Genomic DNA, 113,764 nt, shown 5'->3' on the forward strand with positions numbered 1-113,764 from the left:
TGCGATGGAAGAAGGACTGCGGTTCGCCATTCGTGAAGGCGGACGGACCGTGGGCGCCGGCGTCGTTACCAAGATTATTGAGTAATCGAAGTGTTTGATCTATAGCTTGCTCGGCAAGATAGAGGAGGGAAAGATTATGGCCACTCAGAAAATCCGGATCCGCCTCAAGGCATTCGACCATAAATTATTGGATCAATCTGCGGAAAAAATTGTGGAGACGGCGAAACGGACCGGAGCATATGTTTCCGGGCCGATTCCACTTCCGACTGAAAAGAATATTTACACGGTTTTGCGCTCTGTTCATATCGATAAAGATTCGCGTGAACAATTTGAAATGAGAACTCATAAACGGCTGATCGATATCTTAGACCCTAGTTCCAAAACGGTTGATGCTCTGATGCGGCTTGATCTTCCGGCTGGGGTTGACATTGAGATTAAATTATAATGAGCAACGCAAATGGTTTGCCAGTTAGGAGGTGCAAGATATGACCAAAGGAATTTTAGGAAAGAAAATCGGTATGACTCAAATCTTTACTCCCGAAGGTCGCGCCATTCCGGTAACTGTTATTGAGGCTGGTCCTTGTTTTGTTGTTCAAAAAAAGACCTCAGCCAATGACGGTTATGATGCAATTCAGCTGGGATTTGGCGATAAAAAAGAGCGTTTAACGAATAAGCCGATGCTGGGTCATTTTGCAAAAGCGAATGTAAAGCCCGCAAAAATATTGCGCGAATTTAAGGTGGACGCTTCAGAAAATTATGATTTAGGTCAAGAGATCAAAGCTGACATTTTTAGCGAGGGTGAATATGTCGATGTGACCGGCACATCCAAAGGAAAGGGTTTTGCCGGTGTCATCAAACGGTGGAATTTCAATCGCGCGCCGATGGCTCACGGTTCGATGTATCACCGCCGTCCCGGTTCGCTATGTGCTACGGACCCTGCTCGAGTATTTAAAGGCCGGAAGTTGCCGGGCCGTTTGGGTGGAGTCAAAACTACGACTCAGGGATTACAGATTGCGAAGGTTGATTCAAACCGCAATTTATTATTGATTAAAGGTGCTATCCCCGGTGCAAATGGTTCATTCGTAGTTGTTCGTAAGACTGTCAAGCGTGCTAAACAATAAACTGCGGGATAGTTACTTTGGAAGGAGGAAATGAAATGCCGACCGTACCTATCTATAATATACAAGGCGCGCAAGTAGGCGAAATTGCCTTGAATGATATTGTTTTCGGTTCAAAGGTTAATAAAGCCTTACTGCATGAAGCGGTTGTGATGCAATTGGCTTCTAGACGATTAGGTACTTCTGCAGCGAAGAATCGGTCTGCCGTTCGAGGCGGCGGCCGAAAACCATGGCGGCAAAAAGGGACTGGTCAGGCTAGAGCCGGCAGCAGGCGTTCTCCGTTGTGGACTGGTGGAGGAATTATTTTTGGGCCTACTCCGAGAGATTATGGTTATAGTCTTCCCAAAAAAGCCCGTCGCCAAGCCTTAAGATCGGCGCTGTCCGCGAAAGTGGAAGCCGGCGAACTTATTGTGGTTGATGAGTTGAACATTACCGAGCCGAAAACCAAAACGATGGTGGGAGTCCTGGGAAGCTTGAAGGCCAATAAGGCATTGGTGGTAACCTCAGAGTACCAGGAAGCGCTCGAAAAATCCGCTCGGAATATACCGGGGGTGGAAGCTTTGGTTTCCACGGGACTGAATGTCTATGATATTCTGGCCCATGACCATCTGGTCATTACGAAAGAAGCCATCGGTAAGGTAGAGGAGGCGTTGGCCTAATGGATGCACATACTTTAATTAAACGCCCGGTCATTACCGAAAAGACGACCAAATTGATGGAAGACAATAAATATTGCTTTATCGTTGATCCGCGGGCGAATAAAACCCAGATCAAACAAGCAATTGAAGAAATTTTTAAAGTTAAGGTCAAGGCAGTCAATACTTTCAATTCGCTTGGGAAAGTGAAACGGATGGGTAAGTATGAAGGCCGCCGGCCCAGTTGGAAGCGAGCGATTGTGACGCTTGAAGGCGGCAGTCGAATTGAGTTCTTCGAAGGTGTATGATTTTTCCTTTTCTATTTTTAATTCTGATAAAGTTTTAGGGAGGTCTGCAAGATGCCGGTTAGAAAATACCAGCCAACCTCACCTGGTCGAAGATTTATGACGGTCTCCGACTTTGCGGAGATTACCAAAACCCAGCCGGAAAAGTCCTTGTTGGAACCGCTGCATAAATCCGGCGGGCGGAATTCTTCGGGTCGCTTAACGGTTCGGCACCGAGGTGGCGGGCATAAGCGGATGTATCGTAAAATCGATTTTAAACGGGCTAAATTTGGGATTCCCGCGAAAGTTGCGGCGATTGAATATGATCCGAATCGTTCAGCGCGGATTGCGCTGCTTCACTATGTTGACGGTGAGAAAGCCTATATCCTGGCACCTCTCGGACTCAATGTCGGCGATACGGTACTTTCGGGTCCCACGGCGGACATCAAACCTGGTAACGCTTTACCGTTGGCGAATATTCCGGTTGGTACTATCATTCATAATATCGAGCTAAAAAAGGGCGGTGGAGCCCAACTCGTGCGCAGCGCGGGCGTTGGAGCTCAACTCATGGCTAAGGAAGGCGAATTTGCGAATGTGCGTCTTCCATCGAGCGAAATGCGCTTGGTTCGGATTGATTGCATGGCAACCATCGGCCAGGTGGGCAATATTGAACATGAGAATATCTCCATAGGAAAAGCAGGGCGTTCACGTTGGTTGGGAATCAGACCTGCTAACCGTGGCGTAGTCATGAATCCGATTGACCATCCTCATGGTGGAGGAGAAGGACGCTCCCCGATTGGAAGAGCTCCGGTTACTCCTTGGGGTAAACCTGCTTTGGGGCATCGAACCCGTAAGCATAAAGCCTCTGACCGTCTGATTGTTAAGCGTCGGTCTTAAGGGAAGGGGGAGAAATAAGTGGCACGTTCGTTAAAAAAGGGACCTTTTGTACAAGAAAGCTTGTTGAAAAAGATCGAAGACATGAATGCCAAAGGGGAAAAGAAGGTCGTTAAGACTTGGGCGAGGAGCTCTACGATTTTTCCGGAAATGGTGGGTCATACCTTAGCCATTCACGATGGCCGCAAACATGTTCCGATTTATATTACCGAAGATATGGTCGGCCACAAATTAGGCGAATTCGCACCAACCCGTACTTTCAGAGGGCATGGCTCTCACACTGAAAAGACTACGGGTGCAAAATAAGGCAAGTATAACCTCGAATAAGGAGGGATTAGTATGGATGCAAAAGCTGTTGCTCGCTTTGTGCGAATAGCTCCGCGTAAAGCCCGTCAAGTCGTGGATCTGATTCGCGGCAAACAAGTATCCGATGCTCAGACTATTTTAAAGTTTACACCACGGTTTTCTGCTGAGATAATCGGCAAGGTATTGAATTCCGCGATTGCCAATGCCGAGAATAATTTCAAATTAAACCGGGATCGTTTGGTTATTTCCGAAGCTTATGTCGATCAAGGTCCGACGCTTAAACGGTTTATGCCGAGGGCTCAGGGCCGGGCTTCCATGATTCATAAGCGAACCAGCCATATCACAATTGTAGTTGCGGAGAAGGAGGGCTAAATTAATGGGTCAGAAAGTCCATCCAATAGGTTTACGAATCGGAGTCATTAAAGACTGGGAAGGCCGTTGGTTTGCCCGAAAAAAAGATTACGCCGATTTGATTCTCGAGGATATCAAAATTCGCAAGTATGTCAAAAAGCGTCTTTATGCTTCTGGCATCGGCAAAATCGAAATTGAGCGGGCTGCGAATCGGGTCAAAGTTACCATCCATACTGCGAGACCGGGTATGGTCATTGGTCGGCAGGGAACCGAAGTCGAAGTGATCCGTAAAGAGATTGAGAAGTTTACCGAAAAGCAAGTCCAACTGAACATCGCGGAGATCAAGGTGCCTGAGTTAAATGCGCAACTGGTTGCCGAGAATATCGCGTTTCAGTTGGAAAGAAGAACTTCTTTCCGTCGTGCGATGAAGCAGTCCATCGGCCGGGCCATGAAACTGGGCGCTCAAGGCGTCAAAGTTTCATGTAGCGGACGTTTAATGGGTGCGGAAATTGCTCGTACTGAGGGCTATAGCGAGGGAAAAGTTCCTCTTCATACCTTAAGAGCGGATATTGATTATGGTTTTGCCGAAGCCAATACGACTTACGGGAAGATTGGCGTAAAAGTTTGGATTTATAAAGGTGAAATTCTCCCGGCCAAACGGCGCTCAACTCCCAAAGCCGAAGGGGGAGTAGGTTGATATGTTAGTACCGAAACGTGTGAAACATCGTAAGCTTCATCGAGGCCGGATGAAAGGCAAAGCCATGAAAGGTTCCCAGCTGATTTTGGGGGATTATGGCTTGCAAGCCCTGGAGCCTGGATGGATTACCAATGTTCAAATCGAAGCCGCCCGTATTGCTTTGACCCGTCATATCAAAAGGGGTGGTAAAGTTTGGATTAAGATTTTCCCTGATAAATCGGTAACCGCGAAACCAGCGGAAACTCGTATGGGTAGCGGAAAAGGTTCTCCAGAACACTGGGTTGCTGTTGTTAAACCGGGTCGTATCCTGTTTGAGATCACTGGAGTAGAAGAAGAATTGGCTCGCGAAGCAACTCGCTTGGCTGCTCATAAACTTCCGATCAAATGCAAGTTCATAAAACGAGAGGAAGCGGGTGGAGAAGTCCATGAAAGCTAAAGAAATTCGAGATATGACCAATGATGAATTGCAGTTAAAATTGACGAGTTTGAAGGAAGAACTTTTCAATCTGCGATTTCAACTAGCTACCGGCCAATTAGATAACTCAATGCGCGTAAAAGACGTTCGTCTTAGCATTGCCAGAGTTAAAACAATTTTACGTGAACGTGAACTCAAACTTCAAAGGGCCTAACTGGTTGGTGAAAGAGGAGGAATTACAAAATGGTTGATCGTGCACTGCGAAAAACCCGAATTGGTCAGGTAGTCAGCGACAAAATGGATAAAACCGTGGTAGTTGCTGTGGAACGTTTGGTTAGACACCCTTTGTATGGCCGGATTATCAAGCTCACCACCAAGCTTAAGGCTCATGACGAAAATAATGAATGCCGGGTGGGAGATAAAGTCAAGGTCATGGAGACCCGCCCGCTCAGTAAAGATAAGAGATGGCGTGTAGTCAATATCTTAGAAAAAGCAAAATAATTTCTGAAATGCCTTACGAAAGGAGGAGTCGACCGTGATTCAAGCACAAACCTATTTGAATGTTGCCGATAATTCCGGAGCTAAACAAGTTATGTGCATTCGAGTCCTTGGCGGTTCAAAAAAGAGATACGCTCGAATCGGGGACCTGATCATAGCGGTCGTTAAGGATGCACTTCCCCCTTCTGCTGCCCGGAAAGGAGCAGGTGGCGCTAGCGTCAAAAAGGGAGATGTGGTTAAGGCAGTCGTAGTCCGTACAACCAAAGAGATCAAAAGACCCGATGGTTCATACATTCGGTTTGATGATAATGCCGCAGTAATCCTCAACGACCAATTAAATCCTAGAGGTACTCGTATCTTTGGACCAGTCGCCCGGGAACTTCGTGATAAGAATTATATGAAAATCGTCTCACTTGCCCCGGAAGTCTTATAGGCCAAAGAGAGGAGGATTTAGCAATGGCTGTTCTTCATTATAAAAAAGGTGACGAAGTGGTCGTTTTATCCGGCAAGGATAAAGGACGCCACGGGAAGATTCAGAAAGTGTTGCCGAAAGACAACGCAGTCGTTATTGAAGGAATTAATTTAGCCAAAAAACATGCCAAACCCACCAAAGCCAATCCGCAGGGTGGAGTGATCGATAAATCATTGCCGATGGATATCTCCAAGGTGATGGTCATATGTTCGGGTTGCAATAAACCGACCAGAATCCGTCGCGACCGCGCGGTTGACGGAGCATTGGTTCGAATCTGCCGGCACTGTGGAAGAACTTTGGATTGATAACGGAGGGAGGTGCGATTAATGTCGCGGCTGAAAGAAAAGTATTCGAATGAAGTAGTTTCCGGCCTGAAAAGCCGATTTGGATATTCCAATGTAATGGAAATCCCTCAAATTATGAAAGTCGTCATCAACATGGGGGTTGGCGATGCGACCTCCGATGCGAAAGCAATCGACGCGGCACTGACCGATTTAACAACGATTGCAGGTCAGAAGCCGGTGGTCACCAAGGCGAAAAAGTCGATTGCTGCCTTTAAAGTACGGGCTGGAATGCCGATCGGCTGCAAGGTAACGCTACGCGGTGAACGGATGTACCATTTCCTTGACAAACTTTTTAATGTCGCATTACCCAGAATTCGTGATTTTAGAGGAATATCCCCTAAATCTTTTGATGGTCGGGGTAATTATACTTTAGGCGTCAAAGATCAGTTGATTTTTCCAGAAATCAATATCGACAAAGTCGATAAAGCTCGGGGTATGGATATCGTTATCGTAACTTCGGCAAAGAACGACGAAGAAGCCTTAGAATTATTAAAGTTAATGGGGATGCCATTTAGAGCATAATCCAGAAAGGGTGTGAAGCATGGCTAAAACATCGATGATTATTCGATCAAAACGAGTTCCCAAATTTGCGGTTCGTCAACATAATCGTTGTAAAATTTGTGGTCGACCTCACGGCTATATGCGTAAATTTGGCATGTGCCGTATTTGCTTCCGTAAACTGGCGCACCGTGGCGAGCTCCCTGGCATTACCAAGGCCAGCTGGTAAGTATAGCTCCGTGTAAATGAAGGAGGTCTGATTTCTATGGTTATGACAGATCCAATTGCGGATATGCTCACAAGAATTCGCAATGCGACGATTGTGAAGGATAAAGTAGTGGAGATCCCTTTCTCCAAAATCAAGCATGAACTTGCCAAGATCTTAAAGGCTGAAGGATATATCTTAGACCAAGATTTCGTCGAAGACGGAAAGCAAGGCCGGATCCGGATTTACCTGAAATACAATGGTAAAGAGAACGTAATCACGGGTCTCAAGCGGATCAGTAAACCCGGTTTAAGAGTGTATGCGCCGAAGGAAGATATCCCCAAGGTATTGGGTGGCTTGGGCATCGCTATTTTATCCACATCCAAAGGGATTATTACCGACCGAAAAGCCCGCGTGGAAGGGATCGGCGGCGAAGTTATCTGTTATGTTTGGTAATTTGATGTTTAGATCGGGGGTGTAAGAGTTGTCAAGAATTGGACGAAAACCTATCGCAATACCCCAGGGAGTGCAAGTTGCGCTCGAAGGCAATGTCGTAACCGTCAAAGGTTCCAAGGGCGAGCTTTCCCAAGTTGTACATCCTGACATGAAAGTCGTTATCGAAGAAAATACAATCATCGTCGAGCGTCCCTCGGATGAGAAAAAACATCGTTCGTTGCATGGATTGACTCGTACTTTAGTCGCCAATATGGTTGAAGGTGTAACCAAGGGCTTCACCAAGTCGTTGGAAATTACCGGAGTTGGCTATCGTGCCGCTAAACAAGGAAAAAATTTGTTATTGACCATTGGGTATTCGCATCCGGTTGAAATTGAACCGCTGACTGGTATTGAATTCGAAGTTCCCGCACCCACCAAAATTACCGTCAAAGGTATCGATAAGCAAGCCGTAGGTCAAATGGCTGCCGAAATCCGTGCGGTTCGAGAACCTGAGCCATATAAAGGTAAAGGGATTCGTTATGAGAAAGAAGTTATCCGTCGGAAAGCCGGTAAGGCTGGTAAAGCCGGCAAGAAGTAATGCCGGTAAAGAAGGAGTGAGCTATTATGTATCAAAGACCCGATCGTCGTGAGGCTCGCTTACGCAGGCATGTTCGGTTGAGAGCGAAGGTTTCCGGCACCTCCGAACGTCCGCGATTAAGTGTATTCCGTAGCTTGCATCATATATATGCTCAAATTATTGATGATACGAAAGGTCTAACGTTAGTTGCGGCTTCGACGGTAGATCCGGAGTTGCGCAAGCAATGTAACGGCAATGGCGGCAACATCGAAGCTGCAAAAGCAGTTGGTGCGGCGATTGCGCAAAAGGCCCTCGAAAAAGGAATTCAAAAAGTTGTATTTGACCGGGGCGGTCAGATTTATCATGGTAGAGTCAAGGCTTTGGCTAGTTCAGCAAGAGAAGGCGGCCTGGAATTTTAGGCAGGGGGGATTGAATTGAAACGCATCGACCCAAGTGAATTCGAGTTGACTGAAAAAGTTGTTCACATTAACCGCGTTGCCAAGGTGGTTAAAGGCGGACGTCGATTCAGTTTTAGTGCTTTGGTGATTGTTGGAGACGGGAAAGGTCATGTTGGAATGGGCCTGGGGAAAGCTGCCGAGGTTCCCGAAGCCATTCGCAAAGGTGTAGAAGATGCCAAAAAGAATTTGATCGAGGTTCCGATGAATGGAACGACCATTCCTCACCAGATTGAAGGAAATTTTGGTGCCGGGAAAGTCTTGTTGAAACCGGCAGCTCCTGGAACCGGTGTTATTGCCGGGGGCCCTGTCCGTGCAGTGCTGGAGAGTGCCGGCATTCGCGATATTTTGACCAAATCGTTGGGTTCTTCCAATGCCTTGAATATGGTAAACGCCACCATGACCGGCTTGAAAGAATTGAAGCGGCCGGAGCAAGTCGCGGAAATCCGTGGTAAAGCTTTAAATGAGATCCTCGGTTAGGAGGGGAATTTACCAATGTCAAATGACCAAAACAGCAAAATGATTCAGGTGACTTGGAAACAAAGCGCCATTGGCCGTGCGAAAGTTCAAAAGGCTACGATTAAGGCTTTGGGCTTTACAAAGTTAAACCAAACTGTCACGAAGGAAGATAACCCGGCTATCCGGGGAATGATTAAAAAAGTTCACCATTTAGTAGAAGTTAAAGAGGCCTAGGGGGTGTCTTCTCATGAAATTATTTGAACTTCAGCCGGCGGAAGGTGCGAAAAAAGCTCCCAAAAGAGTCGGCCGAGGCATAGGCTCCGGTATGGGTAAGACCTCTACCAAAGGACATAAGGGTGCCAAAGCCCGTTCTGGTGGAGGAAAAGGACCAGCCTTCGAGGGTGGCCAGACTCCTTTACAACGGAGATTACCGAAACGAGGCTTCACCAATCATTTTCGGCATGAGTGGATTGAAGTTTCATTGGAGAAATTGAACCGATTTGAAAATGGAACCGAAGTAACTCCTGAACTGCTTTTGGAAACAGGCGTTATCAAACAACTCGGGGATGGCATTAAGGTTCTTGGCAACGGCGAGCTTACAAAAAGTCTTACCGTGAAAAGCAATAGTTTTAGTAAATCAGCAATTGAAAAAATCGAAAAAGCCGGTGGCAAAACAGAGGTGATTTAGTTGCTGGAAGCTATTCGAACCGCCTTTAAACTCCCGGACTTACGGAAAAAGATTATATGGACCCTGGTATTGCTCGGCATTTTCCGGATCGGCACCTTGATTCCGGTGCCGGGCCCTTGGAATGCTAAGGCTTTGGAACAGCTTTTCGGGGGGAATAATAATCTTTTCGGCTTGTTGGACCTCTTGGCAGGCGGCGCATTACGGAAAATGTCCGTATTCGCAATGAGTGTTAACCCTTACATTACGTCTTCAATCATTGTTCAGCTCTTGACGATGGTAATACCACAACTAGAGGCTCTTTCCAAAGAAGGAGTCGAAGGACGTAAGGTTATCAATCAGTATGTTCGGTATGGCACGGTTTTGCTTGCAATTATTCAAGGTTCGGCGATGGCTTTCGGTCTTCGTTCAGCAATGAACAGCCCGACAATATGGGATTTTGTATTAATCATCTCTACTCTGACCGCTGGTTCGGTCTTTCTAATGTGGCTGGGGGAAGTTATCTCCGAGCGGGGTATCGGTAACGGAATTTCGTTGTTGATCTTCGGCGGTATTGTGGCGCGGATTATTCCGAGTTCGATCAGTACGCTTACCACGGTAGGCAGCAAGGGAGTAGGCACTTCGGCCTTCAGTATCGTTGCTTTCCTGGTGTTGGCGGTTTTAATCGTGGCGGGAGTCGTCTTTGTTACCCAAGGTGAGCGAAAAATTCCGGTTCAGTATGCAAAACGGGTTGTCGGCCGCAAAATGTATGGCGGAGGTTCCACCTATCTTCCAATGCGGGTGAATCAGGCCGGTGTTATTCCGATCATCTTTGCTTCTTCCATCCTGGCCTTTCCGCCGACCATCGCGCAATTTTTGGCGCCGACGAATTGGCTATACAAATTTTTGAATCTGTTTTCGCCCGGACGCGGAATCTATCTCTTCTTATATGCCTTATTTATCTTTGTTTTCACTTATTTTTATACGGCTGTTACCTTCAATCCTTTGGAAGTATCCAATAATATGAAGAAATATGGCGGATTTATTCCGGGAATACGCCCCGGCAAGCCGACAGCTGAATATTTAGACCGTGTTTTGACAAGAATTACTTTGGCTGGAGCTCTTTTCCTCACGGTAGTGGCGATATTGCCGTATTTGATGAATTTCATCCCTGGTTTTCGTGGCCTTTCGGTTCAATTCGGCGGAACCGCTTTGCTGATTGCCGTCGGCGTGGCCATCGACACGATGAAACAGATTGAAGCGCAACTGATTATGCGGCAGTATGAAGGATTCTTAAAATAAGGAGACTGGTGCCATGAATCTGATCTTACTTGGACCTCCTGGAGCTGGGAAAGGGACTCAGGCGGAATTGCTCGTCAAACGCTTTGCTGTCCCTCATATTTCCACCGGCGATATTTTCCGGGCGGCAGTCAAGGAGGGCACTCCATTAGGGGTTGAAGCCAAGCGGTATATGGACAGTGGCCAACTGGTTCCGGATGAAGTCGTAGTGGGTATTGTGAAGGAACGGTTGCTGAAGAGCGATTGTGAAAAGGGTTTCCTTTTGGATGGCTTTCCGAGGACCGTTCCCCAAGCCAATGCTTTGGACGGGTTTTTGACAGAAAACGGCCGGCAAATTACGGCAGTCATCAATATCGATGTGGATTTTGAAGTTCTATTGAAACGATTGACGGGCCGGCGTGTCTGCCGCAATTGCGCTGCGGTTTATCATATTGAGACGAAACGCTCCAAGGTAGAGACGGTCTGCGACAAGTGCGGCGGTGAAGTGTATCAACGCGCCGACGACACTCCGGAAACTGTCAGTAAGCGATTGCAAGTATATCAGGAGCAGACCGAACCGCTTATTCGGTATTATGAGGCAAAGAATTTATTGCTCACCTTCGATGGGCAAAAATCCATACCGGATGTTTTTGAGGAGATCTGCCGGGCATTGGAGGGCAAAAAATAATGATCATTCTCAAATCTCCCCGTGAGATCGCCGTCATGAGAACTGCTGGTAGTATCGTAGCAGCAGTTCTCACCGAATTAAGAAATATGGCGGCACCGGGAGTGAGATTGATTGAGTTGGACCGGAAAGCTGAGTCTTTAACCCGCGCTTATCACGCCAAACCGGCGTTTAAAGGGTACAATGGTTTTCCCGCTTCGATCTGCGCCTCGGTCAACGAGGAGGTTGTTCACGGGATTCCCGGCAACCGGGCCTTAAAAGAAGGGGATATCATTGGAATCGATTTTGGAGTCATTTATCAGGATTTTTGCGCCGATTCAGCGATTACGGTTCCGATAGGTTCAATTTCCCAAGAGCACGAAAAATTGCTTCGGGTAACCCAAGAGGCATTGTTCTTAGGAATTCAGCAAGCTAAAGCAGGAAATCGTCTGTTTGATATATCGAGAGCCATTCAAAATCACGTCGAAGCCAATGATTTTTCGGTGGTTCGCGATTTTGTCGGCCACGGGATTGGGCGGAAAATGCATGAAGAACCCCAAATTCCAAATTTCGTAGGCAATGATTATAACCCGAAACTAAAAGCAGGCATGACCCTGGCGATCGAACCCATGGTGAATGTGGGAACCTATGAAGTGGATGTCGACACCTTCAATAACTGGACGGTTCGAACGCAGGATGGGAAATACTCCGCTCATTTTGAACATACCGTGGCCGTGACAGAGGAGGAACCGGAAATATTAACAATTCTGAGACCGGAGTTGTTACCGGAGGTCCGATAGATGATAACCACGGTGGATGGATTGCGGCCGGGACAATTCGTCAAGTCGAAAGCCGGCAGGGATCGGAATCAATACTATCTTATTATGAGCCTGGTCGGGGATAAATACCTATTACTGGTCGATGGTCACCATCATCCGAAAAGCAAGCCCAAGAAGAAAAATGTGAAGCACCTTCAGATCACTATGATGGTTGATAAGAATATTGAAGAATTGATTCTAAGAGGTGAAGCGGTGACGGATTCAGAGATTAGCAAAGCACTACGACGAATGAAAAATGAACTTGAGGAGGGAGAGCGGTTTCATGGGTAAGCAAGATGTCATCGAAGTCGAAGGAACCGTCGTTGAGCCTTTGCCAAATGCGATGTTCCGGGTGGAGTTGGAAAACGGCCACCGAGTTTTGGCTCATATCTCCGGGAAGATGCGGATGAACTTCATTAAAATATTGCCCGGCGATCGAGTTACGGTTGAGCTTTCGGCATATGACTTAACCAGAGGCCGAATTATTTACAGATATAAATAATTTTTTATACCTCCCTCTGCTCAGTTTTGATATAATTATTCTAGTTTTTTAAGGAGGATTCGAATATGAAAGTCAGACCATCCGTGAAACCGGTTTGTGAACACTGCAAAATTATTAAACGAAAAGGCCGTGTAACCATAATTTGTGACAATCCCAAGCATAAGCAGAAACAGGGTTAATTGAGGAGGGAACGAAATGGCACGTATTGCAGGAGTCGATTTACCAAGAGATAAGCGGGTAGAAGTTGCCTTGACGTATATCTATGGTTTAGGCCGTACCACCGCGAATGAACTTTTAGAGAAGACCGGCGTGAATCCCGATACCCGGGTTCGCGATCTGACCGAAGAGGAGATTAACAAGCTTCGTGAAGTCCTCGACCGCGATTATAAGGTCGAAGGCGATCTCCGCCGGGAAGAATCATTAAATATCAAGCGCCTGATCGATATCGGCAGTTATCGTGGATTGCGCCACCGCCGGGGACTCCCGGTCCGTGGTCAAAGAACCAAGACCAACGCCCGTACCCGCAAAGGTCCTAAAAAGACTGTCGGCGCCAAACGGAAAAAATAAGAGGAGGTAATAGCGATGGCGAAGGTCGCTGCCAAAAAAGGTATCCGTACCCGTAAAAAAGAGCGTAAACATATCGATAATGGGGTGGCCCATATCCACTCCACTTTTAATAATACAATTGTCACGATCTCCGATACCACGGGCAATGTTTTAGCCTGGTCGAGTGCAGGAAACATGGGTTTTAAAGGCTCCCGGAAAAGCACTCCGTTTGCCGCCGGCATGGCCGCCGAACAGGCAGCCAAGGTGGCAATGGATCACGGCATGAAAAATGTCGAGGTATATGTCAAAGGACCGGGCGCCGGTCGTGAAGCTGCTATCCGTTCGCTGCAGGCTGCTGGCTTGTTTGTCAATTTAATCAAGGATGTCACTCCGATTCCTCATAACGGATGCCGTCCTCCCAAACGTCGTCGAGTATAAGTTGGAGGTGTGTAGAACTTTATGGCACGGTATACAGAAGCTGCTTGTAGATTATGCCGCCGCGAAGGCGAAAAGCTCTATTTGAAAGGTGACCGTTGTTACTCGCCGAAATGTAGCGTAGGCCGTCGTTCCTATGCTCCGGGTCAACACGGCCAAGATCGTAAAAAAGTTTCCGAATACGGCGTACAGTTGCGCGAAAAGCAAAAACTGCGCCGGATCTATGGAATTTTGGAACGGCAGTTCGCCGGGTATTTCACCCTGGCGGAACGCAAAAAAGGCATTACCGGTGAGAATTTGCTGCAAGTGCTGGAAAGCCGTCTTGACAATGTGGTGTATCGTCTCGGTTTGGGCGCTTCCCGGAAAGAAGCCCGTCAATTGGTTCGTCACGGCCATTTTCAAGTCAATGGAAAAAAAGTGAATATTCCCTCATTTTTAGTACGACCGGGGGACATATTAACGATTAAGGAAGGTAGTTTAAGTTCTACCAAAATCAAGGAGAACCTGGAAGATGCCGGTGGACGCGCGATACCGGAATGGCTCGAATTAGACAAGACCAACTTTAGTGGCAAGGTGAAGGCGCTTCCGACCCGGGAGCAGATCGACGTCCCGGTTCGTGAACAACTCATCGTTGAGTACTATTCCAGATAATGTCCGATGTCTTTTCAATCGCTAATGCGAGAAGGAGGGTTAAGTATTGATCGAAATCGAAAAGCCCAAAATCACCATAGAGGAAACGAGTGACCAAGAACGTCATGGAGTTTTCGTGATTGAACCTTTGGAAAGGGGCTATGGGACGACACTGGGCAACTCGCTTCGTCGGATCCTCCTCTCATCCCTACCGGGTTTTGCTGTAACATCTGTTAAGATTGACGGGGTACTTCACGAGTTTTCAACGATTCCGGGGGTTGTTGAGGATACCACTGATATTGTTTTGAACCTGAAACATTTATTGGTAAAGATCCATGGGGATTGCCCCAAAAAAGTGATGCTGAATGTCAAGGGTCCCAAAATGGTTACCGCTGCGGATATTCAAGTGAGCAGCGATATTGAGCTTTTAAATCCGGACCTGTACATTGCCACGGTTTCCGAGGGCGGCACCTTGAGTGCGGAAATAACGCTCGACCGCGGCCGGGGCTATGTCACGGCCGACCGTAATAAAGGCGATAATATCATCGGAGTCATTGCGGTGGACGCCCGTTTTTCGCCGGTGCAAAAAGTCAACTATACCATCGAGCATACGCGGGTTGGCCAGATCACCGATTATGACAAGCTGATTTTGGATGTCGCCACCGATGGCAGCATCAGCCCGATCGAGGCAGTCTCCCTGGCGGCGAAAATTATGTCCGAGCATTTGATGTTGTTCGTCAACCTGAGTCAGACCGCCGGAAAGACCGAGATCATGGTGGAGAAGGAAGAAGAATCCAAGAATAAGATTCTGGAGATGACCATCGAAGAGCTTGATCTCTCCGTTCGTTCCTATAACTGCTTGAAGCGGGCCGGAATCAACAGCGTCGAGGAATTGACGCGCAAGAGCGAGGAAGACATGATGAAAGTTCGCAATCTCGGCCGCAAATCGTTAGAGGAAGTTCAACAGAAATTAGAGAGTCTGGGTCTGTCATTGCGTAAATCCGAGGAATAATTGACCCCCTTCGGAAAGTTTGGAGTAAGGAGGATAAGGAAATGCTTAAGAGGAAGTTAGGACGTTCATCGGCCCATCGTAAAGCACTCTTCCGTAGCTTGGTTACGGAATTGTTTGAGAATGAGAAGATCACCACCACGGAGATCAAAGCCAAGGAAGCTCGCTCTTTGGCGGAGAAAATGATTACCTACGCCAAAAAGGGTGATCTGAATTCGCGGCGTCTCGCCGCCGAAGTCATTACCGACCCGGCGGTGCTGCAGAAGTTGTTCAATACCATTGCCGGACGGTATACCGAACGCAATGGCGGCTACACCCGCATTTTAAAGGTTGGACAACGCCGGGGCGATGCCGCTCCCATGGCCATTCTGGAATTAGTCTGAGACAGCTTTATATTTTGGGGAGGGCCGTTTGAGAGCCCGAACTCCATCCAGTGCAAGTTTGATTGGACGCTCAGCAGCAATGAGCGTCTTTTACTATATAAGGCTGCCGTTCCTTTTTTTGATGTCACCGAACCGGGGGAGAGCGATCGATGATGGATTCCAGAAAACGCAATCTGCGAATGACCGTAGCCTATGACGGCAGCGCCTACGCCGGATTCCAGCGGCAGGCCGGCCATTTGCCGACGATTCAGGGGGTTTTGGAGGAGCGGATTCAGCGGATTACCGGCGAGCATGCCACGATTACCGGTGCCGGCCGGACCGATGCCGGAGTGCACGCCCGGGGCCAGGTCGTCAATTTCTTCTGCGCCAGCGCGCTGCCTGAAGCAGTCTTGCAGAAGGCGTTAAACAGTCTGTTGCCGCGGGATATGGCGATATTGTCGGTCGAGGAGGCCGCGCCGGATTTTCACGCCCGATTCCACGCCAAACATAAAACCTATTCCTACCGGATCTATACCGGGCCGGTTCGCCCGGTCTTCGAGCGGAATTTTGTCTATTTCCACAAGTACCGGCTGGATTATGCGGCGATGGCCGAAGCCGCCGGGTTGCTGGTCGGAACCAAGGATTTCCGCAGTTTTCAGGCGGCCGGGTCGGCAGTGGTCCAAACGGTCCGGACCGTCAACTCATGCCTTCTGACCCAGGACGGGCCGGAGATCAGGCTCGCCATCAACGCCGACGGCTTCTTGTACCATATGGTCCGCAATATCGTGGGTACGCTGCTGCTGGTCGGCAATGGGCGGATGTCGCGGGAGGAATTTGAACAATTGATCCTGGCCAAGGATCGCCAAAAGGCGGGACCGACCGCTCCGGCCTGCGGGCTCTGTCTGGAAGCGGTCTTTTACTGAGCGGAGGTTGTCCCGGCGGGCCAGCCGAAGCTTCTAAACGCTCGGACGGGCCTCCGTGAGTCGCGGCCGGCCTTCCCGGGGCTGCGGCGGGTGTTCCGGCTCCCCCGGAAGGGCTGCCGGAAGCTTCGGACGGGTTGCCGCGTCCTGCGGAGGAAGCTCCGAAAGCCCCGGCTGGTCGTCCGGAGGTTCCGGACGGTGTTCTCCAAGGCCCCGGGCCTCGGCGGGCCTCTCCGGCAGAAGGCGGAAATCCGCCGCTATTTGAGATGAGCGGCGGCCACTTCCGAAAGGGGATCGGAGGTGGCGTGATTGGGGTCGTAAATTTCGTAGCTGATCTCGGGAAAGATGTTGTCTTTGGCTTCAAGTTCCGCCAGGTATTCAGGATTGATGCGATTGTATTTGATCTGTTCGTAGAGGTTGACAAACCGGTGAATATGGTTTTTGGTGCGTTTGACGGCATAGTTGACCATGGTTCCGGTCTTCATGATGAACGCCCAGTCGCTGCTCTGGAGGAGCAGTAGTTCGCGCGCGGCCTGATTCAAGGCGCGTTTCAGATCGCCTTGCGCCCCCGGAAAGCCTTGGGCCAGTTCGACCATGCGGTCGGCCGCGTGATGGAGATGGCGGTAGATCCAATCGTTGCTGCCCTCCAGCCAGACCTCATTGTAACCCTTAAAGCCCCAGCTCGACATCGAGGGGGTCGAGACCTGGTTGCGGGGATACATCTCCAGATAGTCGGCTGGCGAAATCAGTTTGATGGTTTTTTGGTCATAGGTGATTTTGCGGATCAAAAAATTCAGCCATTGCGGTCCTTCAAACCACCAATGGCCGAAGAGTTCCGCGTCGTACGGCGAGACAATGATCGGCCGGCGGTCCAGAATGGATGAGACATATTCGACCTGCTTTTCCCGGTTAAACATGAAATTGCCGGCATGGGTCGCCGCTTTTTCACGCGCCGCCCAGAGATTGTAGGGCTGTTTGTCGGAAGTATTGCCGGTAATCCGGTAATACTTCATTCCCGTGAAATTCCGTATCCCGCAATCCGGCAGATAGGGCCGGACGTACTCGTATTCCAAATCGTAACCGACGTCCCGGTAAAAATCCCGGTAATCATAGTCGCCCGGATAGCCTTCATTGGCGCTCCAGACTTGTTTGGACGATTCGAGATCCCGGCCGAAGGCCGCTACCCCGGAGGGGCAGTAAATGGGCGCAAAAACGCCGTATTTGGGACGGGGCGAAGCGTGCAATACCCCGTGGGCGTCGGTGAAAAAGAAGCGCAACCCTTCCCGGCGCAATATTTCGTCGACCCCGGGATAATAGCCGCATTCCGGCAGCCAGATGCCGCGCGGCGCCCGCCCCAGCACCCGGGTATGGTGCTGGACGGCCAGCTGAATCTGGGCCCGCACGGCCGTTTCATTGGCCATCAGCGGCAGAAAGCCATGGGTTGCGGCGCAGGTAATCAACTCCAAATGGCCCGAATCTTGCAATTCCTTAAAAGGCACTGTTAAATCGCAACGGTACTTTTCCGCGAAAAAGTAATGGCAGAAACGAAAATGCTCTAAATACATCAAAGCTACCTCGTGAAATTGGGGTAGCCACCGGGTCCGCTCAACTTCTTTTTCCGCCAGTTCGATCAGTTTCTCCAGTTTGACCAGGTATCTCCGCTGCAGCAGGTCGTCTTTGAACATCGATAGCAAGGGTGGCGACAGACTGAGCGTAATCCGAAAATGAATGCCGTCATGGACCAAGCCTTGAAAGACTTTCAGCAGGGGAATATAAGTCTCGGTGATCGCTTCGTATAGCCAGTTCTCTTCGAGATATTCGGGAAGCTCCGGATGCCGCACATACGGCAAATGGGTGTGGAGCACCAAAGCGAGGTAGCCCTTTTCCATGGATAACACTCCTTACTGGGTCTGTTTGGAAACGATGGGGGTAATGGTAATGGTATCGATCCCATCGGCTGAGCGAGCCGAGACCGGAATGCATTGCGTTCCCTCCGGCAAGGCAAAACGCAGGGTGAAGGTCCCGTCGGGACGGATCTCGATCGGTTCTCCCTGAACAGTAACCCGGGCGTCCGGCTCGGTAGCCCCGTAGACGATCAGTTCGGTATTCAACACCATCCAGAACTTCCGTTCTTTGGGCTGGTATTGTACGGGACTGGATAGACTGCTGACAATTCCTGAACCCATTTCGCGCTCAAGCCGGCTGATTAGCGACTCAACCAGTTCGGCCGAGCTGTTGGCCGCTCCGGCGCCGGCCAACTGATAAAGCTTGCGGAAATCGTCCTCAATGATCATCCATTCTTCATCGATAACGTCGGAGACATTATCGCGGGGTGTGGTGACCGGATTCGAGCGGGCAATGGTGTAAAACGCGCCGTTGGCCATGATGAATCCCAAGTCCACACAGAAGCAACGGTTCGGCCCGCCAACATGGATGTACCAGTTATTGGCCTGATGACCGACACTGACGTCAAAATAAAAGTTACTGTTGGTCCCATTAAATTCGATTCCGGTCACATCATAAACTCTAAGAATCAGTGCGACCTGCTCCCAGGGCTGTTGCCCGGAAACCATCTCCCGGGTTTCCCCGCTGGTGCTCCAATAGCAGTATAACCAGTAAGGATCGCGCACCAATAAGCCGATTTTGGTAACATTGTAATCCTGGGGAATTTGTTGTTCTCTTGCTTCGGCGACATTGACCCCCAACAAATGTTCCGGCAATGGCGGCGGGTTGAGATTGTCCGCATGATTGAGAGTGCGTGTCAGATGCTTGGCAATCGCGCTTTCCTGTTCAGGATTGGCAGAGAACGGAGGATCCAGGAGCAGAATATGCTCGATCAAATCCTCCCGGGTCAGTTTCGATATCCCTTTTATGCCTAAAGACTTGGCGATCTCCAGCAGCTTTGGTTTGGTTTTTCCCGCCAATTCCTCTCGGGTCATTGACTATCCCCCTTTCCTCGCAAGTTTCTGTATTAATATTACCGAGTTGAAAGGCACTTATACGAAAGGCTCAGGAAAACATTGCCTCGCCAACCCAAAAGATTGGGAAAAGGATCTGCTTTCCACGGGCAGGAAACAGCGTCCGAAAAAGCGAATTCTTTGTCAGTCAGGATTTTAAAGAGTCGGCCGGTTCGCAAAAAACCGGGCGGAGCAACTCAAAAAAACGGACGGACTACACCCCAACTGAAACAATCAGCCGGATGATTATTGTAAGGAGGGATGTTCACATGAAATCGGTATCCCACAATTGGATAGTCTTACTCATTGTACTCCTGATTATGCAAATATCGGCCAATTTCGCGGATTACCGCTTGGTTTACCAGGATGACCATTTTTTGATGGAAGGCTTGTTTCAAGTGATTGAGACCGATCTGGACCAGGACGGAGCCAGTGAATTTGTGATGGCGGGCAAGAATTATACCGCTCACGAGCTGTTCCTCGCCTGGTTTACCTTGGGCCCGGACCATAAACCGGTTCTCCGGTGGCAGAGCCCTAATTTATTTGAAGACCGCAGCGTGATTTGGGTTGCCGCCGGGAAGTTTACCGGGAGCGAGAATCAACTGCTGGCCGTGACCGAGACCCAGTATTATCTGTTCCAATGGCAGAATGGCCAAATGGAGCTGATGCGGAAGGGGACTCACCAACTGAAGCCGCTGAACATCACCGGCGGCGATCTGGATGGGGACGGACACACCGAGCTGGTAGTGGCCAAAATCGGCCGGATCACCGCCAAACAGTATGATGGGGTTTTGCAAGTCTGGAAATTGAAAGAAAACGGCTGGGAATTGGTCAGCCAATCCGATCAAACGGTAGGCAACATCCGCAGCCTCACGGCCGGCGATCTGAACGGGGACGGCAAGGCCGAGATCGTCATGGAGGAAGGCGTGAGGACCTCGCCTGGCACCCTCCATCTATTCGCCCTGGCGGAAAATAAAATTACGGAGCGTTCCCGCCTGAATAAGCCGGTCAAGGGAGTCATCTACGGCTTGACAGTGACCAGCCTGTCGGGGGCTCCTCGGTTGATAACCGCTACCGACTCCGGCCGGGTCAATACCTTCGCCTGGGATTCGAACCGGAATGCGCTGGTAGCGGTCGAAAAAGAAAAACGGTTCCGCTGGAATCTGATCGATTTGGCGGTCGGTGCCGCGGGTAGCGGCGCCGATGCCAAGCTGCTGTTAATCGCCTATCCGCAACGGTTATTAATTTTATCCGAATAATGGGGGAAATATTTTGGTAGGAGTTCGAACCGGCATGGGTCTGAAGCGGTTGGCCGCGTCCCCGGGGCCAAGCGGGCGGCCAAGACCGGCCATTCCAAAGGCACCTTATCGGCTGGCAGTCTATATAATAGGTGTATTCATAGCTTTGTTTTTGGGGGTAGCCACGACAGTGAAAGCGGAGTCCGCACTGGAGCCCGGACCTGACGAGACCGTATCCTTAAAAATCCTGACTCTCAATATCCATAGCGGGGTCAATTGGTTCGGCCAGTATGATCTGGAGAGCATTGCCCGGTATATTGAGGAGGTCCAACCGGATATCGTCGGCTTGCAAGAGGTAGCCCGGGGTTGGTCCAGTCAGAGCCGGTTCGAGGATATTCCGGGGGATCTGGCGCGCCGGCTGAAGATGGACTTTGCCTATTCCGCTTCACTAGAACGGAACAATGGCAATTTCGGCAATTTAATTTTGAGCCGTTATCCGATCGTCGGCATCTTTACGGAGCTGATGCCGGGAAATTTGGAACGGCGCAGTTTTGGATTTGTCCAGATCATGGTTGGGGGCGTCCGGATCAATTTTTTAACCACCCATCTCGGCTTATCCGAATCGGACCGCCAGGAACAGGTGACGGCCATCTGGAATTTCATCAGTCAAGTGGATGGTCCGCTGGTGATCACCGGCGATTTTAACGGCAGTGACGGGGATGTGGCGGTGAAGGCTTTTCACGGCAGTTTCCTGGATGTTCAGGAATTGAGCGGTTTTAGGGACCGGGGCACGTTCCGGGTCAAAAACGGCAGCTTGATCCCGCGCATGGATTTCATCTTCGCCTCGCCGGAATTTATGGTGAGCAATTTTTGGATTGACGAAAACTATATCTCCGATCATCTTCCGCTGGTGGCCGAATTAAAGCTGACGGTCAGCAATCAAGACGTTGCCGGGCAGCCGGTGATGTATCAATAAAACCGCCGGGATGGTTATTTCAAAAATTTATCCGGCAGGGTTTGTTCCAGATATAATAACGGCATGAAGAGGTCACTCAATTTTTCGAAGCGTTGCGGCGCGTTTTGCAGGTTGTACATGCCGGGATGGGCGTCGGAAAGCTCTTCCCAGCGCAGCGGCACCGAGACCGGAGCACCCGGGAAGGGCCGCACGCTGTAGACCGAGGCGATGGTTTTGCCGCGCAGATTTTGCAGGTGATCGATGTAGACCTTGCCGGCCCGGTTCGCTATCTTCCGCTCGTTGGTGGCGAGCTTGGGAAAAGCTTTGATGATCACTTCGCCGATCCGTTTCACGAAGGTACTGGTTTTTTTGTACGAATAGCGGGATTGGATGGGCAAATAGATATGAATTCCGGTGGCGCCGGAGATTTTGGGGAAGGCCTGCAACTTCAATTCGTCGAGTAGGATTTTGACGTAGAGGGCGATCTGGACTGCGTCGCTGAAACTGGCCGGCGGCATCGGATCCAGATCAAAAATAATGTAGGTTGGATAATCCAAGGACCCGGCCCGGGACAACCAGGGATGAACCTCGATACAGCCGAGGTTGATGGACCAGATCAACGTTTCGGCGTTGTTGATCAGGGCATAGTTGATGGTCCGCTCATCCGATTCGATGGGGTGGGTTTGGACCCAGACCGGCGGGTCCGGCACGTCTTTCTGGTAAAAAAAATTGCCGGTAATCCCTTCGGGGTAGCGAACCAGCGAGACGGGCCTGTCGGTGAGGTGCGGCTTTAAAAGCGGCCAGACCGCGGCGTAATATTTCATCAGATCGGCTTTGGTGAAACCCTCTTCCGGCCAAAAGACTTTATCCAAGTTTTTGACGGGGATATGATATTTATTGACGACCAATGTTGTCATGACGATCCCTCAAATCGGCAGTCTTCCGGTTTTAATTCAGGCCGAAAGCGAATGAAGAGCGGATGGCGGAGACTGCCGTCATCGGTCAACTCCAGGTACTCAACCTCGCAGACCACGAGCGGTTGAGTCCAACTCAGGCCCCGCGGGGCCTGGATCGGCCGGCCGAACGGACAGGCGGAGGAGCGGATGGTCCGCAGTTCCTGATGGATCGCTTCCAGCTCCTTCACGGTAAACCCGGTTCCCACCAGTCCATAGGGTTTCAGGATGTCCTCATCATACGCCCCGAGTAACAACGAGCTAAGTTCCCCCCGGCTACTCACATTTTCCACGTAACCGCAGACGATAAAGATCCCCCTGCGTTTGTGCTTGAACTTCAACCAGCTTTTGACGCGTTTCCCCGGATAATAAAGCGAGTCTTGCTGTTTGGCGATGACTCCTTCCAAGCCGAGTTCAGCGGTGGTTTGAAAGTAAGCGATACCTTTCTCCGGGATTTGACTGGTCACCATCCATTCATCCCCGGGCACCATCAGTTCCTCAAGGCGGCCGCGCCGTTCCAACAGCGGTTTTTGCATGAGAGATTGATGATTCCAATATAAAAGGTCGAATACTACATAGACGACGGGAATCTTTTGGGAGATGAGCCGGATCTGAGCCGCGTCCCGTAATTGCGCTCTTTTTTGGAGTTGGGAAAAGCTCGGCTTTTGATCGCGGATCGCGATGATTTCGCCATCGAGCACCACTCCGGGCTGGCGGATCCGCTGATGGATCTGCCGCAATTCGGGAAAGATATGGCTGATTTCCTTGCCGTTGCGACTCTGCAAGCGGGTGGATCCTTCTAAAAAAGCAAGGCAGCGGTAGCCGTCCCACTTGATCTCGTAAAGAAAATCGGGTGAATCGAAGGGTTCCGCCAGGCTGGCCAACATGGGTTTGATAGATTGCGGCAGCATATTCCTTTCTCCCGCTTCTAGAATGCCCGGAAAAGGATCATAGTAAAACGGAATTTCGAGTAAAATAGAATATTGCGAAGAATAAGCTGGATAAACTTCATAGATTAGCCTTGGTTGCGTTATATTGTCATATATCGGGACTAGATAATGTTGCCAATCTGCTTGGAGTTATATAAAATCGATTTTGAGAGTTAGCACTCGCCAACAGAGAGTGCTAATAACAAGTTCCAACATTCTGAGAGGAGGGAAATAATGAATATCAAACCTTTGGGAGAGAGAGTCGTTATTAAAGTCTTAGAGAGTGAAGAAAAGACCAAGAGCGGGATTGTCCTGCCGGATACCGCGAAGGAAAAACCGCAAATGGGTAAAGTGCTCGCGGTTGGCTCCGGGAAATTGCTGGATAACGGTCAACGCGTCGCGCTCGACGTCAAAGAAGGCGACAAGGTTCTGTTCGCCAAATACGCCGGTACCGAAGTGAAATTGGACGGCGAAGAATACATGGTATTGAAAGAGTCCGATATTCTAGCGATCGTTCAATAATACTTATTAAGGAGGGAAAAAAATGGCCAAACAAATTTTATTCGCTGAAGATGCGCGTCATGCCCTGGAGCGCGGCGTGAACACCTTAGCCGATGCCGTGAAAGTTACCCTGGGCCCTAAAGGACGCAATGTTGTCTTAGACAAAAAATATGGTTCGCCGACCATCACCAATGACGGCGTGACCATTGCCAAAGAGATCGAGTTGGAGAACCCCTTTGAAAACATGGGCGCCCAACTCGCCAAGGAAGTTGCCACCAAAACCAATGACATCGCCGGTGACGGAACCACCACCGCGACCCTGCTCGCGCAAGCGATGGTTCGCGAAGGCTTGAAGAACGTCGCCGCCGGCGCCAACCCGATGATCCTCAAGCGGGGCATTGAGAAGGCTGTCGCCGCGGTCGTCGAGGAGATCAAAAAAGTCAGCAAGTCCGTTGACAGCAAAGAAGATATCACCCACGTCGCCGCCATTTCCGCCGCGGATGAGGAGATCGGCAAGCTGATCGCCGAAGCCATGGAGAAGGTCGGCAAAGACGGCGTCATCACCGTCGAGGAATCCCAGACCATGGGGACCAACCTGGAAGTGGTCGAAGGCATGCAGTTCGATCGCGGTTATGTCTCCCCTTACATGGCGACCGATTCCGACCGGATGGAAGCGGTGCTCGATGATCCGTACATCCTGATCACCGACAAGAAGATCTCCCTGATCAAAGACTTACTGCCGATCCTGGAGAAGATCATTCAACGCGGCAAACCCTTGATGATCATCGCCGAGGATGTCGAGGGCGAAGCCCTGGCTACCCTGATCGTGAATAAACTGCGCGGCGTCCTCAACGTCGTCGCCGTGAAAGCTCCCGGCTTCGGCGACCGCCGCAAAGCCATGCTCAGCGACATCGCCATCGTCACCGGCGGCCAGGTCATCTCCGAGGATGTCGGCATGACCCTGGAGAACGCCACCCCGGATCTGCTCGGTACCGCACGTCAGGTCAAGATCACCAAAGAAGAGACCACCATCGTCGACGGCCGCGGCAGCGCGCAAGAGATCAAGAACCGGATCAACCAGATCAAGTTGCAGATCGAGGAGACCTCTTCCGATTACGATCGGGAGAAACTCCAAGAACGCCTGGCTAAATTGGCCGGCGGCGTAGCCGTCATCCAAGTCGGCGCGGCCACCGAGACCGAGATGAAAGAGAAGAAACACCGGATCGAAGACGCGCTCTCCGCGACCCGCGCCGCGGTGGAAGAGGGAGTCGTCGCCGGCGGCGGCGTGACCCTGCTGCAGATCGCTCCGGCCTTGGATCAGATCGAGGCCAGCGGCGATGTTGCCACCGGTGTTCAGATCGTGAAGAAAGCATTGTCCGAACCGCTCCGTCAGATCGCCAATAACGCCGGTCTGGAAGGTTCGGTTATCGTCGAGAAAGTCAGCGCCCTGGAGACCGGCAAAGGCTTCAACGCACTGACCGGCGAGTATGTCAATATGATTCAATCCGGTATCGTCGACCCGGCCAAAGTGACCCGGAGCGCGCTCCAAAACGCCGCCAGTATCGCGGCAATGCTCCTGACCACCGAATGCCTGGTCACCGACATCCCGGAGAAAGAAAAAGCCATGCCCGGTGGCATGCCTGGCGGAATGCCCGGCGGAATGGGTATGGACTGAGCCATTCCCCAAATCCAGCATTCGAAAAACCCGGCCGAGGCCGGGTTTTTTATTCCTTCCGACGGGATGAAATATACTTCGCAGCTCTGCTGGTTCGAAGAGAATTTCAATGAGCCTGGATAGCCATAAGGCAATGATACCCCGAATGGGCGACGAACTCTCCGGTCCCAAAACGGTCTTTCTCGCGTCCCGGCCCGTCTCTCCCGTGACCCGGGGATGTCCGCCCGGGCGTAGCCCAAGCTGATCCCATGGTTCGGCAAGTTTGCCGAACCATGGGATCAGCATTCCCGGGTAAGGGATCAGCATTCCCGGGTAAGGGATCAGCATTCCCGGGTAAGGGATCAGCATTCCCGGGTAAGGGATCAGCATTCCCGGGTAAGGGATCAGCATTCCCGGGTAAGGGATCAGCATTCCCGGGTAAGGGATCAGCATTCCCGGGTAAGGGATCAGCATTCCCGGGTAAGGGATCAGCATTCCCGGGTAAGGGATTAGTACGCCGGATTCCCCGGCGGGTTTCCCGGAGTTTGGGGATGGCAAGCCGGATGGCCGGCGGCAAAGGTGGGGAGAAAGCGGGAGCCAAAAACGGAACTTGGAAGGCAGGACCGTTAGCCGGGGCGAGTCCGATCTTGCGGCCGGGGATGAGCCGGAGCAGGAAAAGATGGCGCACCGGTATTTGGGGTTCACCCCGCCGCGGCGGGAGATCTTTCTTTCCAGATCTGGCAGGAAGTTGACGCCAGCCGGCGAAATGGATCGGGGCGGAAGGATGGCTCGGATCAGCCGGAGAGCGAGGCCGGGACCATGCAAAATTGCGCCTTTTTTGCGTGGAAAAGGCGGAGGAAAAAGAGGATTCATTATGGCGGAGCGAGCGAAGCATACCATCAAGGAGTTTCCTGCCAGCCGGCTGGCCACCCTGGACGTCGGCTATCTCGGATTGCGCAAGCATCATGTCAAGGCGCTGCTGGAAGTGGACGTCACCCGGGCGCGGCAGCTACTCAAGGCGTACCGGCGGCGACGAAAGACGGAATTGTCGTTCAATGCCTGGTTCGTCAAATGCGTCAGTCAGGCCGTGGCCGAGAACAGGACGGCGCACGCCATCCGCCAGGGCCGCAATAAGCTGGTGGTCTTCGAGGATGTCGACATCTCCCTGATCGTCGAGAAAGAGCTGGGCGGCGAAAAGGTACCCCTGCCGGTGGTGCTGCGGCAAGTGAACGAGAAAAGCTTCGCCGCCATTCAGGCCGAGATCAAGGCGGCCAAGGAGCAGACGGTGCAGGATACCCGGGATTACGTGCTCGGCGGGAATCCCCGCTCCCGCGCGATGCGGCTGTACCTGGCCCTGCCGCAATTCTTGCGCCTGGCGGCCTGGAAGTTCATCCTACGCCGGCCTTTTCTGGTGAAACAGCTCTCCGGCACGGTGGTAGTGACTTCGGTCGGAATGATGGGCATCGGGGCCGGCTGGATCATCCCGGTGAGCTTTTTGCCGCTCTGTTTCGCCCTGGGAGCCGTCGTCAAAAAGCCCGGGGTCTGCCAGGACCGGGTTGAGATCCGCGAATACCTGCACCTGACGGTGCTGATGGACCATGACGTGATCGACGGCGCGCCGGCCGCGCGGTTCGTGGCCCGCCTGACGAGCCTCCTGGAAAGCGGTTACGGACTGGACATCGAAGAGCCGGTGAATTGAGTCCGCCTGTGGAAGTTAATGATTCGGGGCCATGACGTTATGCCGGACTCTTTTCTGCCAAAAACTTTCCCCCCAGCCGGCAGGTTTCTCCGGGCCGGATGGATAATCTATCTTTCAATGGGAGATAACTCGGCGGTTCACTTCGGACTTACGATGAACGCGGTAGGCAAGCCATTCCAAATCATGAATCCCCGGAGCGAGAGAAACAGACGGAACGATTCCACCCACTAACCCGATCATCAAAAGCCATGGGATATAGTCTTTCGCACCGGAAAGCAGCTTGCAAAAAGGTTTCAAGCTGCTTTACCCCTTGCTTCCCGGAACTTTTGTTTTCAGCCGCCTTCGGCGGGTTTATCACAAGCGTTTAGGAGGATACCATGAAGCTGCGACTGACCTTTCGTGGAGCGGTGCTGGCGCTGCTCGCGCTGGTTCTGATGCTGTTGCCGCCGGCTTACGGAGCGGTTCCCTATGACAGTCCGCTCGCTTCCTACACCAAAACGGTCTATCCCAACGGACTGACCCTGATCGTCAAGGAAGTCCATAGCGCGCCCATCACGGCCGTGGACATCTGGGTCGGGGCCGGCGCCAAAAACGAGACGCCGGAAGAGTCGGGGATCTCCCACTTCTTCGAGCACATGCTCTTCAAGGGAACCGAACGGCGCAAGGCCGGAGAGATCGCCAAGGCCATCGAGGCGGTGGGAGGCTATCTCAATGCCGCCACTTCCCTGGATACAACCCATTACTATGTGGTGGTACCCAGCCAATATCTCGATCTGGCGCTGGACGTGGAGGCCGACGCCATCATGAATTCGACCTTCGACCCGGCGGAGATCGACCGGGAACGCCAGGTGATCCTGGAGGAAGGCAACCTCAAGGAGGACAATCCCCGCCAGAAACTGGGCTGGGAGGCCTACCGGGCGGTCTTCGCCGGCACGCCCTACGCCAAGGATGTGTTGGGAACCGCCGAATCGCTGGCCGGATTGACCCGGGAGAAGTTCCGGGAGTACCATCGCCGTTATTACCGGCCCAACAACATGGTGGTCGCGGTGGCCGGCGACGTGGATACCGGAGCGGTGATCCGGCGGGTGGGCCAGCTGTTCCGCGATTTCCAGCCCCAGCCGGTTCCGCCTCCCGCAAAGGTCACCGTGCCGGTACTCCGGGAAGTGCGGGAGATCACCATCACCAAACCGGTGGAGCAGACCTATCTTTATTGCGGTTTTCCGGGGCCGGGCGGAGACAGCCGCGATCTGCCGGCGCTGGAGGTATTAGGCATAATCCTGGGCGATGGGAAGACCTCCTGGCTGTACCGCGAGCTCCGCGACGAGCGGCAACTGGTCAATGAAGTGGCGGCCGGTTATCAAAGCTATCAGGGGGTCGGGATGCTGGCGATCTACGCCCAGACCAAGCAGGGCGACCTGAAGGAGATCCGCCGCACGGTGACTGGGGTGCTCCAAAAGATCATCCGCCAGGGGGTGACTGCGGAGGAGTTGCGACGGGCCAAGGCCAAGTTCCGCAGTTACGTGGCGTACGCCAGCGAGAGCGTGGCGGATATCGCGGGAATCCTCGGCGAGGCCGAACTGGCCGGCGACGCCGGCGGCGTGGCCCGGGAGCTGGCGGCCATCGAGAAAGTAAGCGGCGCCGATCTGCGGCGGGTGGCCCGCCGCTACCTGAATCCCGCAGGATATGTCTTCGCGGTGTTGCAACCGGAGGTGAAACCATGATCGGAATGGGCAATGAACGGCCGGGAAACCGTCCCGGCCTGCGGCGGATCTTGATCGGAGCGGCCCTGGCGGCCTGCCTCCTTCCCGCATTGGCTTCCGGGACGATCCGGGCGGCCGCGCCCGGTCCCGCCGCTGCGGGCGGCGCCGAGGGGGTGGCCCCGGTCATCCGCCGGGTGTTGAATAACGGTCTGACGGTCCTCGTCAAACCGAATTCCGCCAACGACGTGGTGGCGGTGAAACTGTTCCTGCGGATGGGAGCTTTTTACGAACCTCCGCAGCAACGGGGCGTCTCCATCATGATGCAAAAACTGCTCACCCGGGGCACGACCTCCCGGGACGCCCGGCAGCTTGACGAAGCGGTGGAGTCCCTCGGCGCCAGCATCCGGGCGGGTCTGGAAGGGGATGACTACGGCTCGGTAACGCTGACCACTACCGTGGCCGGTCTGGAAGAAAGTCTGGCGGTATTCCTGGACGCCATCCAGCATCCGACCTTTCCCGAAAGCGAGCTGGTCAAGGAGCGCCAGATGACCCTGGACCGGCTGTCGGCCTCGGGGGACCAGCCGACAACCAGCGCTTATGTGAATTATCTTCGGCTTTTTTACGGCGATCTGCCCTATGGCACGACGCCGGCGGACTATGCCCGGGTCATCGCCGGGCTGACCCGGGAGGACCTGCTGAATTGGTACAGGAAAGTTTATATTCCGAACAATATGGTGTTATCCATCGCCGGCCGGGTCGATCCCGCCCAGTTGCTGGCCAGGCTCGAAAAGACCCTGGGCGGTCTGGCGGCGGGTGCGCCGTTGCGACCGGTGGAACCGACCGCTCCGCGCATTGAGCAAGACCGCGCCACCGTTCTTGTCCGGCCGACCCAAGCCAGTTTCATCATCCTGGGCTATCCGGCGCCGGAGTTGCGCAGCGCCGACCGGCCGGCCATGGAGCTGCTCCACTGGATCCTGGGCGGCAGCGGCATGGGTTCGCGTCTTTTCACCCGCCTTCGCGATGAACGGGGGCTGGCGTATTCGGTCAGCACCGGCTATGTGCCCAATGAAGGACCCAGCCAGCTCTTTGCTTTCATGGCGACCGCCCCCGCCAACCTGGAGGCGGCCAAAGCCGGCCTGATCGCTGAGTTTCAAAGAATGCGGGACGAGCCGGTGACCGCCGCGGAGCTTGAGTCCGCCAAAAAAGCAGTCCGCGGCAGTTATCTGGTACAGCACGAAAGCAATGCCGCCCAAGGGGATTTTTTGGGCCGCTATGAGCTGCTGGGCCTGGGATACCGTTACGACGAACAGTATCCGGACCGGATTGACCGGGTGACGGCCCCGGATATTCAGCGGGTGGCCCGGCAGTATCTCACCCATTATACGCTCAGCGTGGTCGGCCCGGAGCCGGGGAAGGAATGAGAATTGATCATCAGCGCCAGCCGCAGGACGGATATCCCGGCTTTTTACAGTGACTGGTTTTTGCGGCGGCTCGCGGCGGGCTTTGTCCTGGTGCCGAACCCCTTCTTTCCGCAACAGCTCCGGCGGGTGGATCTGGCGCCGGAAGCGGTGGACTGCATCGTTTTTTGGACCAAAAACCCGGGGCCGCTGCTGCCCCGGCTCGATAGCCTGGCCGGATATTGCTACTATTTTCATTTTACGCTGAACCCGTACGGCCCAGGGATTGAGACCGCCTTGCCGGCGCAGCCGGAGTTAATCGCGACCTTCCAAGCCCTCTCGGAACAGATCGGCCGGGAACGGGTGGTCTGGCGCTATGATCCGGTTTTATTCAGCGCGGCCCACGGGCTAAATTACCATCTGGAACAGTTCGCGCGGCTCGCCGAGAGGCTCGGGCCGTATACGGAACGCTGCGTCATCAGTTTCCTGGATTTTTATGAGAAAACCGTGCGCAACATGGCCGCCGTCGCTCCCTACGACCCCGGCGACGCGCAACTGGCCGAGCTGGCCGCGGGTTTGGCGCGGATCGCCCGCGACCACGGCCTGATCCTCGAAACCTGCTGCGAAAGATTGGAGCTGGACGCCATTGGCATCGGACACGGCCGCTGCATCGACGACCGGCTCATCGCGCGGCTCAGCCCCAAGCCGGTCCGGTTCCGCAAGGCCTCCGGCCAGCGGGAAGGCTGCGGCTGCGTGGCCAGCGTCGACATCGGAGTCTACAACACTTGCAGGCATGATTGCTTATATTGCTATGCGAATCAAAACCGGACCCGCGTGGCGCAGCGGACCGCCGTCTACGATCCGGACGCTCCGCTGCTCTGCGGTTCCGGAAATCTTGGGGAGACGCCGTTCCAGACGGCTTCCGACTCCCCCGGGAATCCCCAATTGAAGCTTTTCGAATAGTCCCGGACCGCAACTGTATACCGAGGTATATCGAGTTCTTGATTACTACGAATCGAGGGGTGTTTCAGCTGGGATTCATATAAGGGAGAATTCATGGTTAGTCGCCCGGCCGGAACCTGTTGTGCCGCTTTGAAAACTTGCTACGAAGTTTCTTGGCGGCAAATTTTTATATTTTGGATTATATGCCGGAATGAGGCCACGGGATAATGATGGATGGAGACGCAGATTCTATAAAATCATGAGTCCCTTTGGAATCGGGTTGGAAATTGGGATATTCCCGGCAGTATAAAACTTATTGCGAAGGCGACAGCAGGAAACCGCCGATTTTTACGGAATAAATTATAGAAATCAGATAAGGGATGTCTTGTATTTTGAAGAAGATTTTATTGTTGCCCAATCCGCTGAAACCGGCCGCATTGGAACTGGCGGATCCGGTCCAAAAATTATTCGCGCGGAACGGTTTTCAAGTGAATGTCGAATTATCCGAACCGGGGCTTGCTTTGCCGCAAGCCGACTGCTTTGACGGGATCGATCTGGTAATGGTGCTGGGGGGAGACGGATCGATGCTGAATGCGGCCCGGCGGATTTATCCGCGGCAGATTCCGCTGTTGGGAGTAAACCTCGGTCATTTGGGCTTTTTAACCCGCGTCGAAAGCAACCGGCTGGAGGAAGCTTGTGAGCATTTACAGAAGGGGCTTTACGATTATGAGGAAAGGACCATGGTGGAAGCGGTGATACTCCGGGAAAATCAGGCGGTCCACCGGTTGGTCGGTCTGAATGATCTGGTGCTCGCCAAAAATTCTTTCGCCCGCTTGCTGCGAATTGAAACCTGGATCGATGACGAGTATTTTACGACCTATCCCGCGGATGGGTTGATTGTGGCCAGCGCTACGGGTTCGACGGCTTACTCCCTCTCGGCCGGCGGACCGATCCTGGATCCCCGGCTGGCAGCGCTGGTGGTCGCGCCGATTTGTGCTCATTCGTTATATGCGCGGCCCCTGGTGTTGAGCGGGGAGGCCCGGGTCAAGGCAGTCTTCCATGCCGACTATGCCGAGGCGAGCTTATCCGCGGACGGTCAGGCCACTATCGTGCTCCAGGCCGGCGACGTCATTGAATTTGGGAAAGCGCCTTATGTCACCAAATTATTGCGTTTTAACGATCAGGGATTTTTTGACGTACTCAAAACCCGCCTCAAAGAAGGCAGAATCTGAACGCGGAGGCAGTTATGAAAGCCAATCGTCACGCCATGATCATTGCCATCATTAAGGAACAGATCATTGGCACTCAGGAAGGATTGGGGGACGCGTTGAAGGCCCGTGGGGTTTTGGTCACCCAGGCGACGCTTTCCCGGGATATCAAAGAGTTGGGACTGGTGAAAATCCCCACCACCGAAGGGTATTACCGTTATTCATTGCCGCAGGAGCGGACGCCGGGGGATTTGACCCGGCGCGCCCAACGGATGCTGGAGGATTCCATGGTGGCGGTGGATTCGGCGGCCAATATTATCGTGATCAAGACCATGAGCGGCTCCGCCCATGGCTTGGCGGACGCCTTGGACGATCTGGACTGGCCGGAAGTGGTCGGTTCAGTGGCGGGCGATAATACCATCATGATGGTGGTGCGCGATCAGGATCAGGTCCAGAAATTGATAAGCCGTCTTCAGCAGCTGAGGAGGTAGGGAACGTGCTGCAAGAAATCCGGGTCAAGAACTTTGCCCTCATTGACGAGATTCATCTGGAATTTGATCCCGGCTTTAACGTGCTGACCGGTGAAACCGGCGCCGGAAAGTCCATCATCATCGATGCGCTGGGCCTGGCTTTGGGCGGGCGGTTCAGCACGGAGATGATCCGGGCCGGCGCCGAGGGTGCTTTGGTGGAAGCGGTGTTCGCCATGGAGCAACGGCCGGATTTCGAGCTTTTCCTCGACGGTTTGGGCATCCCGGTCGAGGCCGACGGCAGTCTGATTATCCAGCGCGAGGCCGGCGCCAGCGGCCGCAACCGTTGCCGGGTGAACGGACAGCTGGTGACGGTGTTGTCCCTTGCCAAGCTGGGCGAGTTCCTTATCGATATTCACGGCCAACATGAGCACCAATCCTTGTTATTCCCGGAGAAACAGCTGGAACTGCTGGATCAGTACTGCGGCGCTCCGTGTCTGGAACTCCGCGCGGAGTACCAACGGGTCTACCAGGTCTGGCGGGAGCTGGTCGAAGAGGAACGACAGCTGCGGCAGAATGAAGCGGAGCTGGCCCGCAGAGTCGATCTGCTGCAGTTCCAGTCCAATGAGATCGCCGGCGCCAAACTGGTGCTGGGAGAGGACGAAGACCTGCTGAAGGAGCGGGACATTCTGAGCTCGGCCGAGAAGCTCTACCAAGCCGCGACCGAATCGTATCAGGCATTATACGATAATGCAAGCGGCCAGGCAGTCGTCGAACTGCTGGGAAGCGCGGAGCGGGCTCTGGAACATGCCGCCGCCATTGACCCCAGGCTCGAACCGATTTTGCAGTCCCTGCGCGAGGCCGCTTTCGGCGTGGAAGAGGTTTCGCGGGAGTTACGCGGCTATCAGGAACAGATTCAGTTCGAACCGGACCGGCTGACGGAGATCGAATCCCGCCTGGACGAAATGACCCGGCTGAAGCGGAAATACGGTCCGACCATCGCCGCAATCCTGCAGTTTGCCGCCGATTGCGATCAGGAGCTGGCGAAGATCGCCAACCGCGAAGAACGCTCCCGAAAACTCGACGGGGAGCTGGCGGAGGTTCGCAACCGCTTGGGGGGGTTAGCCGAGCGGCTTTCCGCCGAACGCCGGGCCGGAGCCGTCCGGATGGAACAGGCGATCATGGCCCAATTGGCCGAGTTGAATATGGAAAAGACGCAGTTTAAGATCGGGTTGACGCAAACGGAAACAGCCGATGGCATCCCCTGGGCCGGGAAAACCGTCGAGGCCGGAGCCGGCGGCGCCGACCGGATCGAATTTCTGGTGGCGCCCAATCCGGGCGAAGGGCTGAAGCCGATGGCCAAAATCGCTTCCGGCGGCGAGCTTTCCCGGATTATGCTGGCACTCAAGGCAATCCTGGCGGAACTCGACCGGATACCGACCATGGTTTTTGACGAGATCGACGTGGGCATCGGCGGCCGGACCGCGCAAGCGGTGGCCGAAAAGATGCTGCTGATCGGCGGCAGCCGCCAGGTGATCTCGGTGACGCATCTGCCCCAGATCGCCAGCATGGCGAGGCAACATTTTTACATCGAAAAACAGGTGCAGGGGGAACGGACCACTGTAACGGTGCGGGCGCTGAATCTCAATGAGCGGGTCGAGGAGTTGGCGCGGATGCTCGGCGGCGCGCAAGTCACCGACACGACCCGGCGGCACGCCCGGGAGATGCTGCTCCTGGCGGAGCGGCTCCGCCTCAATAAAAACGGCGTTTCCCCCGATTCATAGCCTGGCAGATCCCTTGGGTCATTCATGGTCTATTGCGAGGGCATATGGTTTTCAATTCTCTGTTTTCTCATCCTGATACCTTTTTTCCAACCCAGACACTCCGCTCTGGGTTCTGCTTTATCCGTCAGGGAGCATTTCCGGGCGGACGGGATCTTTTTTGGAGTTGAAGTAGCCTACAATATCGACTATTATATACCATATAGGGTATATTGAGGACGGGAATTTATTGCCCCGTTTCGCGTTAGGAAATACATCATGGTATTTTAAAAGCCATGTGATAAAGTCTTTTGAATCGGAAATCAGAAGGCAAAAAGGTTTATAAACGACTTTATCACTTGCTTTTCTGAGCTTTTGTGAATACCCCGACCTTTCGGACGGGGTTTATCACAACGCTTTTAAAAAGAGGAGGCGTTACCATGCGGAAAGTGTTGGGATGGGTCTTCCTGGTGATCTTGATCGTTGCGGCCGTCGCGGGAGTCCCGAGAGTCATGGCGGCAAAAACCGGGCCCGGGGTGGGCTTGATGGCTCCCGAATTTTCCTTGTCCGATCTCAACGGAAAAAAGGTAGAACTCAAAAAGATCGTGGCCGGCCACAAAGTGACCCTGCTCAACTTCTGGGCCACATGGTGTCCGCCTTGCCGGGCGGAAATCCCCGAACTGGCGGAGTTTTATAAAACTTACGCCGGCCGGGGGGTGGAGCTTCTGGCGGTCAATCTACAGCAAAGCCCCAACGAAGTGCGGGAGTTTGCCAAAAAGAACGGCATGGCGTTTCCGGTGCTGACGGATACGGCCGGATCGGTCGGCAGCCTGTACCAGATCTACGCCATTCCCACGACTTTCATCGTCGACCGTCAGGGTAAAATCCGCGCCAAAATCGAGGGCAGCACCACGGGGCAAGTTTTACGGGAAAAGATTGAGCCGCTACTGAAAGCCAAGTGATAAATTCCGACCGGAAATTGTCTTGCGAAACGATTTCAATCGATTTTATCCCTTGCTTCAAGCAATCGCTGCGACCCTCCCCGGCTTTTCAGCCGGGTTAATCACAGTTCTTCGAAAGGAGTAGCAAAATGGAAGTCACGTTCGTGCTGGCATTTCTGGGCGGATTGCTGTCGTTTCTGTCGCCGTGCATTTTGCCTATCGCCCCCGGTTATCTGGGAATCGTCACGGGAGCGTCGTTCGCGGAATTGCAGAGCGGAGCGGTCTCCCGCGCCAAAGTGATCCGGTCGACGCTGCTCTTTATCGCCGGTTTTACCCTGGTTTTTTTGTTGATGGGTGTGACCAGTTCCTATTTGGGCGCTTTATTGCGGGCGAACCGGGTTTTGCTCTCTCGAATCGGAGGGGTGCTGGTTCTGATGCTGGGTCTGCATCAGGGGGGCTGGCTGAGGCTGCCCTGGCTTTACCGGGAGCATCGCTGGCAGGCCCGGCCGCAGCTGGGGTGGATCGGGGCATTCCTTACCGGAGTGGCTTTCTCGTTGGGATGGACGCCGTGCGTCGGCCCGATTCTCGGTTCGATTCTGGCATTGGCGGGAAGCCAGGCCGAACCGCTCCGGGGCCTGGGCTTACTGCTGGTGTACTCGATCGGACTGGCGCTGCCCTTCCTGCTGCTGGCCATCGGTTTTCAGGGGATGATTCGCCATTTTAACAAGCTGAAGCCGTACTTTCGCTGGTTCGAATGGGCCGCCGGAGGTCTCTTGATTTTGATGGGTTTGCTTCTGCTAACCGGAGGCATGCCCATGCTCTCCGTTTGGCTGATGAAGCTCACCGGCGGCTGGAATCCCGAGGACCTGTTGCGGCGGTAAACGGAGCTCCCCAAAATACTTTAGCGAATTTCAAATCATTACAAAATATTACATTTTTAGAAGGTATTCGGTTGGAACCGGCGAATTCCTCTCCAAACCCTATGGTATTCTTCGCGGGGAATACCACTGGGCGTAGCCTGTGACGAAAGGCTGGGGAGGAATTTGTTTCAGCTGACCATGCCACAACGGATTGCCGCCTTGGTGCTGATGGCGCTGCTCGTGATCGCGGGCGCCCTGTTTTTTATCGACGGCGGACAATCGCGCGCCGATACGTACCCCATCGCCGCCGCGGAGCAACCGATGTACGTGCATGTTTGCGGCGCGGTCCGGAAACCGGGCGTAATCGAGGTGAAAGCGCCGCTTCGCAAGTTCGAGTTGCTGAAGATGGCCGGCGGGACGCTGCCGGAGGCCGATCTGAACCGCGTGAATCTGGCGGAGTTCGTTCAGGATGGGGAACAGGTTTATATTCCCAAACAAGGAGAGGTCCTTCCGGAGAATTCCCGTTCCAAATCCCGCAGCACCGGCGCCCGTTCCCGGGCGGACGGGGCCGCCAAGGCAGCGGAGCCCAAGGGGCCGTTCGATTTGAATCGGGCCACCGCGGCGGAGCTGGAAACAGTGCCCGGCATCGGGCCGGTGCTGGCGGCCAAGATCATTGAGTACCGGACCCAACACGGCGTTTTTGCCACCTATGATGATCTGGGGAATGTCTCGGGGATCGGCCCGGTAAAACTGGAGAAATTCCGCAGTTTCCTGTATGTGAAATGACTTGGGCCAGCGGCGGTTTTTTGGGGATGGCGGCCGGGATCGCCACCGCGGTCTGGCTGGAGTTACCGCCCCTGCTGTGGTTGGGATTGGCCGGCGCGGCCGGAGCCGGAGCGGCGTTGATTCTGCTATTCAACCGGCGGGGCGAGGGCTGGTTGGTCCTGCTGGTCCTTTTCGGCCTGGGCGGTTTCTGGATGAGCCATTCCCGGGCTGATTACCGGCGGACGATATCGCAAAATCAAATTTGGAACGGTCAGATCCTGTCGCTTCAGGGCACAGCCATCGAACGGCCGCGCCAGGAGGATTTCGGGTTCAGTTGCCGGGTGCGGTTGGACCCCGCGCGGAGCCGGGGATTGTCCGGAATTATCCGGCTGCAGAGCCCGACGGCTTTGCCCGATGAGGTCCTGGGCCGTTTGGTGCGCTGCCAGGGCCGCTTCCGGGCGGCCTTTTCGCCGTTGCCCGGATGGCCCGGCCCGGCGGAACAGCAGCGGGTCTCCGGTTATCTCTGGCTGCGAACGGCGCCGCTTATTGCCCGGCCCAAGCGGAGCGGCTTGCCATCGCCGCTGGAATGGGCCAACCATTGGCGGAGCCGGATGAAGGTCGCGGGCGCCCGGACCCTGAAAGGTCTGAATCTGGAGCTGCTCCACGCCATGTTGTTCGGGGACAGGATCGGCGACACGGGCGCGGCGGCCCGCCTCCAGAATGAATTGCAGCGCACCGGGACCATTCATCTGCTCTCAGTCTCCGGGCTTCATGTCGGGCTGGTGGCCGGATTTCTGAGCTTGTTGCTGCGTTGGCTGCGGGTTCCCGAACGCTGGCGGCTCTGGCCGTTGGCCGCAGCCATCGGCAGTTATACGCTGATGACCGGGATGGAGCCGCCGGTACTGCGGGCCGGCTTGATGCTCTTTTTCTTTCTGGCCGGGACATGGCTGGGGATGGGGACGCGCGACGGCCTGAACCGCCTGGCCTTGGCCGCCTGGATCTTATTGATGCTCGATCCGTATGCGTTGACCCAGATCGGCTTTCAGCTCTCTTGCGGCGCCACGCTGGGAGTGGTCTGGCTCTTTCCGTTGCTGCGGGAATGTTTTCCGGCGGGCCGTCGCTGGCTGAGGCTAATTCGGGATTGCCTTTTGATCTCCGTTGCCGCCCAACTGCCGCTTCTCCCTATCCTGATCCATTATTTCCAACAGATCTCCTGGTCGGGACCGATCGTCAACTTATTTTTGCTGATTCCGGCCAATTTGATCGTGGTCGGCGGCCTGGCCGGAGAGGCGTTGGGAGCGGTCTTTCCGGCGGGCGGCGCTATCGCCTTGACCGGTCTGGACTGGGTTTTGAGCCTGACCCGCGCCATCGTCCACTTTTGGGCCGGGCAACCGTGGGCCGCCAGTTATTCCCCGGTCTGGCCCTGGCCCTGGCTGCTCGCTTATTATTTGGGCTTGGCGCTCTTCTTGGATTGGATCCGGCCGAACCGCCTGACCGGCCTTCCCCATCTCAAAATCCGCTGGGGACCGGCTCTTTTGGTCTTTTTATCAGTCGCCAACCTGATCGGCTGGACCGCGTACGGCTACCGCTTGACTCACCAATGCCTCCAATTGACCATGATCGATGTCGGCCAGGGCGATGCCTTGCTGCTCAAAACGCCCGATGGGCGCAGCGCGTTAATCGATTGCGGCAATCGCGGCCGGGGCCGCCGCTCGGTGTTGCCGGTCCTGCGCCGGGAAGGGATTGCCCGCCTGGATCAGGTCTACCTCTCGCACGGCGATCTGGACCATCGCGGCGGCCTGCTTGAGGTGTTGAATGTCTTGCCGGTGGGGACGCTCTTTCTGCCGGCCGGCAGCATCGAGCCGGAACTGGGGCGGCTGCGGCGGGCGGCCGAGCGCCTGGGAGTACGTTGCCGGGTGGCGGGTAACGGCACCGGGGTCCGGTTGGGGCGGTCCGTCAGCGGCCGGATCTACGAGGCCCTGGAAGCGGGCCTGTCGGAGAATGACCGTTCTTTGGTGATCGCCTTATCTTTCGGCAAAAATAAACTGTTGTTGACAGGAGATCTGAGCGCCGAGGGCGAAGCTATGTTGAGCCGGAAATACCCCCATGAACTTCGCGCCGCAGTGTTGAAAGTGGGCCATCACGGCAGCAACGGGGCGTCGACCTTGAACTTCTTGACGCAGGTCCGGCCGCTGGTGGGGCTGATCTCGGTGGGCCGGTCCAATCATTACGGCCATCCGGGGCCGGAGGCCTTGAAACGGCTCCGGGCGTTGGCAGTGCCGGTCTACCGCACCGATCGGGACGGCCGGATCGATCTGCGGCTCTATTCCAACCGGTTATCCGTGACGGTCGCCAGGAGGGAAAAGCAACGATGAATCGGAATGATTTTTTTAAACAGGTTTCCGAAGGCAGGCTGCTGCCGGCCTATCTTTTTCTGGGCGAGGAGAAGCTTTTCCATGAAGAGCTGTTCCAGGCCGCTGCCGCCAGGCTGGTCGCCCCCGCCGATTTGGCCTTCAATCTGATCCGGATGCCCGCCGGGGAGACCAGCCCGGAAGAACTGCTGGGTCAGATGGAAACGCCGCCCTTTTTCGGCGGAGCCCGGCTGGTGCGGCTGGAAGGACTGGAGGAATCCGGGCACGGGCTGGAGGAGGCCTTATTGAAGGGTATTTCCCGCCTGGCGGATGGAGTCTACTTGTTCGCCTCCGCCCTGAAATTGGACGGCCGGAAGAAAATTCACCAGGAATTGACCCGGCATCTGAACGTGGTCGATTGTGCCAAAATCACCCCCAATGAGCTGCCGTTCTGGTTGAAGCAGCGTTCGGAAAAGCTGGGGCTGAAATTGACTCCGCCGCAACAGCGGACGATGATCGAGAGGCTCGGTCCCAATTTATTGCGCATCCGGACCGAGCTGGAAAAGCTGCAGACCTTTCTCGGCGGTCGTTCCGCGCCGAGCGACGCGGAGCTGGATGCGCTGATCCCCGGCGAGCCGGAACCGGATATCTTCGGCCTGATCGACGCGGTGGCGCAACGCAATCCCCGCCTGGGCCTGCCGCGCCTGGTGGAACTGCTGGACTCGGGCGAAAATGAGACGAAGATCCTGGCGACGTTGAGCCGGCAGTTTCGCAACATCACGGCGGCCCTGACGGCCCGCGCCGCGGGAGTAACCGCCAAAGCCCTGGCCGGGACTTTGGGGATCAACCCGTATGTGGCGGAAAAAAGTTTCAGCCAGGCCAGCCGGTTCACTCTGGCGGAACTGGCCCGGATCTCGGAACGGCTGGTAGCCGCCGACTACCGGATGAAATCCGGCCAGCGGGAGCCCAGATTGGAACTGGAGCTGGCGGTGGTGGAGATCTGCTCCTTCACATGATCAGGGTGACCTCATCGATACTGCGATAGGCGACCTCCTCCGGTTCCTCGGCCGGATACCCCAGCGGAATGATGGCTGTGGGCCGCAATTCCGGGCCGATCCCCAGCGTTTGCCGGACCTTTGCTTCATCGAATGCCCCTACCCAGCAACTGCCCAGACCATAAGCGGTCGCGGTCAATAAAATATTCTGAGTCGCTGCGGCCGTGTCCTGAAGGCAATAGAGCCCGGCGCCCCGTTCGCCGTAGCGGGCGGCGGAGCGCTCCGGTTCCGCGCAGACCACAATGTTGACCGGAGCCGCGGCGATAAAATCCTGTCCAAAGGCGGCTTCCGCCAATGCCTGGCGCAGAGTGGCGTTGCGCACCACCACGAACTTCCAGGGCTGCAGATTCCCGGCGCTGGGCGCGAGATGAGCCGATTCCAGCAACCGTCCGATGGTGGCGTCGGGGATCGCGGTGGTTTCATAGGCGCGGATGCTGTGCCGCTCCTGGATGGCATCGATGAGATCTTTGGTCAAAAGAAATCCCCTCCTACGGTAAAAGTTTTGGATCCGTTTCAGAAGCCATGAGATAAAGTCTCTTTCAAATTCTTTCAAATCAATTCGACCTGCAAAAGGGTTTAAACGACTTTATCCCTTGCTTCTCTGAGCTTTTGTGTTCACCCTGGCCTTCGGACAGGGTTTACCACAACGCTTTTCGATAGGGTTAGCTTTGCCGGTTTGCCGCGGAAATATTTTGGCGATACGATAGCGCCGGAGCGGCAGCCGCGGAACAATTTAAAATTCTCGGAAGAAAAATTTAACGAAAAAGAAGGAGTTTGGCGGGACTCGTTTAAATATATATACATAGTGTATGTAATTTAAAATAAGTGAAACAAGGGGATCGCTGTGAAACCGGTCGGAAACGCCAGATTGCTGAAGGATATCAATCAGAGTGTCATTTTGAACGCCATTAAGGATCATGAGCCCATCTCCCGGGCGGAGCTGGTGAACCTGACCAAGCTGGCCCTGCCCACGGTGTTGCGGATCGTCAACCGCCTGATCGAAGAGGGGCTGGTCATCGAGATTGGAAAAGCGGATACGAGCTCCGGCCGGAAGCCGATTATGCTGAAGATCAACCCGATCAGCGGGTACCTGGTGGGAGTGAAGATCGGCCGGCGTTTGGTGGTGATTCTAACCGACCGGAACGGCAAGATCCTGGACCAGATCATCGAGCTGACCGACAGCAGCGCGGGCCCCTTGGGCGTGGTGCAGCAGATCAAAAGCATCGTGTACCGGATGATGGAGAGCGATGGGATTCCCAAAGAGAAGATCGCCGGCATCGGAGTGGCGACGCCGGGCTCCCGTTTTAAGACCGGTTCGCTGATCGCCTCATCGGTCTTTGCCGGATGGGAGAATGCCGATTTTGACGGGCTGTTAAAGGAGCATCTGTCCGAATTCACCACCGTATCGCGGAATGTAACCATTTGTGGCGCCATTGGCGAGCAATGGTTCGGCCTCGGCAAAAATGTCAAGAACTGTATCTACATTTATGCCGACGCCGGGGTGGGCGGCGGAGTCATTCTCGACGGCAAGGTCTACTTGGGCCGGGACGGTTATGCCGGTCATATCGGCCATCATGTGGTCCATTTCGAGGGCGAGCCTTGTTATTGCGGCAACCGGGGATGTCTTGAGGCTTATACCAGCACCGGGGCGATCATCAAACAGATCCAGCAGCGGCTCCGGGAAGGAGCCCCATCGATCCTGAGAGAGCATGCCGGCGCGGATTTTGGCAATATCCAGTTCAATATGATCGCCGAAGCTTGCCAATGCAACGATAGTTTGGTGGTGGAGACGCTGACCCGGGCGGGGCGGATTATGGGGGTCGGGATCGCCAATTCGATCAATATGTTCAATCCGGACCTGGTGATCCTCGGCGGCGAGGTCTGTTGTTCCTGCCCGCTCTTTACCGAGGAAGCGATCCGGGTCGCCCGAGAGAACACCTTTGCCCTGAAAGCGAAAGATATCGAGATCGTGGTCAGCCAGAGCGAACAGCCCGAGGTGATGGGCGCCGCCGCATTGGTCATGAACGAAATTTATAAGAAACCCGAAGTGTGATGAAGATTATTCAATTATATACATTTTATATGTATATATCAAATTGTAACATTGACCAGATAAGGAGGGAATTTATCAGCGATAGTTTGGCCGAGATTCATCAATCATTTTGAGGAGGTTGGGTATGGCAACTCACATGCAAGCTTGTGCTTCCCCGAAAAACACTTCAAAGCGATCCGCAATTTCCTTGGAACGGATCGGGTTACTGATTTCACTGGTGGTCCTAATCGTGATCTTTGCAATGATCTCACCCTATTTCCTGACGTTGGATAATTTCTCCAATATGTTGCTGTCACTGTCGCTGATCGGGATCGTCTCCGCCGGGATGACCATCGCCATTGCCAGCGGCGGGATGGATATGTCGGTCGGCAGCAATATGGCGCTGACCGGGGTAATCGTCGGGAGCATGCTGCACAGCGGAATGCCGCAAGGGCTGGCGATCGCCGCCGGCTTGCTCATCGGACTGCTGATCGGCGTTTGTAACGGCATTTCCATCGCCAAGGTGAAGATCAATCCGCTCATTACGACGTTGGCCACCATGATTATCGTGCGGGGCATCGCTTTCCTCTACTCCAACGGGCTGTCATTCGGGATTTACGGTACCAAGCCGACTTTTCCGGATTTCGGATTCTGGGGCCGCGGCATCCTTTTTGGCATCCCGGTGCCGGTGATCCTGATGGTTCTGGTGGTGGCGGTAGTCTATGTGGTTTTGACCAAAACTGCGTTTGGCCGGGATGTCTATGCCATCGGCGGCAATGCCGAAGCGGCCCGGGTTTGCGGGATTAACGTGGAGCGCAATACGATCTGGGTTTATCTGATCATGGGCGTCTTGTCGGCCTTTGCCGGGATTATTCTGGCGTCGCGGTTAACCGCCGGCGTTCCCAGCGCGGGGACGGGTTATGAATTGAACGCCATCAGCTGCGTGGTCCTGGGCGGAGCCAGCCTTACCGGCGGTCAGGGCAAGGTGGAGGATACTTTGTTGGCCGTTTTGGTCCTGGGAGTCCTGGGGAACGGCTTTGTGCTGCTGGGCCTTTCCAGTTTTCTGCAGGACGTGGCGCGCGGTTTGATTCTGCTGTTATCGGTGGGAATTGACCAGATGAGGCAGAGGAGGGCGGCTTAGATGGCCTGTGGACCCATTTTACGGCTCGAGGGTGTCTGCAAATCGTTCCCGGGCGTGCAAGCGCTGAATCATGTCTCCTTCGATGTCCTGCCGGGCGAGATCCACGTGCTGATGGGCGAGAACGGCGCCGGAAAATCCACTCTGATCAAAATCATCTCCGGCGTGTACCAAGCCGATCAAGGCAGTCTGTTCGTTGACGAACGGCCCGTCCGGATCAGCTCGCCGAAGATCGCCAGGGAGCTGGGAATCAGCACGGTGTATCAGGAATTGACTTTGACCCCGGCGCTTTCCGTGGCGGAGAACATCTTCATGGGACGTTTGCCGCGCCGCCGCAACAGCGGCTTTGTGGACTGGGCCGCACTGTATCGCCAGACCCGGACGCTATTGGATACTTTGGCGATCGACCTAGACCCAAGGGAACTGGTGGGCAACCTGTCGGTCGGTTACCGGCAGCAAATTGAGATAGCCCGGGCTCTGTCGCTTCAGGCCAAGCTGATCATCCTGGATGAGCCCACGGCGGTCTTGACCGACGAGGAGTCGTCCAAACTCTTCCGCAATATGCAGCTATTGAAGGAGCGGAAGGTCGGGATGATCTATATCTCGCACCGCATGGCCGAGGTGCTCAATCTGGCCGACCGGATCACGGTGATGCGGGATGGCGGCAAAGTCGCCACTATCGCCGGATCGGAAGCCAATTACGATGAACTGGTGCGGTTGATGGTCGGACGCAATATCGATAAGAACCGCTTGGCGAAGCACCCGGTCCGGCGCGATCAACCGTTTTTGGAAGTCGATAATCTATCCCAGAGCGGCGTGGTCCAATCCTGCAGCTTCAAAATCTATCCCGGCGAGATCCTGGGAGTTTATGGACTGGTCGGTTCGGGTCGGACCGAATTGGCCCGGTTGCTTTTCGGACTGGAGAAGTCGACCTCCGGAAGCGTGAAATTAAACGGTACTCCCCTGGCCATTCGCTGCCCCCGCGACGCGATCCGCGCCGGCTTCGGCTTCCTCCCGGAGGAACGGCGGCGGCACGGTTTGGTCCTCAAGCTTGATGTCTCCCGGAACATCAACCTGGCCAACCATGAATACCTCCAATCCGGGGGCTTTGTCCGCGCCGGGCTGGAGAAGTCCCTGGCCGAACAGGGGGTTCGGGAACTGGCTATCAAAACGCCAAACCTGCGGCAATTGGTGGAGAACCTCAGCGGCGGCAATCAGCAGAAAGTGATTCTGGCCCGCTGGCTGACTCATCATCCGCAACCGCAGATCCTGATTCTGGATGAACCGACCCGCGGAGTCGATGTCGGAGCCAAGGCCGAGATCCACCGGCTCATAAAAGAGCTGGCGCGACAAGGAATGACGGTACTGATGATCTCGTCGGATATGCCGGAGGTCCTCACGGTCAGCGACCGGATCATGGTCATGCGGGAAGGGGGGATTGTCGGAGAAATGTTGCAGGAGGAAGCGACGGAGGAGAAGATTATTTTCCTCGCCGCCCATCACCAGGTTTGTTAAAAACGTTGTGATAAACCCTGTCCGAAAGCCAGGGTGAACACAAAAGCTCAGAGAAGCAAGGGATAAAGTCGGTTTTTAAATCTTTTATAGCCGAATCGGTTGGAAAGAGACTTTATCACATGGCTTCGAAAGCTGCCAAATTTGAAAGGGAGGTAGTATCCTGTGAAAAACAAAAGTTTAGTCAAGGTAGTCCTCGGTTTGTTGGCCGCCATGATGATGGTTTCGGTGACGGTCGCGGCGCCCAGGGAAGCATTGGTGGGTTACGCCGTGATGCGGATGGTGGACGAATATTGGGGCAATCAGATTGAGGGGATGAAGCAAGCGATCAAAGAAAGCCGCCAGCCGATTAAATTGGAGATCGCCGACAGCAACAACGATGGCCAGGCCTGTCTGCAGAATGCCCTGAGCCTGATCGGCCGCGGGGTTAAAGTGTTGATGGTCAGCACCCCGGATCCGAAGATCGGCGGCGCGATTATGGAAGCGGCCAAAAAGAAGAAAATCCCGGTCATCTCTTCCGACGTCTACATCGAAGGCTCGTATTTTCTCACCCATGACGAGGTCAAGGCCGGAGAATTGATGGGCGAATATGCCGGCAAGTATTTCAATGCCAAATTCAAAGGCCAAAAAGCCAAAGTGGCGATCCTGACCCATGCCGCGGTGGCTTCCCAAGTCAACCAGCGGATCAGCGGTTTCAAAGCCGCTTTCACCAAGGTGGTGCCGAATGCCGTCTATCTGCCGGTGATGGACGCCGAAGGGCTACGCGAAAAAGGCGCCAATGTGATGGCCGACATCCTGACCGCTCACCCTGACGTCAACATCATGTTCGGCATCAATGACGATATAACCCTCGGCGCCGCGTCGGCGGTGGAAGCCCGGGGAATGTCCGCTAAAGTCGCCTGCTTCGGACAGGGCGGCATCGGCGAGGCGAGCTTCCAGGCTTTGCTGGACACCAACAGCCCCTTCAAGGCCACGACCGCATTCATGCCCAACGGCCACGGCCGGGCCGTCATTCAGCAATATATCATTCCGTTGCTAAACGGCAAAAAGGTGCCGGCGAAAGTCTTCTCGCCGTTAAAAGTGGCTGACGGCAGCAATGCCAAAGAATTTTTGAAATAGCATCAGAGTGGGTTTCCGGCGGAGGGCAAAGGTTTTTGCCCTCCGCGAAATCTTAAAAATTCAGAGGATGGCGAGGTTTTGGGTTTGAAAGGACTCATCACGGATATTCAAAGATTTTCACTCCATGACGGACCGGGGATCCGGACGACGGTTTTCTTCAAGGGTTGCAATCTGAACTGCGCCTGGTGCCATAATCCGGAGACGATCAACCCGAAACCGGAGCTATTGTATTACGAAAGCCAGTGCCTCGGCTGTCTGCATTGTATTCCGGTATGTCCGGCCGGCGCCCAGCGGGCCGTCGACGGGCAACACCGTTTTGAGCGCGACCGTTGCATCGCTTGCGGCCGCTGCGCGGCGGTCTGTTATCCGGGCGCGGCGGTCCTGGCCGGCCGGGAAGTCTCCGCCCAGGCGGTGTTGGAAGAGATATTGCAGGATCGCGCTTATTACCAGCGTTCGGGGGGCGGAGTGACCTTGTCCGGCGGCGAGGTGTTGGTCCAAAAGGACTTCGCCCGGGAAATCCTGGCGCTCTGCCGGGAACAGGGGGTGCCCACGGCCATCGAGACCAATCTCTGCGCGACCTGGGAAGATCTCCAAACGGTACTGCCCCTGACCGATCTGTTGTTATTGGATGTGAAACATTGGGATGCCGCGGAACACCGGCGCTGGACCGGCGCGGATAACCGCCTGATCCACGAAAACCTGCGGCACCTGGCCCAGGTTCAGGTTCCGTTGATCATCCGGACGCCGGTGATTCCCGGCGTCAATGATTCCGAACCGGTCATCGCCCGCATCGCCGAGTGCCTTGCCGGGCTGCCCAATTTGTTATATTACGAGTTGTTGCGATTCAACCCGTTGGGCGAGAACAAGTACCGGGCGTTGGGGCGGGAGAACCCGTTCCAGGGTGCCGCCTGGCTCCCCGAGGCGACGATGGAATGTCTGGCGCGAGCGGCGGAGGGGTATGGGATCCGGGTCAAGCGGGACTGACGGTATTTTTTTGCGAAGGAGAAGCGGAGATGAAGGATTTTATTGTCAAAAACTATCTCAATCAAATTCCGGCGGACCGCCGGCTGAGCTATGATGAGCGCCTCACCGTCCTGCGGGAGCGGAAGATCGCCCAGACCGAGGAGAAGGTGCGGCGCGAGGGCGGCCTGAATGAGGATGATTACGGCCGGATCGTCGCTCCGGCCGATTTTCAATGGTCGATCCTTCCCAACCATCCCGATGGCTCCTTCTACGGTTACCGGGGCTGGGCGGAGAATTTCGCCGCTCTGCTGAGCAAGCATCCCATTTACGTCGATCCGCTGGACGCTTTCTCCGGCAAATGGATCTTCTTTCTGTCGCGGTTGAAAGGGCCGATCTGGCCGCCCGAATTCGATTATTCCCACTTGCAGCCGGCCTTCGACCGCTACAACATCATCTGCGGCATCGGGTCCGACGCCCATTTCGCGCCGGACTACCGGATCGGGCTGGAACTGGGCTGGGGCGGACTCCTGGAGAAGCTCCGCCATTACCAGGCGTTGCACGGGCCGGAGCACCAGCCGTTTTACGAGGCGGAGCAGCAGACGATCCGGGCGGTGCAGACCTGGATCCGCCGGACGAACCGGGTGATCCGGGAGTTGGCGGCCATCGAACGCCATCCGCAGCTCCGAAAGAATCTGCAGGAGATGTACGAGGTCAACGAATGGGTGGTCGAGAAACCGCCGCGCACTTTGCGCGAAGCCTGCCAGTGGCTCTGCTGGTTCAACATGGCCAGCCGCACCTATAACCGGGACGGGGCCGGCGGGCAACTGGACGAACTGTTGCGGCCCTACTATACCCGGGACTTGGCCGCCGGCCTGATCGACGATGACGCGGCCCGCTTCTACCTGGCCTGCCTGCTGCTGAACGATACCCACTATTACCAGTTGGGCGGGCCCGACCCGGACGGCCGCGATCTGACCAGCCGCATCTCGTATCTGATCCTGGAAGCGGCCCATCAGATCAATACCTCCTGCAATCTGACGATCCGGGTGCATGACGGGCTCGATCCGCAATTCTTCCTGAAATCTGTCGAATACCTTTTCACCAATAAGAACGGCTGGCCGCGCTATTCGGGGGATAAAGCGCTGGTGGAGGGGTTCACCCGTTGCGGTTTCCCGGCGGAGCTGGCGCGGCAGCGGATCGCGGTCGGCTGCAACTGGATGTCCCTGCCCGGCCTGGAATATACCATGAATGACCTGGTGAAAGTGAACACCGCCAAAGTCTTCGAGGTGGCCTTCCAGGAACTGATGGCGACGGTGGCCCAACCCACTGTGGCGAAGCTGTGGGAGCTTTTCGCGAAGCATTTGCGGCTGGCGGTGGAGGCCACCGCGCGGGGGATCGCCTTTCACCTGGAACACCAGGCCGACAACGAACCGGAACTCATGCTGAATCTGCTCTCGCACGGGCCGGTGGAGAAGGGCCTGGATGTCGCGGCCGGCGGCGCGCAATTCTATAATATGGCCATCGACGGGGCCGGCATCGCGGTGGTGGCCGACTCCTTCGCCGCGCTGGAGACGTGGATCGAGCAAGAAGCCAAGATCAGCTGGTCTGGCCTGGCCGGGCAGTTGCGGGCCGATTACGCGGGAGTCGAGGGGGAGTATATCCGGCGGATGATGCAACGCGCCCCCCGTTACGGCGAGGGGGATTCGGCGGGGGACGCCTGGGGCTGGCGGATCTCGGCCCTCTTCACCGACCTGGTCCGGGAGCAGAATGGCCACTATCCTTACAATTTCATTCCCGGCTGGTTCTCCTGGGCCAATACCATTGATTTCGGCAAGGCGGTCGGCGCGACGCCCAACGGCCGGCGCGCCGGGGAGCCGATCAATCATGGCGCCAACCCCTTGCCTGGCTTCCGGAAGGACGGGGCCGTCACCGCGCTGGCCAATACCGTGGCCGCGATTCAGCCCGCGTACGGCAATACCGCTCCGATCCAGCTGGAACTCGATCCCAAGCTGGCCGGGGACGCGGAGTCGGTCCAGAAGATCGCCGACTTGATCCGGGCCATCTTTGATAACGGCGCGACCCTGTTGAACATCAACATCATCGACAAGGCCAAGATCCTGGCGGCCCATCAAGATCCGTCCCAATATCCCGATCTGGTGGTGCGGGTGACCGGGTTTACCGCGTATTTCGCGATGCTGTCGCCGGATTTCCGGCAGCTGGTGGTGGACCGGATCATCGAGAGTTGAGCCGGCACTGTGGCGGGGAGCTGCTTTTCTTAAAAATATTCCATGGCTGAAGCAGGATTATGAAGGAAATTTTGGAATATATAAGTTGAATTAAATTTCTAAATAAGCATCATGAAGCATCATGTCCCGTAAGCCTTCCATGATGGAGAAATTAAGGAATTTAATTCAACTTATTACCGCTGTATAGGATGAAATAAATTCCGCTTTGATTTCATTTGCATTCGGCCTTAGGAATGCAAATCTAGTTAAGAAATTTATTTCATCCTATATGGCTCCATGGGGTGATCGGCCATGGATAGTTTGAGCCTGGATAAGATTCCGCTGCTGTTGATCTTTTTCGTGCCCGGATTTATCTCCTTGAAAGTCTTCGAACTGATGGTGCCCGGCGAGAAACGCAACTGGCAGGGGGCGCTCTTTGAGGCCATCGGGTTCAGCTGCATCAACTTTGCGCTGACCTTCTGGGTGTTTTTCCCGATCAACTCGGCGGACTTCTACCGCCGTCATCCGTTCTGGTTTTACCTCATTCACTTCGGGATCCTCTTCATTCTGCCGATCATCTGGGCGATATCGCTGAACGCCCTCCTGAAGCTGGACTTTTTTGCGGGGAAGATTGTCGAGCTGGTCCCGACCGCCTGGGATTACTTTTTCAGCCAGCGCAAAGCCTGCTGGATTTTGGCCAGGCTGAAGAGCGGCGACCTCATCGGCGGGCTCTACGGCAACGGCTCTTTCTCGGCCAATTTCCCTTACCATCAGGACATTTATATCTCCGAGGTCTGGCGGATCAGCGAGACCGGCCAGTTCTTGGAGCGGGTCCCCCAGACCAAGGGCGCCTGGATCCCCAAGAAGAGCATCGAATTGCTGGAGTTCTTCGATCTTCAGGAGCTGGAGTTGCCGACCGCGGCGGCGGAAACGGCGGCGGCCCGGAGCGATGAGCCGCGGCGCGCCGCCGGGTCGAATGCTCCAGGGTACCAACCGGTGGCGCTTGAGCCGGCTCTCCCGGCGCCGCCGTCGGGCGGAAGCGGTGTCAACAAAAAAACCTCTCCCGATGTATACTGAGGGTCAAACCGGTCAAGAATTCACCCGTAAGCATCTATTTTTTGCAACGGAGCCATGGCGGATAAGATTTGCGGCAGATGACGAACGCTTGAATGTTTTTTTCGCAAATCGGGCGCTTCCAAATACGGCCGTTGCATCCATGCGGAGCGTGAATCTTGATGACAGGCAATTTGAAAAAAGTGATCAAGGGCTATCAGCCCCGGACCAATAGCAAGGCTACGGTCAAGCCGCCGCAGGGCGGCACCGGGTTGGTATCCAAAAGCAAAACCAAATGAGCTTTTTCCCCAAGGCCAAGTCGCGCAGCCCCAAAGCCAGGAGGGCTTATAATGTCTGAACCATAATTCGCCTGATGATGGAATTCGCTTGGGTTTTATTAATCATGCCAATCCTCCAATCCTATAAATCAAGGTTCAAGATAGGCTGGGCTTCCGTCGGGAACTGCCCGTGCTGCAGACATAGATAGGCGAACCATGTTTACCCACGCAGCGAAGGTATGCCCTTTTTACGGCCGCCGCAGCAGGGGTCCAGCCAAGTATTTTCGGTTTATTTGTCCCGCTTACCCCGCAAAAATTTATTTTAAAAACTATACTTTCGGCTAGTGCCAATTCAAACGTCAATTGTTACAATAAAGCCATCTTCCATGACGCAGTATTATTTTGCAAGCGGTTTCCGAGGGGGGTCGATCGCCGGCTCGAGGGGTTGCGCCGATTCGTTCCGTGCCTTTCTGTACCACCCATTCAAGAATCAGAGGAGGATAAAGATGCACAAACTGACCTTGGTTTTCACGATCGCGGTTTTGATGCTGTTGGGCGCGGCGGCGTCCGCCATGGCAGGAAGCCAGGATTTTACGCTGGTCAATGAGACCGGCGTGGAGATTCATGAGATCTATCTCTCGCCCAGCAACTCGAATGATTGGGAGGAAGATGTTTTGGGCGACGATGTTTTGGCCGATGGCGAGGAGATCGACATCGAATTCGACGGCAGTGATGAGAAGTACTGGGATCTGATGATCAAGGACAAAGAAGGCAATGATATTACCTGGGAAAAGATCAACCTCAAAGAGACCTCCGTCATCACCCTGCATTATGACGGCAAAAAGGCCTGGGCCGATCTGGATTAAAAGCCAGGAGGGGTAAAGTCTTGGGTTTGGCCGCCGCGCCGAGCCCAAAGGGACTGACTCAATGCGTTTCCGAGCCGGTCCTTTTTAATTCGGGGAGCGCCGGGTGAAGGAAATGATAAGGAGTGGAATTGAATTCTCAACTCAACTATCGCATCGAAAAAGCTAAACCAAAGGCCGAGAATAAGGGATTCTTTTAAACTAAAAACGAGAGTTGACCAAAGGATTTTTTTAAAAAAAGCAACCCCCGGCCAGCCAATGATCAGGGGTTGCTTTTTAATTCGCCGTCACTAAAATTTTCAGGGCACCGGGGCCGCCCTGTTTCGGCAATGCACGATAAGCGCGATGGCCTGGGTCAGGAGTCCCAAAGCGCATACTCCCGGCCAGCCGAAATGGGCATAGTTGTATGAGCCCAGCAGGGATCCGAGCGCTCCCCCGATAAAATACGAAACCATATAAACCGTGTTCAGCCGGTTCCGGGCCGCTTCATCCAGCGCGTACACCCGGGACTGGTTGGAGACCTGGCAGGACTGCACCCCCAGATCGAGCAAGATGACTCCGATGATTAACCCCCACAGTTTGAAGCCAAACATCAAAAAACACAAGTAGGCCGCTGCAATGATCATGATGCTGATGCCCACCGTGAATTTGGGGCTGCGGCGGTCGGCGATCCGGCCCACGATGGGGGCGGCCGAGGCTCCGGTTACGCCGACCAACCCAAACAGCCCGGCGGCGTCCGCGCCCAGATGATAATGGGAACTTCCCAATAGAAAGACCAGCGTGGTCCAGAAGGCGCTGAACGCCCCAAAGACCATCGCCCCGTTGAGCGAGGCTTCTCTCAGCACCGGCCGGGTCTTGACCAGCGTCGCCATGGAGCGAAACAACTCCCCGTAGCGCAGCGTCGAGAATGACGGGCACAAGGGGAGCAACCTCCGTAAAAATATCGCGAGAAGGACCATGAATCCCGCGGCGATCAGGTAGACGTTGCGCCAGCCCCAGTATTCCCCCACCAGGCCGCTGAAGGTCCGCGACAGTAAGATCCCGATCAAGGCGCCGCTCATGACCGTTCCGATGGTTTTGCCCCGCTCCCCGGGGGCGGCCAGCTGCGCCGCGAGCGGGACGAGCAACTGCGGCACCACCGAGGTAAAGCCGATGGCGAAAGCGGCAAAGGAGATCCAGCCGACACTGGGCGCCAAAAACATCACCATCAGGGAACAGGCCGCACAGAGCAGCATGATGAGGATCAGGGAACGTTTCTCGCGGATATCCGCGAGGGGCAGAATACACAGCATGCCCAGGGCGTAACCGATCTGGGTCAGCATCGCCACGAAACCCACGCTTACTTGGGTCACATGAAAAGTCGCGGCGATCTCCCCCAGGAGCGGCTGGATGTAATATAAGTTGGCCAAGGTAATGGCGCAGGCCACCGCCATCACCATAACCAAGAATTGATTCAAGGCGGGCTTGGACGGCGGGGCCTCATGGTTCTGGAACGGCATCCGGAAACTCCTTTAGGTTGCATCGGTATTTTATAGCTAATCATACCGCTTATAGTCTACTCGAAGGCAAGAGCTTTTACCAAAATGGAATATATCGTCGTAATGGGGAAGCCGGCAAACTAAAGCCGGTCGTGATGGACATGAAGGGATTGAATTTAACTCATTACCGCTATAGTAGGATGAAATACATTTCGCTTTGATTTCAGTTGCATTCGGCTTTACAATGCAAATCTTCGTAAAGAAATTTATTTCATCCCGTATGGCAGGAATTGGAATGAAACGGCCCGAATTGATCATTCCATCTTCATCGAGAAAGGGCTTTTTCCATGGAACCGATCGATTTTAAACTGCTTTACCAGTACTCGCAGCGGCCCGCGGTCTTCGCCGCGAGCACCGCCTCGCTCTGGGACGACGAGCATATCTCCAAGGGGATGCTCGCGGCTCATTTGGACCCGGACCTGGAGGCGGCCAGCCGGCGCCATGCCTTCATCGACGCTTCGGCGGAGTGGCTGGAGAAGATCGCGGAGCTTCCGGCCGGCGGCCGTATCCTCGACCTGGGTTGCGGTCCCGGCCTGTATGCGGAGCGCCTGGCGGGCCGCGGCTATGCGGTGACGGGGATCGATTTCGCGCGGCGCTCGATCGAGTATGCCAAGGCCCGGGCCCAAGAGCGCGGCCTGGCCATCGACTACCGTTATCAGAACTACCTGACCCTGGAGGAAGAGAACCAATACGACCTGGCCATCCTGATCTATTGCGATATCGGGGTCTTCGCCGACCGGGAGCGGGACCGGTTGCTCCAAAAGATCCATGCCGCGTTGAAACCCGGCGGCCGGCTGGTCTTTGACGTGTTCACGCCGCTGCAATACCGGGATTTCCGGGAGTCTTTCCATTGGGAACACCGGCCTTCCGGCTATTGGCGGCCCTACCCGTACCTCTGCCTCCACAGCCATTACGCCTATCCGGACGAGGACGCTTATCTGGAACAGATTGCGGTGCTCGACGCCGCGGAGCAGCTGGCGGTATACCGCCTGTGGAACCGGGTGTACACCCCCGCCAAGCTGGATGCCGTCCTGAGCGCGGCCGGTTTCGGCAGCATCCGGTATTTCGCGGATGTGGCCGGCAAAGCGTTTGACGAAACCTCCAAGACCCTTTGCGCGGTGGCGCGGAAATGAAGCGGCGCACCGCTGGTTTCCGTCACCGTCCCGTACGGATCTGGTAGAATCGGTGGCGGCGACATATAATTAGGAGTAGGTTTACTCCCAGCGTCTTTCGAGAGGAGGGTCCGGCCCGCATGACGGATTCCCTGCAAAAAGCGATCGATGTCATTGTCCGGGTGGCCCAGCCCGACCGCATCATCTTGTTCGGCTCCCGCGCCAAAGGGGTTCCGGCCGCCGACAGCGACTATGATCTGCTGGTCCTCAAGCGAAATGTCCCCAAACCGCGCGCCCTGTCGCAACAGATCTATCTGAGTTTCAAAAACATCGGCGCGCCGGTGGATGTGATCGTGGCCGATTTGGACAATTATGAGCGGTTGAAGGAAGATCCGCACCTGGTGTATCACGCCGCGGCCAGAGACGGGGTCGTCGTCTATGAAAAATAGCGAAAAGGTAATGGCCTGGCTCAGGCGGGCCCAAAGCAATCTGGCCTTCGCCCAGGCCGGTCCGCTCTCCTCCGAAATCCTCTATGAGGATCTCTGCTTCAATGCCCAACAGGCGGCGGAGAAAGCGCTCAAAGCTTTTTGCATCGCCGCCGGGGTGGCTTTCCCCAAGACGCACGATCTCGGTTATCTGATCGAGCTGCTGGAGCGGGCCGGCATCCTCTTGCCCGAAGAATTGCAGCCGGTGAAGGTATTGACCGACTATGCGGTGGGAACCCGTTATCCCGGCAATTACGATCCGGTGACGGTGGAGGAGTACCGGGCCGCGGCCGGGCTCGCCGGGGAGCTGCTGGCCTGGGTCCGGCGGGAACTCGGCTTGGCCGCGCCATAATCGGCGCTGCGGCGGCTCTGAATCGGGCCGCCCGCGGCGCATGGGGGTTGGAGGATGGAACCAAAACGCATCGTGGTCTTGCTGGGGAGTCCCCGGAAACGCGAGACCTTCCAGGCCGTGCAGCAGTTTGAGCGGGCCTTGCGCGTCGCGTACCGGCCGGAGTTGGATTTTGAATATGTCTGGCTGCGGGATTTCCGGATCGAGCCCTGCGCGGGCTGTTTCGCCTGCCTGTCGAAGGGCGAGGAGTTTTGTCCCCGCCAGGATGACCGGGACTTGCTCCTGGTGAAGCTGTACCGCGCCGACGGGGTCGTCTTCGCCACCCCCAATTACGCGCTACAGGTTACGGCGCTGATGAAAAATTTCCTGGACCGGCTGGCCTTCGTCTTTCACCGGCCGCGTTTTTTCGGGAAGACGTTCATCGCCATCGTGACCCAGGGTGTCTTCGGCGGGAGCGGAGTGGTCCGCTATCTGACCAAGCTGGCCCGGATGTGGGGCTTTCAAGCCGCCCAAGGCGTCTGTATCAATACCATCGCGCCGCGCACCCCGGCCGAGGACGCCGTGCTCCGGCGCAAACTCGGGAGGGCCGCCGTCCGCTTCGCCCGGTGGTTGCGGCGGCCGGGTCCGGCGCGGCCTTCCTATTTCATGCTGACGCTCTTCCGGTTGATCCGTGCGAGTTACCGGGCGGTGCCCGATCCGGCCTCCCGCGACCGCCGCTATTTTCAGGAACACGGCTGGTTCGAGACGGAATATTTCTATCCGGCGCCATTGAGCCCCGGCCAACGAATCGTCGGAGCGCTGGTGGATTGGATGGCGGCGCGCCTGGCCAAGCGGCGCAGCGCCGAATTGGACAGGCGGGCGGGGGAGAGCGAGACGGCCGCCGGTGAACGGCGAAGGCGGGGCGGGTCATAACCGCCCATGCAACCGCTTCATGCCATCCCGGAGTCTGCCCGGACTCGCCGGGCAAAATGATCAACCTGGAAACCCACCTTTTCAACCCGAAGCGCGGCCGGCCCCGCGTTTTTTGTTTTGTTGGGCCAAAGCGCGGCCGGCGCAATGATTTTGTAAGATTTTCTTTATTCGATCCGACAAGGGAATAACGTTTCGCCGCCGAAACAAGAAGGGAGAAACGATTTATAAACCTGGAGGCGATATTTTGCAACTGGTTGTCGACACCCATACGCACACCCTGGTTAGCGGCCATGCTTACAGCACTGTCCAGGAGAATGCCCGGGCGGCCAAGGCGAAAGGCCTGGCGATGATGGCCATGACCGACCACGGACCGGCGATGCCCGGCGCTCCCACCTGGGTTTATTTTGAAAATTTGAAGGTGATCCCGCCGCTGTTGGAGGGGGTCCGGATCATCAAGGGCGCCGAGGTGAATATCACCGATTACCAAGGCCGCTTGGACATCCCCGACACCACCCTGCGCAAGTTGGATTTCGCCATCGCCAGCCTGCACGATCTCTGCCTGATCCCGGCGGGTATCGAAGAGAACACGGCGGCCATGATCCATGTCTTGCGGAATCCCTATATCGACGGCCTGGCCCATCCGGGCAATCCCCAGTTTCCGGTGGCCATCGACCGGGTGGTGGCTGCGGCGAAACAGTATCACAAGCTTATCGAGCTGAATAACCATTCGTTTACGGCCCGGGCGGGCAGCGCGCCCAATTGCCGGGAGTTCGCCGTCCAATGCAAAGCCGCCGGAGTGCGGGTCATCTGCGGCAGCGATGCCCATTTCAGCACCGGGGTGGGCGAGTTTGACCATGTCCGGCGCTTGCTCGAAACCGTGGCCATGCCGGAGGAACTCATGCTGAACGCCTCGGCGCCCCGTTTCGAAGCCTATTTGCAGGAGCGGAAGGAACGGATCGCCAAGGGAGATCCCGGCCGGTGAGGCCCGGAACTTTCGCGCCTCCGTTTTGCGTTTTTTTGGTTATCTTCAAGCCCCACAAGCCCGCCGCTGCACTGCCGGCGGGCGCTTCGTTGATTCGCCCTCCAATCGTTTTTCGAAGTTTCCCCGCCGCTCGCACGCAGGGTTGATTTCACTTTCGGCTGAAAATGAATATTGAATACAAGGGCCCGGCGCGTACATTTGCGGCGGGCCTTTGCCTGATTGAAACGGAACAACTGTAAGATGTGAAAAAGTGATATTCGCGCAAAGATTAAATCCCACTTAATGAGTTATTAATTTCAGACGGATACAATGGGAGTCGAATTAAAAGCCATGTGATAAAGTCCTCAAATTCGGAAATCACTCTTTCAAAGGATTAAAATCGACTTTATCACTTGCTTCTCTGAGCTTTTGTGTTCACCCCGGCCTTCGGCGGGGTTTATCACAACGTTTTTAAAAGCCATGGGATAAAGCGAGAGCGGATGACGATACTGCACAATATTTATATCGCTTCTCCGGTGCTATGGGCTTTCCCGCTGGAGCAGGTCATCGCGATCGTCCACGGGCGAGGTATCGGCGGCGTGGAGGTCTGGGCGGAGCAGGTTTGGTATCACCGGAGTTCCATCCGGGAGATCGTTCGCCTCAAGGACCGCTTTCAGATGAATCTGACCTCCCATGCGGCCAGCTGGGATCTGAATATTGCCGCCTTGAACCGCGGCATCCGCCGCCAATCGATCCGTCTCGTCAAACGATCGATCCTGCTGGCGGAGGCGATCGGGGCTAACAACATTACGATTCACCCAGGCCGGCTTACGCTTTCTGCCACCTGGACGGACTGGCATTTTGCCGTATTGACGGAGAGCCTTCAGGAGATCAGCACTTTTGCCCAAGCACATCAAGCGGTGATATCTGTTGAAGTGATGGAACCCGTCAAAAAAGAGTTCATCATTGACGCGCCGGCGGTGAACCGGCTTCTGTCACAATTGCCGGATTCGGTCATGGTCACGTTGGATGTCGCTCATCTGCCGCGCCAGACGGATTTTGACGATTATTTCGCAAAAATCAAGCGCATCAACAAGATTCACCTCAGCGACCGCAGTCAAGACCGGTATCATCTGCCGCTCGGCCAAGGTGATCTGGACTGCGCGGCGTTATTGAATGGTTTACGAGACTCCGGCCTGCCGTTAGTCATCGAAGGTCATGACGACCGGAAGGATCAGGCGGTATTGCGGGAAAACCTCGACTTTCTGCGGCGCTGGTTGGATTCAATAACAAAATAAGGAGTGGCTTGGATGAGCGGGATGAGACGAAAAAGTATCTGGATGACCCTGATGTTGGGAGTATTGACGCTGTCAACCGCCTGGTTTAACGCGGGAGTCAAAGCGGCCAATTCTTCCGGCGCCGACCTGAAAATCACCGGGAAGATTCTCTTGTACACCTCCCAACCGGACCAGGACGCCCAAGGCTTGGTCAGTGCGTTCCTGAAAAAGTATACCCAGGCAAAGGTGGAGATCTTCCGGTCCGGGACCGAAGAAGTGATCAGTAAACTGTTGGCCGAGGCCAAAGCCGGTTCGGTCCAGGCCGATGTCTTATTGGTGGCCGATGCCGTGACCTTTGAGCGGCTGAAAGAACAGAATCTGTTAATGCCCTACCGTTCGCCGGAGCTTGCCAAGATACCCAAAGCTTATATCGATAAGGACGGAATGTATACGGGCACGAAGATCATTTCCACCGCCTTGATTGTCAATACCAAAAGCGTAACCAAAATGCCGAATTCCTGGCGCGTGCTGACCGATCGGGCCTCCAAAGGGAAAGGCATCATGCCCAGTCCGCTCTATTCGGGCGCTGCTGCGTATACGCTGGGCGTGCTCATCCGCAAGGACAACTTCGGCTGGGATTATTATAAGGCGCTTAAGAGCAACGAGATCGCCATCACCCAAGGCAACGGCGGAGTAATCAAGTCAGTGGCGGCCGGTGAGAAATCCTACGGAATGGTAGTGGACTATATGGCGGCCCGAGCTAAGGCGGAAGGTTCGCCGGTGGAGCTGATCTACCCCAAGGAAGGCGTTACCGCGGTCACCGAGCCGGTCGGCATCGTCAAGGGCACCAAAAATGCGGCGCTGGCCCAAGCGTTTGTGGACTTCGTCTTGTCGGCGGACGGCCAGAAACTGGCGACCCAGATGGGTTACACGCCGCTGCGGGCGGGAATCAAAGCGCCTCAAGGTTTAAAGACCGTTAAAGGGATTAAAGTCATCGCTGCCGATATCAGTGAGTTGTACAAGAACCGGGACAATGACAAAAAACAGTTTTCAAGCATCTTTGAGCAATGAACCGAGGGGTAATGAATGGCTGACGACAGCGTCTTAAATGCGAACCACGGGGAGAAAAACCAGAGCGACCTGCTTTTTCGCCCCTTTTTCTTTTCCGGGAACTCCGGGAAAGGTTGGACCTGGGTAGCCCTGGCTTTGGTGATCATCGTCTTTTTCCTGCCGGTGTTGCGGCTGATCTGCTTGAGTTTCAGCGCCGCCCAAGGCATTTCCCTCGAAAATTACCGGCAAGTTTTGAGTGAAACCGCTACCTGGAAGATCCTTAAAAATACCCTGATCATCACCGGGGGCGCCACCTTGCTGGCGTTGCTGTTCGGGGTGTTGGCGGCCTGGCTGGTGGCATACAGCGATATCCGCGCCAAAAAATTGCTGCAAACCCTGATTGTTTTGCCCCTAATCATTCCTTCCTACATCATCACCCTGGCCTGGACTCAGTTGCTGAGTCCAGGGGGAATGGCCGCCCGAATCCTGGCGTTGCTGCCAGGAAACATAAAGCCCTGGAATATCTACAGTTTCGGCGGGATCATCATGATGATGGGGATTTCCTATTATCCGCTGGTTTACTTGTTGACCCGCGACGCGCTGCGGCGGATCTCCCGCGACGCGGAAGCGGCGGCCCGGGTCGCCGGACTGAATAAAACGCAGGTATTGTTGAAGATAACTCTGCCGCTGGCATTGCCCGGAATCGCCGGCGGCGGCTTGCTGGCTTTTCTGGCCAGTCTCGACAATTTCGGGATCCCGGCCTTTCTGGGGATTCCGGCGCGGATTAATGTCTTAAGCACCTATATTTATCAGCAGATCATCGGCTTTGGGCCCTCGGCATTCGCTCAAGGCGCCGCCCTCTCGGTGCTGCTTGGCCTGATCGCCTTGGCCGGCACCGCGCTGCAATGGTGGCTGGTACGAAAACACCATCACCTGGAGACGGTGGGTGAGGATCGGCTGCCCCGCTTGGCGCTGGGCAAGTGCCGGCCCTGGGTCGAGTTCTTGTTCGGATGCTTTCTGATCGGCGGCAGCGTCGTACCGTTGGTGGCCATGGCCATGGCTTCGTTGATCAAAGCCTACGGATTGGACTTCACGCCCGTTAATCTGACGCTCAAACACTATCATTTCATCCTGTTTGAGAGCCAGAAAACCCAATACGCGCTGCGCAACAGTTTGCTGCTGGGCCTGGCCGCCACGCTCATCTGTCTGTTTTTCGGGACGGCGCTGGCTTATTACCGGATGCGCCGGGCTTCCCGCTTCGGCAAACTGGTTGAGCTGGTGGTGGGGATCCCCTACGCCCTGCCCGGAATGGTGCTGGCCCTGGCGATGATCTTCAGCTGGATGGAGCCCCTGCCGGGTTGGAACCCGGGCATCTATGGCAGCATTTGGATATTGGTCATCGCTTACGTCACCCGGTTTATGATCTTACAGGTCCGGGGCAGTATTGCCGCGCTCATGCAAGTGGACCCGTCGATGGAGGAAGCGGCGCGGATCTGCGGCGCCGGCATGCCGGCGCGCTGGCGTAAGATCCTCGTTCCGTTGCTGTTGTCCGGCATCTGCAGCGGCGCGTTCTTGGTGCTGATCTCGGCTTTGACCGAGTTGACCTTATCCTCGCTTCTGTGGTCGAGCGGCGCCGAGACGATCGGGCTGACGATCTTCAATTTTGAGCAGGCCGGTTTTGTGACCTACTCGGCCTCCTTCTCCACCTTGGTGGTAATGTTGATTCTTGCGGCAGGCCTCCTGCTGCGGATCCTGCAAAAATTTTGGCAAAGCAGAGTGGTGCGCGAATGAATACCGAAATGATTCAAGTCAGTAAAAGGTTCGGCCGGTTTGAGGCGCTCAAAACGATCGATCTGACCATCGAACCGGGGGAGTTTGTAGCCGTGCTCGGTCCTTCCGGCTGTGGTAAAACGACCTTGCTTCGCCTGCTGGCCGGATTTGAGGCGCCCAGTTCGGGAAGGATTCTGATTCATGGGGTGACGGTCAGCGACGAAAATGAGATGTTGCCGCCCGAAGTCCGCAACATCGGAATGGTCTTCCAGTCTTTCGCCCTGTGGCCCCATATGAGTGTCCGGGAGCACTTGCGCTTCCCGATCCGCTATCATAAGTATACGCCGGCGGCGGTTCGAAAGCGTGAAGCGGAACGGATTGACGAGGTGCTGGCCCTGGTTGGGCTCAGCGAATTGGGGCAGCGGATGCCCAATCAATTATCCGGCGGCCAGAAACAGCGGGTGGCGCTGGCCAGGGCGATCGTCGCCAGACCTTCCTTGCTCTTAATGGATGAGCCGCTCAGCAGTTTAGACGCAGAACTCCGCCTGAATATGCGTCAAGAGATCCAAAACATTCATCGTTTGACCCAGACCACGATTGTTTATGTGACGCACGACCAAGCGGAAGCCCTGGCTATGGCGGATCGCATTGTCATTATGAAGGACGGCCGGATCGAACAGGCCGGCCGGCCCGAGACGATTTATAGCCGGCCGTCGACCGAATTCGTGGCCCGGTTTGTGGGGAAAGCCAATTTGGTGAAGGGAAAGTGGGACGGTGATCGCTTCTTCCCCGGCTGCGCTGCGCCGGGCATCACCTGGAACGGCGAAACGGTCGCGGCTGAACTCCGCAGTCAAGGATTATTTCCGGTAAGGCCGGAACAGTTTTTGATCACTCCGGATCGTCCGGGGATTCCCGGCCGGATTAAAAACGTGCAGTATCAAGGGAAGGAGGTTCATTACACCGTTGCGGTCATGGACGATTATTATGAAGTCCATTGTGCTGCTCTCCGCCGGTACACCCTTGATCAAGAAGTATCGCTGCAAATCGATTTGGGGCCGGAACCTTGAAGATTGTAGCTGCCGGTCTCCGCGGCCATTGGGCGGGGAGCGGATTGCGGTTAGCGAATTTTAATCCGGCGGGAAAAATAACCCCGTCGCGGAATAAATTTGAAGGTGATCCCGCAGCTATTGGAGGGAGTCCGGATCATCAAGGGCGCCGAAGTGAATATCACCGATTACCAAGGCCGCTTGCACATTCCCGCCTATTTGCAGGAGCGGCAGGAACGGATCGCCAAGGGGGATCCCGGCCGGTGAGGCCCGGAACTTTCGCGCCCCGTTTTGCGTTATCTTGGTTATCATTGCCAACCCAGCGATTGACATTCTTGCCATGATCCGCTCCTGGCCGCGTGGCAACGGGCGGCCGGGCGTGCGGCGGCGGCGGTGAAATCCAGGATGGCGCGAGGTGGAAAGACCCCATGTTCGATAAGTTGAAAGCCTTTGGCAGGGAAAAGATCCCCGGCGTTTGCGGGAAGACCCGCTGGCTTGGCAAGGCCTGGCGAGAGTTGTGGCAGTTTGGGCTGGTCTTTATTCTGACGTTCTTCGTGATCCAGCCGTTCGTGATCGCCTCCTACGATACGCCGACCGGTTCGATGGAGCCGACGATCATGACCAATACCCGGTATTTGGCGTTGCCTTCGGTATACGGGGGCTTTGTCCGATTCACAGCGATTAAGCTGCCGGGGTTCCGGCCGATCCGGCGCGGCGCGATTGTCATCTTCAAGTTTCCGCGGGATGAAAGTCAAAACTTTGTCAAACGGGTGATCGGCCTCCCCGGCGAGGAGGTGGCGATCCACGGGAAAACGGTGTGGATCAACGGGCAAGTGCTCCGGGAACCCTATGCCAGCTTTGATAATACCGTGACGGACGATTCCCGCGCGGACTACGGTCCGGCGGTGGTGCCGCCCGGCCAGCTCTTCGTCCTCGGCGACAACCGCGATAATTCGTGGGACTCCCGCTACTGGGGTTTCGTGCCGGTCGCAAATGTCTTTGGGACGCCGCTGCTGACGTTCTGGAGCTATGACGGGGAGCGGCACCGCCTCCGTTTCCGGGAGATCTTCAAAATCCTCCGCTAAGCCCCGTAAGCCCGCCGTTGCACCGCCGGCGGGCGCTTCTTTTTTTCGACCTCCCATCGTTTTCCCAAGCTTCATTGCCGCTCGCGCGGGCAGTTGACCGGGGCACCCGGGCAACTGCTTGAATGGCTCAAGCAGATGCCTGGATCATTCGTGCCATTCCTTGGATGACTTCAGTAATCGCTTTGCTCATTCAAGCAGTTACTTGAGCCACTCATGCAGATGCTTGAGTCACTCAAGTAACTACTGGAATGATTCATGTAGATGCTTTGGTCACTCAAGTAACTACCGGAATGATTCATGTAGATGCTTTGGTCACTCAAGTAACTACTGGAATGATTCATGTAGATGCTTTGGTCACTCAAGTAACTACTGGAATGATTCATGCAGATGCTTGAGTCACTCAAGTAACTACTGGAATGATTCATGCAGATGCTTGAGTCACTCAAGTAACTACTGGAATGATTCATGTAGATGCTTTGGTCACTCAAGTAACTACCGGAATGATTCATGTAGATGCTTTGGTCACTCAAGTAACTACTGGAATGATTCATGTAGATGCTTTGGTCACTCAAGTAACTACTGGAATGATTCATGCAGATGCTTGAGTCACTCAAGTAACTACTGGAATGATTCATGCAGATGCTTGAGTCACTCAAGTAACTACTGGAATGATTCATGCAGATGCTTTGGTCACTCAAGTAACTACTGGAATGATTCATGTAGATGCTTGAGTCGCTGCAGCAATTACTTCGATGACTCAAGCCATTCCTTTGATCAGCCAAGCAAGTACTTGAGCGACTCATGCCAATGTTTTGGCCGTCGCAGCAACCGCTCGACAGGCTCCGGAGAGCCCGGGGATGCTTACGCCCGGTGCTTGGCGATGAAAGTGGCCACCCCTTTGTCGTAGCGGTTGGGGTTCCAGCGCCCGGCCGATCCCGGAACCGGCTCCGGTGATCACGGCGACTTTTTCACGCAAATCTTTCATTTTTGGACCTCCTTTGAGGACGACTGAATCGATAGCCGTTTGCATATCAGCGGCTATACCGCGCGGTATAGGAAGGCGAGGCGGAATGGATTGATCCCGGCCCGCGGGGCGGGAGCCTAGCAGTAGATTCCGTGCATAAACTGGCGGACCGCGTTGCCGGCCAGTCCGGCGCGGAGTTCGATATAGCCGTTGAGGGCCAAGCCGATATAGGTATTGACGGTGCCCAGGAAGGTGGCGGCCAAGGCGAGTTCGCGGCCGCGCATCTTGGCGTGGTGGGCGGCGGCTTGCCGGAAGAGTTCCTCCAGCGCCAGATGCAGTCGTTCGTTGAGTTGCCGGACCGCCTGATTGGCCAGGCTTTGGCGCGGCGCGAAATACATCGCCAGCTGCATCCGGTAAAATTCTTGGTGAGCTTTGGCATAGTCAAAGAGCGCCGCCGCCAGGCGTTCCAGATTCAGCGAAAGGTCGCCCTGATATGCGGCGGCTTCCGATACCAGCCGGAGCAAGGGCTCGCCCCACTCAGCGACCAGCGTCTGTAAAAGCCCCTGCTTGCTGCCGAAATAATAATAGAGCGTCGGCTTGGTGATTCCGGCGGCGTCGGCGATTTCCTGGACGGCGACGCCGTCGTAACCGCGCGCCGCAAATAGCTGTAAGGCCCGGAGCAGGATGATGGAACGGTTATCCATGGCACCTCATTCCTTGGACTTATTTACCAGCCGGTATAGAAAGGATCATCCTTAGAATACGCGGAAAATGAACCGCTTATACGGTGAAAAACTGTTAATATTTTGCCTTTTTCCGACAAAATCCAGAAAAAATTGCTAAACTTTCTGGCCTTTAATCCGATAAATGATATAGGAACTCTGCATGAGGTGATTAATGGTGCTGGACTTTCTTAACGACCCCGCCACCCGCAAGCTGGAGCGCTCCATGGACGCCACAGTCCTCCGCAGTCAGTTGCTCTCCCACAACATCGCCAACGCCAATACGCCGGATTATAAACGGGTTGATCTCGATTTCGCCAGCGTTTTGGCTGATACGATGAACGACGGTTCCTCGCTGCCGCTGACGCGGACTCATCCCCGCCATCTTCCCATGGCGGAAACTTCCGAGGCGGCGCCGGCGTTCCGGGTGACTCGCGAATGGCGGACCTCCACCCGGCAGGACGGGAATAACGTGGATGTTGAGTTTGAAATGGCCCAAGTCGCCGAGAACACTTTGCATTATCAAGCCTTGGGCACCTCTTGGAAACAACAGATGAGCCGCTTGAAGATGGCTATCGAAGGGAGATAACCGATGAACCTCTTCCGCAACTTTGACATCAATGCCAGCGGGCTCACGGCGGAACGGCTGCGCATGGATTTGATCTCCAACAACATCGCCAATGCCAATAGCACGCGTACGCCGGACGGCGGCCCTTACCAAAGAAAGGTTCCGGTCTTCGCCGAAGTGCTCGACCAGGCCTTCGATGCGAATGGACGTCCCGTTTCCCGGGGCGCCGGAGTACGGGTGGCCGCCATTGAGAACGAGAATAAACCGCCGCGGCTGGTTTATGATCCTTCCCACCCCGACGCCGATGCCCAGGGGTATGTAGCGTATCCGGACATCAATCCGGTCGTAGAGATGGTGAATCTGATTACTGCCAGTCGGGCATACGAAGCGAATGTCACGGCCTTCAATTCGGCCAAGGATATCTTCCGGACCGCCCTCGATCTGGCGAAGATCTGATGAGGGAGGCGTGAATAATGGCAGCTTTACCGGTGAATCTGATCAACCCGATTTCACTGAGCCCCACCGAAAGTTTCTTGAAAAAACCCCTCGAACCCGTAGGCCAACCGGTTGAATCCTTCGGCAAGATCCTGGGGGATACTTTGGCGGAAGTGAACCAGTTGCAATTGCAATCCGCCAAGGCCGATGAGCAGTTGGCGGCCGGGACCCTCGATAATGTGCAAGACGCCATGATCATTGCTGAAAAAGCCAGTCTGTCCCTGCAATTGACCGTTCAGGTCCGCAATAAGGCGGTCGAAGCTTACCAGGAGATTATGCGGACGCAGTTCTAAAAGAGCTGTGATTAACCCGGCTAAAAAGCCGGAAGGGTCACAACGATTGCCTGAAGCAAGTGATAAAGTCGTTTTAAACCTTTTTTACAGGCTGATTTTCGTTTTGAGAGACTTTATCACATGGCTTCTAAAAGCGTTGTGATAAACCCTGTCCGAAGGCCGGGGTGAACACAAAAACTCGGAGAAGCAAGGGATAAAGTCGATTTTTAGTCCACCGAAAGGATGACTTGCGAATCGAAGGACTTTATCACATGGCTTCGAATAGGAAATAGCCGTTTCATACCGCGAGAAAGCGTCAGCCTCCGGGCTGGCGGACGTCTTGGTTCCACATGGATTGAGAAATGCCGTGCAGGGTCTTTTTTGCCGTGCCTTACGGGGAAGACCGGAATGTCACGGGGATCACGTAAGAGAATTGGTATCTGTTGAAATGAGTCGCCAAAGCAATCCGATTCAAGCATCAAGATGATAATTCTCTGAGTTACAGGAGACCACAGTGAGCGAACTGATTTCGCAAGTGAAAAATATTTGGACCCAGATGGACACCACCAAGCGAGTCGCTACGGTGGTGGTTCTGCTATTAGTAGCGGGTTCGATCCTGTTTATGATACGATGGATCGGTTCCCCCCGTTACGAATTGCTCTACTCTCGTCTGAACGAACAAGATCGCAGCGAGATCATTGCCAAACTTGACGAATTGCGAATTCCTTATCGAACTTCGGCCAGCGGCGGGCTGGAAGTGCCCAACGCCTTGTCGGTCCGGGCCAACCTGCTGAAAGCGGGGATTCCCCGCGGCGGGGTGGTCGGCTGGGAAATTTTCGATAAGAACTCTTTCAGCGCTACCGATTTCACCAACGAGATCAACCGGCAGCGTGCCATCGCCGGCGAACTCAGCCGAACCCTCCAACAGGTCGAAGGGATCCACGACGCGAAAGTCATTTTGAATATGCCGGATTCCACCGAGTACCTGTTCGCCGACGATAAACCCGAAGGGACCGCCTCGGTCCAATTGCAGCTGCGGGCCCCCGGCGTTCTCACCATGGAACAGGTGGAGGCCATCGCCAACCTGGTGGCGGCCAGCACCGGCTTGAAACGGGAAAATATCACGATTATCGATAATTATGCCAATGACCTGACCGCAATGCTCCAGCCGCGCCGCAACGGCAAGCCGGCTCTGAATAGTGTCTCCGACGCTTTCAGCATCAAGTCGGAGTATGAAACGATGGCCGAGAAGCGGATCGAGAGCATGCTGGCGAAAGTGTTCGGCTTCAATAAAGCCGTGGTGCGGGTCAACGCCGATCTCGATCTCGATTATCAAGAGGTTAAGAGCGAGACCTTCGGTGATAAGGGAGTTCCCCGCAGCGAGCAGGAGAAGACCGAAGAGTCTCAGGGGAGTTCCGGTACGGCCAGCGGCATACCGGGAACCGACACCAATATTACGCAGTATAAAACCGATGAAAATCTGGCCGGCGGCTATCGTTCCGATAAATCGGAACGGACCGTGAATTATGAGATCAACAAGGTCGAGGAGTTTCGGATCGCCACCCCCGGCAAGGTCCGCCGCATGTCGGTCGGGGTTTGGGTCGATGGCAATCTTCCGGAAGCGGTCCGGCAGAAAGTGCTGAATACGGTGGGCGCGGCCATTGGCTATAGCGAGGAGCGCGGCGACCGGTTGACGGTGGAAACCATCAGCTTTACCCAGCCGGCGCAGGAGCAAACTCCGAAACCCGATTATACCATGGCGTACCTTATCGGAGCCGGGCTCTTGCTGCTGCTCATCATCGGCGGGCTTATCGTCAGGTCCCGTATGAAACCCAAACCCGAACCCGAGCCGGTCGAGGTCGGTTCGACGATCGATCTGGTCGCCGATGAGGCTGTGACCGAAACAGCTGCCGCCGAAGAGCTTTCGCTGGAAGAGCAGCTCAAACAGAACCGCCAGGCCGAGTTGGAACGGTATGCCAAGCAAAACCCGGAAGATATGGCGGTGCTCCTCAAGACCTGGCTGTCGGAGGACAATTAGGGCAACTGTTTTTGCGTGCCCCTTGCGGTAAAGCTTTTCGATTTCCAATCCAATGAATGCAACTTGGTGTTATTGGAGTGACTCGAGTGAAATTGCAGGAATTATCAGGAAAACAGAAAGCGGCAATCCTGTTGCTCTCCTTGGGAACCGACGTTTCGGCCCGCGTCATGAAGCATCTGCGGGAAGACGAGATTGAGGAGCTTAGTCTGGAGATTGCCAATTTGCGCCGGGTTCCGAATGATTTGAAGGATAAAGTGCTGGAGGAATTTCACCAGATCTATTTGGCCCAGGAGTATATTCTGTCGGGAGGTGTCGAAAACGCCCGGGAACTTTTGGAGAAAGCGGTGGGGCCGCAAAAAGCGGATGAGATTATGTACAAACTCACTGCGTCCCTGGCGATTCGACCCTTCGATTTTGCCCGCAAGACCGAACCCGGCCAGTTGTTGAATTTTATCCAAAACGAGCATCCGCAGACCATTGCCCTGGTGATGGCTTATCTCAGTCCCGAGCAGGCGGGGATCATTCTATCGGCCCTGCCGCCCCAGCAGCAGGTGGAAGTCGCCAAACGTATCGCGACCATGGACCGGACTTCGCCCGAGGTGATCCGGGAGATCGAAGTCGTGCTGGAGAAGAAATTATCCTCCTTTGTGATGCAGGATTTCTCGATTGCCGGCGGCTTGGAATCGGTGGTGACCATTTTAAACCGGGTGGACCGTGGGACCGAGAAGACGATTCTGGAGACTTTGGCCGAAGAGAACCCCGATCTGGCCGACGAGATCAAACGGCGCATGTTCGTCTTCGAAGATATCGTAATGCTGGACAACCGTTCGGTACAGCGTTTCTTGCGCGAAGTGGATACCAAGGACCTGTCGCTGGCTTTGAAGACCGCCAGCGACGAAGTGAAGGATCTGGTCTTCCGGAACATGTCCAAACGGGCGGTGGAGATCCTCAAGGAAGATATGAATATGCTGGGTCCGGTGCGGCTGCGTGATGTGGAAGACGCCCAGCAACGGATCGTCAATGTCGTCCGTCAGCTGGAGGATTCCGGCGAATTGGTGATTTCCCGCGGCAAGGAGGATGAGATGATTGTCTAAACTGATCAAATCCAGTTATTGGACTGAAACATTGCCCTGCCGGCTGGAACCCGTGGATCTGGAAGCTTTTTTACAGGATGAAGAGTTTGACGAGGACTTGGAAATCCACGTCGAAACCTCGGCCGATCCTGTTGAAGGCCCCGCTGTAACGGAGCGGCTTGAGAGTCTCATCCGGGATGCTCGTCGCGAAGCCAAGGAAATTACCGGGTTGGCCGAGAACGAAGCCCGGACGCTTATCGACGATGCCAAGCGGGAAAAAGAGGAGTTGCTGCAGCATGCCCGGGCCGAAGCCGAGCGGATTCTGGCGGAGGCCCGCGACCAAGCGCTTAAGCTGCGGGAGGATGCCCGACGCGAAGGCGAAGCGGCCGGGAGAAAGGAAGCCCGGAAGGAGTGGTCGGCGAAGCTGACCGAAGCGGCTCAGCTGATCGCCACGATCGAAGCGGAACGGCTGGAACGGATCGCCGGTTCCGAACCGGAATTGTTGCGGTTGGCGGCGGCAATTGCCGAAAAGATCATCGGCGCCGAATTGACGACCGACCCCCATCAGCATCTGGAGCTGGTTCGCAATGCGCTTTCCCGGGTGGCGAATGCCAGTTCCATTTTGCTCAAAGTTCATCCGGAAGACGCTCAATGGCTGAGCGAACACCTGCCGGAACTGCGGGAAGTCTTTCAGGGACCGACCCCGCTACAACTGGAGAATGATGAGACGATACCCCGCGGCGGCTGCTACATTGAAACGGAGCGTGGCTCGGTGGATGCGCGAGTCAAATTACAGCTGGAGCGTTTGTTGAATGAGTTGCTGAAGGCGGGTACTGGAGTATGACTTCTTCCACATGCCCGCCGTTTTCATCTTCGAAATACCTGTCGCGCCTGGCTGATTTCGATCCGGTCTGCCGCTTGGGCCGGGTGGATCAGATCGTCGGACTGACCATTGAAGCCGATGGACCCGCTGTGAATCTGGGAGAACTCTGCTTCATTCAGCGCTATGACAGTCCCCATTCTCTCCCGGCTGAAGTCGTCGGGTTCAAGTCCGGGCGGGTGCTCTTGATGCCGCTCGGCGAGCTGGAAGGGCTGGCCCCCGGTTCTCAGATCACTGCCACCGGCCAGGTCATCCGGGTTCAGGTCGGGCCGGAGTTATTAGGCCGGATACTCGATGGCTTGGGCCGGCCGATCGATGATGGGAACCCCTTGGAAAGCAGAGAATTCTACCCGATCAGCGCCGCCCCGCCCAACCCCTTGACCCGGCGGCGGATCAGCGCGCCCTTGACGATGGGGATTCGCGCCATGGATTCTTTACTGACCTGCGGCCGCGGTCAGCGGGTCGGGATCTTCGCCGGCAGCGGTGTTGGAAAAAGCACTTTGCTGGGGATGATCGCCCGTAATACCGACGCTGATGTGAACGTCATCGCGCTAATCGGGGAGCGGGGCCGCGAAGTAAGGGACTTTATCGAACGCGATCTGGGTCCCGAGGGCCTTGCGCGTTCGGTGGTGGTGGTAGCCACTTCCGATCAGCCGGCATTGGTCCGGTTGAAAGGGGCGATGGTGGCAACCGCTATCGCCGAGTATTTCCGGGACCAAGGCCGGGACGTGATGCTGATGATGGATTCGGTGACCCGTTTTGCCATTGCCCAACGCGAGGTGGGACTGGCCATCGGAGAACCGCCGACCACGCGGGGGTTTACTCCTTCGGTATTTGCGCTCCTGCCGCGCTTGCTGGAACGTTCCGGGACCGCGGCGGCCGGGAGCATCACCGGTTTATACACGGTGCTGGTGGAAGGGGACGATATGAATGAACCCATTGCTGACGCAGTGCGGGGCATCTTGGACGGTCATATCGTATTGTCCCGCGACTTGGCGCACCGCAACCATTATCCGGCCATCGACGTCCTGGCCAGTGTCAGCCGGCTCATGGTGGAACTGGCTTCCGCCGAACACCGGCAAGCCGCCTCGGAACTCCGGAACCTGCTAGCAACCTATCGCAATCAAGAAGACCTGATTAATATCGGCGCTTACGCCATGGGCAGTAATCCCCGGGTCGATCAAGCCATTCAAATGCAGGAAGCCATCAATGGATTTCTTTGTCAGCGGACGGACGAGAAAGCGCCGTTTCCGACGACGATTGATCGGTTACTGAAAATGTTCGGCGGTGCGAAAAAATGAAAAAATTCAAATTTCGCTTGGAATCGGTTCTCCAATTAAAAGTGCGGTTTGAAGAACTTTGCCTGCAAAAGTTGGGCGCTGCCGAACAATTACGGGAGAAAGCCCAAAATGAATTGGCCGTTTGCCGGGGACGGATCGCGGAAACCCTGAGGTTTTATCGGGAGCAATTACAAAACCGCTTTGATCCGCGGATCTCGGAAAGTTATTATTCCTACTTGAATTGGTTGAATCTGGAACGGGAAAAAGCGGTTTTGCTGTTGGCACAGCGGGAGGCCGAAGTGGCCGAGGCCCGCCAGAGGTTGCTCGAGGCCTCGCGCGAACGACGGGTTGTCGAAAAATTAAAGGAAAAAGCGTACCGCGATTATCGAGCGGAAGAATTGCGGGATGAAATCAATTTTCTCGATGAATTGGGAACGGGCCGTTTTGTTCGAACGGTCGGTTTCAATCAGATGCAGGAGGTCCGGGAGTAGATGGTCCGATTTTTCATCGGTTTGGTCGTGGTGCCGGCGCTACTTGCTGCTGGGCTGGGGGGATTATGGATTTTGAATCAATTCGGCGTGGTACCGTATCAGCAGGTTGTCTTGCAGACGGTGGGTGGTATCGCGGGGATCAAGGATTTGGCCGACACCTACGAATTGGGCAAAAAACGCAGCGCGATATTGAAAAGCCGGGAGCAAGAGCTTCGGCAAAGACAGCAGCATTTGCAGACGCAAACGGCGCGGCTGGATGACGAACGTTCAATTTTTAAAACAACCCGGGACAAATGGGAAAAAGCTCATCCTGAGGCGACGGCTGAAGCCAGTCCCGCCGGCAGTGCCAAAGATTCGCAGAACATTCAAGCAGATCCCAAGGGAAAAGAGTTCCTCGTCACGATCGGCGGAATGAAGCCGCAGAAGGCAGCCGAGGTCATTCAAAAGTTGCCCGAAGAGACGGTTTATATGATCTTGGACGGTTTGGAAGCACGCCGGGTCGCCAAAATCATGGAGAATCTGCCGGCCGACTATTTGGCGAAATTAGCCCAAGAACGTTTGGATAAACACGGAAAACCTTAATTTTTTTATGGGAAATGCCGATACATAATTGGGAAAGGAGGTGAATCAATGCCAAATGTAACGTTTACTCCATCGCTTTTACCGGGTTTCACGGAAAATCCCGCGGTTCCTGCAACCAATCCAAGCACAGGCAGTTCGGCCGGGGAGGGAATCAAAGGCAACCTGTCGACGCAGAAATCGACCGGCTTGGCAGGCGCCCAGGATGCGCCCGACAGTTTTGGTCAAATCATGACCAATACCTTGACCAAAAAAAGCGCCAAGGTTGCCCCGGAGGCTGCGGGGGCAGGAAGCGAGCAACCGCTTAGCAATCAGGAAATCGCTATCATCGCCGCGTTAAACAACGCAATGGGAGTGCCTCTGCTTAACCCATCCGTTCAACCGGAAGAAACGCTTGGGGATGTAACAGAATCAGTCGCTTCGGTCGAGCTGGATGCGACCCTTCCAACCTGCCAGGTTTCCTCCCTTGAGCCGGTTTTTCCCGGAAACAGTCAGCAGGCCGCGACGTTTGCCAACTTAACCAGTCCGGTTTTGCCGGACGACCAGGGGCAGACAAGAGCGCTCCCGTCCTCTGAAACATTACCATTCTCTGACGTGGTTTCTCAACAACAGACGATGGTTATGTTCGACGAAACGGCTGCTCAAAACCTGAGCCAAGACGCTATCCCCTTACCAGAGGCGGAGGCCTTCATACCGGCGACCCCAGCTCCGACTTTATTGCCCGCGGAGATGGCAGCGGGAGTGGCACCGCTACAAAGTCCCACAACCGTCGTATCGTCAGCTCCCGCATTTATTCCATTGTCCGGGATTTCCGGAATGCTGAAAAACGCGGGGAAAATGGCTACCGCGGGGAAAGCGGAGGAGGCGTCGAGGGTTAAAACGACGACTGCCGAATCAGGGCCGTTTTTTGCAGAAATGGTGCAAGGCTCCGTGGAAACTCAGGCCGAATCGAGCGTTTCATGGGTTGGGTTTCAAGGGCAAGGCAAGAGCGCGGGCATGATCGGATTGAATCCGGTGAATTTGGGGATTTCATCCCAGCAGTCCGTTCAACTTTCATTGCAGACAACCCCGAATCCGACCGACGGGGCCAATTCCCGAGCGGACGCTCAAGAGACGGCGACAGTGGAAAAACCGCATATTATCGACCTTCCGGTACTCCAATCGCGATTCTCAATCCAAAAGTCAAACAGCAACAAGTCGGAAACCGAAGGGTTTCAGATGCCACTCTCCGCTCAACCGGCCGTGGTGCCTGAGCAAACCCATAAAGCCACTGCCGAAGCGACTCAGCAGGTAAGCCGCGAACCGGTATTCTCACAAATCATTGAACACGCCAGAGTCATGGTTGACAACGGCCAGAGCCAAATGGAGCTGACGCTCAAACCGGAACATCTCGGGAAACTCCAATTAAAAGTGGAGTTGGAAAACCATTTGATTACCGCGAAGTTTGTGGCTGAATCCGATCAAGTCAAGCAGATCATTGAAACCAATCTAGGCCAATTACGGGACTCTTTACAGCAGAACGGGGTCCGGGTGGATTCGTTGACAGTGGTCGTCGGCCGAGAGAGCGGTTCAAACGCTTTTGAACAATTCGCGGAACAGCAGCATCAACAACAGAATCCGGGTTATGAAGGCACTTATGCCCAGCGCGAGACGGACGATCCATCCTTCTCCGAAGCGCTTCAACCAGTTGTTGAGCTGGATTCGATGATTAACTTAATTGCTTAATAAAGAAAGGAGGTCCATCCATGGCAGTTTCACCAGTTAACGATTCGACCGGAGTAAGTTCAACCACAACGCGGAAAACCGGCGATAACTTGGGAAAAGACGATTTCTTAAACCTATTGGTGACCCAGTTGAGAAACCAAGATCCTTTGAATCCGATGGATGATAAGGATACGATCGCTCAGATGGCCCAGTTCTCCGCATTGGAACAGATGCAGAACCTGAATTCTGCTTTTGAGATGCAACAAGCGAGTGGAATGATTGACAAGGATATCAAAGCAGAGGTTCAAAACAAAAATGGCATCTCTGAGGTTGTCTATGGCAGAGTCACTTCGGTTCAAAAGACCGATGGTGTCCTCTATCTAAATTTGAGTGACGGTCGCCAAGTGAAATTGGATGAAGTTACTAAGGTTTTGGGGACAAACGGCGCATGGCAAGAAGCGTTAACCTTAGTCGGACATTCGGTTATCATGAGCATTAATAATGGTCAGGATTACGTCCAGGTGGATATCACCGACGCGAAGACTGATGATAACGGACTTATCCAATTGATTGGAAGTGATGGCAAGAAATATACCATGAATCAGGTCTATTACGTGTTGCCGGATCCTGAAGAGACGGAGTCGGGGAACTGATCATGAGTGAAAAGATCTTTATTCGTCCGCCGCAAATTGGCCCGGTGGGGTTGCCGGCGACCAGTCCCAAGAATTCACAGATCAGCACGGCCGGTCCGGATTTTGCAGCGGTATTTCAAGAGCAACTCGGTATTCAATCCGAACTGAAATTTTCGGCTCATGCTTTAAAAAGATTGGAAAGCCGCCAGATTGAGTTGAGCGCCAGCGATTTGAGCCGGATTCAAGACGCGGTGAATAAGGCGGAGAGTAAAGGAGCCAAAGAATCCTTGATCGTCATGGACCAAGCCGCGTTGGTGGTCAGTATTAAAAACCGCACTGTGATTACTGCTGTCGATGACAGTAACCTAAAGGATAATATCTTTACCAATATCGATAGCGCAATCGTTCTTAAATCCTGAGGCTGGCCCTTTGTACAAAGGAAGCCTCCGCCCACCGAATGACTGACGTGGGTTACAGAGATAAAAAGCAAATGGAGGGATAACCACAATGATGCGTTCCATGTATGCCGGTGTCTCCGGTCTGCAGAATCACCAGACGCGGATGGATGTCATCGGTAACAATATCGCCAATGTCAATACGATTGGCTTCAAAGCAGGCCGCGTGAATTTTGCGGATACGTTAAGCCAGATGTTGAGCGGCGCCTCCGCGGCTCAAGGGAACCGGGGCGGAATCAACGCGATGCAAGTCGGTTTGGGAGTGGGTCTGGCCAGCATCGATGTGCTCCAGACCCAAGGAAACCTGCAGAGCACCGGGAAACTCACCGATTTGGCGCTGCAAGGTGACGGCTTCTTTATGCTGACCGACGGCTCCCGGACCTATTACACCCGGGCCGGAAACTTCAACAAGGAAGAGGACGGGCGCCTGACCAACTCCGCCAATGGTTTTGTCGTCCAGGGCTGGCTGGCCGATAGCGCCGGAAATATCAACACCAACAGTTCGGTCGTTCCGATCCAATTGCCGATGGGACAGAGCATTCCGGCTTCGGCGACGACCAGCATCGAATTCGGCGGCAATCTGGATTCGGACACGAATGGCGAATTAAAGTATCCGCCAATAACCATTGATGACGGAGCCGGTCATACTTGCACGGTGCAGATCACGTTGACGGCCATCGGCTTCAATAAATTTCAGTATCAGATGACCGCCACCAATGGCGTAGTGGCAAATGGCAGCGGCACAATTACCTTGGATGAAAACGGAATGGTCGATAGCGCGACTCCGAGTCCCAGCACGATAACCGTTACTCCGAACGGCGGTACGGCTGTTGCCATCGCTGTACCAGACAGTACGAATACCATTCCCGGCGGACAATTTAGTTACACGGTGGGAGGTGTTACCAAAACTACGGATGCTGTCTATACCGCTCCGAAATCTTTCGTAACGCCCACGGATGTCTATGATTCGCTGGGTAATAAGCACGTGATTACTACCACTGCGGTCAAAGTGGCGGACAATGTTTGGAATTGGACTAGCACGGTCGATGGCGGGACGACACCCATCGGGAACGGGACCTTTACGTTTGACTTGCGCGGCAATTTGCTTTCCGCCACCGGAGGCCCTTTAACCTTTTCGCCGATGGGCGCAGCGCCGGTTACGATTACTCCGGATTTTTCCGATATCAGCCAACAAAAGCTGGCCGATTCCGCTCTCACCTCTCCCAAACAGGACGGATACCCGATGGGCGAACTCCAGAGCTTTAACATCGATCGTTACGGCCGGATCATCGGAGTCTTCTCCAACGGTTTATCCCAGGCCCTGGCACAGGTGGCGGTGGCGAGCTTCTCCAACCCGGAAGGGCTGGTCCGTTCGGGCGATACGATGTTTGAAGAATCGAGCAACTCGGGAACGGCTCAAGTCGGTACGGCCGGTCAAGGCGGACGGGGCAAAATCACTCCGGGAGCCACGGAAATGTCCAATGTCGATTTATCCCGGGAGTTTACCGAGATGATCGTCACCCAACGCGGTTTCCAAGCCAATTCCAAGATCATTACGACATCCGATGAAATGCTGCAAGATCTGGTGAATTTGAAACGTTAAAATGATGTGGGAGGGAGGTCTCCCTCCCTCCCATCTCGGTATGAAAAGGGGTAATCGGTTTGATTAAGATAACCCGACTCAACGGACAGGAAATAACGGTCAATCCTCATCTCATCGAAACGATTGAGGCAACGCCGGATACGGTGATCGCCTTGACGACCGGGAAAAAATTTGTGGTCACCGATTCGGTCGCCGAGATCACCGAGAAGATTATCGAGTACCGCAAAACGATCCACCGCTTCCAGGAAACCGATGGCGTTTTATAAGTTGCAAATATTTCAGCTGATTTAGGATAATGTTTTCAGTTTAATTCGAGGTGGTAGCAACATGAAGAATTTCTCTACAACCTTAGGAGTGGTCGGAGGATTTGCCTTACTGGCGATCGGAATTTCACTCAATGGATCGTTGCTGGGCTTTTTTGATGTGCCTTCGCTGTTCATTACTTTCGGGGGCTCCATCATGGCTTTATTGGTTAACTATTCGTTCGGCCAATTTGTAACCGCCTTTAAATCATTGAAGCAGGCATTTTTCCCGAAAGACGTGCGGCCGCAAGAACTGATTGACGCGATCGTCGGATATGCCAAAAAGGCTCGGCGAGATGGGATATTGTCGCTCGAAGACGAAACGCAGACGCTAGAGGATCCTTTTCTCAAAAAAGGAGTTCAGCTACTGGTGGATGGGACAGATCCGGAATTGGTGCGGAATATTCTTGAGGTTGAAATCGCCGTGATGGAAGAGCGTCACAAGAACAACAAGGCTTTTTATGACTCCTGGGCGGTTCTGGCTCCCGGTTTTGGAATGATCGGGACTGTTATCGGATTAATTCAGATGCTCGGTCATTTGGAGGATGTATCCAAGATTGGACCGGCCATGGCGGTTGCTTTGATTACCACCTTATATGGTGCGGTTTGGGCGAATCTTTTTTGTATCCCGGTTGCCGGCAAACTTGCCAAATTGAGTTCGGTGGAGATCATGATCCGGCAAATGATTGTCGAAGGAATTCTTTCGATTCAGGCCGGAGAGAACCCACGGCTGATTGGGGAGAAACTCATGGCTTTTCTGACCCCGGTCCAACGAGCCGAGTTTTTATCCCAAAGTGTCGGCCAAGGCAGAGCGCAAGAGGTGAGGTCCCTTGGTTAAGCGAAAGCCGAACGAACAGCCCGCCGGATTACCGATTTGGCTTCAGACTTATGGCGATATGGTCACCTTGGTCCTGACTTTCTTTGTTGCCTTATATGCAATGTCGTCGTTGGATCAACATAAGTATGACCAGATGTCCAATTCGTTGCGAATGGCGCTGAGCGGCGGTGCCGGGAATGGCAATATCGGTGTTTTAAAAAGTGGGAAATCCATTGTGGAAACAGGCCTGGCTCCGGTGACCTCCAACCCGCGGATGGGAGAGGCGGAGGCGCAGGCATGGCAGAACATGTATAGCTCGGTAAAATCGGTTATTGATCAAAATAATTTTCATGGCAGAGTGGAAGTTTCCTATAGCGAGTATGGCATAACCATCAGTTTTAAAGAGAAATCATTTTTTCAAATCGGATCCGCCGATATATTACGGGAAGCTTATTCATTGTTGAATGAGGTTGGAACGACCATCAACAAGCAGACTTATCCGATTCGAGTTGAGGGACATACCTGCGACCTGCCGATTAGCAATTCACGGTACCCGTCCAACTGGGAACTCTCGGTGATGCGCGCAGTGAATGTTGCGAAGTATCTGATCGAATCGGTCAAAATGGCGCCGGACCGGGTCGCGGTCGCCGGATATGGTCAATATCGACCGATCGTTCCAAATACTAACGAAGAAAATCGAGCACGCAACCGGCGTGTTGATATAATCATCATTAACAGTTTTTATAATCACCAAGAAGGACAAAGCAGGGGGATTCAAAATGGCAAACAATGAACCGAAAAGCAATAATATTTTAATTATCGGACTGTTTTCATTTTTAATCACCGTGGTCATTGCCGGAACATTTATCTTCATCACCTTTCGGCAGGTTGACAATCATGGAAATCAGCAAACTTCCACCGTTACCGCGGAAGAGATCGGCCCCTTGGTGCCGCTGGGTAGCGAGATTATTGTCAACATTCCCGCGGATGACGGGTCGGACCACTATTTGAAGGTCAATATCACCTTGGAAGTCAAATCCACCAAGGAAAATGAAGAAAAAGCCAAGGAAGAAGTCACCAAAAGAATCCCCCAGTTTCGTGACCTAATTATCAGTATTTTGTCAACTAAGACGAAAGAGAAAATTGGTGAAAAAGAAGGGAAAGACTCGCTTCGCAGCGAAATTATTGCGAGTATCAACCGCTATTTGATTGCTGGAAAAGTGAACAATTTGTTCTTTGAGGATTTTGTGGTTCAATAGTGGAGGTGTAACGGAAAAGTGGCTGAAGTTCTATCTCAAAGTGAAATTGATGCGTTGCTAGAAGCCCTTTCTTCCGGGACCCTCAAAGTCGATGAGGTAATCAGCGAGGAGAAGAAGAAAAAGGTTAAACCCTATGATTTCCGGCGTCCCAATAAACTCTCCAAAGATCAGCTCCGGACTCTGGTGATGTTACATGAGAATTTCGCCAGGTTACTTACAACTTCTTTATCCACTTACCTCAGAAGCATGGTCCGGGCCCAAGTCGTTTCTATCGACCAGCTAACCTACGAAGAGTTTACCAAATCCCTGAACAACCCGACGGTGATGACCATTATTTCGTTGAAGCCGTTGGAGGGCAACATTGTCATGGAACTCTCTCCGCAACTGGCTTTCGCAGTGGTCGACCGGTTGCTGGGGGGGCAAGGGAATTCGATCGAGAAGATCCGGGAATTGACCGACATTGAACAAACGGTCATTAAGCGGGTCATATTAAAGACCTTCACCAATCTGAAAGAAGCCTGGAAGGCAGTGATCGAGCTTGAGCCCGCCTATGAAACGCTCGAGTCCAATCCGTTATTTACCCAGATTGTACCCCCCGCGGATATGATTATCCTGGTTACGCTCGAGGTCCGGATCGCGGAGGCCTTTGGAATGATGAACATCTGCATGCCTTTTGTGGTGATCGAGCCGATTCTGGATCGTTTAAACGCCCAGGTTTGGTTCACCCGTAAGGATAAATCAGCGGGCTTCCACGACCTTACCGCTTTGCAAAACCGGCTTGGCCAGGCCAAGGTGCCGCTCATTGCAGAGCTGGGCCGAGCCCGGATCACGGTCGGCGAGTTGCTGAACCTGGGGATCGGCGATGTTCTGCAACTCGATCAATCCGTCAAGGGTTTAATGGATATTAAAATCGCCAATCAGGTGAAGTTCCGGGGCAGTCCCGGTGTTTCGGGAAATAAGATGGCCATTCAAATTGGCCAGATTTTACGGGAGGAAGGGAATTAAGATGGACCGACAGATCCTTTCTCAAGAGGAAATTAATGCGCTGCTGCGCGAGAATGATTCGAACGAGCAGCTGTCTCCGCTTCAGAAAGACGCTTTGGGAGAGATTGGGAATATCAGTTACGGTAGCGCGTCCACTGCGCTGTCGGACATTCTGAAAAAGCGCGTCGTGATTGATACGCCCACCGTGCGGGTGACGAATCAAAAAGAGATCAAGGAAGCACATCCGGTCCCCTACGTCATCGTGGAAGTGAATTACAAAAAAGGACTTTCCGGCAGCAATGTCCTGATACTCAAAGTATCCGACTCCGCGGTGATCGCCGACCTGATGATGGGGGGCGATGGTTCCAATCCGTCCCCGGATCTCAGCGAAATGGAGTTGAGCGCGGTCGGCGAAGCCATGAATCAAATGGTGGGGAGCGCCTGCACCTCATTATCGACGCTTTTGAGCAAACGGATCGACATCGACCCGCCGCTGGTCGAGAAGGTCAACCTGTCCGAGGATAAGCCGTTTATCCGGTTTCAGAATATGGAAGACTTGCTGGTCGTGGTATCCTTCCGAATGAAAATTGAAGAGCTCATTGACAGCGAGATCATGTTGCTGATGCCTTTCCCGTTGGCGGTCGATCTGGCCGATTCGTTGCTGGCTCTGACGGAAGGTGCGGCGCATCCGGTTCACGAGGCTCCGGCTCAACCGGTGCCGCAAGCGGCGACGGAAGCCATTCCGGCGCCGTCCCAGCGCAGCATCCCTCCCCAACCGCAACCCATCCCGGAGGTTCGTCAGCCGCAGGTCATGGTACAACCGGCGCAATTTAGCCCGCTGGGCGCGGCCAAAACAGGGAAGGAAGCGGTGAGCGGCAATATTGGCTTGATTATGGATGTCCCGTTGCAAGTCACGGTCGAGTTGGGCAGCACCCGCATGAAAATCAAAGAAATCCTCGAATTGGGGTTGGGTTCGATCATCGAGTTGGAAAAGCTGGCGGGCGACCCGGTCGATGTCCTGGTCAACGGAAAGTTAATCGCCAAGGGTGAAGTCGTGGTAATCGATGAAAACTTCGGCATCAAGATTACCGATATCATTAGTCCGATCGAAAGAGCAACTACACTTCAATAACGTACTTAAGGAGGAGTTTTAGTGGGAAGTAAAGTGTTGGTCGTAGACGATGCAGCGTTTATGCGGATGATGATCAAGGATATCCTGCGTAAAGGCGGATATGAAGTAGTTGGCGAAGCCGAAGACGGCGCGAAAGCCATCGAGAAATTCAAAGAATTGCGCCCGGATTTGGTGACGATGGATATTACCATGCCCGACATGGATGGCATCACTGCGGTAAAGGAGATTCGCAAGATTGACACGAACGCGCTGATCATCATGTGTAGCGCGATGGGGCAGCAAGCCATGGTCATCGATGCGATCCAGGCCGGCGCCAAAGATTTCGTGGTCAAGCCCTTTCAGCCGGAACGCGTTCTGGAAGCGGTCCGCAAGGTTTTAGCATAGACGAAAGGAAAGAATCTCATTGAACATGACCAACCGGGTCCGAGCGCTTATGATGGTTGTGATGGGTATTGTCCTCCTTCCTACCATAACCTTAGCCGGAGCGAGAGATGAAGCTCCGCCCAATTTCAGCGGCTTACAGTGGATCTGGGCGCTCTTTTCATTAGTCATTGTAGTCATTATCGCGTACTGGGTTACGAAAACCATGGCCGGCAAGCTGGGATATGCTCAAGCGAAGCATCTAAAGGTGGCGGAGAGCCTGTTCTTAGGACCCAATCGCCATCTTTATCTTTTATTGTTTGAAGGCAAGGTTTTGTTGGTCGGCAGTTCCGAAGGCGGCATTCAGCTGCTGAAGGAGTTGGACGATCCCGGGTTGTACGAGGAACTCCAAAAGAACACCGCGCTGGCCCAGCCGGCACTGGCGGGCAAATTCCCCGAGTTATTCAATTCGTTCCAGCGGGTCTTAACGAATGCCACGCATCAGCAAGAAGCGGGTGAGGAGGGTCAGACCCCGGTAAACAATACCCATCAAAGATTGCTGGATGGCCTGGAGCGAATCAAGCGATGGAAAATGAGAGGCAAAGGCCGTTCAGAATGAAAGAGAATCATTTCAGTTTCCGGAGTTCGCTCCGGCGCCTTTTGCGAATGGGAATGAACCGATCGCTCGGAATATGGCTGGGCGGTTTGTCACTGCTCATCGCCATCAGCCATCCCGTATGGGGGGCGGCGCCGACCATTCCCATACCCAGAGTGGAGTTGGGCGTGGGGGCCGCCAATACTCCGGCCGAGACCGCGCAAAGCCTGCAGATCCTGTTATTGCTGACGATATTGTCCCTGGCTCCCGCCATCTTGATGATGACGACGTCGTTCATCCGGATCGTCATCGTGCTCTCCTTTACGCGCAGCGCCATCGGGACCAACCAAATGCCCCCGAACCAAGTCATGATCGGCCTGGCCCTGTTTTTAACCTTCTTTACCATGGCGCCCACTTGGACGACGGTGAATGACACGGCCTTGCAACCCTATCTGAAGGGCCGGCTGAGTCAGGAAGCGGCGCTGGAGAAGGGGATGGAGCCGATCCGTCAGTTTATGTTCAAACAGACCCGCACCAAGGATCTGAAACTCTTTCTGCAAGCGGCCAAGCTGGAGCGCCCCCGGAATCAACAGGCGATCCCTTCCCGGGTGCTGATTCCCGCTTTTATTATCAGCGAGTTAAAGACCGCCTTTCAAATCGGCTTTATGATCTTCATCCCGTTCCTGGTGATCGATATGATCGTCGCCAGCACGCTGATGTCGATGGGCATGATGATGCTGCCCCCGGTCATGATCTCGCTGCCGTTTAAGATCTTATTATTTGTGATGGTGGATGGCTGGCATTTGATAGCGCGGTCGCTGCTCCTCAGCTTCCAATAGGAGCAGGGGCCGGGCCGCGATGAGCCTTTCCCATGGCAAATTTTCGAAATATCCCATCCGGAGCGCCGCGTACCGGCCCGGATCACGAAGGAGGACCCCGCCTTGACCGATACATTTGTGACGGCTGTTACCCGCGAAGCCTTGTGGACGATTCTGTTGATCTCCGCGCCGTTGCTTGGAATCGGCCTGGTGGTCGGCCTGGTCATCAGCATCTTTCAAGCGACGACGCAGATCCATGAACAGACCCTGTCGTTCATTCCGAAGCTCGTCGCCATCCTGGTATCGATGGTCATCTTCGGACCCTGGATGTTGCATACGCTGGTTTCATTTGCCGATAAGATACTGGGCAATTTGAACCAATTCACTTTTATCAGGTAGGGACAGGATTTGAATTTTGAAAGCCTAGTGGGAGTCAGTTTAATCCAGATCTTGCTCGGGTTTACCCGGACCTCGGGCCTGGTGGTGACGGCGCCGATCTTTCAGAGCCGCAGCGTTCCGATACCGGTCAAGGTCGTGATCTCATTCGCCCTGGCGCTGGTGATAGCTCCTTTCATCCGGGTCCAAGCGGATTTTATTCGCTACCCGCTGGGCGTGGTCATCCTGATCCTGTTGCAAGAAGTGTTGGTGGGACTCATCATCGGCTTCATTGCCAACTTTGCTTTCTATGCCGTTCAGCTCGGCGGGTATTTTTTCGATGTTTCACTGGGCTTTGGAGTGGTGAACATCATCGACCCGAACTCCGGAACGGAAATGCCTTTATTGGGGCAGCTCAATTACTTGATAGCAATGGTCGTTTTTTTGGCCATCAACGCTCACCACTCCGTGATTCTGGCGTTGATCAAGAGCTATGAGATCGTGGGCCCCGGGATGCTCACCTTGAAAAAAGAGACCACCGGCGTGGTTTTGAGCGCCTTTTCCGGAATGTTCCTATTGGGGTTCCGCATCGGCCTGCCGATCATCGGCGCCATCTTCCTGACCGATGTGGCGTTGGGGATCATCTCGAAACTGCTGCCGCAGATTAATGTATTCATGATCGGTTTTCCGGTCAAAATCCTGCTGGGCCTAATGATGCTGATGCTGTTTCTCCCGGTATATATCATGGTTTTGGAGACGGTCTTCGCCAATTCGGGGGATACCTTCCGGGCGATCCGTACGATTCTGCTGCAGCTGCATGGGTAGTCACGCGGCGGCGGAACCTTGTTGGCCGGCAGGATCAGGCATAGTCAGAGGCTGAGGGATGATGGATGAAGTTTTCCCAGTTGCGATCATATTGCAAAGATAACCGGCTGCCAGAGCGGCACCCCGCGGCGGCGTTCCGTCCCTTCGATTTACAATTTTTCGCCGCGTCGGATCCGGACCGGACCGAAGAAGCGACTCCCAAGCGGAAGAGCGAGGCCAGGCAGAAGGGGCAGGTATCCAAGAGCGCCGAGTTGAACTCGGTGGTTGTTTTATTGGCAGCCTTTATTTTCATTAATACCCTGGGCAGCTGGATCTATTCGGAATTGGCCAATTACATGAAAGTCTGCCTGGCGCCGGCGGCGCTTTCCAAAAATCTATCCCAGACTAATGCTCAGCAGCTCTTCCTCGAACATCTGGTGTTTTTCCTGAAGGTCTTCCTGCCGCTGGGGTTGGGCGCGATGGTCGTGGGAATCCTGGTCAATTTCTTACAAGTGGGTCCGATGTTCACCATCGAGGCGCTGAAGCCGAAGTTCAGCCGGATCAATCCCATCAGCGGCATGCAGCGTCTCCTGGGGATCCAGGGCCTGGTGGAGCTGGCCAAGTCCGTTATCAAGCTGTTGATCATCAGCTATTTTGCTTATTCGACCATCCGCGACCATCTGTTTTCGCTCCTGGATGTGGTGGCCCAATCGCCGCTGGACACGGCGGTGCTGATCTGGACGATCATCTACCAGGTGGCGCTGAAGATCTGCGTATTCCTTCTCATCCTGGCGATCTTCGACTATCTCTATCAGCGCTGGGAGTTCAATAAAAGCTTGCGGATGACCAAAAAAGAGGTCAAAGACGAGTACAAGCAATTGGAAGGCAATCCGCAGATCAAAAACAAAATCCGGCAACGGCAGCGCCAAATCGCGGCGCGCCGCATGATGCAGGATGTTCCCAAGGCGGATGTGATCATCACCAACCCGACCCATCTGGCGATCGCCATCCGCTACGACGCGGCGGAGATGGCCGCGCCGGTGGTGGTCGCCAAGGGCGAGGGCTTTATCGCCCAAAAGATCAAAGAGATTGCCAAGGCCCATGATGTCAGCGTCGTGGAGAATAAACCGCTGGCGCAGACCTTATATAAAACCGTGGAGATCGGGGAAGCCATTCCGGCCAACCTCTATAAAGCAGTCGCCGAAGTCCTGGCCTTCGTCTATCGCCTGAAGCGCCGCTTCGCTTGACCTCCACCCATGACGGCCTTTGAGTCGGACCGGCCGGAGCAGTTGCTTGAGCGACTGAAGGAGTTACTTGAGCGACTGGAGGAGTTACTTGAGTGACTGAAGGAGTTACTGGAGTGACTGAAGGAGTTGCTTGAGTGACAGAAGGAGTTGCTGGAGTGACAGAAGGAGTTGCTGGAGTGACAGAAGGAGTTGCTTGAGCGACTGAAGGAGTTACTTGAGTGACTGAAGGAGTTACTGGAGTGACTGAAGGAATTGCTTGAATAACCGAAGGAACTGCTCCGGGCGGGGAAGGGATTCCCAAACCGGGCTTGGAACGGAACCTGGCAAATTTAAACATGGAATGGATGGGAGCAACCAATGGCTCAAGCGATGAACCGCACTGGCATATTTTCCTGGAACTCATTGCGCAATGGCGAAGTGGTCGTGGCCCTGATCGTGACACTGGTCCTGACGATGTTCATCATTCCGCTGCCCTCGGTGATGCTGGATCTTTTTATTACGCTCAATATCTGCGGCGGCTTCGCCATCGTCCTGCTGACGACGTACGTGCAAAAAAGCCTCGAGTTTTCGGTCTTCCCGACGCTGTTATTGTTGACGACCCTTTTCCGCTTGGCGCTGAGCGTTTCCTCCACCCGTCTGATTCTGTTAAACGCGGAAGCCGGAAGGGTGATTGAGGCTTTCGGCCAGGTGGTGGCCGGCCATAACTACGTGGTTGGCTTTGTAATGTTCATTATTCTGACGATCATTCAGTTCCTGGTCATCACCAAGGGCTCGGAACGCGTGGCCGAGGTGGCCGCCAGGTTTACCCTGGATGCCATGCCCGGCAAACAGATGAGCATCGACGCCGATCTGAACGCCGGATTAATCAATGAGACGGACGCCCGCGCCCGCCGCCGCGAGGTGGAGCGGGAAGCGGACTTCTACGGCGCGATGGACGGGGCCAGCAAATTCGTAAAGGGCGACGCCATCGCCGGCATTCTGATCATTATCATCAACATCGTGGGCGGTTTCATTATCGGAGCCACCCAGAAAGGGTTCACGATCCAACAGTCGCTGCAGACCTATTCGCTGCTGACCATCGGCGACGGCCTGGTGACCCAGATCCCGGCGCTGCTTTTGTCCACCGCCACCGGCATTCTGGTCACGCGCTCCGCTTCCGAGGACAATCTGGGGAGCGATCTGGCCCGGCAGTTGCTGGCCTATCCGAAGATCTTCTATTTCGTGGCCGGGATGATCGGCTTCTTCGGCATCATTCCGGGAATGCCGAAATTGGCCTTTTTCACCATTGCCGCGATCATCGGGTTCATGGGTTACCGCTTGCAGACCGCGCCGGCCCTCAACGAACCGGCGGCGGCCGGGGAGGGCGGCGAGGAAGCGGCCGAAGAAGTCAAAAAACCGGAGAATGTCAACACCCTGTTGCAGATCGACCCGATGGAGCTGGAGATCGGCTACCGGCTGATCCCACTGGTCGATCCGAACCAGGGCGGCGACCTCTTCGAACGGGTGACGATGATCCGGCGCCAGACCGCGTTGGAGCTGGGAATGGTCCTGCCTCCGATCCGGATCCGCGACAATATGCAGCTGCTGCCCACCTCGTATGTGATTAAAATCAAGGGCGTCGAGGTGACCAAAGGCGAGATCATTCCCAACCATTACCTGGCCATGGACCCGGGAATCGTGGCCCAGCCGGTGGAGGGCATCGCCACCACCGAGCCGGCTTTCGGGCTGCCGGCGATCTGGATCACCGAAGCCCAGCGCGACGAGGCCGAAATCTCCGGCTATACCGTGGTGGATCCGCCCTCGGTCCTGGCGACGCACCTGACGGAGGTTATCAAGTCCCACGCCTATGAGTTGTTGGGACGGCAGGAAGTCCAGTCCCTGATCAATAATTTGAAAGAGGAATACAACGTGGTCGTCGGCGAGTTGATTCCCAACCTGATGACCATCGGCGAAGTCCAAAAAGTACTGGTCAACTTGTTAAAAGAAGGCATACCCATCCGCAATCTGGTGACCGTGCTGGAGACCCTGGCCGATTATGCGCCGATGACCAAGGATCCGGAGCTGCTCACCGAATACGTGCGGCAGGCGTTGAATCGCCAGATTACGAAGATGGTCCAGTCGGAGGACGGGGTGATCCGGGTCATCACCTTGGATCCCGAGCTGGAGCAGACGCTATTGAAGATCCAAAAAGAGGCCCGGGAAGGCACGGGCCTGGCGGTGGATCCCCGTTTGATCCAGCAAATCTACGACAAACTGGGCGCGCTGATCCAAGAAGTCAATAACTCCGGCGGCCAGCCCGTCATCCTGTGCTCCCCGGGAGTACGGCTGACATTTCGTAAATTAATCGAACGCCTCTCGTCAAGGCTGATGGTCTTATCTTATAATGAGATCAGTCCGGAAGCGGAAGTTCATTCCATTGGGGTGGTGGCAATTCATTCATGAAAGTAAAACGCTACGTAGCCGGGACGATTCAGGAAGCAATCGCCCGGGTCAAAAGTGATCTGGGACGGAACGCCATTATCTTACATACCAAACAGTTCAAAGAGGGCGGCTTTTTGGGGCTCTTCGCCGAGCGCCGTTTCGAAGTGATCGCGGCGGTGGATGAAAATGCCGCCAAAGCGCAACTCACTGGCAACAGCGAGGCAAGCGGCCGGGACCCGGCCGTTTATCCGGCGCTCCGCGCCGAAGCGGCCGGCGGCGAGACCGCGGAACGCAGCTTTGCCGCAGCGGAGGAACGCCGACAGCTGACCGGCGAGCCGCTCTTGCAAACGCTCCAATCCGAACTGGGCGACTTGAAAAAGCTCATCATGAAAGTGACGACACCCCTGGAAGAGGCGGCCGAGAAGAACTCCTCGCTGGCGGCGGCCCGCAAGCAACTTCGCGAGCTGCAGTTGGAAGAAGATGTGATCGACGAGTTGTTGTTGCAAATCCCCAATCATGTCTTGAATAATCCGAATGTCTCGGAGAAGATCGTTTTGGCCCGTTGCGGCCACGCCTTAGTCAATTCACTGCAGTTTGACGGCGGGATCCAACAAGGAGACCCCCAGAAACAACAGATTGTGGCCTTCATTGGCCCGACCGGAGTGGGAAAAACCACGACCATCGCCAAACTGGCGGCTAATTTCAGTCTTTATCACGGCCGCAAAGTCGGCCTGGTCACGCTGGATACCTTCCGGATCGCGGCCGTGGAGCATCTCAAGACCTATGGCGACATCATCAATCTGCCGGTGGAAGTGATCTATTCGGAAGACGATTTTGACCGGGCCTTGGAGAAGCTGCGGGAATGCGACCTGATTCTGGTGGATACGGCGGGCCGGAGCCCTTACAACCAGCTGATGCTGAATGATCTGAAGCGTTTTCTGTCGCATCCCGAGATTAACCAGATCATGCTGGTGATCAGCGCCACCACTCAATATCACGACATGCAGAAGATCGTCGAGCGTTTCTCGCTCATCTCCTTCACTCATTTGATCTTTTCCAAATTGGACGAGACCGACCATATTGGACCCATTATCAATCTGGCGTGGAAAAATAAGATTCCCCTGGCGTATTTGACCACGGGCCAGAATGTCCCCGACGATATCGAGCTGGCCAACCCCGCCCGGTTAATCTCTCATCTGTACAAGGGGGCCGTGCATGGCTGACCAGGCGCAACGTTTACGGGAGATTATGCAGCAAAACCGGGCGCCTTTCCGGCCATCCCGGGTCATTGCCATCGCCAGCGGCAAGGGAGGGGTCGGCAAGACCTGCATCGCGGTGAACCTGGGGATCACCCTATCCAAGCTCGGCAAGCGGGTCGTGCTGGTGGACGCCGATTTGGGCATGGCCAATGTCGATGTGTTGATGGGGGTCATCCCCCGGTACAATGCGGGCAACGTCATCTTTGACGGGAAAAAAATCAGCGATGCGCTGGTCGACGGCCCCTATGGCCTCAAGCTGTTCGCGGGCGCTTCCGGCCTGAATGAGTTGGCCGATTTGGACGATATGCATTTGGACCGCTTTTTGAAAAATCTAAATGAAATTGAAAATTATGCCGATATTATGCTAATAGATACCGGAGCGGGCATTTCCAAGAGTGTTTTGAAGTTCGTGCTCTCCGCCGACGAGGCGATTATTGTCACGACGCCGGATCCGACCGCGATCACCGACGCCTATGGCATCATCAAAGTGATCGTCGGTTATGAGCCGCGGCTTCCGATCCGGGTGGTCGTGAACATGGTTCAGTCGATGAACGAAGGGGCGCAGGTCATTCAGCGGCTGAGCACGGTGGCGGAGAAATTTCTCGCCGCCCGCCTCACCAAGCTGGGTTTTTTGCCCCGGGATCCCGTCGTGGCCAAGGCTGTGAAAGATCAAATTCCTTTTGTACTGAGTCATCCCCAAGCTCCGATCAGCAACTCGTTTGCTCAGATCGCCGAACGTTTGGTGGGAAAAGAGGTAACAGGTTATCAAGGGCCGGTTGAGCAGCCCAGTTTCTTTGAACGCTTTTTTAAACATTTTCGACGGGTATAATTCAGATGGATTTGCAAAAGGGCGATTGCCTGGAAGTTGAACTGGTGAATCAAAAGCCGCAACACTCATTCTCAGCCCGGGTCATGGGCCTGGGAGACGGCTGGGCACGGCTGGCCATTCCCGATGAGTGGCTCGAACTGTGCAGGGTCGGAACATCGTTACGGCTGTTTTTTTCGCGAAAAGACGATGCCTCCTACGAAGCCTTGTCGAGAGTTACCGAATGGATCGAGAGCGGCTTCGATCCCGATACCTTTGAACCGTTCCGGCTGGTCAAAGTCGAAGTGCCGCGGGGGTTTCTGCGGAACCAGCGCCGCTCCTATGTGCGGGTCAATGTGCAGATCCGGGTCGATCTGCTCTACTTTTACCAGGATCAGGTGCCGATCACCGCGCTGACGGCCGAATCGTTGAATCTTAGCGCCGAAGGCGTTCGGCTGCTCACTTTACGCCCGTTCGAGCCGGGGGCCCGCCTCATGATTCTGTTGCTGCTCCCGCAAGCGCAGGGAGTTGAGGAGATTTACACCCATGCCGAAGTGGTGCGCAGCGAGTTCATCCCCGAGACGGAAACCGCCTCGCCGGCCAGGTATGGCACGGCTTTGAAGTTCTTGCGAATTTCGCAGATCAATATGAAGAAGATTTTGAAATTTGTTTATAAACAGCAGGAATTACAGGCAAAAAGTCTAATTTAACTTTTGGGGGTGGCGAGATGGAGATATCCCAATATTTAAGCGTTTTTATGGATGAATGTCAAGAGCATTTACTGACTCTGAACCAATCATTGCTTGAATTGGAACATAATCCGGACAGTTCCGGGATACTCGATAAAATCTTTCGAGCTGCTCATACCCTAAAAGGTGCCTCGGCTACCATGGGCTTTAACAAAATGGCCGATCTGACCCATGCGATGGAGGACGTCTTAAGCAAACTGCGGGCCAAGGAAATGAGCTTGACCGCGGATATGATGAATACGTTGTTTGAAGCCGTCGACCTTTTGGAGATCCTGACCAATAAAATCGGCGAAGGAAAAGAAGAAGACATCGAGATTAGCGGCGTAGTTCAGGAACTGCGTCATTTTGTTACCGCCGATACCGCAGTGGTCAAGGTGGAACGCCGCCAGAAACTGCAACTGCGCTATCTTGAGGCGGAGAAGGAACAGATTGCCGCCGCCATGGACCAAGGCGCCAAGCTCTATCATGTCGATGTTACGTTGGCCGATGACTGCCTGTTAAAAGGCGCCCGCGTTTTCATGGTCTTGCGGGAGATCGAGAAGAAGGGAACGGTTATCCGGAGTATTCCGACTGTAAAAGAGCTCGAAGATGAAAATTTTGAGCTTCGTTTTATTATCGGTTGCGTCTCCGCCGCTACGGCGGGGGAGATTCACAAGGCCGTCTATAACATCTCGGATGTGGCCAACGTCGAGGTCGAGGAAGTGCCGCTCGACGAGATCCAGCTGGAGAAGAGGGTTCAAGATGCGGCGGACCACGATAAGACCAAAATAAGCAGCAATCCTACCGTCCGGGTGGAAATCCGCAAGCTGGACGATTTAATGAATTTAGTCGCCGAACTGGTCATCAACCGCTCGCGTTTGGAGTCGCTCGGCTCGACTCTCCGCTCCAAGGAACTGAATGAAGTGGTTGAACAGGTGGGCCGTTTGACTTTGGATCTGCGGGACAGCGTCCTCAAAGCGCGCATGGTCCCGGTGGAGACGGTCTTCTCCCGTTTTCCGCGCCTGGTGAGGGATCTCTCCAAGGAACTCGGTAAACAGATTGAGCTGGAGATCTTTGGCGGCGAGACGGAGTTGGACCGCACGGTCATCGATGAGATCGGCGATCCGTTAGTCCATATCATTCGGAATGCGATCGATCACGGCATCGAAGGCATCGAACAACGGCGCGCGACGGGCAAGCCTGAACAGGGCAAGATCACGCTCAACGCTTACCAGGAAGGAAACAATGTCATCATCACGGTCACGGATGACGGGCGCGGCTTTGATCCCAAGAGGGTCCGGGAGAAAGCCTTGCGGTTAGGTTTGGTCTCCCCCGAGATCCTCAGCGAGATGCCGGATGAGCAAATCCTCGATTTCACGTTCTTGCCCGGATTTTCTACCGCCGACAAGGTGACCGACGTTTCCGGGCGGGGCGTCGGCATGGACGTCGTCAAGACCAAAGTCGATTCGCTGGGCGGTTTGGTCCATATCGAATCGGAGCTCGGTGAGGGTTCGCGCATTGTGATCCGGCTCCCCTTGACCCTGGCGATCATCCAAACGCTCATGGTCCAGTTGGGAAAAGAGATCTATGCAATTCCTTCCAGTTATATCGACCAGATTACCAGCCTGAACCGGACGGATATCAAACGGGTCCGGAAACAGGAAGTCTTCATGTTGCGCGGTGAGGTGATCCCGCTCATCCGTTTGCAGGATGTTTTGGAGATTCCCGATGCCAAAAACAGTTACTTTGATGAGTTGGACGTGGTGGTTTTGAAAGTTGGGGAACGACTCATCGGATGCGTGGTGGACGGATTGCTGCGCCAACAGGATGTGGTCATCAAATCCCTGGGTGGTTTTCTGGGAGCGATCAAAGGGATCGCCGGAGCGACCATCCTCGGTGATGGACGCGTGGCTTTGATTCTGGATATTCGGGCCGTGGCCTAAACTAGCGGGGGAGGTATCATCATGCGGGAAAAGTTGCAGGTGCGCGAAGAGACGAAGCAATTGGTCGTTTTTAAACTCGGAGATGAAGAGTTCGGCGTCGACATCCTCCAAGTTCGCGAAATCGAGAAGCTCGATCAACCTATCACTCGGGTGCCCAGAGCGCCGGAGTTTGTCGAAGGAGTCATCAATCTGCGGGGGGAAGTCATCCCCATTGTCGATCTTCGGAAACGATTCGGCTTGGTGGTCCGGGATATTAGCAATCAATCGCGGGTGATCATCGTCGAACTGAACAACAACCAAGTCGGCATGGTCGTCGATGCGGTGGTAGAGGTGTTGCGGGTCAATCTTTCGGATATCGATCCGGCGCCTGCCATTACCAAAGGAGTGGACGCTTACTTCTTAAATGGAGTCGCCAAACAAAACGACAGGTTGATCGTCCTCTTAAACCTGGAAAAGGCACTCTCGGCGGAAGAGACCAAGGAATTAAGCTCCATGAATATGGAGGCGGCCGAATGATTCGGTTGGAGGATCTCAGCCACTTGCAATTGGACGCGTTAAAGGAAGTCGGGAACATCGGAGCGGGCCACGCCGCCACCGCTTTGTCGCAAATCCTGTTGGAAAAAGTGGATATGACGGTTCCGCATGTGTCGATCATGCCGCTCAGTCAGGTCGATCAGGTCATGGGCGGCCCGGAGCAAGTCGTTAGCGGGATCTTTATGCGCGTCTTCGGGAATGCCCCGGGCAAGATCGTCTTCCTGTTCGCGGAGGACGAAGCCGTTTCCCTGGCGGATTCGGTAATCCGCAGCAATCTGGGAGCGCAAACCGATTGCGATTTCCGAGAGTCGGCTCTGAAAGAGATCGCCAATATCATGACCGGCGCTTACTTATACGCGTTAACCCGGCTGACCGGTTTTAACCTTTTGCCATCCGTGCCGGCGCTCGCCAATGATATGGCCGGCGCCATTATCAATACGGCATTGTTGGATTTGGGAGCGGTGGGTGATTATGCACTGTTAATCCAGACCCAATTCAGTTTAATTTCGCGGAAGATTAACGGTCATTTCTTTCTGGTGCCCGATCCGGATTCCCTGGAACTCATCTTAAACGCTCTTGGGGTTGGAACCGGATGGAAGAAGTAATACGGATTGGAATGGCCGAATTTGCCGTTTCAAGAGCTCCTCAAAAGATTACTACTCTGGGTTTGGGTTCTTGCGTGGGAGCCTCGATCTTCGATCCTTTGGTTAAAGTGGGTGGTATGATCCATATTATGCTTCCATACAGTTCCATGGCGTTAAAATCGGAAAATCCCGCCAAATTCGCCGACACCGGTTTGCCTTTGTTAGTCGAACGATTGGAACAATTAGGAGCATCCCGAAGCCGTATGTTCATGAAGATCGTGGGTGGCGCCGAGATGTTCAAGATCGACGGCCCTGATGACCGGTTACGGATCGGCGCGCGGAATATCGAAGCAGTGGAGAGTATCTGCCAGGAAATGTCCTTGCCGATTGTCGCAAGAAGCGTGGGAGGGAATACTGGTAAAAGTATTGTTTTAAATTTAGAAGATGGAAGCGTACAGATCCGGATGATTAGTGGTATTATTGTGATATGAGAAAATATGACACGCCGTTATTCATGATTCGGAATGAAGCAGTTGCTGATGTATCCAGGCTCATAGCGAAAGGTTACGGAAAATAATATGCCTTTGGCAATCTCTGATAGATTGACGCAAGGAAGACTAGCGGCCAATGGATGGTAAGGCGATTATTAGGATGAAGGAGGGTAGCGATGTCTTTCGACAAGACTACTCAGAGTGAGGAGACTTTGTGGCACGATTATTTGTTGTCCAAGTCCCCGGCTACCAGAGAATCAATTATACTTAAATATGCTCCCTTGGTAAAATATGTCGCTGGACGCGTTGCAATTGGCTTACCATCGAATGTTGAATTTGATGACCTTGTAAGTTTTGGGGTTTTTGGCTTGATGGATGCGATCGAGAAGTATGATCCTTCCCGTGGCATTAAATTTGAAACCTATGCCATATCGCGAATTCGCGGCTCGATCTTGGATGGTCTGAGGAGCAATGACTGGGTGCCGCGTTCGGTCCGGCAAAAAGCCAGAGAATTAGAGCGAATCTGCTCTGATCTGGAGAATAAACTCGGACGTTCGGCCTCTGACCAAGAGATCAGTGAGGCGATGAACATCAGCATCCAAGAGTTTTATGAATTGTTATCGGAAGTAAGCAGCACCACATTGAGTTCACTCGATGAACTTTGGATGGTGCATTCCAATGACGAAGATTCGGTGCGTGTTCTCGACCTGGTCAGAAACAATGAAAGCGAAGATCCGCTACACCAGGTGGAAATGGAAGAGATTAAATCGACTCTGGCATCCGCCATCGATTATCTTCCGGAACGGGAACGGATGGTCATAGCGCTATATTACTACGAAGGCTTGACACTGAAAGAGATCGGGGAGATCATGGAGATATCCGAGTCCCGGGTTTCCCAGATACATACGAAAGCAATTTTCCGGCTTCGAGGCAGGCTCAACCGTTGGCGTAAATCTTATACGGAGATCTAAAATGAGTGACGATGCTGCTGCGAAAGTTTTAAATTATGACGGCCGGTACCGTTTCGAGGTTTCCGCGGATGGAATGGAAGCTTTTTTGACCATCTTTCCGCCGATAGGAACGCGGAAATTGCCCGATGCGACCGAAATTATCACGGCGTTGCAAGCTGCCGGGATAACCTACGGGATTCAGGAGGATTCCATCCGGGATGCCGTTCTTCAAGGCAACGGAAAACCGGTACGAATTGCTGCCGGCGTCAAATCGGTGCCTGGGAAAGATGCGGAATTCATTTTCTACTTTAAGACCGGGGTATTCCGGAAGGCAGCGATCGAAGATGGTTACGGCAAACTCGATCTGGGCCAGGTTGAAGTCGTCCAAAATGTCGAAGCCGGTCAGGTCATCGCCGAGAAAATAGCGGCGGGTCCCGGCCAAGCCGGACGGGATGTTTATGGAAAGATGATTCCGCCGAAACCGGGCTCGGACGTAGAGCTCGTTTTGGGTCCGAATGTTTTTTGTCTCAATTCCGAACAAACCAAACTGATCGCCACCGCCGCCGGCGAACCGGTACTTTCCAACGGCCGAATCGGCGTTTATCCGGTTCAAGTTATCAAAAGCGATGTGAATATTGAAACCGGCAACATCGAATTCGCCGGAAACGTGGTCATCTTCGGCAATGTGGAAATCGGCATGCGCGTCGAGGCGGAAGGCGAGATTTGCATTTATGGAAGCGTGGATGCCGCGACCATCAAAGCCGGCGGCAATCTTTTCATCAGGGGCGGTGTTTACGGCAGGGGTAAGGCGGTGCTGGATTGCGAAGGCGATTGTTCAGTCCGTTTCCTGGATAATGCGACCTTGAATAGCCGGGGTTATTTGAGCGTCCATGAATACATCATGAACGCTCAAGTGAACGCTGATCTCAAAGTAGTGGTCGAGGGCGGAAAAGGGCAGATCGTGGGCGGCCTGGTCCGTTCCGGCCAGGAGATTCTGGCGAAAGTGGTGGGATCTCGTTTGGGCATCCAAACACAGCTTGAGGTGGGAACTCCGCCCCGAATCAAGTTGGAATACCAGGAGACTGAGGCTATGTTGCGCGAGAGTCAGATTAGTCTCGACAAAGCGGACAAGGCCATCGCCATGCTCAAACAAGTTCCCAATTTGCCCGATGACAAACGCCAGATTTTGGAATCCCTGATGAATACCGCCGAGATCCTAAAGAAACGCATTGCCGACGCTGAAAATAAGAAAGAGGAGCTTGGAGCGGAGATTATCAAAAGTTCCAGTCAAAACGGGCGTATCCGAGCCCTCGAATTCATTTATCCTGGCGTAGTGGTCACGATGGGTCGAACTACCTTTCGAGTCCAGGAAGAGATCCGCTATACTACCCTCGTCTACCAGGACCGGGATATTAAAGCTTTACCGTACTACTGAGTTCACGCCTTGAAGTATGCTGCGGTCCTCAAATTGAATTCCGGGACCGAATCCGTTCAACGGATAAAGGGGGTTGAGCGAAATGCTGAAACCGGTTGACTTGCAGACGATTATGCCCCGCACATTTGAGCTGGAGAAGGTTCAGCAGACCCATAATAGTCGGCCTGTTGTGGACCAACATGAGTTTGCCAAGGAAATGCTCCGCCAATCCCAGCTATTTAAGGCCCAGGTCCAACAGGGCAATGAATCGGCAGCCGGTCAAACCATTCAGCAGAATAACCCCGAGAAACAAAAGAGTAACGGCCGGCGGTATCGCCGGTTCAACAATAAAACCCAGTCGGTAGCCCTCGAACAACCGGAGGAGACGGTTGATCAAGAACGAGGACATTTGATTGATATCAAAATTTGATATTTTTCCAGCCGTTTTTCAAGAAGACAGCCCGAATGGATTTCACTTGTTTATTTAGGGGGTAATCCCGGTGCGTAGCAGTCAGCTTATCGGTATCCTTTTTGCCAATATCCTTTTTTTCGTCGGCGGGTACTTCTTGCAGAAACGGGCTCTGGAAAAACGCGTGAAACACTTGAAAAAGCAGGTCGAAGAGCTTGAGAATTTAGTTGCCGCCATGATTGAAGAATTTGAAACGGTAGCCGGAATCGATCCGGAATCCCTGGAACCGGTGGAGGAAGAGCATTCAACATCAGCCCAGCCATTCGAAGCATCCGGAGAAATGGAGTCGCTTCTTCCGAATCCGTCTGCTGCGTCGCTTGCTTTGGAAATAGACCGAGCGGAGGAGCTTCAACCGGACCAAACCGGAGTGACGGGGGTTGATGCCGATAAGCCGGGCGACTTCCCCGGTGATTATCGGCAACGGATTTATCAGCTTTGGCAAGCGGGGGAAAGCGTTGCTCACATTGCCAAGCAATTGAACACGGGTCAAGGTGAGGTCGAATTAGCCCTTAAATTCTATAAAAGGAGTTAGGCCGTACCGATGGTGGTGCGGTTTTGTTCTATGAGCGAGTTGGAGGCGCAGGATCAAAAGCGGGAATCGATAAGTTTTGAACGCATTTTTGGCTTATTATTCTTATTGCTGGTCATTTTGATCTTAATAAATTCCGATTTTTTTTCGATAAAGAAGATAGAGATCCATGGCAACCGATATGTGGCGGAGACGGAGGTTTTGCTCCGTTCGGGCATCAGTCCGCGTCAGAATATCTTTCAAGCCAATACCGGCCGGGCCAAGGCCAATTTGCTGAATGACCCGCGAATCGCAGGGGTAACCATTATCCGGCGTTTTCCGGATAAGGTGATCCTCAGCATTTCGGAGCGAATCCCAAGGTGTTGGGCCAACTATCGGAATCGTCCGATCGTCATCAGCGAGAGCGGGTTCGTCATCGATTCGCCTTCGGCCCCTCCTGACGGTTTGCCGTTACTCAGCGGCATTCACCCGCGTACCGTAAAGTTCGGACAGCGGCTCCATGACGCCAAACTGATTCAGGGATTGAAAATATTGGCTACCGCCGACTCCGGATTACGCAGGCAGATCAGGGAGATTAACCTTGAGAATTATCATCTCTATCTGAAGTTACCTGGTCATGCCACATTAGTAGAGATTAATCTGGGGAACGCGACCCGGCTCACCAAGAAATTGTTTAATCTGAAAGCTATTTTAGGCAATGTCGCTACTCAAGAGCTGATCAAGATCGATCTGCGGATTCCCGATGTACCGACCATCTTGACAGGGAATTCAAAAGCCATCGGTCCGTGAGTTTTCCGTATCTATATAGGATGAAATAAATTTCTTAACTAAGATTTGCATTCCTAATGCAACGACTTTTAACAAAGCCGTTTGCATCGAAAAGCCGAATGTAAATAAAAACAAAGCGGAATTTAATTCAACTTATATAGCCAATCGTTATGGCTGGTTTTGACCATTTTACGCAGGAGTCAGGCGAAAATATTTTGGTTCCTGGGAGGTTAATCGGTTTTGATGCAGAATTATTATATTTGGTCCAAATTTCCCCATTGGAAAATAGGACCGGTGCAAGAGAGGAGCTTATCGGAATGCTCGAATTTGAAGTAGCGCAACAACAATTTGCATCCATTAAAGTTATCGGAGTCGGCGGTGGCGGAACGAATGCCGTGAATCGAATGATTGAGGCCAAGATTCAAGGCGTCGAGTTTATCGCGATAAATACTGACGGACAGGCACTGAATCGTTCCAATGCGGATATACGGCTACGGGTCGGCGATTCGTTGACCAAGGGTTTGGGAGCGGGAGCCAATCCTGAGATCGGCGAAAAGTCCGCTTTGGAAAGCAAAGATGAGATCATGGGAATACTGCAGGGCGCGGATATGGTATTCATCACCGCCGGGATGGGCGGTGGAACGGGTACCGGAGCCGCTCCGGTCATTGCCAGGCTGGCCAAGGAGATGAATATCCTGACCGTCGGGGTAGTGACGAAGCCGTTCTCCTTCGAAGGCCGGGTCCGGATGTCCCAGGCTGAAAAAGGCTTGAATGCATTGAAAGAAAGTGTCGACACCCTGATTACCATCCCCAACGAGCGTTTGCTGCAGATCGTCGATAAAAAAACTTCCATCGTCGATGCTTTCCATAAGGCCGATGATATCCTGCGCCAAGCCGTTCAGGGCATCTCCGATCTGATCACGATTACCGGACTGATCAACGTCGATTTCGCGGACGTCAAAACGATTATGAGCGATGCCGGGTCCGCCCTGATGGGTATCGGTCTGGCGAAAGGGGACGATCGGGCCGTGGAAGCGGCCAAAGCGGCGATTCAGAGCCCTTTGTTGGAAACCTCCATCGAAGGATGCCGCGGTATTCTATTGAACATCACCGGCAGCAGCAATCTGTCGCTGTTGGAAGTGAAGGAAGCCGCCGATATTGTGACCGAGGAAGCGGATCCCGAGGCCAACATCATCTTTGGCGCGGTCATCGACGAATCGCTGGGTGAGGATATCCGGGTAACGGTCATCGCCACCGGCTTTGACCAACGGCGCACCAAACGAATCGGCGATGTTTTCGAATTACGGTCGATTATCAATGATGAACCCGATATCCCGGTCTTTATGCGCAAAAAATAACGCGGGAGCGTATTCTTTCTTTCGCCCGAGACCGGGTTTTCCGTCAGCTGTTTCATGATTCAAGCGAACGAGGCGATTGCTTCGTTTGGACAATCAATCATAGTGCTTTTTGAAAAGCGTTACCGATGAGGTGAACGCTTTTCCGATTTTTAAGGGACTTTCGTTAAAAAATGGGAAAAATCTGGAGATTGCGAGTCGCCGTTCTCGAAGCGCCATCCTGCCAATTATACTTTTAGGATCGGGTCGATAAGCGGGGCGCAGAAGCATTCGGGAGTCATTCCATGGTTCTCGGTTCTATTTGGCGAAGGGGAATCATATCTCTATATTTTGAGGCGTACTTTCGAAAAGAGCCTGTGACGAAAAGCCGGAAGAGTCACAGCGATGCCTAATGCAAATGATCAAGTTATTTTTAAACCTTTCTACAAGCTGATTTCCGGTTCGAAAGCCCTTTATCACAGGGCTGCTAACGGGTCTAAAAAGCGCTGACAAGAAAGGAAATCCGACCGGGCTCCGGTATGATAGAGGGGGGTGGTGATCTACTTTGGATATGGTCAAGGTTTATCTTGATCTCCCGATAAGCGGCGCAATCCTCGGCTGGATACAAGACGGTACGTTGTTGTGGATGGTCGGACAGATCAGTTCCGCGCGCGTCGCCTGGCCGCGTTTGCTCCTGGGAGGAGCGATCGGCGGAGCCTTCCAGTTCATGCTGTTGTTGAACCAGGCTTCGGAGGGCTTGCTCTATCATTGGGTACTCTCCCCTTTGATCTTCATGTTTCTGATACCATGGCTGATGGTGACGGCGGCTTTCTTTCCCTTGACGCTGCGGCGCTTCTTGACCATTATCGGCTATTTTTACTTGCTTTCGTTTTTATTATCGGGAATCCACTGGGGCATCGACAGCCTGAACCAGCGCTATTTTCACTGGACCATCACGCTCTGGTGGCGGTTCTGCCTCCATTTGGCCTTCATCTTCATACTGGGCGAGATCGGCTGGGGGGTGGTGCACCGGAAGGTCTGGGATCAGATCTGCCTTTTCCCGATTCAAATTCAATGGCAGGGCCAGAACCTGAAATTGAACGCCCTGTTGGATACCGGAAACCGGCTGCATGACCCGCTGACGAAGGTGCCGGTGATCGTGGTGGAATTTAACCACATTAAAGATTTACTGCCGCCGGAAGTCCTCAAAATGGTTGATCACCTGCAGCGCGGCGAGTTGGCCGACGATCTGGCCATCCCGCTGTACTGGGAAGAGCGGGTGCGGCTGCTGCCTTTTCACTCGCTCGGCAAGGAGCATGGGCTGATGGTCGGTTTCCGTCCGGACCGGGTCAGCGTCCGCCAGAAGAACCAGGAGTATGAGAGCAATAACGTGGTTGTGGCCTTTTACAACCGTTCACTGTCGCCGGAGGGTTCCTTCCAGGCCTTGATTCCTCCGGCAATCTTGGGAACTTGAGCGCTATCCCAAATCTAAAGATGAGGAGCGAGACGGATGTTGAGTCTGAGTAAGCAGTGGAAGCTTCAATTGAGATTGCTGACTGTCCGAGCCATGTTACGGTTGGGAATGGCGCCGCGCTTTATCGGTTATATCGGGAGCAGTGAAGCTTTGCCTCCGCCGCTGACCAACGAAGAAGAGCTTTACCTGATCGAAAAACTGGCGCTGGGTGACCGCGCCGTCAAAGCCGTCCTGATCGAACGCAATCTGCGGCTGGTGGTGTATATCGCCCGCAAGTTCGAGAATAGCGGCGTCGGGATCGAAGACTTGGTTTCCATCGGTACCATCGGCCTGATCAAAGCGGTCAACACCTTCAACCCGGAGAAAAAGATCAAGCTGGCCACCTACGCCTCGCGCTGTATCGAGAATGAGATCCTGATGTATTTGCGCCGCAATAATAAGACCCGGGCCGAGGTTTCCTTCGATGAGCCGCTCAATACCGATTGGGACGGCAATGAGCTGTTGCTCTCGGATGTTTTGGGCACGGAGAATGATTCCACCTATAAGTATGTCGAGGAGGAGATCGATAAAACCCTGCTCGATTCGGCGATGGAAAATCTCTCCGACCGCGAGAAGGTCATTGTGGAGCTGCGGTTTGGGCTGAAAGACGGCACCGAGAAGACCCAGAAAGAGGTCGCCGATCTGTTGGGAATCTCCCAATCCTATATATCCCGCCTGGAAAAGCGCATCATCAAAAAATTGAAAAAAGAAATGCGCCGCTTGGATTAGCCATCCGCCACCGGAAAAAACTGCAACCAAAGGACGCTGCCCAAAAGGACGGCGTCTTTTTTTTCCGCTTCGCCCGGCGCCGTTCCCAAAACAGGAGAAGCTGGAATCCGCACCAGTTTTTTGGATTACGGCTGCCAGAGGTGCCCGTTGGTAAATCCCACCGGGCGTAAATCCGCCGCCAACACGTTCAGCCCGCTGTCCAAACCGAGCTTGCCCGGGCTTTCCACCCAAATTAAAAATCCAAATTTAGCAGAGGTTTTTAACGGAAAGCAGCGGTATTGCTTTCCAAATCGGCTTGTCACATTTTGCAAGCCCTTGCTTTTCGAGTATAAATCAAAAAAGGGCTGGCAATAATCATTTCTAGACAGCTTTCGAAGCATTTACACTGAAAGCCTGGGGCTAAAAAAGCTGGCTTTCCGTTCAAAAGAGTTAAAAAGACTCAGGAACGGACTTGGTATAAAGGACAAAATCAGGAGTGATCGGCTGAATGTTAGTGAATAAAGTCGAAATCTGCGGCGTCAATACCGCCAAACTGCCCGTTCTTTCCAGCGGCAAAATGCGGGAGTTATTGGAACGGATGCAGTCCGGGGAACGTTCGGCCCGGGATGAACTGATCAATGGCAATCTACGATTGGTCCTGAGTGTGATTCAGCGTTTCAATAACCGCGGCGAGTACGTGGACGACCTCTTCCAGGTCGGCTGCATCGGTTTGATGAAAGCCATCGACAATTTCGATCTTTCCCAGAATGTGAAATTTTCGACCTATGCCGTGCCGATGATCATCGGCGAGATCCGCCGTTATTTGCGGGACAACAACCCGTTGCGGGTCAGCCGTTCGCTCAGGGATATCGCTTACAAAGCTTTGCAAGTCCGGGATGCGCTGGTTGGCCGGAATTCGAAAGAGCCGACCGTGGCGGAGATCGCCGCCGAGCTGAACGTGCCGCGGGAAGAGGTGGTCTTCGCGCTCGATGCCATTCAGGAGCCGATCTCGCTCTTCGAACCGATCTACCATGACGGCGGCGACCCGATCTTTGTGATGGACCAGATCAGTGACGAACGCCATCTGGACGGGCAATGGCTCGAAGGATTGACCATCAAGGAAGCCATGTCCAAGCTGAACGACAGGGAGCGGCTCATCTTGAAGATGCGCTTCTTCGACGGCCGGACCCAGATGGAAGTGGCCGATGAGATCGGCATCTCGCAGGCTCAGGTATCGCGGCTGGAAAAGACCGCTCTGAAACATATGCGCCGTTATATCGCGGATAATACCGAGAAGAACGATTAGGAGGCTAGCAGGTTGATTCGTCAGCGTGTCATTACGGTTTTGGTCATTTTGATAGTCTTTGCGGGGATCGGCTTCATGGGGTCGGGCATAGCCTGGATGCGCGACACCGCACTGGACTCCTATAACCAGTCCAATCTGATCCGGCTGCGGGTCATCGCCAACAGCGATTCTCCGGTGGACCAGACGATCAAGCTCAAAGTGCGGGACCGGATCATTCAGGTTACCGAGCCGCTGCTGTTGAAGGTGGAAGATCCGGCGCAGGCCGAAAAGATTATCCTCCAGAATATGGAGCGGATCCGGCGCACCGCCGCGGCGGAATTGCGGCGCAACGGCCGTCCCATGCCGGTCCAGGTCAGCCTGGGCAAGTTCGCCTTTCCCAATGTGAATTACCCGTTCGGGCTGCTGCCCGCCGGCGAATATAAAGGGTTGCGCGTGGTATTGGGAGAAGGCAAGGGCAAAAACTGGTGGTGCGTCCTGTATCCGCCGCTCTGTTTGCTGGCTCCCGACGCGCCGGGATTCAAGGGTCCGGTGACCCAGCCGACCAAGGTCGAGTACAGGCTGGCCATCCTGGAGCGGATGCTGCATCACAAGGGTCTCTCCATGAATCATTTCTGGACGGGCTGGAGCAAGTTCTTCGGGATGTTATGAGCGGGCGGGATGGCCTGCCGGTGACGAAACGATTGGAAATTAAGCGGGGGACGCCAGCCTCTGCTTATTTTTTTACCCTGCGGCCGGCCCGGATACGGCCGGAGCGGGAAGGTCCGGATCAAAAGCAGCGGCTTTTTATGATCCTTCCGGTTTTTTTTAGCCGGTTTATCACGGCTGTTTTAAACTATCATTAAATTTTGGCCCAAATGATTGTATTTCCTGGCAATTCGTGATTAAATAAAAAATTGCGAATCGAATATTTGGATAATAAGGTGGAATCAAATGCCGATTAAGACCAGCGACCAAATCCGGAACATCGCGATTATTGCCCACGTCGACCATGGCAAGACCACACTGGTGGACTGTATGTTACGGCAATCCGGAATTTTCCGCGAAAATGAAAAAGTGGTCGAACGGGTGATGGACAGCAACGATCTCGAGCGGGAACGGGGAATTACCATTCTCTCGAAGAATACGGCCGTCTATTACAATGAAATGAAGATTAATATCGTGGATACGCCGGGTCATGCCGACTTCGGGGGCGAAGTCGAACGGGTGCTGCGGATGGTGGATGGCGCGCTGTTATTAGTCGACGCCTTTGAAGGCCCGATGGCCCAGACCAAATTCGTACTCCGCAAAGCCTTGGAAGTGGGCTTGAAAGTGATCGTGGTCATTAATAAGATCGACCGGCCGGACGCGCGGGTCAGCGAAGTCCTGGACGAGGTCTTCGACCTGTTTGTGGAGCTTGAGGCCGATGACTGGCAGCTGGATTTCCCGGTGATCTATACCTCGGCCCGCCAGGGCGTTGCTTCGCTGGATCCCGAGCACCCGGGCCGGAATATGCAGCCGCTCTTTGAGATGATCCAGACCGAGATCCCGGCTCCGTCCGGCGATCCCGAGGCGCCGCTGCAATTGCAGATCACGACCCTGGATTATGACGATTACGTGGGCCGGATCGGCATCGGCCGGATCTCGGGCGGCACCCTGAAGGCGGGACAGCAGGTCAGCCTCTGCAAGCAGGACGGCAGCGTGGAACTGATCAAAATCGGCAAGGTTTGGATCTATGAAGGCCTCAAACGGAAAGAGGCCGACGACGCGGTGTCGGTGGGCGAGATCGTGGCCCTGGCCGGACTCGGTCCGGTCAATATCGGGGAGACGGTCAGCGATGCCGAGAACCCGGCGCCCTTGCCGTTGCTGACCATCGACGAGCCGACCCTGACGATGACCTTCATGGTCAATGACAGCCCATTCGCGGGGCGCGAAGGGAAGTACGTCACCTCGCGGCACCTGCGGGACCGCTTGTTCAAGGAAGCGGAGACCAACGTCAGCATGAAAGTGGCCGAGACTGCCACTCCCGACGCCTTTCAGGTGTCGGGCCGCGGCGAATTGCATCTGGGAATCCTGATCGAGACGATGCGCCGGGAAGGGTATGAGCTCCAAGTCTCCAAACCGGAGCCGATTCTCAAAAAGGTAAACGGCCAGACCTATGAACCGTACGAACGTCTTTTCATCTCCACGCCGGAGGAGTTCTCCGGGAGGGTCATCGAAAACCTGGGCCGGCGTCGGGCCGAGATGCTGAACATGCATCCGGTGGGCATCGGGCAGCTGCGGATCGAATTTCTGGTTCCCGCCCGGGGACTGGTCGGGTTCCGTTCGGAGTTTCTGACCGAAACCAAGGGCGAAGGGATCATGCACCACTTGTTTGAGCGGTATGGGCCCTGGAAAGGCGAGATCAGCGGCAGGCAGCGCGGCGTGCTGATTGCCTTCGAGACGGGCGACGCCTCGGCCTACGGCATTCATAATGTCGAAGAGCGCGGCTCGCTCTTTGTTCAGCCCACCGAGAAGGTCTATGCCGGAATGATCGTCGGCGAGAACGCCCGGGAAGGCGACCTCGACGTGAATGTCTGCAAGAAGAAGCATCTCACCAATATGCGCGCCAGCACCGCCGACGAAGGCATCAAGCTGACGCCGCCCCGCCTCTTCAGCCTGGAACAGGCGATGGAGTATATCGAAGATGATGAACTGGTGGAGATCACGCCGCAGTCCATCCGGATGCGCAAGAAGATCCTCGATCGCAGCGAACGGGAGCGCAGCAACAAGCGGAGCCGGGACAACGCCTAGAGTCTCGGCTTCCCGGTTCACGGCGAATCCTTCCGGAGCGTTCTTCAGCCGCTCCGGGAGCGTCAGGAATGGCTTAAGACAGATCTTGAGTGGCTCAAGATAGATCTTCAATGACCCAAGACAGATCTTGGGTTGCGTAAGGCAGATTTCGAATGACTCAAGACAGATCTTGGGTTGCTCAAGACAGATCTTGAATGACTCAAGACAGATCTTGAATGGTTCAAGACAGATCTTGGGTTGCTCAAGACAGATCTTGAGTAGCTTACGATAGATCTTACGTGGCTCAAGGTAATAAGGCTACTCTCGGCACCGAATCATGACCATAAAAAAAGAGACCGTCGTTTCCGGCGGCCTCTTTTTTATTATCTTACGGACGATTACTTCTGTTTGACGGAGATATATTCTTTGGCCACAATCTTTTGGCCCTCGGGGCTCAGTACCCAATCCAGGAACGTCTTGACCAGTCCGGCCGGAGCATTCTTGGTGAGCATGAGGAAGGGGCGTTGGATCTTGTAGGTTTTGGCAAGCACGTTCTTTTCGGTGGCTTCCACGCCGTCGATCTTCAGGGCTTTGACCGCTTTGGTGTCGAGGGAGCCCAAGGAGATGTAGCCGATGGCTTCTTTGGTAATGGAGACGGACTGTTGAACCGCGCCAGTGGAAGCTTGAACCAAACATTTGCTGGTATTGGGGGTTTTACCGAGCACGATCTCCTCGAAAGCGCCGCGGGTACCCGAACCGGCTTCGCGGTTCACGACGACAATATTCTCATCGGGGCCGCCGACTTGTTTCCAGTTGGTGTACTCGCCAGCATAAATCTTTTTCAATTGGTCGGTGGACATATTGGAAACCGGATTGGACTTGTGAACGACGATGGCGATGCCGTCTTTGGCGATAACCGTCTCATGGATGCCGGTCTCGTCGGGGTTCAATTCACGGGAACTATTGCCGATCTCCGCGCTGTTGGTCATGGCTGCTTTGATGCCAGCGCCCGAACCGCCGCCTTGGACAAAAATCTTGACGCCTTTGTTTTTGGCCATGAAAGCCTGGGCTAATTCTTCAGCCAGAGGCTGCACCGAAGTGGAACCAACCATGTTGATGGTCCCGGAAAGAGCGGCAAAACTCGAAACTGTCATCAGAAGCAATGCGCCGATAACGGCCAGTAAAGCAAGTTTTTTCATTCGTTTTTCCTCCTAAAATTTGTTACTTTAAAAATAACACTCCCAGATTAAGAACGAAGCTCAGCGATGATTAAGAAGCCATTAAGGATCGGTCAAGGCGCGGTGAGCATCCGCCGGACCGGCCGGCCCAAAGCCATTCCCGGCGGCGGTTTTCGAAAGCAGCTTGTCGCTTCGCAATGTTGGCGGCGGGAGAGGATTCTGCGGCATGGGTGCCGAATTGAGCAATAAAAAGGTTTGCCAGAATTTTCTCGACAGGAGCGGATGGATGTGGCATTTTTCAGAATCACCCTGCTGGTGATGTGTTTGCTCTGCAGTTGGAATGGAACGGCCTGGGCGTCTGACAGCGGGGCGGCCGAAGCGGAAACGGATCCGTACTCGTTCGGAAAGCAGTGTGTCGCTGACTTTCGCACGCTGCTCGCCGCTCCGCTGGACTGGGAGCGGGAGGAATGGCAGAAAGCGGGCTGGGTCCTGGCGATTACCGCCGGGCTGTATCTGGAGGACGGTTCGATCCGCGATTCCGTCCAGGAGCGGCGGAATGAGGATACCGACCGGCTGGCCCGGTGGACGCGGCCTTTCGGGGACATCCGGGTGACTGCGCCGCTACTGGCGGGGTTCTATTATTGGGGGAGCCGGACCGGCGATGAGCAGGCCACCCGCGCGGCGCTGCTGGCAGGAGAGAGCCTGGTCGTCTCGGGCATGCTGACCGCCGGCCTGAAGCTCGCCGGCCACCGCCGCCGGCCCGATAGTGGTGCTCCTTACGATGCTTGGGACGGTCCGGGCTTTTCCCTGGATCACGACTCCTTTCCGTCCTATCACACGGCTTCCTCGTTCGCGATCGCGACGATCCTGTCCGATGTCTACCGGGAGAAACGCTATCTGCCGCCGTTGGCCTACAGTCTGGCGGCGCTGACCGGTTGGTCCCGGGTGAATGACGATGTCCATTGGGCCTCCGATGTCTTTGCCGGAGCGGTGATCGGCTATGCCACCGCCAAAATGGTCCTGGCCGGACATTCCGACGCCGGGCGGAAAATCTCGCTCCAGCCGACGTTCGGCGCGGACGGCCGGACCGGGCTGGTCGGCACGGTCCGGTTTTAAATCCAATCGCTCGTTCTTTCATGCTTCCGCCCGGCCATCATGCTGACCGGGCGGAAGTTTTTTTGATGATAGGGATTTTTTCGGGAAGCGGTCTTTGATCGGCTTCCGCATTAATCCTTGAACGTATGGCGTTCGATGGTTAGACGACCCGCCGCGCCGTTGATGCGGATCGAATCGATGGCATGCAGACGCAGCTCCCCTTGATCATCCTTCTTCCAGTAGAGCACCGAGGCGCTATAGGGTACGCCCTCTTTCACCAGACCCCGCAGACCGGCCGCGCCGGTCGTGCCGGCATCGACGATGGCTGTGCCGCGCACTTCGGAAAAACTGTATTTGTGATCGTGCCCGTGTAAAATCAACGGCACCTTACCGATGAGATCCGCCGCGAAGATCCGTTCGTGGACCGCCACAATATCCGGCGCTTCCGCCATCCCAGCCACCTGCTCACTCAGGGCGGCGGCGGTCTTTTCAAGCTCCTCGGGCGGGGCCACGTCCGAATTATAGCGCGTCGAGGCCGGATCGGCAATGCCCGTGATGGTCAATCCCTCTACCGTGTAGCTGCCGCTGTCCAATACTTTAACGCCAGGAAGCTTCGCTAACCGTTCGAGGATCAGCGGCGAGTCATGGTTTCCCGGCACAAAGAGATAGGGGATACTCAACTGGTCGATGCGGGGCAGGATCTCCGCCTCCACCGCGGTTCCGTAATCGGTTAGATCGCCGGTGTCAATCACCAGGCGAACCTTGAAATTGGCTATCAACTCCTGCAACAGGTCGAAGGCGGCCGGATTATTATGAATGTCCGAAACATGCAGGACTGCCAGGTCGCTCTCCAAGCCGGCCAGATTCTGGATGCCGCTGGCCTGTTTGTAGAGCAGCGAGACATCCTGGGTTACCCGTTTTAAGTTGGCGCTCAGGACATCCAGATGATTCAGCCCCATGCTGACGAGGTTCATCGCCCAGGGCGCTCCGGCCAGAACTCCTTGATATTCCGGACGCTCCAGGGCATCGGGCTGATAGGTGCCCAGGATTCCGGCGACCAGCAAGGCAATGATCAAAACGGTCGTTAAGATCCCATAGCCGAACATCCGGTCCGGCGGAAAGACTCTCATCATGAGCAGCGCAACCAAGCCGCCACAGATCCCGAAGAGCAGAACGTTGCCGAAGAGCGTAAAAATGGCTTTGCTGACTTCTTTTTGAAAGGTAGGCAACCATTGCTCCTGCGGCGGAATCGAGTCCAACTGTTTCTCCAGTTTGGCCAGGTCGATCTGGTTCAAAGTGATCACCAGCTGCAGGGGAAAGTGATGCGATTTCAGGAATAGCTGCCCTACGGGAGGAATGCTGATCCGCGTTCCGCCCTGCCAATCCCAGCGCGTTTGGAGATTGAACGAGAAGGAGTAGTAATTGAAAGACACTTGTGCAAAAAGTTGCACAAAGACTAAGCTCATGATTACGACCAAGAGCAAAATAGCCAATTTTTTGATCCAGGCCGGTTTGATGGCGCTCGTAGGGTTTAAACTGAGTTTCGTTGGAAACTTCATTGGCCACGGCCTCCAGTTCTATTCGATAGTTTACCGCTACCGATGCTTCCCATTATAACATATCGCCACATCGTGGTTTTTAGTGACTATTCGCCTGGAAAGGAATATTATACCTCGGCTCTCAATATAAATGTACAAATCCTCAAAGAGGTGATGATGATGCCAAAGTGTGGTGAATGTGGCGCGTTCTTCGAGGGTGACGGTTGGACCTGTCCGATCTGCGGCACCACCGTAACTGCCGGGACCACCGACAGGATTCGCTCCGAACAGTCCGAGATGGCCCGGATCGACGCCCAAAGGGTAGCCTCGCTTGGTAAAGATACCATCGCCACGAAGGCAAGCGAAGCGTCGTTCCCGCAGACGGACGCCGGTGGGCCGGAGAATGCGGCGGACCGGGCGATGGAGTTCGAAATGCAGTTGGAAGTGGGGTCAGCCTCTGAAACGGGTTCAAGGGAAGGGTCAGCCGCCGCGGAACGGGGATTCGATGAAGTCCCCGGGCATCTGGGCAAGGGCTTGATCAAGCCGCAGGTCAAAGCGCTTGAACCGGACGGATACCATTTCCGGTATGACGAGCCCAAACTGAATTTCGTCAAAACCGATTACCTGCAGGAGAAGACGGCCGAATTTCGGGTGAGCGGCGAGGATATGGAAAAACTGAAGGAAATAAAGGCCCTCGAAACGGACCAGTCGTCCGTTCCATCTCCTGAAGACACCGAGGTCAAGGAGACTGGCCCGGAGCTTTCGGAAACACCGGGATCTGGCGGGGCGGGTGCGGTGTCGGCTACTGAGATGCAAGATAACGTGGGGGAAACGGAGCTTCCGATTGCCCCCGGGACTGTAACCCCGGAATCGGGTTCTCAAAGCGAGGCGGAGAACATTGGGGAGACTGAAGCTGAGACAATTTCAGCGGAGAACGCCGAAGCTGTCACGCCGGATCTGACCCCAGCGGCAGAGGGAGAGCTGGGCCCGGCGGAGAATGAGATATTACCCGAACCGGAGCTGGTCGTGGAGCCGGAAGCGGAGACACTGTGGACCGGAGTTCGCACCCGTTACGGGTTCGCTTCAAAGGACGGATACCGGATCACCAACCGGGAGATCCGGGCGTTGGGTTCCTACGGCCAGACTCTTGACACGGTCGAAATCAGCGCGGTCACAGCGGTTCGCGCGGAACGGCCGTTTCCGGGACGCCTCTTCGGAGTGGGGGATGTACAAATCTATACCCGAAATGCGGTAACGCCGGTCCTGACCCTGAAAAGTGTGAAAGAACCGGCCAAGGTCCAGCGTCTGCTGGAGGAGTTGATCAGAGTCCGTTAGTCAAAGCACAAGTTCAACCGGCCATAAGGCCGGTTTTTAACTGGGTCTCTGGATTGAGTTTGTCAAAACCGGCTTTATCTGTTATGATAGTTCTTGTTATGACATCGGAAGCCGATTTTAGCGGAATGCGGATCTCCGTGATGGTTTCCGGGCGAGGAGATGCCTATGGCCGAACCAGTCGTTTTGGTAAGCGCTTGTTTATTGGGGATACCCTGCCGTTATGATGGCGGAAGCAAATTGGTTTCCGGTATTCGTGCTCAATTGGCAGGTTGCCGTATCGTTCCGTTTTGTCCGGAGGTTTTGGGAGGATTGGAAACGCCGCGTCCAGCGGCGGAGATCACCGGAGGCGATGGCGCCGCCGTACTGGACGGCGCGGCCTCGGTCCGCAACCGGGCCGGTTTGGATGTGACCGGCGAATTTATACGGGGCGCCGAAGCGGTTTTGGACCTGGTTCGAGCGAACCAACCGGCCAGCGTCATCTTGAAGGCCAAGAGCCCGTCATGCGGCGTGGGAAGGATCTACGACGGCAGCTTCACCGGCCGGCTCCGCGACGGCGACGGCGTGACCGTAGCGTTATTGCGCCGCTCAACCGCAATCCGGTTCTATACCGAGGAGGATTTTCCGATCCAAGACTTGGATGAAAAAAACGCTTGACGATTAAGCTATATAAGTGGTAAAATAATTTGTGCATGAGACGCGGGAGTAGCTCAGTTGGTAGAGCGTCAGCCTTCCAAGCTGAATGTCGCGGGTTCGAGCCCCGTTTCCCGCTCCAAAAGAGATTGAGGGCTTTCAAGGAAACTTGAGAGCCTTTTATTTGGATAAATTTTTCTTGCCAATGATTCGTCTTTCCAATGATTGAACGGGAAATCAGGATATGCTATAATTATATTCTAAATCATGCGCCTGTAGCTCAGGGGATAGAGCAACGGACTTCTAATCCGTTGGCCGTAGGTTCGATTCCTACCAGGCGCACCAGCTAAGCTAAATCAAGGTTCGGCTAACAGGCCGAGCTTTTTTTATGGGAATTTTATGGAATCTTTAAAATGCGCGTCATTACTGGACGTATAAAACCGGGTTTTAGCCCGGTTTTTTCTTTAACTTTTCTTGCCGGTATGAAGCGCATTTAGCAGATCCGGTAATTGCGTTTATAGTCGGTATTGTTAATTTCATTCAGGGATAAAGCAACTTTATCGGCTGATAAAACTTTTTGTTCGACCTTTTCCTGCCTTGGGCCGTCGGCAAACATAGCCGGATTCTCCTTAAGAACCTTCCACTTTACTGCCTTCCCCAGAGCCGCCCGGAGCGTCCTGGGAGTCTTGCGGCGGCAAATTTTGAGACGTTTTCCCCAATCCTCTCCTAAATAGAAGGTGTTCAAATGAATAGGTGTCGATTTGTTTAGCTGTATGTCTCCAATACCCTTAAATCCTCGGTTATTCTGCAACCAATAACATTATTCGATCCTTGCTCGGCCGGGAAAACTCACTCTCGTACAGCAATTTTATTTTTGGTTTTGGTTACACCCACATCCTGGACACCAAGATTGGACTATTGGATATTTTTTCTCACCATCCTTTATCAATTCATATTCCTTTTTCGTGACACAAAGCGATTTATCAATGAATAAATTGCATCTTAAGGTGGAAAGGAAGTGGGATTATGCCGTGTTTTCAAGCTTATTTTGATGGCTCTGGGATTACAGGTATCGTAGGGTTTAATCATGTTGCAATCAATGATGGTTCTTTTATTCTTGACCCTTTTAACCTAGCGGATATTACCGTAAATGAAGCTGGAATATATTTGGCGATTTTTAATTTATACTTAGATGCAAATTTAGCCGAAGGGTCTGCCTTCTCAATAACCATTAATGGTGTCGAGCAAGCAAATACTGTTTTTGGAGTAGAAAAAAATATCGGAGATACTTCTCCTTATCGACTCACAGGGGAGGCGCTGCTCGCGATTAATAGTGGAGATGTGTTGCGTTTGGTTAATACCGGTGTTTCAGAGCAGAGGCTTCTGAATATTGCGGATGGAAGGCTGGTGATAGCTGCTTCGCTTATACTTACTAAAGTATGTGAATAAACACAATTATAGTAG

128 protein-coding genes and 2 tRNA genes are annotated in these 113,764 nt (G+C 54.3%); 119 read left to right on the forward strand and 11 right to left on the reverse strand.

The genetic code is table 11. The annotated features are described in order from the left end of the window. From EDC14_RS12825 to truA, 34 genes are all read left to right on the forward strand, one after another. Positions 1-85: EF-Tu C-terminal domain-related protein (locus EDC14_RS12825; RefSeq protein WP_132014831.1), on the forward strand; the 85-nt coding region annotated here is incomplete at its 5' end. A gap of 51 nt (positions 86-136) precedes the next feature. After that, positions 137-445, forward strand: coding sequence for a 30S ribosomal protein S10 (gene rpsJ, locus EDC14_RS12830; protein WP_132014700.1), 309 nt, complete (start codon positions 137-139; stop codon positions 443-445). A 40-nt stretch (positions 446-485) separates the two neighbouring features. Beyond that, on the forward strand, positions 486-1,121 hold the full coding sequence (rplC, locus tag EDC14_RS12835) for a 50S ribosomal protein L3 (protein WP_132014701.1): 636 nt from the start codon (positions 486-488) through the stop codon (positions 1,119-1,121). Positions 1,122-1,156: 35 nt separating this feature from the next. After that, positions 1,157-1,777: a 50S ribosomal protein L4 gene (gene rplD, locus EDC14_RS12840; protein ID WP_132014702.1), complete on the forward strand. Its 621-nt coding sequence runs from the start codon at positions 1,157-1,159 to the stop codon at positions 1,775-1,777. Continuing rightward, on the forward strand, positions 1,777-2,061 hold the full coding sequence (rplW, locus tag EDC14_RS12845) for a 50S ribosomal protein L23 (RefSeq protein WP_132014703.1): 285 nt from the start codon (positions 1,777-1,779) through the stop codon (positions 2,059-2,061). The genes rplD and rplW overlap by 1 nt, the downstream gene beginning before the upstream one ends. 51 nt (positions 2,062-2,112) lie before the next feature. Next, positions 2,113-2,934 (forward strand): 50S ribosomal protein L2, encoded by an 822-nt coding sequence (rplB, locus tag EDC14_RS12850; RefSeq protein WP_132014704.1) that lies wholly within the window; start codon positions 2,113-2,115, stop codon positions 2,932-2,934. A gap of 18 nt (positions 2,935-2,952) precedes the next feature. Beyond that, positions 2,953-3,237 carry a 30S ribosomal protein S19 gene (gene rpsS, locus EDC14_RS12855; RefSeq protein ID WP_132014705.1) on the forward strand — a complete coding sequence of 95 codons (285 nt, stop codon included), beginning with the start codon at positions 2,953-2,955 and terminating at the stop codon, positions 3,235-3,237. A 33-nt stretch (positions 3,238-3,270) separates the two neighbouring features. After that, a complete protein-coding gene (gene rplV, locus EDC14_RS12860) occupies positions 3,271-3,609 on the forward strand; it encodes a 50S ribosomal protein L22 (RefSeq protein WP_132014706.1) in 339 nt (112 codons plus the stop codon). 4 nt (positions 3,610-3,613) lie between these two features. Beyond that, complete coding sequence (rpsC, locus tag EDC14_RS12865) at positions 3,614-4,285, forward strand: 30S ribosomal protein S3 (RefSeq protein ID WP_132014707.1); 672 nt, start codon at positions 3,614-3,616, stop codon at positions 4,283-4,285. A gap of 1 nt (position 4,286) precedes the next feature. Continuing rightward, positions 4,287-4,721 (forward strand): 50S ribosomal protein L16, encoded by a 435-nt coding sequence (gene rplP / locus EDC14_RS12870; protein ID WP_132014708.1) that lies wholly within the window; start codon positions 4,287-4,289, stop codon positions 4,719-4,721. Further along, positions 4,711-4,914, forward strand: a complete 204-nt coding sequence (rpmC, locus tag EDC14_RS12875) for a 50S ribosomal protein L29 (protein WP_132014709.1) — start codon at positions 4,711-4,713, stop codon at positions 4,912-4,914. Before rplP ends, rpmC begins: the two co-directional genes overlap by 11 nt. A gap of 29 nt (positions 4,915-4,943) precedes the next feature. Then, the gene (gene rpsQ / locus EDC14_RS12880; protein ID WP_132014710.1) at positions 4,944-5,201 is read left to right on the forward strand and encodes a 30S ribosomal protein S17; all 258 of its coding nucleotides are present in this window, start codon (positions 4,944-4,946) and stop codon (positions 5,199-5,201) included. Between the two features lie 34 nt (positions 5,202-5,235). Beyond that, positions 5,236-5,631 (forward strand): 50S ribosomal protein L14, encoded by a 396-nt coding sequence (rplN, locus tag EDC14_RS12885; protein ID WP_132014711.1) that lies wholly within the window; start codon positions 5,236-5,238, stop codon positions 5,629-5,631. Positions 5,632-5,654: 23 nt separating this feature from the next. Beyond that, positions 5,655-5,975 carry a 50S ribosomal protein L24 gene (rplX, locus tag EDC14_RS12890; RefSeq protein ID WP_132014712.1) on the forward strand — a complete coding sequence of 107 codons (321 nt, stop codon included), beginning with the start codon at positions 5,655-5,657 and terminating at the stop codon, positions 5,973-5,975. 21 nt (positions 5,976-5,996) lie between these two features. Continuing rightward, on the forward strand, positions 5,997-6,536 hold the full coding sequence (gene rplE / locus EDC14_RS12895; protein WP_132014713.1) for a 50S ribosomal protein L5: 540 nt from the start codon (positions 5,997-5,999) through the stop codon (positions 6,534-6,536). Positions 6,537-6,555: 19 nt separating this feature from the next. Next, positions 6,556-6,741, forward strand: coding sequence for a type Z 30S ribosomal protein S14 (locus EDC14_RS12900; protein ID WP_132014714.1), 186 nt, complete (start codon positions 6,556-6,558; stop codon positions 6,739-6,741). Positions 6,742-6,777: 36 nt separating this feature from the next. Further along, on the forward strand, positions 6,778-7,173 hold the full coding sequence (rpsH, locus tag EDC14_RS12905; RefSeq protein ID WP_132014715.1) for a 30S ribosomal protein S8: 396 nt from the start codon (positions 6,778-6,780) through the stop codon (positions 7,171-7,173). A 28-nt stretch (positions 7,174-7,201) separates the two neighbouring features. Next, positions 7,202-7,750 (forward strand): 50S ribosomal protein L6, encoded by a 549-nt coding sequence (gene rplF / locus EDC14_RS12910; RefSeq protein ID WP_132014716.1) that lies wholly within the window; start codon positions 7,202-7,204, stop codon positions 7,748-7,750. Positions 7,751-7,776: 26 nt separating this feature from the next. Next, a complete protein-coding gene (rplR, locus tag EDC14_RS12915; protein ID WP_132014717.1) occupies positions 7,777-8,148 on the forward strand; it encodes a 50S ribosomal protein L18 in 372 nt (123 codons plus the stop codon). Positions 8,149-8,163: 15 nt separating this feature from the next. Continuing rightward, positions 8,164-8,664, forward strand: a complete 501-nt coding sequence (gene rpsE, locus EDC14_RS12920) for a 30S ribosomal protein S5 (RefSeq protein WP_132014718.1) — start codon at positions 8,164-8,166, stop codon at positions 8,662-8,664. A 39-nt stretch (positions 8,665-8,703) separates the two neighbouring features. After that, the gene (rpmD, locus tag EDC14_RS12925; protein WP_207930747.1) at positions 8,704-8,877 is read left to right on the forward strand and encodes a 50S ribosomal protein L30; all 174 of its coding nucleotides are present in this window, start codon (positions 8,704-8,706) and stop codon (positions 8,875-8,877) included. A 13-nt stretch (positions 8,878-8,890) separates the two neighbouring features. After that, a complete protein-coding gene (rplO, locus tag EDC14_RS12930; RefSeq protein ID WP_132014720.1) occupies positions 8,891-9,331 on the forward strand; it encodes a 50S ribosomal protein L15 in 441 nt (146 codons plus the stop codon). Further along, entirely contained in the window at positions 9,332-10,609 is a 1,278-nt protein-coding gene (gene secY, locus EDC14_RS12935) for a preprotein translocase subunit SecY (RefSeq protein ID WP_132014721.1), read from the forward strand. A gap of 13 nt (positions 10,610-10,622) precedes the next feature. After that, positions 10,623-11,273 carry an adenylate kinase gene (locus EDC14_RS12940; RefSeq protein WP_132014722.1) on the forward strand — a complete coding sequence of 217 codons (651 nt, stop codon included), beginning with the start codon at positions 10,623-10,625 and terminating at the stop codon, positions 11,271-11,273. Then, a complete protein-coding gene (gene map, locus EDC14_RS12945) occupies positions 11,273-12,049 on the forward strand; it encodes a type I methionyl aminopeptidase (RefSeq protein WP_132014723.1) in 777 nt (258 codons plus the stop codon). Before EDC14_RS12940 ends, map begins: the two co-directional genes overlap by 1 nt. Further along, complete coding sequence (locus EDC14_RS12950) at positions 12,050-12,358, forward strand: KOW domain-containing RNA-binding protein (protein WP_132014724.1); 309 nt, start codon at positions 12,050-12,052, stop codon at positions 12,356-12,358. Then, entirely contained in the window at positions 12,351-12,569 is a 219-nt protein-coding gene (gene infA / locus EDC14_RS12955) for a translation initiation factor IF-1 (RefSeq protein ID WP_132014725.1), read from the forward strand. Before EDC14_RS12950 ends, infA begins: the two co-directional genes overlap by 8 nt. 65 nt (positions 12,570-12,634) lie before the next feature. Then, positions 12,635-12,748 (forward strand): 50S ribosomal protein L36, encoded by a 114-nt coding sequence (gene rpmJ, locus EDC14_RS12960; RefSeq protein ID WP_132014726.1) that lies wholly within the window; start codon positions 12,635-12,637, stop codon positions 12,746-12,748. A gap of 16 nt (positions 12,749-12,764) precedes the next feature. Then, positions 12,765-13,136 carry a 30S ribosomal protein S13 gene (gene rpsM, locus EDC14_RS12965; RefSeq protein ID WP_132014727.1) on the forward strand — a complete coding sequence of 124 codons (372 nt, stop codon included), beginning with the start codon at positions 12,765-12,767 and terminating at the stop codon, positions 13,134-13,136. A gap of 15 nt (positions 13,137-13,151) precedes the next feature. Beyond that, positions 13,152-13,553, forward strand: coding sequence for a 30S ribosomal protein S11 (gene rpsK, locus EDC14_RS12970; protein WP_132014728.1), 402 nt, complete (start codon positions 13,152-13,154; stop codon positions 13,551-13,553). Positions 13,554-13,574: 21 nt separating this feature from the next. Continuing rightward, positions 13,575-14,201, forward strand: coding sequence for a 30S ribosomal protein S4 (gene rpsD / locus EDC14_RS12975; protein WP_132014729.1), 627 nt, complete (start codon positions 13,575-13,577; stop codon positions 14,199-14,201). 46 nt (positions 14,202-14,247) lie between these two features. Continuing rightward, entirely contained in the window at positions 14,248-15,192 is a 945-nt protein-coding gene (locus tag EDC14_RS12980) for a DNA-directed RNA polymerase subunit alpha (RefSeq protein ID WP_132014730.1), read from the forward strand. Between the two features lie 41 nt (positions 15,193-15,233). Then, positions 15,234-15,572: a 50S ribosomal protein L17 gene (gene rplQ / locus EDC14_RS12985; RefSeq protein WP_132014731.1), complete on the forward strand. Its 339-nt coding sequence runs from the start codon at positions 15,234-15,236 to the stop codon at positions 15,570-15,572. A gap of 149 nt (positions 15,573-15,721) precedes the next feature. Beyond that, positions 15,722-16,474 (forward strand): tRNA pseudouridine(38-40) synthase TruA, encoded by a 753-nt coding sequence (truA, locus tag EDC14_RS12990; protein ID WP_243662923.1) that lies wholly within the window; start codon positions 15,722-15,724, stop codon positions 16,472-16,474. A gap of 254 nt (positions 16,475-16,728) precedes the next feature. Here the strand turns inward: truA and EDC14_RS12995 are convergent, their stop codons facing one another. Then, positions 16,729-18,360 carry a glycoside hydrolase family 57 protein gene (locus EDC14_RS12995; RefSeq protein ID WP_132014732.1) on the reverse strand — a complete coding sequence of 544 codons (1,632 nt, stop codon included), beginning with the start codon at positions 18,358-18,360 and terminating at the stop codon, positions 16,729-16,731. Between the two features lie 12 nt (positions 18,361-18,372). After that, positions 18,373-19,410 (reverse strand): DUF4912 domain-containing protein, encoded by a 1,038-nt coding sequence (locus tag EDC14_RS13000; protein ID WP_132014733.1) that lies wholly within the window; start codon positions 19,408-19,410, stop codon positions 18,373-18,375. A 287-nt stretch (positions 19,411-19,697) separates the two neighbouring features. On the opposite strand from EDC14_RS13000, the gene EDC14_RS13005 reads away from it, so the two are divergent. Continuing rightward, positions 19,698-20,687, forward strand: a complete 990-nt coding sequence (locus EDC14_RS13005; RefSeq protein WP_165907998.1) for an FG-GAP repeat domain-containing protein — start codon at positions 19,698-19,700, stop codon at positions 20,685-20,687. A 169-nt stretch (positions 20,688-20,856) separates the two neighbouring features. After that, positions 20,857-21,642 (forward strand): endonuclease/exonuclease/phosphatase family protein, encoded by a 786-nt coding sequence (locus tag EDC14_RS13010; RefSeq protein ID WP_165907999.1) that lies wholly within the window; start codon positions 20,857-20,859, stop codon positions 21,640-21,642. A 14-nt stretch (positions 21,643-21,656) separates the two neighbouring features. On the opposite strand, the gene ligD (EDC14_RS13015) is transcribed toward EDC14_RS13010, so the two are convergent. Both ligD (EDC14_RS13015) and ligD (EDC14_RS13020) read right to left on the reverse strand, forming a co-directional pair. Continuing rightward, entirely contained in the window at positions 21,657-22,538 is an 882-nt protein-coding gene (ligD, locus tag EDC14_RS13015; protein ID WP_132014736.1) for a non-homologous end-joining DNA ligase, read from the reverse strand. After that, positions 22,535-23,485, reverse strand: a complete 951-nt coding sequence (gene ligD, locus EDC14_RS13020; RefSeq protein WP_132014737.1) for a non-homologous end-joining DNA ligase — start codon at positions 23,483-23,485, stop codon at positions 22,535-22,537. The genes ligD (EDC14_RS13015) and ligD (EDC14_RS13020) overlap by 4 nt, the downstream gene beginning before the upstream one ends. A gap of 252 nt (positions 23,486-23,737) precedes the next feature. On the opposite strand from ligD (EDC14_RS13020), the gene groES reads away from it, so the two are divergent. From groES to holA, 14 genes are all read left to right on the forward strand, one after another. Next, positions 23,738-24,025: a co-chaperone GroES gene (gene groES / locus EDC14_RS13025; RefSeq protein ID WP_132014738.1), complete on the forward strand. Its 288-nt coding sequence runs from the start codon at positions 23,738-23,740 to the stop codon at positions 24,023-24,025. Between the two features lie 22 nt (positions 24,026-24,047). Beyond that, positions 24,048-25,679, forward strand: a complete 1,632-nt coding sequence (gene groL / locus EDC14_RS13030; RefSeq protein WP_132014739.1) for a chaperonin GroEL — start codon at positions 24,048-24,050, stop codon at positions 25,677-25,679. Between the two features lie 853 nt (positions 25,680-26,532). Then, on the forward strand, positions 26,533-27,357 hold the full coding sequence (locus EDC14_RS13035; RefSeq protein WP_165908000.1) for a 2-oxo acid dehydrogenase subunit E2: 825 nt from the start codon (positions 26,533-26,535) through the stop codon (positions 27,355-27,357). Between the two features lie 377 nt (positions 27,358-27,734). Next, positions 27,735-29,078 carry a M16 family metallopeptidase gene (locus EDC14_RS13040; RefSeq protein ID WP_132014741.1) on the forward strand — a complete coding sequence of 448 codons (1,344 nt, stop codon included), beginning with the start codon at positions 27,735-27,737 and terminating at the stop codon, positions 29,076-29,078. Further along, positions 29,075-30,478 carry a M16 family metallopeptidase gene (locus EDC14_RS13045; RefSeq protein WP_132014742.1) on the forward strand — a complete coding sequence of 468 codons (1,404 nt, stop codon included), beginning with the start codon at positions 29,075-29,077 and terminating at the stop codon, positions 30,476-30,478. Before EDC14_RS13040 ends, EDC14_RS13045 begins: the two co-directional genes overlap by 4 nt. Positions 30,479-30,481: 3 nt before the next feature. Further along, positions 30,482-31,417 carry a DUF1848 domain-containing protein gene (locus tag EDC14_RS13050; RefSeq protein ID WP_132014743.1) on the forward strand — a complete coding sequence of 312 codons (936 nt, stop codon included), beginning with the start codon at positions 30,482-30,484 and terminating at the stop codon, positions 31,415-31,417. 371 nt (positions 31,418-31,788) lie between these two features. Beyond that, a complete protein-coding gene (locus tag EDC14_RS13055) occupies positions 31,789-32,628 on the forward strand; it encodes an NAD(+)/NADH kinase (RefSeq protein ID WP_165908001.1) in 840 nt (279 codons plus the stop codon). Positions 32,629-32,642: 14 nt separating this feature from the next. Then, positions 32,643-33,095, forward strand: coding sequence for an arginine repressor (gene argR, locus EDC14_RS13060; RefSeq protein ID WP_132014745.1), 453 nt, complete (start codon positions 32,643-32,645; stop codon positions 33,093-33,095). Between the two features lie 5 nt (positions 33,096-33,100). Then, on the forward strand, positions 33,101-34,855 hold the full coding sequence (gene recN / locus EDC14_RS13065) for a DNA repair protein RecN (RefSeq protein ID WP_165908002.1): 1,755 nt from the start codon (positions 33,101-33,103) through the stop codon (positions 34,853-34,855). A gap of 416 nt (positions 34,856-35,271) precedes the next feature. Next, positions 35,272-35,793 carry a TlpA family protein disulfide reductase gene (locus EDC14_RS13070; protein ID WP_132014747.1) on the forward strand — a complete coding sequence of 174 codons (522 nt, stop codon included), beginning with the start codon at positions 35,272-35,274 and terminating at the stop codon, positions 35,791-35,793. A 128-nt stretch (positions 35,794-35,921) separates the two neighbouring features. Further along, entirely contained in the window at positions 35,922-36,653 is a 732-nt protein-coding gene (locus tag EDC14_RS13075) for a cytochrome c biogenesis CcdA family protein (protein ID WP_132014748.1), read from the forward strand. 162 nt (positions 36,654-36,815) lie between these two features. Next, complete coding sequence (locus EDC14_RS13080; RefSeq protein WP_132014749.1) at positions 36,816-37,418, forward strand: ComEA family DNA-binding protein; 603 nt, start codon at positions 36,816-36,818, stop codon at positions 37,416-37,418. Then, a complete protein-coding gene (locus EDC14_RS13085; protein WP_132014750.1) occupies positions 37,415-39,772 on the forward strand; it encodes a DNA internalization-related competence protein ComEC/Rec2 in 2,358 nt (785 codons plus the stop codon). The genes EDC14_RS13080 and EDC14_RS13085 overlap by 4 nt, the downstream gene beginning before the upstream one ends. Next, positions 39,769-40,764 (forward strand): DNA polymerase III subunit delta, encoded by a 996-nt coding sequence (holA, locus tag EDC14_RS13090; protein WP_132014751.1) that lies wholly within the window; start codon positions 39,769-39,771, stop codon positions 40,762-40,764. Before EDC14_RS13085 ends, holA begins: the two co-directional genes overlap by 4 nt. Here the strand turns inward: holA and EDC14_RS13095 are convergent. Next, on the reverse strand, positions 40,757-41,278 hold the full coding sequence (locus tag EDC14_RS13095; protein ID WP_132014752.1) for a nitroreductase family protein: 522 nt from the start codon (positions 41,276-41,278) through the stop codon (positions 40,757-40,759). The genes holA and EDC14_RS13095 overlap by 8 nt on opposite strands. Before the next feature lie 369 nt (positions 41,279-41,647). On the opposite strand from EDC14_RS13095, the gene EDC14_RS13100 reads away from it, so the two are divergent. The 8 genes from EDC14_RS13100 (at position 41,648) to EDC14_RS13135 (ending at position 51,989) form a co-directional block, all read left to right on the forward strand. Continuing rightward, the gene (locus EDC14_RS13100; protein WP_132014753.1) at positions 41,648-42,856 is read left to right on the forward strand and encodes an ROK family transcriptional regulator; all 1,209 of its coding nucleotides are present in this window, start codon (positions 41,648-41,650) and stop codon (positions 42,854-42,856) included. A gap of 124 nt (positions 42,857-42,980) precedes the next feature. Then, a complete protein-coding gene (locus EDC14_RS13105) occupies positions 42,981-43,976 on the forward strand; it encodes an ABC transporter permease (protein WP_132014754.1) in 996 nt (331 codons plus the stop codon). After that, a complete protein-coding gene (locus EDC14_RS13110) occupies positions 43,977-45,488 on the forward strand; it encodes a sugar ABC transporter ATP-binding protein (RefSeq protein WP_132014755.1) in 1,512 nt (503 codons plus the stop codon). A gap of 162 nt (positions 45,489-45,650) precedes the next feature. After that, entirely contained in the window at positions 45,651-46,604 is a 954-nt protein-coding gene (locus EDC14_RS13115) for a sugar ABC transporter substrate-binding protein (protein WP_132014756.1), read from the forward strand. A 78-nt stretch (positions 46,605-46,682) separates the two neighbouring features. Continuing rightward, entirely contained in the window at positions 46,683-47,588 is a 906-nt protein-coding gene (locus EDC14_RS13120) for a glycyl-radical enzyme activating protein (protein WP_243662924.1), read from the forward strand. A gap of 29 nt (positions 47,589-47,617) precedes the next feature. Continuing rightward, positions 47,618-49,813, forward strand: a complete 2,196-nt coding sequence (locus tag EDC14_RS13125) for a pyruvate formate lyase family protein (protein ID WP_132014757.1) — start codon at positions 47,618-47,620, stop codon at positions 49,811-49,813. A gap of 291 nt (positions 49,814-50,104) precedes the next feature. Continuing rightward, positions 50,105-50,869, forward strand: coding sequence for a DUF6338 family protein (locus EDC14_RS13130; RefSeq protein WP_132014758.1), 765 nt, complete (start codon positions 50,105-50,107; stop codon positions 50,867-50,869). A gap of 760 nt (positions 50,870-51,629) precedes the next feature. Then, a complete protein-coding gene (locus EDC14_RS13135) occupies positions 51,630-51,989 on the forward strand; it encodes a hypothetical protein (protein WP_132014759.1) in 360 nt (119 codons plus the stop codon). A 296-nt stretch (positions 51,990-52,285) separates the two neighbouring features. On the opposite strand, the gene EDC14_RS13140 is transcribed toward EDC14_RS13135, so the two are convergent. Then, a complete protein-coding gene (locus EDC14_RS13140; RefSeq protein ID WP_132014760.1) occupies positions 52,286-53,485 on the reverse strand; it encodes an MFS transporter in 1,200 nt (399 codons plus the stop codon). Positions 53,486-53,811: 326 nt separating this feature from the next. Between EDC14_RS13140 and EDC14_RS13145 the strand changes: the two genes are divergently transcribed. The 11 genes from EDC14_RS13145 to lepB all read left to right on the forward strand — a co-directional run bounded on the left by EDC14_RS13145 (position 53,812) and on the right by lepB (position 63,571). Then, the gene (locus EDC14_RS13145; protein WP_132014761.1) at positions 53,812-54,657 is read left to right on the forward strand and encodes a class I SAM-dependent methyltransferase; all 846 of its coding nucleotides are present in this window, start codon (positions 53,812-53,814) and stop codon (positions 54,655-54,657) included. Between the two features lie 119 nt (positions 54,658-54,776). Beyond that, a complete protein-coding gene (locus EDC14_RS13150) occupies positions 54,777-55,085 on the forward strand; it encodes a nucleotidyltransferase domain-containing protein (protein ID WP_132014762.1) in 309 nt (102 codons plus the stop codon). After that, positions 55,075-55,473, forward strand: coding sequence for a HEPN domain-containing protein (locus tag EDC14_RS13155; RefSeq protein WP_132014763.1), 399 nt, complete (start codon positions 55,075-55,077; stop codon positions 55,471-55,473). Before EDC14_RS13150 ends, EDC14_RS13155 begins: the two co-directional genes overlap by 11 nt. Before the next feature lie 54 nt (positions 55,474-55,527). After that, positions 55,528-56,382, forward strand: a complete 855-nt coding sequence (locus EDC14_RS13160; RefSeq protein WP_132014764.1) for a flavodoxin family protein — start codon at positions 55,528-55,530, stop codon at positions 56,380-56,382. A gap of 244 nt (positions 56,383-56,626) precedes the next feature. After that, positions 56,627-57,364 (forward strand): phosphatase, encoded by a 738-nt coding sequence (locus tag EDC14_RS13165; RefSeq protein WP_132014765.1) that lies wholly within the window; start codon positions 56,627-56,629, stop codon positions 57,362-57,364. Positions 57,365-57,843: 479 nt separating this feature from the next. Beyond that, positions 57,844-58,641 carry a sugar phosphate isomerase/epimerase family protein gene (locus tag EDC14_RS13170; protein ID WP_132014766.1) on the forward strand — a complete coding sequence of 266 codons (798 nt, stop codon included), beginning with the start codon at positions 57,844-57,846 and terminating at the stop codon, positions 58,639-58,641. 21 nt (positions 58,642-58,662) lie between these two features. Then, positions 58,663-59,691 (forward strand): ABC transporter substrate-binding protein, encoded by a 1,029-nt coding sequence (locus EDC14_RS13175; RefSeq protein ID WP_132014767.1) that lies wholly within the window; start codon positions 58,663-58,665, stop codon positions 59,689-59,691. A 15-nt stretch (positions 59,692-59,706) separates the two neighbouring features. Next, positions 59,707-61,461, forward strand: coding sequence for an ABC transporter permease (locus EDC14_RS13180; protein WP_132014768.1), 1,755 nt, complete (start codon positions 59,707-59,709; stop codon positions 61,459-61,461). Then, the gene (locus EDC14_RS13185; protein ID WP_132014769.1) at positions 61,458-62,507 is read left to right on the forward strand and encodes an ABC transporter ATP-binding protein; all 1,050 of its coding nucleotides are present in this window, start codon (positions 61,458-61,460) and stop codon (positions 62,505-62,507) included. The genes EDC14_RS13180 and EDC14_RS13185 overlap by 4 nt, the downstream gene beginning before the upstream one ends. 105 nt (positions 62,508-62,612) lie before the next feature. Continuing rightward, positions 62,613-62,753: a hypothetical protein gene (locus EDC14_RS27775; RefSeq protein WP_207930746.1), complete on the forward strand. Its 141-nt coding sequence runs from the start codon at positions 62,613-62,615 to the stop codon at positions 62,751-62,753. 161 nt (positions 62,754-62,914) lie between these two features. Next, positions 62,915-63,571: a signal peptidase I gene (gene lepB, locus EDC14_RS13190; RefSeq protein WP_132014770.1), complete on the forward strand. Its 657-nt coding sequence runs from the start codon at positions 62,915-62,917 to the stop codon at positions 63,569-63,571. Between the two features lie 799 nt (positions 63,572-64,370). Here the strand turns inward: lepB and EDC14_RS13195 are convergent. Beyond that, positions 64,371-64,556: a Rossmann-fold NAD(P)-binding domain-containing protein gene (locus EDC14_RS13195; RefSeq protein ID WP_132014771.1), complete on the reverse strand. Its 186-nt coding sequence runs from the start codon at positions 64,554-64,556 to the stop codon at positions 64,371-64,373. A gap of 116 nt (positions 64,557-64,672) precedes the next feature. Continuing rightward, the gene (locus EDC14_RS13200; RefSeq protein ID WP_132014772.1) at positions 64,673-65,239 is read right to left on the reverse strand and encodes a TetR/AcrR family transcriptional regulator; all 567 of its coding nucleotides are present in this window, start codon (positions 65,237-65,239) and stop codon (positions 64,673-64,675) included. Positions 65,240-65,432: 193 nt separating this feature from the next. On the opposite strand from EDC14_RS13200, the gene flgB reads away from it, so the two are divergent. From flgB to sigE, 41 genes are all read left to right on the forward strand, one after another. Further along, a complete protein-coding gene (gene flgB / locus EDC14_RS13205; protein ID WP_132014773.1) occupies positions 65,433-65,846 on the forward strand; it encodes a flagellar basal body rod protein FlgB in 414 nt (137 codons plus the stop codon). 3 nt (positions 65,847-65,849) lie between these two features. Continuing rightward, the gene (flgC, locus tag EDC14_RS13210) at positions 65,850-66,281 is read left to right on the forward strand and encodes a flagellar basal body rod protein FlgC (protein WP_132014774.1); all 432 of its coding nucleotides are present in this window, start codon (positions 65,850-65,852) and stop codon (positions 66,279-66,281) included. A 17-nt stretch (positions 66,282-66,298) separates the two neighbouring features. Then, the gene (fliE, locus tag EDC14_RS13215) at positions 66,299-66,613 is read left to right on the forward strand and encodes a flagellar hook-basal body complex protein FliE (protein WP_132014775.1); all 315 of its coding nucleotides are present in this window, start codon (positions 66,299-66,301) and stop codon (positions 66,611-66,613) included. A gap of 493 nt (positions 66,614-67,106) precedes the next feature. Next, positions 67,107-68,630, forward strand: a complete 1,524-nt coding sequence (fliF, locus tag EDC14_RS13220; RefSeq protein ID WP_132014776.1) for a flagellar basal-body MS-ring/collar protein FliF — start codon at positions 67,107-67,109, stop codon at positions 68,628-68,630. Positions 68,631-68,686: 56 nt separating this feature from the next. Further along, on the forward strand, positions 68,687-69,724 hold the full coding sequence (gene fliG, locus EDC14_RS13225) for a flagellar motor switch protein FliG (protein ID WP_132014777.1): 1,038 nt from the start codon (positions 68,687-68,689) through the stop codon (positions 69,722-69,724). After that, positions 69,717-70,547, forward strand: coding sequence for a FliH/SctL family protein (locus EDC14_RS13230; protein WP_132014778.1), 831 nt, complete (start codon positions 69,717-69,719; stop codon positions 70,545-70,547). The genes fliG and EDC14_RS13230 overlap by 8 nt, the downstream gene beginning before the upstream one ends. Continuing rightward, a complete protein-coding gene (gene fliI / locus EDC14_RS13235) occupies positions 70,544-71,884 on the forward strand; it encodes a flagellar protein export ATPase FliI (RefSeq protein ID WP_132014779.1) in 1,341 nt (446 codons plus the stop codon). The genes EDC14_RS13230 and fliI overlap by 4 nt, the downstream gene beginning before the upstream one ends. After that, on the forward strand, positions 71,881-72,354 hold the full coding sequence (gene fliJ / locus EDC14_RS13240; protein ID WP_132014780.1) for a flagellar export protein FliJ: 474 nt from the start codon (positions 71,881-71,883) through the stop codon (positions 72,352-72,354). The genes fliI and fliJ overlap by 4 nt, the downstream gene beginning before the upstream one ends. Further along, complete coding sequence (locus EDC14_RS13245; protein WP_132014781.1) at positions 72,355-72,936, forward strand: MotE family protein; 582 nt, start codon at positions 72,355-72,357, stop codon at positions 72,934-72,936. 48 nt (positions 72,937-72,984) lie between these two features. Continuing rightward, a complete protein-coding gene (locus EDC14_RS13250; RefSeq protein ID WP_132014782.1) occupies positions 72,985-74,658 on the forward strand; it encodes a flagellar hook-length control protein FliK in 1,674 nt (557 codons plus the stop codon). A gap of 20 nt (positions 74,659-74,678) precedes the next feature. After that, positions 74,679-75,290, forward strand: a complete 612-nt coding sequence (locus EDC14_RS13255) for a flagellar hook capping FlgD N-terminal domain-containing protein (protein WP_132014783.1) — start codon at positions 74,679-74,681, stop codon at positions 75,288-75,290. A gap of 2 nt (positions 75,291-75,292) precedes the next feature. Then, entirely contained in the window at positions 75,293-75,688 is a 396-nt protein-coding gene (locus tag EDC14_RS13260) for a TIGR02530 family flagellar biosynthesis protein (protein WP_132014784.1), read from the forward strand. A gap of 88 nt (positions 75,689-75,776) precedes the next feature. Further along, on the forward strand, positions 75,777-77,327 hold the full coding sequence (locus EDC14_RS13265) for a flagellar hook protein FlgE (RefSeq protein ID WP_132014785.1): 1,551 nt from the start codon (positions 75,777-75,779) through the stop codon (positions 77,325-77,327). Between the two features lie 59 nt (positions 77,328-77,386). Beyond that, positions 77,387-77,593 carry a flagellar FlbD family protein gene (locus tag EDC14_RS13270; RefSeq protein WP_132014786.1) on the forward strand — a complete coding sequence of 69 codons (207 nt, stop codon included), beginning with the start codon at positions 77,387-77,389 and terminating at the stop codon, positions 77,591-77,593. Between the two features lie 61 nt (positions 77,594-77,654). Then, positions 77,655-78,467, forward strand: coding sequence for a motility protein A (locus EDC14_RS13275; RefSeq protein ID WP_132014787.1), 813 nt, complete (start codon positions 77,655-77,657; stop codon positions 78,465-78,467). After that, complete coding sequence (locus EDC14_RS13280) at positions 78,460-79,239, forward strand: OmpA/MotB family protein (protein WP_132014788.1); 780 nt, start codon at positions 78,460-78,462, stop codon at positions 79,237-79,239. Before EDC14_RS13275 ends, EDC14_RS13280 begins: the two co-directional genes overlap by 8 nt. After that, the gene (locus tag EDC14_RS13285; RefSeq protein WP_132014789.1) at positions 79,226-79,705 is read left to right on the forward strand and encodes a flagellar basal body-associated FliL family protein; all 480 of its coding nucleotides are present in this window, start codon (positions 79,226-79,228) and stop codon (positions 79,703-79,705) included. The genes EDC14_RS13280 and EDC14_RS13285 overlap by 14 nt, the downstream gene beginning before the upstream one ends. 18 nt (positions 79,706-79,723) lie before the next feature. Beyond that, positions 79,724-80,710 carry a flagellar motor switch protein FliM gene (gene fliM / locus EDC14_RS13290; protein WP_132014790.1) on the forward strand — a complete coding sequence of 329 codons (987 nt, stop codon included), beginning with the start codon at positions 79,724-79,726 and terminating at the stop codon, positions 80,708-80,710. Position 80,711: 1 nt separating this feature from the next. After that, on the forward strand, positions 80,712-81,821 hold the full coding sequence (gene fliY / locus EDC14_RS13295; RefSeq protein ID WP_132014791.1) for a flagellar motor switch phosphatase FliY: 1,110 nt from the start codon (positions 80,712-80,714) through the stop codon (positions 81,819-81,821). Between the two features lie 21 nt (positions 81,822-81,842). Beyond that, a complete protein-coding gene (locus EDC14_RS13300) occupies positions 81,843-82,205 on the forward strand; it encodes a response regulator (protein WP_132014792.1) in 363 nt (120 codons plus the stop codon). Between the two features lie 61 nt (positions 82,206-82,266). Next, positions 82,267-82,800 (forward strand): FliO/MopB family protein, encoded by a 534-nt coding sequence (locus EDC14_RS13305; protein ID WP_165908004.1) that lies wholly within the window; start codon positions 82,267-82,269, stop codon positions 82,798-82,800. Between the two features lie 47 nt (positions 82,801-82,847). Then, the gene (gene fliP, locus EDC14_RS13310; protein WP_424337412.1) at positions 82,848-83,615 is read left to right on the forward strand and encodes a flagellar type III secretion system pore protein FliP; all 768 of its coding nucleotides are present in this window, start codon (positions 82,848-82,850) and stop codon (positions 83,613-83,615) included. Positions 83,616-83,717: 102 nt separating this feature from the next. After that, entirely contained in the window at positions 83,718-83,993 is a 276-nt protein-coding gene (gene fliQ / locus EDC14_RS13315) for a flagellar biosynthesis protein FliQ (protein ID WP_132014794.1), read from the forward strand. Between the two features lie 9 nt (positions 83,994-84,002). Further along, entirely contained in the window at positions 84,003-84,794 is a 792-nt protein-coding gene (fliR, locus tag EDC14_RS13320) for a flagellar biosynthetic protein FliR (RefSeq protein WP_132014795.1), read from the forward strand. Positions 84,795-84,859: 65 nt separating this feature from the next. Beyond that, positions 84,860-86,020: a flagellar biosynthesis protein FlhB gene (gene flhB / locus EDC14_RS13325; protein ID WP_132014796.1), complete on the forward strand. Its 1,161-nt coding sequence runs from the start codon at positions 84,860-84,862 to the stop codon at positions 86,018-86,020. Positions 86,021-86,377: 357 nt separating this feature from the next. Further along, positions 86,378-88,462 carry a flagellar biosynthesis protein FlhA gene (gene flhA / locus EDC14_RS13330; RefSeq protein WP_132014797.1) on the forward strand — a complete coding sequence of 695 codons (2,085 nt, stop codon included), beginning with the start codon at positions 86,378-86,380 and terminating at the stop codon, positions 88,460-88,462. After that, a complete protein-coding gene (gene flhF, locus EDC14_RS13335; RefSeq protein WP_132014798.1) occupies positions 88,459-89,664 on the forward strand; it encodes a flagellar biosynthesis GTPase FlhF in 1,206 nt (401 codons plus the stop codon). The genes flhA and flhF overlap by 4 nt, the downstream gene beginning before the upstream one ends. Beyond that, complete coding sequence (locus tag EDC14_RS13340) at positions 89,657-90,529, forward strand: MinD/ParA family protein (RefSeq protein WP_132014799.1); 873 nt, start codon at positions 89,657-89,659, stop codon at positions 90,527-90,529. Before flhF ends, EDC14_RS13340 begins: the two co-directional genes overlap by 8 nt. 5 nt (positions 90,530-90,534) lie before the next feature. Continuing rightward, a complete protein-coding gene (locus EDC14_RS13345) occupies positions 90,535-91,215 on the forward strand; it encodes a flagellar brake protein (protein WP_132014800.1) in 681 nt (226 codons plus the stop codon). A gap of 17 nt (positions 91,216-91,232) precedes the next feature. Then, entirely contained in the window at positions 91,233-93,176 is a 1,944-nt protein-coding gene (locus EDC14_RS13350; protein ID WP_132014801.1) for a chemotaxis protein CheA, read from the forward strand. 21 nt (positions 93,177-93,197) lie between these two features. Further along, complete coding sequence (locus EDC14_RS13355) at positions 93,198-93,692, forward strand: chemotaxis protein CheW (protein WP_132014802.1); 495 nt, start codon at positions 93,198-93,200, stop codon at positions 93,690-93,692. After that, positions 93,689-94,315, forward strand: coding sequence for a chemotaxis protein CheC (locus EDC14_RS13360; protein WP_132014803.1), 627 nt, complete (start codon positions 93,689-93,691; stop codon positions 94,313-94,315). Before EDC14_RS13355 ends, EDC14_RS13360 begins: the two co-directional genes overlap by 4 nt. Beyond that, positions 94,303-94,785, forward strand: a complete 483-nt coding sequence (locus EDC14_RS13365) for a chemotaxis protein CheD (protein ID WP_132014804.1) — start codon at positions 94,303-94,305, stop codon at positions 94,783-94,785. The genes EDC14_RS13360 and EDC14_RS13365 overlap by 13 nt, the downstream gene beginning before the upstream one ends. A gap of 176 nt (positions 94,786-94,961) precedes the next feature. Next, the gene (gene whiG, locus EDC14_RS13370) at positions 94,962-95,756 is read left to right on the forward strand and encodes an RNA polymerase sigma factor WhiG (protein WP_132014805.1); all 795 of its coding nucleotides are present in this window, start codon (positions 94,962-94,964) and stop codon (positions 95,754-95,756) included. 1 nt (position 95,757) lies between these two features. Then, positions 95,758-97,170 (forward strand): DUF342 domain-containing protein, encoded by a 1,413-nt coding sequence (locus EDC14_RS13375; RefSeq protein WP_132014806.1) that lies wholly within the window; start codon positions 95,758-95,760, stop codon positions 97,168-97,170. Positions 97,171-97,252: 82 nt separating this feature from the next. Next, positions 97,253-97,579, forward strand: coding sequence for a hypothetical protein (locus EDC14_RS13380; RefSeq protein ID WP_132014807.1), 327 nt, complete (start codon positions 97,253-97,255; stop codon positions 97,577-97,579). Between the two features lie 70 nt (positions 97,580-97,649). Then, positions 97,650-98,150, forward strand: a complete 501-nt coding sequence (locus tag EDC14_RS13385; protein ID WP_132014808.1) for a DUF6115 domain-containing protein — start codon at positions 97,650-97,652, stop codon at positions 98,148-98,150. A gap of 30 nt (positions 98,151-98,180) precedes the next feature. Continuing rightward, entirely contained in the window at positions 98,181-98,936 is a 756-nt protein-coding gene (locus EDC14_RS13390; protein WP_165908005.1) for a cell division protein FtsQ/DivIB, read from the forward strand. 296 nt (positions 98,937-99,232) lie between these two features. Then, positions 99,233-100,273, forward strand: a complete 1,041-nt coding sequence (gene ftsZ, locus EDC14_RS13395; protein ID WP_132014810.1) for a cell division protein FtsZ — start codon at positions 99,233-99,235, stop codon at positions 100,271-100,273. Between the two features lie 547 nt (positions 100,274-100,820). Further along, a complete protein-coding gene (locus EDC14_RS13400) occupies positions 100,821-101,723 on the forward strand; it encodes a sigma-E processing peptidase SpoIIGA (RefSeq protein ID WP_243662926.1) in 903 nt (300 codons plus the stop codon). Positions 101,724-101,759: 36 nt separating this feature from the next. Then, positions 101,760-102,491, forward strand: coding sequence for an RNA polymerase sporulation sigma factor SigE (sigE, locus tag EDC14_RS13405; RefSeq protein WP_424337413.1), 732 nt, complete (start codon positions 101,760-101,762; stop codon positions 102,489-102,491). A 125-nt stretch (positions 102,492-102,616) separates the two neighbouring features. Here the strand turns inward: sigE and EDC14_RS13410 are convergent, their stop codons facing one another. After that, positions 102,617-102,871: a hypothetical protein gene (locus tag EDC14_RS13410; protein ID WP_132014812.1), complete on the reverse strand. Its 255-nt coding sequence runs from the start codon at positions 102,869-102,871 to the stop codon at positions 102,617-102,619. A 107-nt stretch (positions 102,872-102,978) separates the two neighbouring features. On the opposite strand from EDC14_RS13410, the gene sigG reads away from it, so the two are divergent. From sigG to typA, 3 genes are all read left to right on the forward strand, one after another. Beyond that, a complete protein-coding gene (gene sigG / locus EDC14_RS13415; protein ID WP_132014813.1) occupies positions 102,979-103,776 on the forward strand; it encodes an RNA polymerase sporulation sigma factor SigG in 798 nt (265 codons plus the stop codon). Between the two features lie 12 nt (positions 103,777-103,788). Then, positions 103,789-104,424 (forward strand): stage II sporulation protein R, encoded by a 636-nt coding sequence (locus EDC14_RS13420; protein WP_132014814.1) that lies wholly within the window; start codon positions 103,789-103,791, stop codon positions 104,422-104,424. A 282-nt stretch (positions 104,425-104,706) separates the two neighbouring features. Then, the gene (gene typA, locus EDC14_RS13425; RefSeq protein WP_132014815.1) at positions 104,707-106,545 is read left to right on the forward strand and encodes a translational GTPase TypA; all 1,839 of its coding nucleotides are present in this window, start codon (positions 104,707-104,709) and stop codon (positions 106,543-106,545) included. A 377-nt stretch (positions 106,546-106,922) separates the two neighbouring features. Here typA and EDC14_RS13430 read toward each other — a convergent pair whose 3' ends face one another. After that, the gene (locus tag EDC14_RS13430; RefSeq protein WP_132014816.1) at positions 106,923-107,723 is read right to left on the reverse strand and encodes a phosphate ABC transporter substrate-binding protein; all 801 of its coding nucleotides are present in this window, start codon (positions 107,721-107,723) and stop codon (positions 106,923-106,925) included. Positions 107,724-107,990: 267 nt separating this feature from the next. On the opposite strand from EDC14_RS13430, the gene EDC14_RS13435 reads away from it, so the two are divergent. After that, positions 107,991-108,818 (forward strand): phosphatase PAP2 family protein, encoded by an 828-nt coding sequence (locus EDC14_RS13435; protein WP_165908006.1) that lies wholly within the window; start codon positions 107,991-107,993, stop codon positions 108,816-108,818. Positions 108,819-108,928: 110 nt separating this feature from the next. Here EDC14_RS13435 and EDC14_RS13440 read toward each other — a convergent pair whose 3' ends face one another. Beyond that, the gene (locus EDC14_RS13440) at positions 108,929-110,356 is read right to left on the reverse strand and encodes a metallophosphoesterase family protein (RefSeq protein WP_132014818.1); all 1,428 of its coding nucleotides are present in this window, start codon (positions 110,354-110,356) and stop codon (positions 108,929-108,931) included. 159 nt (positions 110,357-110,515) lie between these two features. Here EDC14_RS13440 and EDC14_RS13445 point away from each other — a divergent pair, with 159 nt between their 5' ends. The 5 genes from EDC14_RS13445 (at position 110,516) to EDC14_RS13465 (ending at position 113,749) form a co-directional block, all read left to right on the forward strand. After that, the gene (locus EDC14_RS13445) at positions 110,516-111,670 is read left to right on the forward strand and encodes a PH domain-containing protein (protein ID WP_165908007.1); all 1,155 of its coding nucleotides are present in this window, start codon (positions 110,516-110,518) and stop codon (positions 111,668-111,670) included. 165 nt (positions 111,671-111,835) lie between these two features. Beyond that, on the forward strand, positions 111,836-112,324 hold the full coding sequence (locus EDC14_RS13450; protein ID WP_132014820.1) for a 2-thiouracil desulfurase family protein: 489 nt from the start codon (positions 111,836-111,838) through the stop codon (positions 112,322-112,324). A gap of 42 nt (positions 112,325-112,366) precedes the next feature. After that, positions 112,367-112,442: transfer RNA gene (locus EDC14_RS13455), tRNA-Gly, on the forward strand. Between the two features lie 127 nt (positions 112,443-112,569). Next, positions 112,570-112,645: transfer RNA gene (locus EDC14_RS13460), tRNA-Arg, on the forward strand. A gap of 681 nt (positions 112,646-113,326) precedes the next feature. Continuing rightward, on the forward strand, positions 113,327-113,749 hold the full coding sequence (locus tag EDC14_RS13465; RefSeq protein WP_132014821.1) for a hypothetical protein: 423 nt from the start codon (positions 113,327-113,329) through the stop codon (positions 113,747-113,749). Positions 113,750-113,764: the final 15 nt, after the last annotated feature.

It is taken from the genome of Hydrogenispora ethanolica (assembly GCF_004340685.1).
In the GTDB taxonomy this organism is placed as follows: Bacteria; Bacillota; UBA4882; order UBA8346; family UBA8346; genus Hydrogenispora; species Hydrogenispora ethanolica.

Bases quoted from the DNA above. Each gene is read 5' to 3' on its own strand.
- EDC14_RS13110 (WP_132014755.1), top strand. From the start codon at position 43,977: ATGGCCTGTGGACCCATTTTACGGCTCGAGGGTGTCTGCAAATCGTTC.
- EDC14_RS13040 (WP_132014741.1), top strand. From the start codon at position 27,735: ATGAAGCTGCGACTGACCTTTCGTGGAGCGGTGCTGGCGCTGCTCGCG.
- EDC14_RS13005 (WP_165907998.1), top strand. From the start codon at position 19,698: ATGAAATCGGTATCCCACAATTGGATAGTCTTACTCATTGTACTCCTG.
- rplP (WP_132014708.1), top strand. From the start codon at position 4,287: ATGTTAGTACCGAAACGTGTGAAACATCGTAAGCTTCATCGAGGCCGG.
- fliI (WP_132014779.1), top strand. From the start codon at position 70,544: ATGACTTCTTCCACATGCCCGCCGTTTTCATCTTCGAAATACCTGTCG.
- rpmC (WP_132014709.1), top strand. From the start codon at position 4,711: ATGAAAGCTAAAGAAATTCGAGATATGACCAATGATGAATTGCAGTTA.
- rpsC (WP_132014707.1), top strand. From the start codon at position 3,614: ATGGGTCAGAAAGTCCATCCAATAGGTTTACGAATCGGAGTCATTAAA.
- ftsZ (WP_132014810.1), top strand. From the start codon at position 99,233: ATGCTCGAATTTGAAGTAGCGCAACAACAATTTGCATCCATTAAAGTT.
- rpsQ (WP_132014710.1), top strand. From the start codon at position 4,944: ATGGTTGATCGTGCACTGCGAAAAACCCGAATTGGTCAGGTAGTCAGC.
- EDC14_RS13255 (WP_132014783.1), top strand. From the start codon at position 74,679: ATGGCAGTTTCACCAGTTAACGATTCGACCGGAGTAAGTTCAACCACA.
- EDC14_RS13355 (WP_132014802.1), top strand. From the start codon at position 93,198: ATGCGGGAAAAGTTGCAGGTGCGCGAAGAGACGAAGCAATTGGTCGTT.
- fliP (WP_424337412.1), top strand. From the start codon at position 82,848: ATGGGAATGAACCGATCGCTCGGAATATGGCTGGGCGGTTTGTCACTG.
- ligD (WP_132014737.1), bottom strand. From the start codon at position 23,485: ATGCTGCCGCAATCTATCAAACCCATGTTGGCCAGCCTGGCGGAACCC.
- EDC14_RS13070 (WP_132014747.1), top strand. From the start codon at position 35,272: ATGCGGAAAGTGTTGGGATGGGTCTTCCTGGTGATCTTGATCGTTGCG.
- EDC14_RS13285 (WP_132014789.1), top strand. From the start codon at position 79,226: ATGGCAAACAATGAACCGAAAAGCAATAATATTTTAATTATCGGACTG.
- EDC14_RS13130 (WP_132014758.1), top strand. From the start codon at position 50,105: ATGGATAGTTTGAGCCTGGATAAGATTCCGCTGCTGTTGATCTTTTTC.
- EDC14_RS13260 (WP_132014784.1), top strand. From the start codon at position 75,293: ATGAGTGAAAAGATCTTTATTCGTCCGCCGCAAATTGGCCCGGTGGGG.
- EDC14_RS13465 (WP_132014821.1), top strand. From the start codon at position 113,327: ATGCCGTGTTTTCAAGCTTATTTTGATGGCTCTGGGATTACAGGTATC.
- rplO (WP_132014720.1), top strand. From the start codon at position 8,891: ATGAAATTATTTGAACTTCAGCCGGCGGAAGGTGCGAAAAAAGCTCCC.
- EDC14_RS13160 (WP_132014764.1), top strand. From the start codon at position 55,528: ATGGAACCAAAACGCATCGTGGTCTTGCTGGGGAGTCCCCGGAAACGC.
- EDC14_RS13105 (WP_132014754.1), top strand. From the start codon at position 42,981: ATGGCAACTCACATGCAAGCTTGTGCTTCCCCGAAAAACACTTCAAAG.
- EDC14_RS13035 (WP_165908000.1), top strand. From the start codon at position 26,533: ATGGCGGAGCGAGCGAAGCATACCATCAAGGAGTTTCCTGCCAGCCGG.
- EDC14_RS13150 (WP_132014762.1), top strand. From the start codon at position 54,777: ATGACGGATTCCCTGCAAAAAGCGATCGATGTCATTGTCCGGGTGGCC.
- flhB (WP_132014796.1), top strand. From the start codon at position 84,860: ATGAAGTTTTCCCAGTTGCGATCATATTGCAAAGATAACCGGCTGCCA.
- EDC14_RS12900 (WP_132014714.1), top strand. From the start codon at position 6,556: ATGGCTAAAACATCGATGATTATTCGATCAAAACGAGTTCCCAAATTT.
- EDC14_RS13075 (WP_132014748.1), top strand. From the start codon at position 35,922: ATGGAAGTCACGTTCGTGCTGGCATTTCTGGGCGGATTGCTGTCGTTT.
- EDC14_RS13275 (WP_132014787.1), top strand. From the start codon at position 77,655: ATGAAGAATTTCTCTACAACCTTAGGAGTGGTCGGAGGATTTGCCTTA.
- fliJ (WP_132014780.1), top strand. From the start codon at position 71,881: ATGAAAAAATTCAAATTTCGCTTGGAATCGGTTCTCCAATTAAAAGTG.
- EDC14_RS13180 (WP_132014768.1), top strand. From the start codon at position 59,707: ATGGCTGACGACAGCGTCTTAAATGCGAACCACGGGGAGAAAAACCAG.
- fliG (WP_132014777.1), top strand. From the start codon at position 68,687: ATGCAACTTGGTGTTATTGGAGTGACTCGAGTGAAATTGCAGGAATTA.
- EDC14_RS13350 (WP_132014801.1), top strand. From the start codon at position 91,233: ATGGAGATATCCCAATATTTAAGCGTTTTTATGGATGAATGTCAAGAG.
- flhF (WP_132014798.1), top strand. From the start codon at position 88,459: ATGAAAGTAAAACGCTACGTAGCCGGGACGATTCAGGAAGCAATCGCC.
- EDC14_RS13390 (WP_165908005.1), top strand. From the start codon at position 98,181: ATGAGCGAGTTGGAGGCGCAGGATCAAAAGCGGGAATCGATAAGTTTT.
- EDC14_RS13410 (WP_132014812.1), bottom strand. From the start codon at position 102,871: ATGCTTCGAAAGCTGTCTAGAAATGATTATTGCCAGCCCTTTTTTGAT.
- EDC14_RS13045 (WP_132014742.1), top strand. From the start codon at position 29,075: ATGATCGGAATGGGCAATGAACGGCCGGGAAACCGTCCCGGCCTGCGG.
- rplR (WP_132014717.1), top strand. From the start codon at position 7,777: ATGTATCAAAGACCCGATCGTCGTGAGGCTCGCTTACGCAGGCATGTT.
- rpmD (WP_207930747.1), top strand. From the start codon at position 8,704: ATGATTCAGGTGACTTGGAAACAAAGCGCCATTGGCCGTGCGAAAGTT.
- lepB (WP_132014770.1), top strand. From the start codon at position 62,915: ATGTTCGATAAGTTGAAAGCCTTTGGCAGGGAAAAGATCCCCGGCGTT.
- EDC14_RS13340 (WP_132014799.1), top strand. From the start codon at position 89,657: ATGGCTGACCAGGCGCAACGTTTACGGGAGATTATGCAGCAAAACCGG.
- EDC14_RS13265 (WP_132014785.1), top strand. From the start codon at position 75,777: ATGATGCGTTCCATGTATGCCGGTGTCTCCGGTCTGCAGAATCACCAG.
- groES (WP_132014738.1), top strand. From the start codon at position 23,738: ATGAATATCAAACCTTTGGGAGAGAGAGTCGTTATTAAAGTCTTAGAG.
- rplC (WP_132014701.1), top strand. From the start codon at position 486: ATGACCAAAGGAATTTTAGGAAAGAAAATCGGTATGACTCAAATCTTT.
- EDC14_RS13155 (WP_132014763.1), top strand. From the start codon at position 55,075: ATGAAAAATAGCGAAAAGGTAATGGCCTGGCTCAGGCGGGCCCAAAGC.
- EDC14_RS13000 (WP_132014733.1), bottom strand. From the start codon at position 19,410: ATGACCCGAGAGGAATTGGCGGGAAAAACCAAACCAAAGCTGCTGGAG.
- rpsJ (WP_132014700.1), top strand. From the start codon at position 137: ATGGCCACTCAGAAAATCCGGATCCGCCTCAAGGCATTCGACCATAAA.
- EDC14_RS13245 (WP_132014781.1), top strand. From the start codon at position 72,355: ATGGTCCGATTTTTCATCGGTTTGGTCGTGGTGCCGGCGCTACTTGCT.
- sigG (WP_132014813.1), top strand. From the start codon at position 102,979: ATGTTAGTGAATAAAGTCGAAATCTGCGGCGTCAATACCGCCAAACTG.
- EDC14_RS13345 (WP_132014800.1), top strand. From the start codon at position 90,535: ATGGATTTGCAAAAGGGCGATTGCCTGGAAGTTGAACTGGTGAATCAA.
- fliE (WP_132014775.1), top strand. From the start codon at position 66,299: ATGGCAGCTTTACCGGTGAATCTGATCAACCCGATTTCACTGAGCCCC.
- EDC14_RS13440 (WP_132014818.1), bottom strand. From the start codon at position 110,356: ATGAAGTTTCCAACGAAACTCAGTTTAAACCCTACGAGCGCCATCAAA.
- EDC14_RS13400 (WP_243662926.1), top strand. From the start codon at position 100,821: ATGGTCAAGGTTTATCTTGATCTCCCGATAAGCGGCGCAATCCTCGGC.
- EDC14_RS12950 (WP_132014724.1), top strand. From the start codon at position 12,050: ATGATAACCACGGTGGATGGATTGCGGCCGGGACAATTCGTCAAGTCG.
- EDC14_RS13085 (WP_132014750.1), top strand. From the start codon at position 37,415: ATGACTTGGGCCAGCGGCGGTTTTTTGGGGATGGCGGCCGGGATCGCC.
- EDC14_RS13250 (WP_132014782.1), top strand. From the start codon at position 72,985: ATGCCAAATGTAACGTTTACTCCATCGCTTTTACCGGGTTTCACGGAA.
- flhA (WP_132014797.1), top strand. From the start codon at position 86,378: ATGGCTCAAGCGATGAACCGCACTGGCATATTTTCCTGGAACTCATTG.
- rpsM (WP_132014727.1), top strand. From the start codon at position 12,765: ATGGCACGTATTGCAGGAGTCGATTTACCAAGAGATAAGCGGGTAGAA.
- rplD (WP_132014702.1), top strand. From the start codon at position 1,157: ATGCCGACCGTACCTATCTATAATATACAAGGCGCGCAAGTAGGCGAA.
- holA (WP_132014751.1), top strand. From the start codon at position 39,769: ATGAATCGGAATGATTTTTTTAAACAGGTTTCCGAAGGCAGGCTGCTG.
- rpsD (WP_132014729.1), top strand. From the start codon at position 13,575: ATGGCACGGTATACAGAAGCTGCTTGTAGATTATGCCGCCGCGAAGGC.
- EDC14_RS12940 (WP_132014722.1), top strand. From the start codon at position 10,623: ATGAATCTGATCTTACTTGGACCTCCTGGAGCTGGGAAAGGGACTCAG.
- rplW (WP_132014703.1), top strand. From the start codon at position 1,777: ATGGATGCACATACTTTAATTAAACGCCCGGTCATTACCGAAAAGACG.
- EDC14_RS13450 (WP_132014820.1), top strand. From the start codon at position 111,836: ATGGCCGAACCAGTCGTTTTGGTAAGCGCTTGTTTATTGGGGATACCC.
- rplX (WP_132014712.1), top strand. From the start codon at position 5,655: ATGGCTGTTCTTCATTATAAAAAAGGTGACGAAGTGGTCGTTTTATCC.
- rplB (WP_132014704.1), top strand. From the start codon at position 2,113: ATGCCGGTTAGAAAATACCAGCCAACCTCACCTGGTCGAAGATTTATG.
- truA (WP_243662923.1), top strand. From the start codon at position 15,722: ATGATGGATTCCAGAAAACGCAATCTGCGAATGACCGTAGCCTATGAC.
- map (WP_132014723.1), top strand. From the start codon at position 11,273: ATGATCATTCTCAAATCTCCCCGTGAGATCGCCGTCATGAGAACTGCT.
- flgC (WP_132014774.1), top strand. From the start codon at position 65,850: ATGAACCTCTTCCGCAACTTTGACATCAATGCCAGCGGGCTCACGGCG.
- EDC14_RS13430 (WP_132014816.1), bottom strand. From the start codon at position 107,723: ATGAAAAAACTTGCTTTACTGGCCGTTATCGGCGCATTGCTTCTGATG.
- flgB (WP_132014773.1), top strand. From the start codon at position 65,433: ATGGTGCTGGACTTTCTTAACGACCCCGCCACCCGCAAGCTGGAGCGC.
- EDC14_RS13185 (WP_132014769.1), top strand. From the start codon at position 61,458: ATGAATACCGAAATGATTCAAGTCAGTAAAAGGTTCGGCCGGTTTGAG.
- EDC14_RS12995 (WP_132014732.1), bottom strand. From the start codon at position 18,360: ATGGAAAAGGGCTACCTCGCTTTGGTGCTCCACACCCATTTGCCGTAT.
- EDC14_RS13175 (WP_132014767.1), top strand. From the start codon at position 58,663: ATGAGACGAAAAAGTATCTGGATGACCCTGATGTTGGGAGTATTGACG.
- typA (WP_132014815.1), top strand. From the start codon at position 104,707: ATGCCGATTAAGACCAGCGACCAAATCCGGAACATCGCGATTATTGCC.
- EDC14_RS13140 (WP_132014760.1), bottom strand. From the start codon at position 53,485: ATGCCGTTCCAGAACCATGAGGCCCCGCCGTCCAAGCCCGCCTTGAAT.
- EDC14_RS13125 (WP_132014757.1), top strand. From the start codon at position 47,618: ATGAAGGATTTTATTGTCAAAAACTATCTCAATCAAATTCCGGCGGAC.
- rplQ (WP_132014731.1), top strand. From the start codon at position 15,234: ATGCTTAAGAGGAAGTTAGGACGTTCATCGGCCCATCGTAAAGCACTC.
- ligD (WP_132014736.1), bottom strand. From the start codon at position 22,538: ATGACAACATTGGTCGTCAATAAATATCATATCCCCGTCAAAAACTTG.
- fliY (WP_132014791.1), top strand. From the start codon at position 80,712: ATGGACCGACAGATCCTTTCTCAAGAGGAAATTAATGCGCTGCTGCGC.
- rpsH (WP_132014715.1), top strand. From the start codon at position 6,778: ATGGTTATGACAGATCCAATTGCGGATATGCTCACAAGAATTCGCAAT.
- sigE (WP_424337413.1), top strand. From the start codon at position 101,760: ATGTTGAGTCTGAGTAAGCAGTGGAAGCTTCAATTGAGATTGCTGACT.
- EDC14_RS13380 (WP_132014807.1), top strand. From the start codon at position 97,253: ATGCTGAAACCGGTTGACTTGCAGACGATTATGCCCCGCACATTTGAG.
- EDC14_RS13375 (WP_132014806.1), top strand. From the start codon at position 95,758: ATGAGTGACGATGCTGCTGCGAAAGTTTTAAATTATGACGGCCGGTAC.
- EDC14_RS13200 (WP_132014772.1), bottom strand. From the start codon at position 65,239: ATGGATAACCGTTCCATCATCCTGCTCCGGGCCTTACAGCTATTTGCG.
- rplE (WP_132014713.1), top strand. From the start codon at position 5,997: ATGTCGCGGCTGAAAGAAAAGTATTCGAATGAAGTAGTTTCCGGCCTG.
- whiG (WP_132014805.1), top strand. From the start codon at position 94,962: ATGTCTTTCGACAAGACTACTCAGAGTGAGGAGACTTTGTGGCACGAT.
- EDC14_RS13305 (WP_165908004.1), top strand. From the start codon at position 82,267: ATGGGTATTGTCCTCCTTCCTACCATAACCTTAGCCGGAGCGAGAGAT.
- EDC14_RS13365 (WP_132014804.1), top strand. From the start codon at position 94,303: ATGGAAGAAGTAATACGGATTGGAATGGCCGAATTTGCCGTTTCAAGA.
- argR (WP_132014745.1), top strand. From the start codon at position 32,643: ATGAAAGCCAATCGTCACGCCATGATCATTGCCATCATTAAGGAACAG.
- rpmJ (WP_132014726.1), top strand. From the start codon at position 12,635: ATGAAAGTCAGACCATCCGTGAAACCGGTTTGTGAACACTGCAAAATT.
- EDC14_RS13145 (WP_132014761.1), top strand. From the start codon at position 53,812: ATGGAACCGATCGATTTTAAACTGCTTTACCAGTACTCGCAGCGGCCC.
- EDC14_RS13445 (WP_165908007.1), top strand. From the start codon at position 110,516: ATGCCAAAGTGTGGTGAATGTGGCGCGTTCTTCGAGGGTGACGGTTGG.
- infA (WP_132014725.1), top strand. From the start codon at position 12,351: ATGGGTAAGCAAGATGTCATCGAAGTCGAAGGAACCGTCGTTGAGCCT.
- rpsK (WP_132014728.1), top strand. From the start codon at position 13,152: ATGGCGAAGGTCGCTGCCAAAAAAGGTATCCGTACCCGTAAAAAAGAG.
- EDC14_RS13135 (WP_132014759.1), top strand. From the start codon at position 51,630: ATGCACAAACTGACCTTGGTTTTCACGATCGCGGTTTTGATGCTGTTG.
- EDC14_RS13360 (WP_132014803.1), top strand. From the start codon at position 93,689: ATGATTCGGTTGGAGGATCTCAGCCACTTGCAATTGGACGCGTTAAAG.
- rplV (WP_132014706.1), top strand. From the start codon at position 3,271: ATGGATGCAAAAGCTGTTGCTCGCTTTGTGCGAATAGCTCCGCGTAAA.
- EDC14_RS13195 (WP_132014771.1), bottom strand. From the start codon at position 64,556: ATGAAAGATTTGCGTGAAAAAGTCGCCGTGATCACCGGAGCCGGTTCC.
- groL (WP_132014739.1), top strand. From the start codon at position 24,048: ATGGCCAAACAAATTTTATTCGCTGAAGATGCGCGTCATGCCCTGGAG.
- EDC14_RS13170 (WP_132014766.1), top strand. From the start codon at position 57,844: ATGACGATACTGCACAATATTTATATCGCTTCTCCGGTGCTATGGGCT.